This window comes from Marinobacter psychrophilus (genome assembly GCF_001043175.1).
GTDB lineage: Bacteria > Pseudomonadota > Gammaproteobacteria > Pseudomonadales > Oleiphilaceae > Marinobacter > Marinobacter psychrophilus.
Map to the genome: position 1 here is coordinate 863256 of NZ_CP011494.1, position 115343 is coordinate 978598.

Below are 115343 nucleotides of genomic sequence, written 5' to 3' on the forward strand. Positions count from 1 at the left end.
AAGCCAACTTCCGCCCGCTGACGCCAGCTATACCCGCGAACCTGGCGTGGTGTGCGCCATCCTTACCGCCGACTGCCTGCCGGTCCTACTCTGCAACCGCCAAGGAACGATAGTCGGTGCAGCCCACGCCGGCTGGCGCAGCCTGTGTGGTGGCGTGTTAGAAAACCTGATAGCAGCAATGGCTGAACCCGCCGAAAATCTGATGGCCTGGTTCGGTCCTGCCATCGGCTCCGACCAGTTTGAAGTAGGACCAGAAGTGCGCCAGGCGTTTATCAACCACGGCCCGCAAGCATCCAGCGCGTTCGCAAGCCGGGGCGCACGTCCCGGCCATTACATGGCCGACATTTACCAACTGGCAAGGCAGCGTTTGCAACAAGCGGGCGTTAGCTCGATAGATGGTGGCGGCCTATGCACCGTTAGCGATGCCCAGCGCTTCTACTCCTTCCGCCGCGACGGCCAAACCGGCCGAATGGCCACGCTGATCGCTTTTCAGTAAAGCAGCAACTGTTTTAAATGCCTGCGGTAACTGACCCCCGTCAATTTTCTGACACTCCATCGGTTACTAGCTTGAAGTCTGCCTATTCGCCCCTACATTAAGTAACAAAGCAGATTCAATAGGCCGATACCGGCCCATTGCACAAAGAACCGGAGCGCCCTTCATGAGAATCGACAAGCTAACCAGCCGCCTGCAAAGCGCTCTGGCCGACGCGCAGTCCCTTGCTGTTGGCAAAGACCACAATTTTATAGAGCCGTTGCACTTGATGCAGGCCTTGTTAGACCAAGAATCCAGCTCCATTAAACCGCTGCTGAAACAGGCTGGCGGCGAGCCCACCCGAATTCGCCAAGCGGTCATTAAAGAAATTGAGAGCCTGCCCGAAGTGAAAGGCAGCGCTGGCGACGTTGCCATGTCCAACGATATGGGCCGCCTGTTTAACATTGCCGACAAACTCGCGCAAAAGCGTAAAGACCAGTTTGTCTCTAGCGAACTGATGTTGCTGGCAGCGCTGGAAGATCGCGGTAGCCTGGGGCGGGTTCTTCGCGAACAAGGTGTGGACAAGGCTGCGCTGGAAAAAGCCATCGAAAACGCCCGCGGTGGGGAATCCGTTGATGACGCTGGCGCCGAAGAAAATCGTCAGGCATTGGATAAATACACCATCGACCTGACCAAAATGGCCGAGTCGGGCAAGCTTGATCCAGTGATTGGTCGTGACGACGAGATTCGCCGCACCATTCAGGTACTGCAGCGCCGTCGTAAGAACAATCCGGTATTGATTGGTGATCCTGGCGTGGGTAAAACCGCCATTGTGGAAGGTCTTGCCCAGCGTATTGTGAATGGCGAAGTACCCGAAGGCCTGAAAAACAAGCGCGTATTGTCTCTGGACATGGGCTCGCTAATTGCCGGTGCCAAATTTCGTGGTGAGTTCGAAGAACGCCTGAAAGCTGTGTTGAAAGAACTAACAAAACAGGAAGGTCAGATCATCCTGTTTATTGACGAAATTCACACCATGGTGGGTGCCGGTAAGGCCGAAGGTTCGATGGATGCTGGCAATATGTTGAAGCCGGCGTTGGCCCGCGGTGAGCTTCACTGCGTGGGCGCGACCACCCTGGATGAGTACCGGAAACACATCGAAAAAGACGCTGCCCTTGAGCGCCGATTCCAGAAAGTGCTGGTAGACGAGCCTAGCGAAGAAGACACCGTTGCTATACTGCGCGGCCTGAAAGAGCGCTATGAGGTGCACCACGGTGTTGAGATAACCGACAGTGCCATTATTGCTGCCGCCAAACTGTCGAGTCGTTACATTGCCGACCGTAAACTGCCGGACAAAGCCATTGATCTGGTGGACGAGGCTGGAAGCCAGATTCGTATGGAAATGGACTCCAAGCCCGAACCGCTGGACCGCCTGGAACGCCGCCTGATCCAGCTGAAGATCGAGCGCGAAGCGCTGAAAAAAGAGACTGATCCGGCATCGAAGAAACGTCTGGAAGAACTCTCCAGCGTGATTGACGGGGTGGAGCGTGAATACGCTGATTTAGAGGAAGTTTGGAACGCTGAAAAGGCCGCCTTACACGGCTCGCAGAAGATCAAAAGCGAGCTCGAACAAGCGCGAACCGAATTGGAGAGTGCCCGGCGGGCTGGTGACCTCGGCCGAATGTCCGAGTTGCAATACGGTCACATTCCTGAGCTTGAGCGCCAGCTGGATATGGCAAGCCAAGCAGAGATGATGAAAATGACTCTGCTGCGCAACCGGGTGACCGAGGAAGAAATTGCAGAAATCGTCTCCAAGTGGACCGGTATTCCGGTGTCGAAAATGCTTGAGGGCGAGCGCGATAAATTGATGCGCATGGAAGAGGCCTTGCACAAGCGGGTGATTGGACAAAACGAGGCCGTAGAAGCGGTGGCCAACGCCGTGCGCCGCTCCCGCGCCGGGCTGTCGGACCCCCATCGTCCCAACGGCTCCTTTTTATTCCTCGGCCCCACCGGTGTGGGAAAAACTGAGTTGTGTAAGGCATTGGCATCGTTTCTGTTTGATACCGACGACGCCATGGTCCGCATAGACATGTCGGAGTTTATGGAGAAGCACTCCGTAGCGCGGCTTATCGGTGCGCCCCCGGGTTATGTGGGCTATGAAGAGGGTGGTTACCTGACCGAAGCTGTGCGCCGGCGGCCTTATTCCGTGCTTTTGCTGGACGAGGTAGAAAAGGCGCACCCGGATGTGTTCAACATTCTACTGCAGGTTCTTGACGATGGACGTCTGACCGACGGCCAAGGCCGCACCGTCGATTTCCGCAACACCGTGATAGTGATGACGTCTAACTTGGGCTCTGGAATTATCCAGCGGCATGCGGGAGAAGAAAACTACGACGCCATGAAAGCGCTGGTGATGGAGGAAGTCGGCACCCATTTTCGTCCCGAGTTTATAAACCGGGTAGACGAAGTGGTGGTGTTCCATCCCCTGGAAGCAAACCAGATCCGTGGCATCGCCAAAGTGCAGATCGAACTTCTCGACAAGCGCTTGCGGCAGCAGGACATTGCTCTGGAATTGGACGAAAGCGCGATGACGTTGCTTGCCAATGTCGGTTACGACCCAGTTTACGGCGCAAGGCCGCTGAAGCGGGCGATTCAGCGGATGATCGAAAACCCTTTGGCGCAACAGTTGCTGCAAGGCAGCTTCGGTCCTGGGGATACCATTTGTACCGGTGTTGAAGAGGGCGCGCTGGTGTTTAGCAAGGCCTAGCAGACCTTGAAACTGTGATGGTTACGCTGTAATGCATTAAATGTACCCTGAACATGCCCGCTACGGGCGGGTTCAGGGTGCTTGTTCAGCACCGCAGTTTTGTTCAACGATGTTTTCGTACGTCTGTTTTTGCTGCGAGACCTCGTCTGGGGTCAGGAATCGTTGCTCGCCATTCTCGGTTATTCGGATACGGGGATTGGTGCTGATTATCTCAAGATTCTGTTGCGCGGCGTCGCAGTTTGTTTTTCGTTGCGCCTGGCGGGTAGCCGCAGCATCAACTGCGAGTGATTCTTCGCTGGCGGCTCGCTGACGCTGCTCCAGCTCATTCAGCTGTTGCTGGGCTGATGAGTTACTGTTCACCAAATTGGACTGGCCAGACCTTACGCTTATCTGCTCAGCTTGAGTGCCTGTAGGCTGGCGATCGCCAAAGTGGGTAACGCCGTCTGCATCGGTCCACTTGTACACCACCGTTGCATTCGCCACGGCTGGCACCATCGCCAATAACAGAGCCATTGTTTTCAGTTGTATCGTCATCGTTTATTGTCCGCTGTGGTTAACCTGTCGCAGGAAACGGGTGACTGGTCAATTATGCTGTAGTCATAGCGTATTAGGACAATTATGTCAGCTCATTTGGTTTTTTTCTTTTGCCTGGTTCAAATAAGTAACGGTCTATTTAGCCAAAGCGGCTATTGACAGGGAGTTTCCCGCTGTCAGAATTACTAATTGCCTGAATGCGGGAGGGGATGTCGTCGGCAATCCCGTTCATATTTCCCCCGTTTATTACCGCGCCCAACACACCGCCCATTGTTGCGGTTATGGTTGTTGCTTACGTGCAATCTGTCGACTGGCTGTTCTCCGCAACCCTCAGGAGAGCGGCTGGCCGGGAGACAACCTTTGTTGGCTGGGGCGTGATGGAGTATCGGTTCAGCTTTCACAAAAAGCCACACAACCGTATATCTAGGTAGCCGGGGTGGTACCCCGATTAAATCATTTGAAGAAGAGGGTCGAAAACGTGGAGTTATTGTCTGGCGCCGAAATGCTCATCCGTTCGCTACAGGATGAAGGCATAGAGAACATTTATGGCTATCCGGGTGGAGCAGCCCTGCATATATACGATGCTCTGTTCAGGCAGGATACCGTCAAGCACATCCTGGTCCGGCACGAACAAGCGGCGGTGCACATGGCTGATGGCTATGCCCGTGCTACCGGCAAAGCGGGTACAGTGCTGGTCACCTCGGGACCGGGTGCGACAAACACCATCACCGGCATTGCGACTGCTTTTATGGATTCCATTCCGATGGTGGTTTTGTGTGGGCAAGTCGCATCAACGTTGATTGGCGAAGATGCCTTCCAGGAAACCGACATGATCGGTGTTTCCCGTCCGGTGGTGAAGCACAACCTCAGCGTGCGCCACCCGTCCGAAATTCCGGAAATCATTCGCAAGGCCTACTACATTGCGACAACCGGCCGACCTGGCCCGGTGGTTGTGGACATTCCAAAGGACATGACCGCACCTAATGATCGCTACGAGTATGTGTTTCCGAAAAAAACCAAATTGCGGTCTTATAATCCCGCCATTCGTGGCCACGCCGGCCAGATTAAAAAAGCAGTGGACATGCTGCTGGCAGCAAAGCGACCGATTGTGTACGCCGGCGGGGGTGTCATTCTAGGCAGGGCCTCTGGTCAACTGACTGAAATGGTGCGCGGGTTGGGTTACCCCATCACGAATACCTTGATGGGCATAGGCTGTTATCCTGCGAGTGACCAGCAGCACATTGGTTGGTTGGGCATGCACGGCACCTACGAAGCCAATATGGTTATGCATCACGCGGACCTTATTCTGGCTGTCGGTGCGCGCTTTGACGACCGCGTTACCAACGCGACTGAGAAGTTCTGCCCAGGCGCCCGCATTATCCACATCGACATCGATCCGGCGTCGATTTCCAAAACCATCAGCGCCGATGTTCCCATCGTTGGGCCGGTGGATTCTGTGCTGAAAGAAATGCAGTCGCTGATCAAAGAAAGCAAGGTCAGGCCCGACGTCGACGCGCTGGCATCCTGGTGGAAGCAGATCGACGAATGGCGCGCTTTTCACGGTATGCGCTATGAAACGAGTGATGACGTAATTAAGCCGCAGGAAGTGGTGGAAATGGTGCACCGCCTGACCAACGGCGATGCATATGTCACCACCGACGTGGGGCAGCACCAGATGTTTGCCGCCCAGTACTACAAGTTTGACAAGCCCAACCGCTGGATCAGCTCCGGTGGTCTTGGCACCATGGGCTTTGGCTTGCCGGCAGCGATGGGCATAAAGTTGAACTTTCCGGATGAAGAGGTGCTCTGCATCACCGGCGAAGGCAGCATCCAGATGAATATCCAGGAGCTGTCGACCTGTAAGCAATACAGCCTGCCTGTGAAAATCATCAACCTGAATAATCAGGCTTTGGGTATGGTTAAACAGTGGCAGGATATGAATTACGGGGCACGCCACTCGCATTCTTACATGGACTCCTTGCCGGACTTCGTCAAGCTCGCGGAGGCCTATGGCCACGAGGGAATGAAAATTACGCGGAAGGAAGACCTGGAGCCCATGCTCAAAAAAGCATTGGCCATGAAAGACAAACTGGTGTTCTTGGATATTTACGTAGACCCTTCTGAGCACGTCTACCCGATGCATGTAGCCCGTGGCTCAATGAAAGATATGTGGCTCAGCAAAACGGAGAAGGTGTAATCATGCGTCGAATCATTTCTGTTTTGTTGGAAAATGAGCCGGGCGCGCTGTCGCGGGTAGTGGGTCTGTTTTCACAGCGCAACTACAACATTGAAACCCTGACGGTTGCACCTACCGAAGACCCGACGATGTCGCGTTTGACTGTAACGACGACGGGTTCTGAGCGGGTGATTGAGCAGATTACCAAGCAGCTGAACAAGCTGATTGAAGTAATCAAGCTCGTTGATCTCACCGAGGGTGCCCATATCGAGCGTGAACTCATGCTGGTAAAGCTGAAAGCAACGGGCTCCCAGCGCGCCGAAATCAAACGCACCGTAGACATTTTTCGTGGTCAGATCGTTGACGTCACCAGTTCGGTGTATACCGTGCAGCTGGCGGGCGATAGTGCCAAGCTGGATGGCTTTATTCAGGCCATTGGTGCAACCGGTGTTCTGGAAGTAGTGCGTAGTGGTGTATCCGGTATTGCTCGCGGTGAAAAAGTGCTCAGCCTTTAAGGCTATTGATTTTAAAAAATTCATAACGTAGAACGCAGGCCCTCAGGGCCGCTCAAACAATAGAGGTTAGTCATGCAGGTTTATTACGATAAGGATTGTGATCTTTCGATCATTCAGGGCAAAAAAGTAGCCATTATTGGCTTTGGTTCCCAAGGGCACGCCCATGCCTGCAACCTGAAAGATTCCGGTGTAGACGTGACGGTTGGTTTGCGCGCTGGTTCGTCTTCCATTGCCAAGGCAGAAGCCTATGGCTTGAAAACGGCTGATGTACCTTCAGCTGTTGCAGCTGCCGACGTGGTGATGGTTTTGACACCAGACGAGTTCCAGTCACAGCTTTACCGCGACGAAGTTGAACCGAATCTGAAACAGGGCGCTACTCTGGCCTTCGCTCACGGTTTTGCTATTCACTACAACCAGATCGTTCCCCGTAAAGATCTGGACGTGATCATGATCGCCCCTAAGGCGCCTGGTCACACTGTACGGACTGAATTTGTTAAAGGCGGCGGTATTCCTGACCTGATTGCCATCTACCAGGATGCATCCGGTAACGCTAAAAACCTTTCCCTGTCTTACGCCAGTGGTTTGGGTGGCGGCCGTACCGGGATTATCGAAACAACGTTTAAAGACGAAACTGAAACCGATCTGTTCGGTGAGCAGGCGGTTTTGTGTGGTGGTGCGGTTGAGCTGGTAAAAGCCGGTTTCGAAACCCTGACCGAAGCTGGTTATGCGCCTGAAATGGCTTATTTCGAATGTCTGCATGAACTCAAGTTGATTGTCGACCTGATGTACGAAGGCGGCATTGCCAACATGAACTACTCCATCTCTAATAATGCAGAGTATGGCGAGTATGTGACAGGCCCAGAAATCATCAACGCGGAATCCCGTGCGGCCATGCGCAACGCGTTGAAGCGTATTCAGAGCGGTGAATATGCCAAGATGTTCATTGCCGAGGGTGCTCTCAACTACCCATCCATGACGGCTGCACGTCGTATTAACGCTGCCCATCCTATTGAGCAAACTGGCGAAAAGTTACGCGGTATGATGCCGTGGATCTCTGCCAACAAGATCGTAGATAAAGACAAAAACTAAAAGTCCAGGCTTTCGGTTTTGTAAGACGCGGCCCGTGTGGCCGCGTTTTTCATATATACTGCGGCCAAATACTTTCCGGAGTAATTGGAATGACTGACGAAAAGAAATCTACCGAATCTAATCCGGCCAATAAGCCAGATGTGTCTGCTTCTGCTGGCAAAGGTACGGAAGACGTTCACGAGCTCCCGCCGGGAGAGGTTATTGAAGAAGAGTTGGTTGGAGGGGCGCCTGTTCGCCATAAAGGTATTTTCCTGCTGCCCAATGCGCTCACTACAGCGTCTTTGTTTTCGGGTTTCTACGCGATTGTCTCTGCCGCCAACGGCATTTTTGACAACGCTGCGATTGCCATCTTCGTGTCTATGATTCTGGATGGGCTGGATGGGCGCGTTGCGCGCATGACGAACACCCAAAGCAAATTTGGCGAAGAGTATGATTCCCTGGCCGATATGGTGGCCTTTGGTGTAGCACCGGGGTTGGTGGCGTTCTTCTGGTCGCTTAATGGTCTGGGTAAGCTGGGTTGGGCGGTAACCTTTATCTATGTAGCCGGAACGGCTCTGCGCTTGGCTCGTTTCAATACTCAGATCGGGTCGGTCGATAAGAAGTACTTTGTTGGCTTGCCAAGCCCTGCGGCGGCGGCTGCCGTGGCGGGAATGGTCTGGTGCTTTCATGCGTTCGAGCCAGCGGCTTGGTTAACGGCTCTAACACTGTTTGTAGTCGCCGGTGCTGGCGTGTTAATGGTCAGCAATGTTCTGTACCAGAGCTTCAAAGATGTCGACATGCGGGGCAGGGTGCCGTTCGCAGCGATTTTACTGGTGGTGCTGATTTTTGTGGTCATTGCGCTTGATCCCGCCACCGTGCTGTTCAGTGCTTTCTTGGTATATGCGTTGACAGGGCCAGTGCGGGCCTTATTTCGTAAAAAGCCTCGTCGTCCAGCGTAATATCGGGTGTAAGTAAGTTGTGGGTAGGGTATAAAGAAGGTGCTCAGGCCCCTTTTCTGATTGCATAGAGCGCGTGTTTGTAGGACGAAGTAAGGGTAAACCGAGATGCAGGGAATCTTTTTCAGATTTGCCGTTGACGTGTACCGAGAAGTCTGTAGAATGCTCATCTCGCTTGAGGGACAGCCGGTTACAGAGAGGCAGGAATCGAGCGAGAACTGTTTTGTAAGACGTTGAAAAGTTTAGGAAATCTGATTTAAACTTTGAACGCGAAAACGGTTGACACGGTTCGGATACGCTGTAGAATGCGCCTCTCGAATCAAGCATTACCAGCCGGTTGATTCGGTGGTTTTGGAAAGAAGATCTTCCGGAGCGGCTCGAAGTAAACGGTTGACAGGAAAGCGAAACGATGTATAATTCGCCTCCTGATTGAGCCACGGCTCAAACGCTCTTTAAAAAATTAACCAAGTAATTCGTGTGGGCGCTGACTGGAGTATTTCGGTAAGAAATACCAAGTCAACGACTCGTCAAGAATTGAGTTTTTGTACTTGAGCAGATTTAAGATCTTCGGATCTTGTATGATTTAAACTGAAGAGTTTGATCATGGCTCAGATTGAACGCTGGCGGCAGGCTTAACACATGCAAGTCGGGCGGAAACGATGGTAGCTTGCTACCAGGCGTCGAGCGGCGGACGGGTGAGTAATGCTTAGGAATCTGCCTAGTAGTGGGGGATAGCCCGGGGAAACTCGGATTAATACCGCATACGCCCTACGGGGGAAAGCAGGGGATCTTCGGACCTTGCGCTATTAGATGAGCCTAAGTCGGATTAGCTTGTTGGTGGGGTAATGGCCTACCAAGGCGACGATCCGTAGCTGGTCTGAGAGGATGATCAGCCACATCGGGACTGAGACACGGCCCGAACTCCTACGGGAGGCAGCAGTGGGGAATATTGGACAATGGGCGCAAGCCTGATCCAGCCATGCCGCGTGTGTGAAGAAGGCTTTCGGGTTGTAAAGCACTTTCAGCGAGGAGGAAGGCCTTAAGACTAATACTCTTGAGGATTGACGTCACTCGCAGAAGAAGCACCGGCTAACTCCGTGCCAGCAGCCGCGGTAATACGGAGGGTGCAAGCGTTAATCGGAATTACTGGGCGTAAAGCGCGCGTAGGTGGTTATGTAAGCGAGATGTGAAAGCCCCGGGCTCAACCTGGGAACGGCACTTCGAACTGCATGGCTAGAGTGTGGTAGAGGGTAGTGGAATTTCCTGTGTAGCGGTGAAATGCGTAGATATAGGAAGGAACACCAGTGGCGAAGGCGGCTACCTGGACCAACACTGACACTGAGGTGCGAAAGCGTGGGGAGCAAACAGGATTAGATACCCTGGTAGTCCACGCCGTAAACGATGTCAACTAGCCGTTGGGGATCTTGAATCCTTAGTGGCGCAGCTAACGCACTAAGTTGACCGCCTGGGGAGTACGGCCGCAAGGTTAAAACTCAAATGAATTGACGGGGGCCCGCACAAGCGGTGGAGCATGTGGTTTAATTCGACGCAACGCGAAGAACCTTACCTGGCCTTGACATGCAGAGAACTTTCCAGAGATGGATCGGTGCCTTCGGGAACTCTGACACAGGTGCTGCATGGCCGTCGTCAGCTCGTGTCGTGAGATGTTGGGTTAAGTCCCGTAACGAGCGCAACCCCTATCCCTAGTTGCTAGCAGGTAATGCTGAGAACTCTAGGGAGACTGCCGGTGACAAACCGGAGGAAGGTGGGGATGACGTCAGGTCATCATGGCCCTTACGGCCAGGGCTACACACGTGCTACAATGGCGCGCACAGAGGGCTGCAAACCCGCGAGGGGGAGCCAATCTCACAAAACGCGTCGTAGTCCGGATCGGAGTCTGCAACTCGACTCCGTGAAGTCGGAATCGCTAGTAATCGTGAATCAGAATGTCACGGTGAATACGTTCCCGGGCCTTGTACACACCGCCCGTCACACCATGGGAGTGGATTGCACCAGAAGTAGTTAGTCTAACCTTCGGGAGGACGATTACCACGGTGTGGTTCATGACTGGGGTGAAGTCGTAACAAGGTAGCCCTAGGGGAACCTGGGGCTGGATCACCTCCTTAAACGATGCCGAACGCTTCGGTCAGAGTCCACACGAATTACTTGGTTGATTAATTAAAGAGAGCAAAGGGTCTTTCAGGCCCAGCGGTCTTGTTGAAAAACAAGCGAAACCGGGTCTGTAGCTCAGTTGGTTAGAGCGCACCCCTGATAAGGGTGAGGTCGGTGGTTCAACTCCACCCAGACCCACCAGACTTGCATAGCTTTTGGGGCTATAGCTCAGCTGGGAGAGCGCCTGCCTTGCACGCAGGAGGTCAGCAGTTCGATCCTGCTTAGCTCCACCATTATACAAGTGGTCTGAATAATCTGAGAACCCTGAGAACCCTGAATGTCCTGACTTCGGTCAGTGTACAGAAAAAAGTATTTCAGTTTAGCGTCCGCTAAGTCTGAAGTTCTTCTTTCTGATCACTGGGTCAGATTTGCTCTTTAACAAATTGGATGAGATAGAACACGAATACTTTTCTCTACGGTCTTTGAGGAAAGTGTTCAAGTGATAACGATTTTTTCAAGCGTTATCCGGTGTTGTCGTTGAAGTGGTTGTTTATAACTTCGAGTGACGGTCTCTAATGTTCCCTGGAACACTCTGTTCGACTTCGGTTGAGCGGCGGTGGGCTTGAGTCATTGGCGATCAGTTGTCTTGGGGTTATATAGTCAAGCAACTAAGCGCATACGGTGGATGCCTAGGCAGTCAGAGGCGATGAAAGACGTGGAAGCCTGCGATAAGGTTCGGGGAGCTGGCAAACGAGCTGTGATCCGGACATTTCTGAATGGGGAAACCCACCCAGTTTAGGCTGGGTATCTTACACTGAATACATAGGTGTAAGAGGCGAACCGGGAGAACTGAAACATCTAAGTACCCCGAGGAAAAGAAATCAACCGAGATTCCCTAAGTAGCGGCGAGCGAACGGGGACTAGCCCTTAAGCTAGACAACTGGTAGGAGAAGGCTCTGGAAAGTGCCGCCATAGTGGGTGATAGCCCTGTATCCGAAACCTGAGTCTAGTGAAATCGAGTAGGACGGGGCACGAGAAACCTTGTCTGAATATGGGGGGACCATCCTCCAAGGCTAAATACTCCTGACTGACCGATAGTGAACCAGTACCGTGAGGGAAAGGCGAAAAGAACCCCTGTGAGGGGAGTGAAATAGATCCTGAAACCGTATGCGTACAAGCAGTCGGAGCAGACTTGTTCTGTGACGGCGTACCTTTTGTATAATGGGTCAGCGACTTATGTTCAGTGGCGAGGTTAACCGTTTAGGGGAGCCGTAGGGAAACCGAGTCTGAATAGGGCGAATTAGTCGCTGGGCATAGACCCGAAACCGGGCGATCTATCCATGAGCAGGTTGAAGGTTGAGTAACATCAACTGGAGGACCGAACCCACTGTCGTTGAAAAGCCAGGGGATGACTTGTGGATCGGAGTGAAAGGCTAATCAAGCCCGGAGATAGCTGGTTCTCCCCGAAAGCTATTTAGGTAGCGCCTCGGACGAATACCACAGGGGGTAGAGCACTGTTTCGGCTAGGGGGTCATCCCGACTTACCAACCCGATGCAAACTCCGAATACCTGTGAGTACTATCCGGGAGACACACGGCGGGTGCTAACGTCCGTCGTGAAGAGGGAAACAACCCAGACCGCCAGCTAAGGTCCCAAAATTCCAGTTAAGTGGGAAACGATGTGGGAAGGCTCAGACAGCTAGGAGGTTGGCTTAGAAGCAGCCATCCTTTAAAGAAAGCGTAATAGCTCACTAGTCGAGTCGGCCTGCGCGGAAGATGTAACGGGGCTCAAACTGGATACCGAAGCTGCGGCTGCATACTTTGTATGCGGGGTAGGGGAGCGTTCTGTAAGCCTGCGAAGGTGAGTTGAGAAGCTTGCTGGAGGTATCAGAAGTGCGAATGCTGACATGAGTAACGACAATGCGAGTGAAAAACTCGCACGCCGGAAGACCAAGGGTTCCTGCGCAACGCTAATCGGCGCAGGGTGAGTCGGCCCCTAAGGTGAGACCGAAAGGTGTAATCGATGGGAGACGGGTTAATATTCCCGTACCTTGAGTCACTGCGATGGAGAGACGGAGAAGGCTAGGTAAGCCGGGCGACGGTCGTCCCGGTTTAAGCGTGTAGGGAGGGGACTTAGGCAAATCCGGGTCCTCAATTCTGAGACGTGATGACGACTGCCCATGTGGCGGGAAGTTATTGATGCCATGCTTCCAGGAAAATCTTCTAAGCTTCAGGTGATTTGAGACCGTACCCCAAACCGACACAGGTGGTCAGGTAGAGAATACCAAGGCGCTTGAGAGAACTCGGGTAAAGGAACTAGGCAAAATGGTGCCGTAACTTCGGGAGAAGGCACGCTGGTGGTATGTGACACCCCTTGCGGGTTGAGCAGAAGCCAGTCGAAGATACCAGGCCCCTGCGACTGTTTATTAAAAACACAGCACTGTGCAAACACGAAAGTGGACGTATACGGTGTGACGCCTGCCCGGTGCCGGAAGGTTAATTGATGGGGTTAGCATTCGTGCGAAGCTCTTGATCGAAGCCCCGGTAAACGGCGGCCGTAACTATAACGGTCCTAAGGTAGCGAAATTCCTTGTCGGGTAAGTTCCGACCTGCACGAATGGCGTAACGATGGGGGCGCTGTCTCTACCCGAGACTCAGTGAAATTGAAATCGCCGTGAAGATGCGGTGTATCCGCGGCTAGACGGAAAGACCCCGTGAACCTTTACTATAGCTTCACAGTGAACTTTGAACATGTTTGTGTAGGATAGCTGGGAGGCATTGAAGCGTGAACGCCAGTTTGCGTGGAGCCAACCTTGAAATACCAGCCTGGCATGTTTGAGGTTCTAACTCTGTCCCCTTATCGGGGATGAGGACACTGTGTGGTGGGTAGTTTGACTGGGGCGGTCTCCTCCTAAAGCGTAACGGAGGAGCACAAAGGTGGGCTAAGTACGGTCGGACATCGTACGGTTAGTGTAATGGCACAAGCCCGCTTGACTGCGAGACAGACACGTCGAGCAGGTACGAAAGTAGGTCATAGTGATCCGGTGGTTCTGTATGGAAGGGCCATCGCTCAACGGATAAAAGGTACTCCGGGGATAACAGGCTGATACCGCCCAAGAGTTCACATCGACGGCGGTGTTTGGCACCTCGATGTCGGCTCATCACATCCTGGGGCTGAAGCCGGTCCCAAGGGTATGGCTGTTCGCCATTTAAAGTGGTACGCGAGCTGGGTTTAGAACGTCGTGAGACAGTTCGGTCCCTATCTGCCGTGGACGTTGGAGATTTGAGGAAAGCTGCTCCTAGTACGAGAGGACCGGAGTGGACGAACCTCTGGTGTTCGGGTTGTCACGCCAGTGGCATTGCCCGGTAGCTATGTTCGGATAGGATAACCGCTGAAAGCATCTAAGCGGGAAGCCCCTTCCAAGATGAGATCTCCCTGGGCCCTAGAGGCCCCTGAAGAGCCGTTCAAGACCAGGACGTTGATAGGTTGGGTGTGTAAGCGCTGCGAGGCGTTGAGCTAACCAATACTAATTGCTCGTGCGGCTTGACTATATAACACCCAAGACAATTGCGGATATCGCAACGAAAAAATTATTATCACGGCCCTTAAAGCCAATGTTCTATCTCATCCCCCAGTGATCAACCGTTTTGTCTGACGACCATAGCGGCCTGGTACCACCTGATCCCATCTCGAACTCAGAAGTGAAACAGGCCTGCGCCGATGGTAGTGTGGTTCGCCCATGTGAGAGTAGGTCATCGTCAGACTCTTATTGCTAATTGCCCCGATAGCTCACGCCGTCGGGGCTTTTTTTTGCCTGAAATACAGCAGGCAAAGGTCTAATCTGTACCCGGTGGGTCACCGGTTCCAGGCATGTCCCCTATTCGTGAAATCTGTCCCGGTGATATACTGCGAGTCTAAAGCCCAATAAGCCTGATGGAGTTGCTGCATGTCTGCCAATGATCACCTCGTCATATTTGATACCACTCTGCGCGATGGCGAGCAAAGCCCCGGCGCCACCATGAACAAGGCCGAAAAGCTGCGCATTGCCAAAGCATTGGAAAAACTGCGTGTTGACGTCATTGAAGCCGGCTTCGCCATAGCCAGTCAAGGCGATTTCGAAGCGATCAAAGTGATTGCAGAAACCATTAAAGACGCCACAATATGCAGTCTGGCGCGGGCCACTGATGGTGACATTGATCGGGCTGCCGAGGCTGTGCGTCCGGCAAATCGTAGCCGCATTCACACATTCATTGCGACATCTCCTATCCATATGAAGCACAAGCTGAATATGACGCCTGACGAGGTGATAGAGCAAGCCGTACGCGCGGTTAAACGAGCACGTAATCACGTTTTCGATGTGGAATTTTCGTGTGAAGACGCAGGTCGTTCCGAGTTGGATTTTCTATGCCGCATCATTGAGGCGGCGATTGACGCCGGTGCTACAACCATCAATATCCCGGACACAGTGGGTTACGCTATACCCCATCAGTTCGGCAACACCATGGCTCAGTTGTTGAACCGCATTCCCAACGCCGACAAGGCTATTTTCTCGGTTCATTGCCACAACGACTTGGGACTTGCCGTTGCCAACTCTTTGGCGGCTGTTTCCCAAGGCGCACGCCAGGTTGAATGCACTATCAATGGTTTGGGCGAGCGCGCCGGTAACGCCTCCCTGGAAGAGATTGTCATGGCGGTTCGAACTCGCCAAGACTACTTCAATCTAGATACCCGCATAGACGCCACCCACATAGTGCCGGCTTCCCGTTTAGTGTCGACCATTACCGGTTTCCCGGTACAACCTAACAAAGCGATTGTAGGCGCTAACGCTTTTGCCCACGAGTCTGGTATTCACCAAGATGGCGTACTCAAGCATCGCGAAACCTATGAAATCATGAGGGCTGAAGATGTCGGCTGGCACACCAACAGCCTGGTGATGGGTAAGCATTCTGGCCGCAATGCATTCCGCACGCGTTTGCTAGAGCTGGGCATCCAATTTGGCACCGAAACCGAGCTGAATGAGGCTTTTGCTCGCTTCAAGGCACTTGCAGACTTGAAACACGAGATTTTTGACGAAGACTTGCAGGCTATTGCTAGCAATACCCGTCAAGAAGACCAGTTAGGGCGCTTCGGGTTGGTGTGCATGAAAGTGTGTTCGGAAACCGGTGTGATTCCGAAAGCCGATCTGACGATTACCATGGATGACAAAGAGCACCGTGTTCAGGCGGAAGGCAGTGGCCCGGTCGATGCGACATTCAAAGCCATTGAGTCATTGGTGGATTCCGGTTGCAAGCTTCAGCTCTACTCGGTGAATAACATCACCAGTGGTACTGATTCACAAGGTGAGGTTACGGTGCGCCTTGAGCGCGGTGGTCGCATTGTTAATGGAGTAGGGGCAGACACTGACATCATTATTGCATCCGTTAAAGCATACATAGCTGCGTTGAATTTGATCAGTGCGGGTGGTATACGGCACCATCCGCAAGGAGCGGATGTATAAAGGCCATCAAGATGCGTTCGAATAATTTGGCAGGATGTTAATGCGAACCCACGAAGTGGAACGGCAATTTTATTTGGCGATGTCCGGTGTGCAGCTCTGGTACGCTCGCGAGCCGCTACCGGGTGCTGCGCCTAGCCCTGAATTTGTGTTTCCGTTAGAGCGCGCTCTAACGACTCCAGTGCTACCAATGCCTGCCGGTAACCCTGCTACGCCCGTTCACGCGCCTTCTTCAGCCCACTTGCCAAAAGCCAAACCGTTGCGCCGGGCAGATCCTGCGGCTGCCGCCCGCATTGCTGATCTGCAGTCGCTGATGAAAGCGGAAAAAACCGAGGCACCCCAGCCTGATCGCCCTCCCAAACCGATAGAAGATGTTTCTATCAGCACGCGTTTGGCTCCTGACCCGACGCCTGCCCCGATCACGGATGCGTCGCCGCCGGTGAAGATTGCTCCTGTGCCAGCGGCGCTCTCGCCATCGATACGTCATCCTGACCCGCTTGTGCCACCAGCCGATCCGCTAAAGGTTACCCTAGCGTTGTGGCAGGGCCGAGATGTCAGTCTGATAGCGGCACTCTCGAACGACGCCAGCGTCAAGTTGCAACAAGCGCTAGCGCACAATATTTTGCGGAGCCTCGGCGAAAAGGAGTCGAGTGAATGCGTAACCGTAAACTGGCCGGTGTTTAACAACCTTCTGGTGCCTGGCAACCAGTCACAGGATCTGGTTGGCGTTCTGAAACCGATTTTATCCGGCTTGGGCGCTCAACATCTGATCGTACTGGGTGCGAATGCTGACGACCATTTAAGCGCTGATCATGCCGGGGGCGCCGTGCCATCTTGGCTAGCGGAAGCATTGCCGACGTTAAAACAGCCGTTGATGGCTTTCAGGTTCAGCCTTGCCGAACTTGCAGCGCAGCCTCAGTACAAAAGGGACCTGTGGAGTGCAATCAGAGAATGGGTGAACTGAGTCATGGGCGACCGAACTAAGGCTTACCAGCAGGTGGCTCAGGGCGATCTGGTTATTGACAATTTGACTGTGGAAGAGTTGCCGACAATTCTTGAAATAGAGCGTGGCTGCCATTCTAACCCTTGGTCTGCAGGTATCTTTGAAGATTGCTTTAAGTCCACTTACCGGCTGTGGGCCGCGCGCCGCAATGGTGAGCTTGCCGGCTTCGCGGTGGTTGCCTATCAATATGATGAAGCTCACCTGCTGAATCTTTGCGTAGCACCGGCGGCGCGCGGCCTGGGTGTCGCACGGCGGCTGTTACAGTATCTGATTGCACGGTCTGGCCACGATGGCATGCAGCTTTTGTTGCTGGAGGTTCGCCATAGCAATCGGCCTGCCTACCGCTTGTATTGCTCTGAGGGCTTTGAGCAGGTTGGTGTGCGCCCAGATTATTATCCTGCGCCCAATGGCCGTGAAAACGCTCGGGTGATGACGCGCCCCTGTTTGCTCTAAGCCACTGCACCGGGGTTCGCGTCTAAGCGCCTTAAGCTCTATAATGACGCCCTTTTCAGCGCTTTCTATTCAGGTTGTCTTGTTACTATGTCGAATCCTTCCCAGCTCTCAACGGAAGTGGCTAACCGTCGCACTTTCGCGATTATTTCCCACCCGGACGCCGGTAAAACCACTATTACTGAAAAGGTGTTGCTGTTCGGTCAGGCTATTCAAAGGGCAGGCACCGTAAAAGGCAAAAAATCCGGTCAGCATGCCAAATCAGACTGGATGGAAATGGAAAAGGAGCGGGGTATTTCCGTTACCACCTCGGTTATGCAGTTTCCCTACCATGGCAGTTTGATCAACCTGCTGGATACACCGGGCCACGAAGACTTTTCCGAAGATACCTACCGCACCCTGACAGCCGTAGACTCTTGCCTAATGGTCATAGACAGCGCCAAGGGTGTTGAGGCGCGCACCATCAAGTTGATGGAAGTAACGCGCCTGCGTGATACGCCCATCATCACGTTCATGAACAAACTGGATCGGGAGACCCGTGATCCGGTAGATCTGATGGACGAAGTCGAAAGGGTTCTCAATATTGCCTGTGCGCCTATTACCTGGCCTATCGGCATGGGGAAAAGTTTTAAAGGGGTGTATCACCTGCTGCGGGATGAAGTCATTCTGTATCACACAGGGCAAGGCCACATGATTCAGGAAGAGCGAATTATAAAGGGTCTGGACAATCCCGAGCTTGAGACCGCCCTGGGGGGCTATGCCGCAGAACTGCGTGACGAGGTAGAGCTGGTGAAGGGTGCGTCTCACCAATTCGATCAGCAGGCTTTTCTGGCCGGAGAGCTAACGCCGGTATTTTTTGGGACTGCGCTGGGCAATTTCGGAGTTGATCACATGCTGGATGGTCTGGTGGAGTGGGCGCCTGTGCCGCAACCACGGCAGACTGACCAGTGTCTGGTGCAGCCGGAGGATGAAAATTTTTCTGCTTTCGTATTTAAAATACAGGCCAACATGGATCCACAGCACCGCGACCGCGTTGCCTTTTTGCGGATTGTCTCTGGCCAGTATGCGCCAGGAATGAAGGCGCGCCACGTGCGGCTGGGCAAAGATGTACGCTTTTCTGATGCGCTTACCTTTATGGCTGGCGACCGGGAGCGTGCAGAGGAAGCATTTGCGGGTGATATTATCGGTTTGCACAACCACGGTACTATCCAGCTGGGGGATACCTTTACCTCCGGTGCCGACATGAAATTTACCGGTATTCCCAACTTTGCGCCTGAACTGTTCCGTCGCATCCGTTTGAAAGATCCACTTAAGGCCAAGCAGCTGCAAAAAGGACTGATTCAGCTGTCAGAAGAGGGCGCTGTTCAGCTATTCCGCCCGCTGCGCAACAACGACCTGATCGTCGGTGCTGTTGGGGTGCTGCAGTTTGACGTAGTGGTCAGTCGTCTGAAAACCGAATATAAGGTAGAGGCCATTTACGAGCCGATTAACGTATCCACGGCGCGCTGGGTAATCTGCAGTGACGAGCGCAAGTTGGACGAGTTTAAGCGTAAGAATAACGACAATCTGGCCCTCGATGGCGCTAATCAGCTTGCGTATATTGCACCGACTATGGTGAATTTGAGCTTGGCCCAAGAGCGTTATCCCGACATAGAGTTCCATAAAACCCGAGAGCATTAATTTTACCCGTTGCCATTTGGTTTAGAGGTCGACGTAATGCTGGTTGACGTCCATTGTCATTTCGATTTTCCCCAGTTTGACGGGCAGCGTGAGCGATTGATGGGCGAGTTGCGTGGGCAGGGCATTGGCGGACTGGTGATACCTGGCGTTCGCTGCGCCGATTGGCCGAAAGTACAGCAAGTCGCTATGGCTCATTCTGGTGTTTTTTACTGTCTGGGCATTCACCCTTGGTATATTGACGAACATGGCCCTGAGGATCTGCAGCAGTTGCGGGACCGCCTGACTAACGCAAGCGAGCTATGTGTAGGTGTTGGTGAGTGCGGGCTAGATCGGCTTCGGGGCACTCTGAGCGAGCAGACGCCATGGTTCGAAGCCCAGGTGAGAATTGCCGCCGAGTATCGACGAGCGCTGGTGATCCATTCCGTTAAAGCCCATGATGAAGTTGTCGCGGTATTAAGGGCGGCGAACTGGACGGGTAATGCGTTGGTTCACGGCTTTTCCGGTAGCTATCAGCAAGCGGTAAAATTGATAGATCTGGGTTGTATGTTAGGGGTAGGTGGTGTGATTACTCACGCCAAGGGCGGTAAAACACGCGACACGTTAACGCGTGTCCCTGCCTCTGCTTTGGTTTTAGAGACAGACGCACCCGATATGGCACCGGCCGGTGTTCGGCAAGGCCAGAACTCTCCGCAGTATCTGCCGGATATACTGCGAGAACTGGCCCTACTGCGTGGCGTAGACGAACCCGAATTAGCAGCTGTCCTGCTCGAAAATAGCTGTCGACTCTATGGTTCTGCGCTACAAGCGAAGTTTTGTGGGTCGCAACTGGGTGATTACCGAAACTGACGATATCGGGGTTGGATTTTTTTGCGGCCTAAAGTATACTTCGCGACCTGGCTTTTCAAGGCGTTGATACTGTCTCAGCCCCGAACAGTTCAGCGCAACCAACAGGTAGAGAAATCTGCTGCTGTGATTCTTCAGCTTAAAGCAGGTTTTAACGATTATTTTATAGCGTTCAAGGCGGAATCAATGAAGACTCTGAGTGCGAAACCAGAAACTGTAAAACGTGACTGGTACGTTGTAGACGCAGCCGGCAAGACGCTGGGTCGTCTTTCAACCGAAATCGCCCTTCGTCTGCGGGGCAAGCATAAGCCTGAGTACACCCCCCATGTAGACACTGGCGATTATATTATTGTTATCAACGCCAGCCAGGTGCGGGTTACCGGCAAGAAGGCATCTGACAAGATGTACTACAGCCATACCGGCTTTCCGGGTGGAATTAAATCCATCAGCTTTGAGAAGTTGATCGCAAAGGCCCCTGAGCAAATCATCCAGAAGTCTGTCAAAGGCATGCTTCCGAAGGGTCCGCTTGGTCGTGCCATGTTCATGAAGCTGAAAACCTATGCCGGCGCTGAGCATCCTCACGCAGCCCAGCAGCCCAAAGAACTCGACATTTAACGGAAGGCGGATATGTCTGTAGCACAAAATTACGGTACCGGTCGCCGCAAAACCTCTACGGCTCGTGTATTTATCAAGCCGGGAAGCGGTAGCATTTCAATCAACGGTCGCACCATCGAAGAATTTTTCGGTCGTGAAACCTTGCGTATGATCGTGCGTCAGCCTCTGGTTGTTGCCGAGTCTGTGGATCGTTTTGATATCAACGTCACGGTAAAAGGCGGCGGTATCAGTGGTCAAGCCGGCGCTATACGCCACGGTTTAACGCGCGCTTTGTTGGAATATGACGAAACATTGCGTCCAGCCATGCGCAAAGCGGGTTATGTAACCCGTGATGCCCGTGAAGTTGAGCGTAAGAAAGTGGGTCTGCGCAAAGCGCGTAAGCGTCCTCAGTTCTCCAAGCGTTAATTTTGCTGGAGCAGACACAAAAACCCGGCTTATTGTCGGGTTTTTTTTCGCCTGTATAGCTCGCAATCAAATTGACTTAGCGCATGGAAAGCCGCTGTAGCGGCTTTCCGACTTGTAAGGAAGTGGTAATTTCATTACTATTTGTGCGCTTATAATCTTGTGTTGTGAAGTCCTTTTAGATGCGCATTGCTGCCTTGCTTGCAGCGTGTGTCATCGCCTGATGGGAGAAAACCATAATGAAAAATGGCGACGTAAGCCATGGTCGGCGCCGGTTTTTGGTCGGTGCTACGGCTGCGGTCGGCGGGGTTGGGATTGTTGGTGCTGCGGTACCTTTCGTGGCGTCCTGGAATCCCAGTGCGAAAGCGGAAGCTGCGGGCGCACCGGTAACTGTCAATATTGAGAAAATTGAGTCGGGTCAGCAGATCACTGTCGAGTGGCGGGGTACCCCAGTTTGGATTATCCGTCGTACAACTGAGATGTTGGATAATATTGAAAAGCTCAGCGACCAGATGAAAGATCCCCAGTCCGAAGCGGATCAGCAGCCGACATACGCCAACGACGTTTTTCGTTCGATAAACCCAGAGTACGCTGTTCTGGTGGGTCTGTGCACACATTTGGGTTGTGTGCCGTCGTATCGGCCCGAGGTCGCTCCGTCCGATTTGGGCGAAGATTGGTTGGGCGGTTTATTTTGCCCCTGTCACGGTTCCCGCTACGACATGGCCGGCCGCGTTTATGATGCGCAGCCTGCACCCCTGAACCTCGTGGTTCCGCCTCATAGGTACGATGACGACATGACCCTCACCCTTGGTCTTGATCCGGAGGTTGCGTAATGTCAAAACTCATACAGTGGGTAGACGAACGTCTCCCAATTGTTGAAGCCTGGAACAAACATCTGGCGGAATATTACGCGCCGAAGAACTTCAACTTTTGGTATTTCTTCGGTTTTTTGGCCATGGTTGTCTTGGTTAACCAGTTGGTTACCGGTATCTGGCTGACTATGAGTTACAACCCCTCCGGCGAAGGCGCTTTTGCCTCGGTGGAGTATATCATGCGTGATGTGCAGTGGGGCTGGTTGTTGCGTTACCTGCACTCTACCGGCGCTTCTGCGTTTTTCATTGTTGTCTACCTGCACATGTTCCGCGGCCTTCTATATGGCTCTTATCAGAAGCCCCGTGAGCTGATCTGGCTGTTTGGCATGTTGATTTATCTGGTGCTGATGGCTGAAGCCTTCATGGGATACTTGCTGCCATGGGGACAGATGTCCTACTGGGGTGCTCAGGTCATTGTGAATCTGTTTGGTGCTATTCCGGTGATTGGTGAAGACCTGTCGCTGTGGATTCGTGGTGACTACCTGATTTCTGGTATTACCTTGAACCGCTTCTTTGCTCTGCACGTTGTGGCTTTGCCTATCGTGTTGCTTGGGCTGGTAGTGCTGCACATTTTGGCGCTGCACGAAGTGGGTTCGAACAACCCTGACGGCATCGACATCAAGAAACACAAAGACGAAAACGGCATCCCTAAAGATGGTATCCCGTTCCATCCGTACTACACCGTGCATGATTTGATGGGTGTGGGCGTATTTTTCTTCATTTTCTTCATTGTGGTGTTCTTCTTCCCGGAAATGGGGGGTCTATTCATCGAGGCACCGAACTTTGAGCCTGCCAACCCGCTGAAGACGCCTGCTCACATTGCTCCGGTATGGTACTTTACGCCGTTCTACGCGATGTTGCGTGCGGTGACGGTTGACTTTTTGGGGTTGTCTGCAAAGTTCTGGGGTGTGGTAGTAATGGGTGGTGCAATCGCCATACTGTTCGTTCTGCCTTGGCTTGATCGCAGCCCGGTTCGTTCTATGCGCTATAAAGGCTGGATGAGCCGTGTGGCGTTGACGGTTTTTGCCGTCAGCTTTGTCGTGCTGGGTTATCTCGGCCTGGTACCGACTACTGTCGGCCGTACCATAGCCGCTCAGATCCTGACCGTGTTTTACTTCCTTTTCTTCATTCTTATGCCGTTCTATACGCGCATGGAGAAAACCAAGCCAGTTCCAGAAAGGGTGACAGGATAATGAAAAAGCTGATTCTTGGTCTTTTCATGGTCATCCTGCCGGCACTTGGGCTGGCAGCGGGTGGCGCCGTGCCACTGGACCACATCAAAACCGATCACACCGATAAAGCGTCATTACAGCGTGGTGTGGCAATGTTCACTAACTATTGCATGGGCTGTCATTCCATGGAGTACGCCCGCTATAAACGTGTGGCGGAAGATCTGGAAATCCCGGTTGATCTGTACACGGAAAATCTGATTTTCACCGGTGCAAATATCGGTGAATTGATGAAAAACGCCATGAACAAAGATATGGCTGCCGACTGGTTTGGTGCGCCGCCTCCGGATCTTACGTTGGAAACCCGTCTGCGCGGTGAAAGCTGGGTGTATTCATACTTGCGAGGCTTCTACAAGGATGACAGTCGCCCGCTAGGTGTTAACAACGTCGTGTTTGCAGCCGTGGGTATGCCCCATGTACTGGTTGAATTGCAGGGCTTGTGCGCGGTCAAGCCAAATATTGGCGTGAAAGCCTCAGTTGAGCCACTTAGTGGCAACATTAATAACGCAGACATTTGCCCCAGTTATGCCATCGAAGGCAGTATGGAGGCGGCCGAGTTTGACCGTGCCATGTATGACCTGACCAACTTCATGTCTTACATGGCGGATCCGGTCAAGGTGGAGCGCGAACGTCTTGGTGTTTTTGTGCTGATCTTCGTCGCGATTTTCTTTATATTCGCCTACCTGCTCAACCGTGAGTACTGGAAGGATATACACTGAAAAGTAGGGTATAATACGTTGCCCTGAGCTTCAGCGAGCCATGATTGGTTCGCTGGGCTTTTTTCGTTTTTCAGGGCCAATTTTTTTGATCAATCATGAGGTAGTGCTATGGGCGTTGTGACCAAGCGGTCGTCGATGACGTTTTTTTCAGACCCCGCGAGCCAGTATAGCCACAGGGTTCGCATTGTATTGGCTGAGAAGGGCGTTACCGTTGATATCGTAGATGTGGATCCGGATAACCCTCCGGCCGAGCTTGCTGACCTCAACCCGTACAACGCGTTGCCGACACTGGTGGATAGGGATCTTGTGCTTTACGAGCCCAATATTATGATGGAATATCTGGATGAGCGTTTTCCTCATCCGCCTTTGCTGCCGGTTTACCCGGTCGCTCGTGCTAACAGCCGCCTGATGATTCATCGGATTCAGCGCGACTGGTGCGTCAAGGTCGATCAGATTGTGGCCCAGCCCAACGCTAAGGCTTCGGAGGTCGCTCGTAAGGAATTGCGCGAAAGCCTGCTGGCGACTGCGCCAGTATTCGGTGAAATGCCGTTTTTTCTGTCGGAAGAATTTACCATCGTGGATTGCTGTATCGCGCCAATTCTGTGGCGTTTGCCGGCTCTGGGTATTGAGCTGGACGACAAGCAGGCTAAGCCGCTGGATAAGTACATGAAGAGTATTTTTAGTCGCGAAGGTTTCAAGGCCAGTCTGTCTGACCTTGAAGAAGACATTCGTAGCTAAGCAGTGATTAATACGCCAGTCGTCGCAGCAGGAGAGTCGCAGTGGCCGATGTAAAAACTACCATGAGCTCAAGTCGCCCATATCTGGTGCGGGCGTTGAACGAATGGGTTCTGGACAACGATTGCACGCCGTATATCGTGGTTGATGCCGGGATTCAGGGTGTGCAGGTTCCTAATGAGCATGTGGCGAATGGCCAGATCGTGCTCAACATCAGCCCTGGTGCGGTCAAGTCTTTGGTTATTGGCAACAGTGCTTTGGAATTCAACGCCCGTTTTGGTGGTGTGCCCATGCAAGTATTTGTGCCATTGCAGGCGGTGATCGCTATTTACGCCAAAGAAAATGGCGAAGGTATGGTGTTTGGTTCTGAACCTGGCATGCCAGATCCGAATGGCGCGGGTGAGACCAGTAACGCCGGGGGCTCCAAGCCCAAGGAAGATCGCCCGAGCGGTCGTCCGACTCTGAAGGTTGTTAAGTAGAGTTGTCCACTCGGAAAAGCTGATGTTCTGGCAAATAAAAACCGCTGTATCCAACCGGTCTATTGACCGCAAGGATACAGCGGTTTTTTTTGGCTAAAGTTCGTCAGAGCCCCGTCTGGCTATCCCTGAGCACTCAGATGCTCAGTACGTCTACGAATTAGCCAGAGGGGACGTTAGCCGTTGTTAACCACCGAACAGCTTGCTATCAACTCTGGCACACAGAACGTTGATGAGCAGCATTAGTACCGGCATGGCATCGCTTGGGCTTAGATTGTTCAGTGCGATTTCATGATCTTGTGGATCCAATAAAGACGTAATGTCGGATTTTTCACGGGCGCTCAATACGGCAACGCTCATGTCACGATCGTGTGCGGCTTGAATGGCTTGAATGAGGTTCGCCTTGTGGCCGTTGTCTACAATTAAAAATAGAAGGTCGCCGGGCTTGCCCACGGCGCGGATTTGGCGCGAAAAAGTGTCGTTAAAGCGGTTGTCCCGACAAATAGCCGAGTAGGTAGTGGCGTCGACGCCCAGATTGATGGCAGGCAGGGCCGGACGATCTTGCTCGAAGCGGTTTAGAAATGCGGTGCAAAAATACTGTGCTAGTACATTGGCGCTGCCGTTGGCGCAGGTCACGATTTTTCCATCTTGTAATAATACATTTACAAAAGCGTCAGCCATGGCTTCAATATTTTCGGTGGCCATACTTGCTGCCATAGCGGTATGTTCCATATGACTGGCAAAGCGCTGATTGATCTCTTGTGCAGAATCGGTCATGGGTTGAAGTCATCCTGCCTGTAGTGCGTTTTTAAGCCATTGTACCCGGTATTTTTTTAGGCTACCCGGACCAATAGCAATAACGTCAATACGGCTGTCGGTATTGCTCAGTTGGTGGCGGTGCAAATAAAAGCGCGCCGCTTGAATCAGACGTTGCTGTTTACGCCAGGTAATAGATTCAGCCGCTCCGACCAAGCTGCCAGCGCGGCGATAACGAACCTCAAAAAATACTAATGTAGTGCCATCCTGGCCGATCAGGTCGATTTCTCCGCCGCGATTATAAACATTTCGCGCCAGAATTCTTACACCATGACTGCCCAGATAGCGGGCGGCTACTCCCTCGTAGTAATCGCCGATTTTGCGTTTGCCGTCCATGGGTTTTGCTGTCCTTTTTCAGGTGATCAGAGTGCGCCCCCGGCAATCGCTGGCCGAGCCTGGGGCAGACTAACGTTGGTTTCTGTCTTGGGTAAGCTGTCAGGTATTGCTGGCAGCAGTTCGACGCTGCCAGAACTAAAGCGGGCCCAACGCTGATAACGGCGAATGCTGCCGGAGGGCGTCATTGTCAGCACACCGGTTTGGCCGTCAATAGTGGCTCCGGGAACCTGCTTGAGCAGGGGCAGGCGTTTGCTTAAGTGCCAAGCGTCTGCACCCATGGCAAACAGGCGGCCCAGCTGCCCGCGTGTGGCGCCCGGAAGTTGGCTGCCGGCTTCATCCCGGAGAGAATTTTTTTCGTCCAGCACCCAGGGTATGTCGGTAAATATCACCCCGTTCAGGTCGCGGTCGCGTCCAGGCGCGGGGGTGCCGGCATAAACAATAGAGGGTGCGTAAACAGGCAGGTCGCCAGCGAAATAAAACGCAAACAGGGGGTTCAGCTGGCGTGCGGTGTCAGGCTCGGCCACCATCACAATAGCTTGAGCGTCCTGGCGACGCCGCGCTTCGAACTCAATATTGAGGCCTATAGTACGTTCCACATCAATAGCGCGGTCGCGGGAAGTGTTGATGCCCAGGAGGTCGGCCGTGACCGCGCGCAGGTTGTCCTCTCGCAAAAACCTCTGGATGCCAATAATGCGCCCGCTATGTTTGGCCATCTGTTCGATTAAGGCGGCCTCGACGCGGTTGCCCCATTCGCCACTGGGAATAATCACCAGTATGCGTTTAAGCCCCTCGGCGTCCAGTCGATCCGCAATCTGCCGGGCTTCATCTTCAGCGGACAAGCCAAACTGGTACAGTCCTGCGGGTGCGGTGACGCTCGGGGGCAAATAGTTAAGGGCCAGTGTTTGCAAGGGTAGACTGGGCAATTTGCCCAGTTCGGCCAGAGCGTCTTTATCCAGCGGGCCTACCAACAGGTCTACTGGCTGCTTCGCCAGTTCTTGATATAATTCTCCAAAGGGCTTCTGTTTGCTGTCGACAACACGTATTCGCGTGGCTTCGCGGTCAACGGATGTATCGCTGAAGTAAGCAGCCAGAAAACCGTCTCGTATGGCTTTACCGGCGGTGGTCAGTGGGCCGTTCAGGGGCAGTGCCAGAACAATCTGCTCAGGCCGGCTGGCAGCAAGGCCTGCAATCAGCTTTAGCTCAGAGGGCAGTAGCTGGGCAGCGGGATGACCTGGCCAGTTTGACTGCCAGCGTCGGATAGTCCGGCCTTGCTCGTCGAAGCCCGTGCCCGGTGATCTTACCTGCGTTGCCAGTTCCAGCCAGCCCTGGGCTTCATAGCCTATTTCGCGACTATCGGCACTACTAAGTTGTATGTTGCTGATGGTTTTCAGCAATTGCCAGATGCGATCGTGCAGCGGTTGTGCGTTGGCGCTGCTGTCAGCCTGGGTCAGGGCGATCAAGGTTTTAGCTGCTTCCAGCGGATTACCCACCAGCGCGAGCGTCTGCGCCTGCAGGTTACCAGCGCGATTAAGCAACTCTGGCGTTACCTCCATAAAGCTGTCGGTGCTAAGGTTCGCGGTAATCTGCTGTGCCCATGTTTGGTCTTTCAGCGTCACCGCGCCGTTCATGGCCAATAAGCGTTTTTGGCTGGCCAGTTCGGGTAGGGGTTGCGCCAATTGCTCGCTTTGCAGTAGCTTGCGCGCTCCCTGATGATCACCCTGCTGCTGAAAGCGGCTAGCGATGCGCAGCAGGTAGCGTTGTGCTGTATCTTGATTGCGCTCCTGGCTGGCCAGTTCCAGAGCTTGCGCTGGTGTGCTGACGACTTGGGACTGCAGGTCAACCCCTGCGCAGCCGGCGGTTAGCAGAATAGCGGCCAATAGGCCGGCAATGGCGGGGTGGGCAAGGCGCTTGTTAGTCATAGCTGGCTCAGCGTGCTCCGGGTGGTTAAGCTTGGAAGAAAAACCTGCGAAGTTTAGCAGCTCCGGCATCAATTCACATGAAGTAAGTGTCATGCTGCGCTTCTGTAAGTGCGGGTTCACACACAGTCTCGCTTTTGCGGGCAAGGCGGTTAACACTATGGTTACAAAGCATGCAGACAAGGCTCAAGCCACTGGGGCCGGGGTACTCTATATTGTCGCAACGCCCATTGGTAACCTGGACGACTTATCGACGCGTGCGGTAAAAACCTTGGCAATGGTAGACCTGATTGCCGCTGAAGATACGCGTCACAGCGGGCGCCTGTTGCAGCACTTGGGCTTGCACAAGCCAATGATGGCGCTACACGATCACAACGAGCGTGACCAACATAGCCGGATACTCGCCGAGCTAGGGGCAGGCCGCAGTGTGGCTTTGATTTCGGATGCCGGAACGCCATTGATTTCAGATCCCGGTTTTATTTTGGTGCGCGAAGCCCGAGTCCAAGGCTTTCAGGTTAGTCCGATACCAGGCGCTTGTGCTCTGGTAGCAGCCTTGAGCGCTAGCGGCCTACCCACCGATCGTTTTCAATTTATTGGTTTTTTGCCGGCCAAAGGTTCTGGCCGTCGTTCGGTGCTGGAATCGTTGCAGGCCGAAACGTCAACTCTGGTGTTATATGAGTCACCACATCGCATCACTAATACAATTGCTGATGTCATTGCGGTAATGGGCGCAGGCCGAGAGCTGGTTCTGGGGCGGGAGCTGACGAAGGCGTTTGAAACCTTCTACTGTGGCACAGCCGAGCACGTACTGGCCGAATTGCAGCAGGACCCCCACGGCAGTCGCGGTGAGTTTGTCGTAATGATTCACGGCGCAACTCCAGAGCCGGATAGTGAACAGACAACGTTGGAAACGGATCGCTTATTAACGATTTTGTTGACCGAATTGCCAGTTAAGACTGTGGCAAAGATGGTGGCGGAGATCACCGGCCGCAAGAAGAACGAGCTCTACCATCGCGCCTTGCAACTTAAAAGTGGTGGCTGAGCGCTGCGCTTTTGCTTGCATGAGCTTCGGTGCCGCGCTATTGTCGGCGCCGAGCTCGCCAGACAGTCGCCGCCGTTTCACCGGGGGAGGAAAGTCCGGGCTCCATAGGGCAAGGTGCCAGGTAACGCCTGGGCGGCGCGAGCCGACGGAAAGTGCAGCAGAGAGTAGACCGCCTAAGCCAGCGGATTCGTTCGGTGGCCGGTAAGGGTGAAAGGGTGCGGTAAGAGCGCACCGCGTGGCTGGCAACAGTTCACGGCATGGTAAACCCCACCTGGAGCAAGACCAAATAGGAGTCCGTTGGCGTGGCCCGCGCTGGACTCGGGTAGGTTGCTTGAGGCCTGTGGTGACGCAGGCCCTAGATGAATGACTGTCCACGACAGAACCCGGCTTACCGGCGAGCTCGATTTTTTCGCCCCTCTTTTAATCCCCTGTTTATTTGCCTGTGTGTGATCTATCGCTAAAAAATCTTACACCTCAACTACAGTCTGCGGTGTTCGATGCAGGTATATGATTTTATTTATTTTCTTAAGTTTAATTTGGCAACTTCCCTTCATCGCTGTTTGTAACTCCTTGTCTTAAAAGTAACTTTTTAATATTGGCTCTCATAGTCGACGCTTGCATTGTAGGGTGCGTGTTTCTATAGTGTGCATAAGTGGGAAAAGGTGGTTTTTAGTGGGTTAAAATCCCAGAGACAGGGCTAATGAGCAATTTTTTTGGCAGTCATGCGATCAATATGGACGTTAAGGGTCGCTTGGCGATCCCTGCAAAGGTGCGCGAGGAACTTATTCAGATCTGTGGCGGCCGTTTTATATTGACAGTTGCAGACGCTGACCGTTGTCTGCGGTTGTATCCGCAATCTGTGTGGGATGAATTGCGTCCCGCCATTGAAGCGCTTCCCAACATGAGCAGAGCAGCATTACGCCTGCAGCGCCTGGTGCTGGGTAATGCCGCGCAAATGGAACTGGATTCGGCAGGCCGGGTTTTAATTCCACCCACGCTCAGACAATACGCCCGGCTGGAGAAAAAACTGATGTTAATAGGCCAAGGTAAAAAGTTGGAATTATGGAGCGAGGAAAGCTGGAACCATTTACTCGACACACCTCCTGACGCCGAAGAGATGACTGACGCCATGAAGGACTTGTCGCTGTGACGCTGACGTCGATTAATGGCTCTGTGGGTTCGTTCTCGCATCGTTCGGTGTTGTTGGACTCAGCGGTAGATTTATTGCTGACCGGTAGTGGCGGCCACTACGTTGACGCTACGTTTGGCCGTGGCGGCCACAGTCGCATGATTCTTGAACGCCTGACTGAAAGTGGCGTGCTGCTGGGTATCGATAAAGACCCGCAGGCCATCGACGAAGCTCGTACTCTGGCGGCGGCAGATTCACGTTTTAATGTTTTTCACGGCTCGTTTGCCGACCTGAGTCAGGCGCTGGAGCAGGTGCAGTGGCCTCAGGTGGAAGGCGTATTAATGGATTTAGGGGTGTCTTCGCCACAGCTGGACGATGCTTCTCGTGGTTTTAGTTTTATGCGCAAGGGCCCACTGGACATGCGGATGAATCCTCAGCAAGCGCCCAGTGCTGCAGAGTGGCTTGCCAGTGCTGATGAAAAAGTGATTGCTGACGTTATTTTTAAATACGGTGAAGAACGATTCTCCCGTCGTATTGCCCGGCTGATAGTGGAGCGCCGTGCAGAAGCGCCGATCAGCACCACCCTGGAATTGGCAGAACTGGTGGCTAAGGCGGTACCAAAAAAGGAAAACACAAGCATCCAGCGACTCGGACATTTCAGGCTATTCGCATTTTCATCAACCGCGAACTGGAAGATCTGGAGCTTGGTTTGAGGGCAGCTGCCGAGAAACTGGCCCCCGGTGGCCGTTTGGTAGTAATCAGTTTTCACTCGTTAGAAGACCGGTTGGTGAAGCGTTTTATGCGTGATCTGGCGCGTGGCCCGCAGATGCCCAAGGGTATTCCGGTCACTGCAGCTGAAGAGTCATCGGCGTATCGTCTTATTGGCAAGGCCAGCAAGGCGGCGTCTGACGAGGTGAGCGATAACGTAAGAGCCCGCAGCGCGGTAATGCGGGTGTTGGAACGTCGCGCAGACATTGCACAGGACAAAATTTGATGGGTGCTGTGGCGATCGAAGAGCGGGTGCAAACCCGCCGTTTGAATACCAAAGTGGTGAGGAGTGGCGTAGCGTCTGCGCTGCGCATTTCCGGCCAGGTGTTCGTTGCAACACGGCAAAGCAATGTTTTGGTCTCGCTGGTACTTGTGATTGTGTTGGTGGCTTCTGCCATTGGTGTGGTGGCAAGTGCCCATAAAAATCGTGTGTTGTTCAACGGGCTGTCACAACTGCATGAAGGTCGCGACGATTTCCAGCGAGAATGGAGCCAGTTGCTGTTGGAACAAAGTGCGTTAAGTGCTCACGGACGTGTTGAAAGCTTGGCGTCCACGCGTTTCGATATGGTTGTGCCCGGGCGCCAGGACATTGTGTTGGTGCCGCTATTGGTGCCAACAAAACGGCTTTATTGAATTTCACGCAGATATAACAGGCAGCGGTCAGGCCGACTGACGATGAACAGAATCTTGAGCAGGAATCGCTAACGTGTCCGACCCGCAAGCCACAGCTACATGGAGTCAGCGCATCGCCGCTAACTGGCGCTATGGCTTCGTATTAGGCGCATTCATTTTGGTGGTCGGCTCTATTTCTGTGCGTTTAGTGGATCTACATGTCATCGACAACGATTTTCTTCGCCAACAGGGCGACGTTCGAACAATTCGCGTAGAAAGTATTGACGCTCATCGTGGCGTTATTTCCGATCGATATGGTGAACCATTGGCAGTGAGTACGCCGGTACAGACGCTTTGGATGAATCCATCGGAGATGGACCCAGCAGAGCCGCGCATCGCCAACCTTGCTCGCTTGCTTCAGCTTAACGAAGCGACTCTGCGTCAGCGATTGACTGACTATGCTGCTCGGGAATTTATTTACCTTCGCAGGAAAATTCAGCCCGAACTGGCGCGCAAAGCGATGGCTCTGGGCATCGGCGGAGTCTACTCTCGCCAAGAATATCGACGCTACTACCCTGCAGGAGAAGTCACCGCGCACGTTGTTGGCTTTACCAACATAGACGAGAGCGGTCAGGAAGGTATTGAGCTGGCTTACAATCGGGTTTTGTCCGGAGAGTCCGGGCGTAAGCGGGTGTTAAAAGACAACCGTGGTCGGCTGATCAAAGATTTGACGCTGATTCGTGATGCTCGTCCGGGGGGCAAATTGACATTGAGCCTCGATTTGCGACTGCAGTATTTGGCTTACCGCGAATTAAAAGCGGTCGTCAGCGCACACAATGCCCGCGGTGGCACCCTGGTGATGCTGGATGCGAACAGTGGCGAAGTGCTGGCGATGGTGAACCAGGGCTCCTATAACCCAAATGATCGCAGCCAAATGGCGGCGGAAAATCTTCGCAACAAAGCCATTACCGATCTGTTTGAACCTGGTTCTGCGATGAAACCACTGGCTATGGCTGCGGCGCTGGAAACGGATCAATATACGATCGGCAGCCATATTGATACGTCCCCGGGTTTTCGCCGTTTTGGTCGTTTTACCATTCGTGACAGCGGTAACTACGGCGTTTTGAGTCTGACGGATATCGTTGTGAAGTCGAGCAACGTAGGCATGAGCAAGATTGCCACCGAGATTGGCGGCCAAGTGATTCGCGATTTTTATGCCCGTGTTGGCCTCGGTCAGCCGACGGGCATCGGCTTTCCGGGTGAAGCCGTCGGGGTTCTGCCATCGCCTGTTAAATGGCGGCCGGCGGCAGAGGCTACGCTGGCTTACGGTTATGGGCTTAGCGTAAATGCGCTGCAGTTGGCGCAAGCTTATATGGTCATTGCCAACGGCGGCGTGCGCTATCCGTTGAGCTTGTTGAAGCTGGATCATGCGCCGACCGGCCAGCGCGTGGTGTCAGAACAGGTAACAGCAAAAATTCGGAGCATGTTAAGTGACGTTGTCACTCGCGGTACCGGCAAGCGCGCGCAACCGGGGTTCTATTCCGCCGGAGGTAAAACCGGTACCGTTCATTTGGTGGGTGCCGAAGGTTACGAAGACGGCCAATACAAGGCTATTTTTGCCGGCATGGCGCCCATCAATAACCCGCGAATTGTCACTGTCGTGGCGGTGGATGCGCCTCAGTCTGGCGAATATTACGGCGGTGAGGTGGCTGCACCAGTGTTTGCACGAGTGATGAGCGATGCCTTACGGTTGCTTAACGTCAAACCGGAGTTGGATATAGTGCACAGCAGTGCGCGGACGCCGCCAGCACCTTCATCCGCCAGCGGGGAGAGGGGCTAACCATGCAGATAGCGTCGTTAAATACATTGTTGCAAGGTCTCGTTGTGGTGCCTTCGGTATTTGATGTGACCATCCACGGCTTGCAAACTGATAGCCGAAAAGTGCGGACCGGTGACGCGTTTGTAGCTTTGGCTGGCGCTCATACCGGCCCCGAACGTTATATAGATGACGCTATTCTCGCAGGCGCATCGGTGGTTTTACTGGAGTCGGAGCAGGCCGGTGAGTGCAGCGAGCGTAGCGGCGCTTTAATAGTGCCGGTGCCCGACTTGAAAGCCTGCCTGGGTAAGCTGGCGGACCGGTTTTTTGAATATCCGTCCCAGCGCCTGCAGCTTATCGGCGTAACTGGTACCAACGGCAAAACCTCGGTAACTCAGTATATTGCCCAGTTGCTTCAGGCGGCGGGCATGCCCTGTGGCGTAATGGGCACATTGGGTTACGGCATGCTCGAGGCTTTGCAGCCGGCGACGCACACAACCCCAGATGTGGTGCAAACCAATCGGGTACTGGCAGGTATCTTGGCCAACGGTGGCCGTGCTGCCGCGATGGAAGTGTCTTCCCATGCTTTGGATCAAGGTCGCATCGATCGTCTTACTCTAACGGCCGCGGTGTTTACCAATCTGACCCGGGATCATCTTGATTATCACGGCTCCATGGCCGCCTACGGTGAAGCTAAGGCCAAGCTTTTTACCCGTGAAGAATTGCGTTTCGTGGTGATTAATGTCGACGACCCATTTGGTCGCAAGCTTTACCACCAGCTTGAAGGCAAGTGTGACCGCCTTCGTTTCAGCCTTGATGAGTCTCATATGGAGTTATGGCTGAAAGAGTTTTGTGTTTTGGACAACGGCTTTCGCGCTGTGCTGGATGGCCGGTGGGGCGAATTCACCATCGAAGCGCCGCTGATGGGCCGCTTTAATGCCAGTAATGTACTGGCTGCGGTTACCACCGTGATGGCATTGGGGGTCGATGTAACCCAAGTGCAGCAAGGCGTTTGCCGGTTGGCGCCACCCCCTGGACGTTTGCAGGTGTTTACCGCCGGTGACGGTGCTCGGGCGGTGGTGGATTATGCTCACACCCCGGATGCATTGAGCAGCGCGCTGGCGGCGTTGCGCCCCCACGTAAGCGGACGGCTGATTTGCGTTTTCGGTTGTGGCGGCGATCGTGACAGCGGCAAACGGCCGGAAATGGCGCAACAGGCTGAAAACGGCGCTGATTTGGTGATTGTCACGGACGATAACCCGCGTACTGAAAACCCGTCTGCTATCACGGCCGCTATCATGGCCGGATTCATAGCTCCAGAAAAGGTTCAACTGATTCACGGTCGCGCCCAAGCCATCGAGGCTGCCCTTGCTCTGGCTGGCCCGAACGATCTGGTACTGGTGGCTGGTAAAGGTCACGAAGATTATCAGGATATCGCCGGTTGCAAGCATCTGTTCAGTGACAGCGAGCAGGTAACCCATGCGCTGACACAGCGGGAGGAGGTGGTATGATGCGCGCCTTTTCGCTAGCTGAAGCTGTGCAGTGGTTGCAGCCTGACTGTCATTTTGACGGGCCAGACAATTTAACGTTCAACGCGGTTAACACCGACACCCGCAGCTTGCTGCCAGGGCAGTTGTTTGTGGCGTTGCGCGGTGACAATTTTGACGGCCACCGGTTTTTGCAGCAAGCGCAGGAGCAGGGTGCAAGCGCCGCCGTTGTGGATCGTATTGATGCCGCTGTGGCCCTGCCCCAGTTACTGGTCAGCGATACCTTGATCGCGTTGGGTCAGCTGGCAACGGCGCACCGTGCAACCAGCAACGCAATCCTGGTTGCTATTACCGGCAGCAGCGGCAAAACCACGGTGCGTGAAATGACCGGGGCTATTTTGCAACAGATGGGCCCGGCTTTGATTACCCAAGGCAATCTGAACAATCACATTGGTGTGCCGCTGACCCTGTTTGGTCTGGCTCCTAAATACCGCTTTGGTGCGATCGAGCTGGGCGCCAGTGGCCTTAATGAAATTGCTTATACCGTGGCTATGGTGAAACCGCAGGTGGTGATTCTAACCAATGCGGGCCAAGCCCATCTGGAAGGTTTTGGCAGCTACCAGAACATCGTGCTTGCCAAGGGCGAAATTATCGACGGCGCGGCCGATGACGGCCTGGTTGTACTTAATCGGGACGATCCGGCGTTTGATCAGTGGCTGGCCCGTGCCGGCCGTCGCCGTGTGGCAAGCGTAAGTCGCGCAGACCATGCTGAAGCTGATTATAAGGCCACAGCCGGGGCCGGCGGCCAACTGCAGATCAGCGGGCCAGATGGCTGGCTTTGCGACCTGCGGCTTGGTCTTGAAGGTGACCACAATCTCAGTAACGCGGCTATGGCAGCTGCTGCAGCGCGTGAGCTGGGCGCCACCAATGAACAGATTAAAACCGGGCTGGAGCAGGTGTTAGCGGTAAAAGGTCGCTTGCACATACAGCCACTGGCGCAAGGTTGGACCCTCATTGATGACAGCTACAACGCCAATCCGGCGTCGATCAAAGCCGCCTTGGCGGTGCTGGCAAAACGCCCGTCACCGCGCATTGCAGTGCTGGGCGCCATGGCTGAACTGGGGGAGGAGGCTGCCCAGCTGCACCGGGAAGTCGCGCAATACGCTCGTGATCTGGGCATTGAACGGTTGCTGGCGGTAGGCCCGGGCTGTGAAGGCTACGGCAGGGGATTTGGTGCCACGGTCGAAATCTGCGCAAGTCACGACCAAGCCATTAATGCCGTTTTAAAAAACACACAAGTACCGGCTACTGTGCTGGTGAAAGGTTCTCGTAGTTCCGCCATGGAGATTGTGGCGGAAGGAATAAAAAATAAGGTGAATGGCACATGCTGCTCTGGTTGACAGAGATACTCTCACAGTACTTCACATCGCTGACGGTGTTTCAGTACCTCACCCTGCGTGGCATTCTGGGCACGCTAACGGCGCTGCTGATTTCGCTGCTGGTGGGCCCGGTGATGATTCGCAAACTGGCGCAATACCAAATTGGCCAGGCGGTTCGCGACGACGGCCCGCAAACCCATCTGAGCAAAGCCGGTACACCAACCATGGGTGGCGCGCTTATTCTGGTGGCCATCGCTGTTAGCACCCTATTGTGGGCAGATTTAAGCAACCGCTACGTGTGGATCACCCTGCTGGTCACTCTGCTATTTGGTGCTATCGGCTGGGTAGATGATTATCGCAAAGTGGTCGAGCGCAACCCTCGTGGCCTACCCGCTCGGTGGAAGTATTTCTGGCAGTCGGTGGTAGGCGCTGGTGCCGCTGTTGCGTTGTTTGTGACAGCCTCTCTACCTCAGGAAACCTCGCTATATCTGCCGTTCTTCAAGCAGGTGTCGCTCACTATGGGGCCGGTGCTGTTTATTCTGCTGACCTATTTCGTGATTGTTGGCACCAGTAACGCGGTCAACCTTACCGACGGACTGGATGGTCTGGCGATTATGCCCACGGTGATGGTAGCCGCTGCTCTTGGCATATTTGCTTACCTGTCGGGCCACGTCCAGTTTGCCAATTACCTGTTGATTCCGCGCTTGCCTGGCACCGGCGAACTGATTGTGTTTTGCGGCTCTATTGTCGGCGCCGGTCTGGGATTTTTGTGGTTCAACACTTATCCCGCTCAGGTGTTTATGGGCGATGTCGGTGCTCTTGCTCTGGGTGCAGCGCTTGGCATAGTGGCGGTGATTGTACGTCAGGAAATTGTGCTGTTCATCATGGGTGGCGTGTTTGTGATGGAAACCGTATCGGTAATTTTGCAGGTGGCGTCGTTCCGCCTGACCGGGCGGCGAATTTTTCGCATGGCGCCGCTGCATCACCATTTTGAATTGAAAGGCTGGCCCGAGCCGCGGGTTATCGTGCGCTTTTGGGTCATTACCGTGGTTCTGGTGTTAATTGGTTTGGCCAGTTTAAAGCTGAGATAAGGAGGATTGCCGAATATGGGTGTCATTGTGTCGGATCGTCGCACGTTAATCGTAGGGCTCGGTAAAACTGGGCTTTCCTGCGTGCGCTATCTGGCAGCACAGGGCCGTAAGCTGGCCGTGGCTGACACCCGTGAGGCTCCGCCGGGTCTTTCCGAGCTGCAAGCCGGCTGGCCTGACGTCGAAGTGCATCTGGGCGCATTTGACAGCGACTTTTTCAGTGCTTTTAGTGAGCTGATTGTGAGCCCGGGTATCAGTGTGGCCGAGCCAGCTATCGCTGCTGCTGCAGCCAGTGGCGCGCGTATTCGCGGTGATATTGACCTGTTTGCAGAAGCCGCCGATGCTCCGATTATTGCCATCACCGGCTCCAACGGCAAAACCACGGTGACCACGCTGGTCGCTGACATGGCTCGTGATGCCGGTTACCTGGTTGCAGTGGGAGGCAATATTGGCACTCCGGCGCTGGATTTGTTGAATACCGGTGCGCGCTTATACGTGTTGGAGCTGTCTAGTTTTCAGCTGGAGACCACGGACGAACTGAAGGCGCTGGCGGCTACGGTGCTCAATATCAGTGACGATCATATGGATCGTTACCCAGATAAAATGGCCTATTACCAAGCCAAACAGCGGATATTCCGCGGCTGCCAGTACGCCATTGTGAATCTGGATGACGCCCTTAGCACACCTATGGCGCGAACCACTCTGCGCTTTATCTGCTTTGGTATGAACCGGGTCAATCCGGATACCTTCAGCACCCGTGACGACAGCGTCAGTGGCCACCCCTGGGTAACCTGGGGGTTGGATAATCTGATTCGTGCCGATGAACTTGGACTCATCGGTCGCCATAACCTCAGCAACGTGATGGCGGCCCTTGGTTTGGGCAAAGCGGCCGGTCTGCCCATGGATAGCATGCTGGCGACCGCGCGCGCATTTCACGGTTTGCCCCACCGTTGTGAGTCGCTTCGCTTAGTCAATGGCGTTGAGTACATCAACGATTCTAAAGGCACCAACGTGGGCGCGACAGTTGCCGCGCTCGACAGTCTGGCACCGGCGGCGGGCAAGATTGTGCTGATTGCTGGCGGTGATGGAAAAGGCGCCGATTTCAGCCCGCTAGCGGACCCTGCACGCCGACACTGCCGTGCGGTCGTTTTGATTGGCCGTGATGCAGCACAGCTGCAAGAAGTTCTGGCGCAGGGCACCGCAACCCACATTGAAAATAGCTTGGCCGATGCGGTGGCAAGCGCCGCACGGCTGGCGCAACCGGGTGACCGGGTGTTGTTGTCGCCCGCCTGCGCCAGTCTGGATATGTTCCGTGATTATATCGATCGCGGTGAGCGCTTCCGCACGCTGGTGGAGGCGCTATGATTCAGACCCAATCGGTATTGCCCGTGTATGGCAATCGTCATTCAGCGCTGCAACCTCTGCCATTGCTGATTGTTAGCGCTGCTGCGTTGATGGTGTTGGGGCTGGTGATGATTTCGTCGGCGTCTATGGACATTGCCAGTGCGACCTTTGGCAATAGTTACCACTTTATAGTTCGCCAGCTTGTGTTTGCGGTGCTTGGCTGCATGTTGGCTCTAATCGCGGTTAATGTGCCGGTTTACTGGTGGCAGAACAGCGGCTGGTTGCTGCTGGGCGTAGGGTTGTTGGTTTTGGTGCTGGTGCTAACGCCGCTGGGGCGCACGGTAAACGGTTCTACTCGCTGGATTCCGTTTGGCATTTTCAACGTTCAGGTGTCTGAAATCGCCAAGCTTTGCCTGGTGGGCTATCTGGCCAGCTACGTGGTGCGCCGCCGCGACGAGCTGTTGAATACCTGGCCTGGTTTTATCAAGCCGCTGGCGGTGATGGGCGTGGCTTCTGGCCTACTTATGGTGCAGCCGGACTTTGGCGCCACCGTGGTGTTGGTAGGCGCAGCTGCCGGCATGATTTTTCTTAGCGGTGTCAGCCTTGTGCGCTTTGCACCCTTAGTAATGATACTGGCTGCACTGGGCGCCCTGGCAGTGATTGCAGAGCCCTATCGAATGAAACGCGTGGTGAGCTATCTGGACCCGTGGCAAGACCAGTTTAACAGCGGTTATCAGCTGACCCAGTCGCTGATTGCGTTCGGCCGTGGAGACTGGACCGGGGTCGGCTTGGGCAATTCAATTCAGAAGCTGTTTTTTCTGCCCGAGGCCCATACCGACTTTATTTTCGCCATTATTGCCGAAGAATTTGGCCTGATTGGGGCTTTGTTAGTGGTCGCACTGTTTACCATTCTGGTGATCAGTGGTTTTGTGATTGCCCGCCGCGCAGAACAGGCAAAACAGCCATTTGCGGCCTGTTTCGCCTATGGCATTAGCCTGTTAATTGGCCTGCAGGCGGCCATTAATATGGCGGTAGCTACCGGGTTGCTGCCGACTAAAGGACTAACGTTGCCGTTGGTTAGTTACGGCGGTTCCAGCTTGATGATGACCTGCGTGTGCCTGAGCATATTGGCGCGAATAGAGATGGAGCGCGTAGATGCCGCAACGGCAGTAGCCGAGCCTGCTGGCAAAAAACACCGGGGAGGGGCTGCTTATGACTGAACCCCGGCGTTTTTTGATGATGGCCGGTGGCACTGGTGGCCACGTGTTCCCGGCGTTGGCTACCGCCCGCGCCTTGCAGGCCCGCGGCCATCAGGTGTTCTGGCTGGGTGCTATTGGCGGAATGGAACAGCGGCTGGTCGCCGAGACCAATATTGAAATGTCGTTGATTCATATTTCTGGATTGCGCGGCAAGGGTAAGCTGGCGCTGATAAAAGCACCGTTCAAACTGATGCGCGCCCTGGGCGAAGCATTCACCATTATGCGGCGCATTCGCCCACACTGCGTGGTTGGCATGGGCGGCTTTGTGACCGGCCCTGGTGGCTTGGCGGCCAGATTGACCGGCACCCCCTTGGTCATTCACGAACAAAACGCTGTTGCCGGCATGACCAATAGACTGCTGGTGCGCTTTGCCGACACTGTGCTGGAAGCGTTCCCCGGTAGCTTTGATGCCAAAACCGTCACCCGCTGCACCGGCAATCCGGTGCGCACGGATTTTGCCGCGCTGGCTACCCCCATAGAACGCCTGGCGGGGCGCAAAGGCCCGCTGCGGTTACTTGTCGTTGGTGGCAGTTTGGGTGCACAGGTGTTCAACCAGCAGGTGCCCCAGGCGCTGGCGCAAATGGCGAATGAGTGTCGCCCACAAGTGCGCCATCAGTGTGGTCAAAATCACGCCGAGGCTGCTCGCGATGCTTATCAGGCAGTAGGCGTTGAGGCCAGCGTGGAACCCTTCATAACTGATATAGCTGCGGCTTTTTCCTGGGCCGATCTGGTGCTGTGCCGTGCGGGTGCGTTAACCGTGTCGGAACTCTGTGCCGCCGGTTGCGCCGCCATTCTGGTGCCTTTTCCCTACGCGGTGGATGACCACCAGACACGCAACGGTGAACAGATGGTTAGCGTCGGTGCGGCCCTACTTATACCCCAACCGCGGCTTACCCCCGCGCTGTTGGCAGACACTCTGGGCGATCTGGCAAACGATCGTGAACGGGTATTACTGATGTCGCAGGCAGCTCGCAAGCTGGCCCGCATCGATGCAACGGAGAGAGTCGTGAATTATTGTCTGGAGGCCGCCAATGGCTGATGCCAACACAGTGCCACTGGTATATCAGGTACCGGAAATGCGCCGCATCCGCCATATTCATTTTGTCGGTATTGGCGGCGCCGGCATGAGCGGTATCGCCGAGGTGCTAAAGAACCAGGGCTATAACGTGTCTGGCTCTGACTTGCGCCACGGTGCCGTTACCCAGCGCCTGACGGCAATGGGTATTGATGTACAGATTGGCCATCGTGCCGAAAATACTGAAAAAGCCGATGTGGTCGTGGTGTCTTCAGCGGTGGCGGCCAACAACCCGGAAGTGGTTGCTGCGCGCAGTAATCGCATTCCCATCGTGCCGCGAGCGGAAATGCTGGCGGAAATCATGCGTTATCGCCACGGCATTGCGGTTGCTGGAACCCACGGCAAAACCACCACCACCAGCCTGATTGCTTCGGTGTTTGCTGAGGCGGGCCTGGACCCGACCTTTGTGATCGGTGGCAAGCTAAACAGCGCCGGCACCAATGCCAAGCTGGGCGGATCGCGCTACCTGATCGCGGAAGCCGACGAGAGCGACGCATCGTTTCTGCACCTGACACCGCTGATTTCCGTGGTCACCAACATCGAAGCCGACCACATGGACACCTATGGTGGCGATGTGGAAAAGCTGAAGCAGACCTTTGTTGATTTCCTCCATAACTTACCGTTTTACGGCGTGGCCGTGATGTGTATAGACGATCCCTACGTGCGTGAAATACTGCCGCGTATCTCGCGCACCATTATTACTTACGGTATTGATAATCATGAGGCCGACTACCGCGCCGAGAATATTGTGTCTGACGGCCTGCGCACGCGCTTTCTGGTAAAGCGCCCGGGGCCGCGGGCCGATTTGCAAGTAGAGCTGAAAATGCCTGGCCGCCACAACGTGCTTAACGCCCTGGCGGTGATTGCCGTGGCCACCGATGACGGTGTTGACGACGCCTCAATCGGCCGCGGTTTGGCCGGTTTCGCCGGTGTTGGCCGGCGCTTTCAGGTCTACGGCGATTATCCAATCGCCAAGGGTTCGATAACCCTGGTTGACGATTATGGCCACCATCCCACTGAAGTCGCCGCCGTCATTCGCGCCGCTCGTGACGCGTGGCCCGGCCGACGCGTGATCATGCTGTACCAGCCGCACCGGTTCAGCCGTACCCGCGATCTTTACGAAGATTTTGTCAAAGTACTGTCCACGGTGGATGGTTTGCTGCTGATGGACGTTTACTCCGCCGGCGAAGCAGCGATCCCCGGATGTGACGGCCGCGCCCTTTGCCGCAGCCTGCGCCAGCGAGGCAAAGTAGAACCGGTGTTTGTCGAACACAATAAAGACATCGAAACGCTGTTGGCCAGCGTGTTGCGCGATGGTGACTTGTTAATCACTCAAGGGGCCGGTGATATCGGAGCGGTGGCAGCCCGCCTGGCAACAACGGGAGTGATAGCAACAGGGGGGGAGAGCGGTGAGTGACCAGCAGCACAACCCAATAGTGCACCAAACACAGCCGTTTCTGGCCGAGCCTGCCATGCTGAAGGCCTTTGGCCGGGTGGCCGTGTTTATGGGCGGTGATTCCGCCGAGCGTGATGTGTCGCTGAAAAGCGGACAGGCAGTGCTTTCGGCGCTGCTGTCAGCGGGTGTAAATGCCTTTGGCGTAGACGTGCAGGGTTGTCTGTTGAAAACCGTGGAACAGCCAGAGTTCGACCGGGTATTTATTGCGTTGCACGGTCGCGGTGGTGAAGACGGTACGCTGCAAGCGATTTTGTCCCAAGCCGGTATTCCCTTCACTGGCAGTGACGTGATGGCCTCAGCCCTGGCCATGGACAAGCTGCGGTCAAAATATGTGTTTGCGGGTTGCGGTTTGGCTACGCCCAAGTTCCGCACCATGACGTCTGCGGAAGACGCCATCAGTATCGCCGCTGAGTTGCGCATGCCGCTGAGCGTGAAGCCGTCGCGCGAAGGATCCAGTATTGGCATTTTTAAAGTCATCAGTGCAGACCAGTTGGTGCAGGCCTGGCAGGCGGCCGCGGCACTGGACACCTCGGTGCTGGTAGAAGAGTGGATTGAAGGCCCGGAATTTACCGTCAGTTTGTTGCAAGACCGCGCGTTACCGGCTATCGGCCTGAGCACCGATCACGTGTTTTACGATTACGACGCCAAGTATCTGGCCGACGACACCCGCTACTGCATTCCCTGTGGGCTGTCAGCAGACGAGGAACTGCGCCTGCAACAGTTGGCGCTGGAAGCCTTTCGGGTTGTGGGCTGCCGCACCTGGGGCCGGGTCGACATCATGCAGGATGCTGACGGTAAGTTCTGGTTGCTGGAGGTGAATACCGTTCCGGGAATGACTGACCACAGCCTGGTGCCGATGTCGGCACGGGCAGCGGGTATCAGTTTTGAAGAACTGGTGGTGCGGATTCTGGCTGACACTCTGGAGCAAAATGGGGGAGAGCCAAGCCATGCTTGATAACCTGCTGATCCGAACTCGGACACTGCCGTCTGAACCGCCGCAGCGCCGAGGGGCAACAACCCTTGGCCCGGAGCATGATCGGTTCGCAGTGTTAAAAGCGGCATTTGGCGCCGTGCCTTGGTTGCAGTTTGGTTTGGGTGTGGTGGTGATCCTGACGGCAGCACTGGTGCCCTGGGGTGTCAGCAAAGTGCTGGCTGCCATGGATCAGCAGATTTTGGCTATTGACGTGAGTGGCACGCTGGTTGGTGAAAGCCAGGTGGGCCTTGAACGCCACCTTGGGGCCTGGGTTGGAGGCAGCTATTTCGCAACTGACCTGGAAGAGATCAAGGCCAGCTTAGAGCAGCGCCCGTGGGTTGAATCGGCGGCCGTGAGGCGCGAATGGCCAGACCGTTTAACGGTCAACATCCGCGAGAAAAAGCCGCTGGCCTACTGGAGTGACGGCCGCCTGGTTAGCCGCACGGGCGAGTTGTTCAGCCCACCAAACCCGCAAGTGGCCGGCGCTATGCCGTTGTTGTCGGGTCCTGATGAGCGGGTACGAGATGTGATCGCTATGGCGCGCGCGTTGAGTGATCAACTGGTTGGCCATGGACTTGGCTTCAGTGGCTTGAACCTGGAGCAGCGCGGGGCGTGGACCTTGCGCCTGAGTAACGGGATAGATGTTGTGCTTGGCCGTGATCAGGTCGAGCAGCGTTTTGAACGGTTTATGACCGTGTATCAGGCCCGGTTGGCATCCCGGTCAGATGAAGTCAACAGGGTGGATGCGCGCTACACCAATGGTGTTGCGGTGCAGTGGAAGGCGGTTACGGCCGCCTCAACTCCGAAAATATAACAACGGTTTATTCAGACCTGGGGTTTGGTGAAACACATGTCATCGGTTGAAACGGAAAACATGATTGTCGGCCTGGACATTGGCACCTCAAAAGTGGTGGCCATTGTCGGCAAGCGCAAAATGGACGGCTCTATTGAGGTGGTGGGCGTTGGCTCTAACCCCTCAAAAGGTCTGAAGCGCGGTGTCGTGGTCAATATTGAAGTCACGGTTCAGGCTATCCAGCGCGCGGTGGAAGAAGCCGAGCTGATGGCTGGCTGCCGCATTCACTCGGTGTACGCAGGCATTGCCGGTAGTCACATTAAGAGCCTGAACTCCCATGGCATTGTGGCCATTCGTGATCGCGAGGTGACCCAAGCAGATATCGACCGGGTCATTGACGCAGCTCAGGCGGTGGCCATTCCGGCAGACCAGAAAATTCTGCACATATTGCCGCAGGAATTCGTGATTGATAACCAGGAAGGCATCAAAGAGCCGCTGGGCATGTCAGGCGTGCGCCTCGAAGCCAAGGTGCACTTGGTGACCTGCGCGGTGAACGCCGCCCAAAATATTGAAAAATGCATTCGCCGCTGCGGCCTTGAAGTCGACGACATCATTCTTGAACAGCTGGCTTCCAGCCACGCGATTCTCACTGAAGATGAAAAAGAGTTGGGCGTGTGCGTGGTGGACATGGGCGGCGGTACCACCGACATCGCCGTGTTTACCGGCGGCGCTATTCGCCACACCGCTGTAATACCGATCGCCGGTGATCAGGTCACCAACGACATCGCCATGGCGTTGCGTACGCCGACACAGAACGCCGAAGAAATCAAAATCAAATACGCTTGCGCGCTAACCCAGCTGGCGGGCGCGGATGAAACCATCAAAGTGCCCAGCGTCGGCGATCGCGCTCCGCGAGATTTGTCGCGTCAGGCTTTAGCCGAAGTGGTTGAACCGCGCTACGAAGAACTGTTCATGCTGGTGCAGTCGGAGCTGCGACGATCGGGATTTGAAGACATGATCCCGGCAGGAATCGTGATTACGGGAGGCGCGTCTACCATGGAGGGCGTGATTGAGCTAGCAGAAGAGATTTTCCACATGCCGGTCAGGCTGGCCTGTCCGCAGGCCGTGTCGGGCATGACGGAAGTGGTTAACAATCCGATTTACGCCACGGGTGTTGGATTGTTGATACACGGTTTCCGCCAAATGGATCTTGGACGGACACCGGTGCTCAAGGGGGAGCGTGCTCCCACGCTGTTTGAGCGAATGAAAGCCTGGTTTACTGGCCATTTCTGAGCCGCCAGACAAGCACAACAGCAACCGTTTTGAACCATCAAATCTTTTAAAAGAACAGCCGGAAACAGGCTGACTAAAGCACGAAGGAGTGGGGATATGTTTGAACTTGTCGATAGTGTGCAGCAAAACGCAGTTATAAAAGTGGTTGGTGTGGGTGGCGGCGGCGGTAATGCCGTGCGTCATATGCTTAACAGCGATATTGAAGGTGTTGATTTTATCTGTGCCAACACGGATGCCCAGGCCTTGAAAGACCTGGACGCACGTCAAATCATCCAGCTTGGGGGCGCTATCACCAAAGGCTTGGGTGCTGGTGCTAATCCGGAAATAGGACGCCAGTCGGCGTTGGAAGACCGTGACCGTATTGCTGAGGCGCTCAGCGGAGCGGATATGGTGTTCATTACCGCTGGCATGGGTGGCGGTACCGGTACTGGTGCGGCACCGGTAGTGGCTCAAGTGGCCCGCGAGCTAGGCATTCTGACCGTCGCCGTAGTCACCAAGCCCTTTCTGTTTGAAGGCGGTAAGCGCATGAGCGTGGCGGAAGCCGGGCTGCGTGAGCTGGAAGAGTGCGTAGATTCGTTGATCACCATCCCTAACGAGAAGTTGCTGTCGGTGATGGGCAAGAACACCAGCCTGCTAGATGCCTTTGCGTCTGCTAATGATGTACTGCTGGGTGCGGTTCAGGGTATTGCCGATCTGATTACTCGCAATGGAATGATCAACGTCGACTTCGCAGACGTGAAAACGGTGATGTCTGAAATGGGCATGGCGATGATGGGTACGGCCCGAGCAACCGGTGAAAATCGTGCCCGTGAAGCCGCCGAAGCCGCTATTCGCAGCCCACTGTTGGAAGACGTTAACCTGCACGGTGCCAAGGGCATTTTGGTTAACATTACCGCGGGCATTAACCTGAATTTGGGCGAGTTTGCTGAAGTAGGCGACATCATTCGCGAATTTGCCTCAGATACGGCCACAGTGGTTGTGGGCACGGTGATTGATCAGGACCTGACTGACGAACTTAAAGTGACCGTAGTGGCCACCGGCCTGGGCGGCAGTCGCGAAAAACCGACCAAAGTGGTCGACAATAGCCGCACTCTGGATGGTAAAACCGACTACAAACAACTGGACCGGCCGGCCATTCTGCGCCGTCGCGCAGTGGCTTCCGGCAACACGGCGCTGGATCAAGGTCGCGAAAGCGAAGAACAGAATGTGGACTATCTCGATATTCCCGCATTCCTTCGCCGTCAGGCGGATTGATATACTGTCAAAAATATGACCCGGAGCCGGCTGGGGCGGGTGTTTGAAACGTTCAGTCGGGAAAGTGTGCACTGGTCACTCATGGTCCATTTTGGCTGTTTTTTGAGCAGAAAAGGGCGTTTTCATGGTGGCCGGTTGTATTTTCTGATAATGTGCTAGCAGTTTTTGCTTAGCGTATCGCCTTTTCGACGGAACTATGGACCGATGATCAAACAACGGACTCTTAAAAACACCATTCGCGCGACCGGCATTGGCCTGCATTCAGGTGAAAAGGTGTATCTAACCCTGAAGCCTGCGCCCATCGACGCCGGCATTATTTTTTGCCGTACCGACCTAGACCCTGTGGTCGAAATTCGGGCCCGTGCAGAAAATGTCGGCGAGACCATGCTGTCCACCACATTGATGAAAGACGGCGTACGGGTGTCAACGGTAGAGCACTTACTGTCTGCTATGGCTGGCCTGGGTATTGATAACTGCTTTGTGGAATTGAGCGCTTCTGAAGTGCCGATCATGGATGGCTCGGCAGGGCCTTTCGTGTTTTTGCTGCAGTCTGCCGGTATTGCCGAGCAAGACGCAGCCAAGAAATTTATCCGCATCAAACGTGAAGTATCGATCACAGACGGTGATAAAAGCGCCACCTTTTTGCCATTCAAAGGCTTCAAAGTCAGCTTTGGCATCGACTTTGATCACCCTGCTTTTAAGGGCCGCGCCCAGAACGCCACGGTTGATTTCTCCAGCACTTCGTTTGTGAAAGAAGTCAGTCGGGCCCGCACCTTTGGCTTCATGCGCGATATTGAAAAACTGCGCTCCATGAACCTGGCTCTTGGTGGCAGCGTTGATAATGCCATCGTTGTTGATGATTACAAAATTCTTAACGAAGACGGTTTGCGCTATGACGACGAGTTCGTCAAGCACAAGGTTTTGGACGCGATTGGCGACCTGTATCTGTTGGGCAACAGCCTGATTGGTGAGTTTCGCGGCGTGAAATCCGGCCACGACCTGAATAATCGCCTGCTGCGCCTTCTTATTTCAGAGCAAGACGCGTGGGAAGTTGTCACCTTTGATGACGAAGCCAATGCTCCGATTTCTTACGTCAAACCTGTATTAGCCAGCGCCTGAGGCGCCATCGTCAGTCGCGAACGTGACTGGCGAGCTTTTCCAGAATCTCGCGCAACGCTTTGTCATTTGTGTTTCCGGCTTCTTCTTTGAGGAGCTGGGCGTTTTCTTTACTCAATGGCAGCTTTTTGGCCATCGCCTTGTCCTGAAAACGCGGCGGTACAACCTTTACTTTCAGCTTCCAGACAAAGCGAAATAACTCCAGATTGCGCGCAGCAGCCATAATGTCATGCTGGCGAAAGCGAATCTGGCTGGCTTTAGGCCCGCTGTCTGCTGCCAGAACAAGTTCGCCCTCACGACAGCTCACGAAACGCGTACCTGACTGCAACGACGGCGGCAACTCAGCCAGCAGCGTCTGCTCAGCAAGCCGGTGTTGCTCGGCCCGCGCTACCAGTTTGCGCAAGCCAGCCGGCCCGGAGAAAGGGTCAAAAGTCATTTTCTGTTCATTTTTTGGCTTCATTGCGGCCTGAGTACTCGACTGAGCTGTAAACCATTGGGTACACTTACTTTTCTTTTTCTTTTTTAGGTGAGTGCCCCGACTATTCATAACCAGTGTAACCGCTGGCAGGTGCTTTAAACATCCGTTTGCGATCCACTGCAGTAATCACACATTATGACGACAAACACTGCTTCGGATTCGCTCCCGCCTCCAGTCATCATACTGAATCGCCGTCTTTTACTCGCCTTGCTGATTTTTGCTCTGGTGCTAACAGCCATTGCTAGCTGGGCTGGCTACACGCTGGCAGTGGCGAAAATTGGAGTTGAAACGCCAGTCAGTGCCGAGTTAGTTGTACGCTGGCAGGTACGCTTGCAGGAGCAGAAGGCTGCACTGACCCAGGTTGAAACAGACGTGCAACATCAGGTCGATGTTATGACGTTGCGCCTGGGCGCGATGCAGGGCCGCCTGTTGCGGCTGGACGTTTTGGGGCAACGATTTGTCGAAAGTGGACTGGTGAACAACGAAGAGTTTGATTTTAGCGCTCCGGCGCCAGTGGGCGGCCCCAAAGTGCTATTGCCGCCAGAGTCTTACAGCGTGCCGAGCCTAAGCGAGATGATTGAGCGCTTGGAGCGCCGCTTAGACAATCGCGAGCAGCAGTTGCGTTTGCTGGACAAGCTGGCCTGGCGGCAAAAACTGGATGATGAACGTTTTGTTGAGGGCCGTCCCATTATCTGGGGTTGGCTGTCATCCGAATATGGTTATCGCACGGATCCGTTCAGCGGCAAACGCACTTGGCATGGCGGCGTCGATTTGGCAGGCAAAGATGGCAGTGACATTGTCGCGGTGGCCGCGGGCGTTGTTACTTGGGCTGGCAAGCGTCATGGCTATGGCAACTTGGTGGAAATCGCCCATGGCGATGGTCTGGTTACCCGCTATGCCCATGCCAAAGCCGTGAGTGTAAAAATCGGTGACTTGGTCCAGAAAGCCCAGGTGGTGGCGCTGATGGGCAGTACCGGCAGGTCTACCGGGCCCCACGTGCATTTTGAAGTACTGAAACATGGCCGCACGACAGATCCGGTGAAGTACATGGCGCGGGCCAGCCATTAGAAAATCCTGTAACGCACATGTGATAGGCAGCGCCGAATTGTCGGCTGGCGTTGTTGTCACCGGCTGTGGCTTTTGCCCCGCCGCTAAATAAAGGTAGAATGCCGGCTTCCTCCGTTTAATCAAAGAAGCATTGGTCTATGTTCACAAAGCTTGCAACGAAAGTATTCGGTAGTAAGAACGCCAGGGAAGTCAAGCGAATGCGCAAGATTGCCGTGCGTATTAATGAACTTGAAGAGCAATTTGGCAGCCTGACCGACAGCGAGTTGCAGGGAAAAACCACAGAGTTCCGTGAGCGCCTGCAAAAAGGCGAAAGTCTAGACGAGCTAATGCCCGAGGCGTTTGCTTGCGTGCGCGAAGCCAGTGGCAGAGTGATGGGCATGCGCCACTACGACGTGCAGTTTGTAGGTGCTGTAACCCTGCATGAAGGCCGCATAGCTGAAATGAAGACCGGTGAGGGTAAAACCCTGATGTCCACCGCGTCGGCTTATTTGAACGCTTTGTCTGGTAAAGGCGTCCACGTGATCACTGTGAACGATTATCTAGCCCGCCGCGATGCGGACTGGATGGGCAAGCTGTATAACTTTGTGGGTCTGCAAGTGGGCGTTGTAAACGCCGGCCAGCCGAGCGAAGAAAAGCGCGCGGCTTATCAGGCTGATATCACCTACGGCACCAACAACGAATTCGGTTTTGACTATCTGCGCGACAACATGGCGTTCAGTACCGCAGACAAAGTTCAGCGTGGTCTTCATTTCGCTATTGTTGACGAAGTCGACTCCATTCTGATCGACGAAGCCCGTACACCGCTGATTATCTCGGGCGCCGCCGAAGACAGCTCGAAGATGTATCAGGCGATTAACATTCTGATTCCGAGTCTGGACAAAGGCGAAGTGCCAGAGGAAGGCGATCCTACCGGCGATTTCACTATTGACGAAAAAACCCGTCAAGTAGAACTGACCGAGCGCGGCCACGAAAAAGTGGAGCAGTTGCTGCTAGAGCGGGAACTGCTTAAAGCGGGTGAAAACCTGTATTCCGCCGTCAACCTTAGCCTTCTGCATCACGTGCACTCCGGATTGCGGGCCCATAACCTGTTCCAGAAAAACGTGGATTACATCGTGCAAGGTGAGCAGGTTGTCATCGTTGACGAGCATACCGGTCGTACCATGCCGGGCCGGCGCTGGAGTGAAGGTCTGCATCAGGCGATTGAAGCCAAAGAAGGCGTGAAAATTCATGCGGAAAGCCAGACTCTGGCGTCCACTACTTTTCAGAACTACTTTCGGCTGTACGAAAAACTGTCAGGCATGACGGGTACCGCAGACACCGAAGCGTTTGAATTTCGCCAGATTTACGGCCTGGATGTGGTGGTCATTCCGCCCAACAAACCGATCATGCGAACCGATTACAACGATTTGGTGTACCTGACGGAAGAAGAAAAATTCCACGCCATTATCGATGAAATCAAAGACGTTACGGCCGAGGGTCGACCCATCCTGGTGGGCACTGCGTCCATCGAGGCGTCCGAGCGCTTGGCGAACCTGCTGAAGAAAACCCAGATTGATCACAAAATTCTGAACGCCAAACAGCACGAATCTGAAGCCCAGATTATTGCCCAGGCGGGCCGCCCTGGCGCCGTTACCATTGCCACCAACATGGCTGGGCGGGGTACCGATATCGTGCTCGGTGGTAACTGGGAATATGAGTTGGCAGGACACGATAGCCCGACTGACGAACAGAGCGCGGTGCTGAGAGATGCGTGGACTGAGCGCCACAACAGCGTGTTGGAAGCTGGCGGCTTGCACATTATTGGCACCGAGCGTCATGAAAGCCGCCGCATTGACAACCAATTACGGGGTCGTGCCGGCCGTCAGGGCGACCCGGGTTCATCTCGTTTCTTCTTGTCGCTAGAAGACAACCTTATGCGAATATTTGCCCCGGATAAGGTCAAGAGTCTGATGCAGGCCATGGGCATGAAAAACGGCGAGGCGATTGAGCACCGCATGGTCACCAACGCCATTGAAAAATCCCAACGCAAGGTCGAAGGCCGAAACTTTGACATGCGCAAAACGTTGCTGGAATACGACGACGTTGCCAACGACCAGCGTTCGGTCATTTACGATCAGCGTAACGAGGTAATGGGCTCGGACGATGTGTCGGAGATAGTGAAAACCATTCGCGCTGACGTAGTAGACACCCTGGTGAGTGCTCACATTCCACCGCAGAGCATGCCGGAGCAATGGAATGTTGCCGGTTTGGAGGCCCAGCTGCAGACGGAAATGGGCGTTGATCTTCCGGTTCAGAAGTGGCTGGATGAAGACAGCAAACTCTATGAAGACAATTTACGCCAGAAAATTCTGGAGCTGATTGTGATTGCTTACGACGCCAAAGAGGCAGTGGTCGGCGCGGAACCCATGCGTAAGTTTGAAAAACAGGTGTTTTTGCAGGTATTGGATACCTTGTGGAAAGAGCATCTGTCGAATATGGACCACCTGCGCCGCGGTATTCACCTGCGTGGTTACGCCCAGAAAAACCCGAAGCAGGAGTTCAAGCGCGAAGCCTTCAACCTGTTCGAAAGTATGCTGGAAGCCATGAAGGGCGATGTTATTCGGGTGTTGTGCCACGTTAAAGTGCAAAGCCAGGAAGAGCTGGAAGAAATTGAGCTCCAGCGTAAACAGGCATTAGCGAATGAACTGGCACGTGCTCGTCTGCGCCACGACGAAACCAGCGCGACATCTCAGGCCGGCGCCGGTGGCGACGATAGTTCACGCCAGGCCATGCCGGAAACCTTTGTTCGTAACGAGCCAAAAGTGGGCCGTAATGAGCCTTGTCCTTGCGGGTCTGGTAAGAAGTTCAAGCAGTGCTGTGGCAAAATTAGTTAAACAGCACTGTCATTGAAAGCTATTTTCAACCCGCAGTCTGGTTCATTCAGGCTGCGGGTTTTTGCGTTTTGAACGCCTGCGGGCAGTCTTTGTTCATTATTTGTCAGGAGAATTACCATGGCCGTAGGTCCAGGAACCTTACCCGAGTTTTTTCCCATCACAGGCGTAGAACTGGGCATTGCCAGTGCCGGTATGAAAAAGCCTGGCCGCAAAGATATCGTATTATTTTCCTTGGCTGAGGGCACGCAGGTAGCCGGAATTTTCACCCGCAACCAGTTCTGTGCGGCACCGGTTACGCTTAGTCGCAAGCATCTTGCTGCCGCTATGCCGCGCTATCTGCTCATTAATACCGGTAACGCCAACGCGGGCACTGGTGAACGCGGTCTGGCCGACGCAGCAGTCTGCTGCGAGGCTCTTGCCGCTGCTGCCGGCGTTGACGGGCAACAGGTGTTGCCATTTTCTACCGGTGTGATCGGTGAGCCCCTGCCAGTCGCCAAAATTGTTGCAGCGCTGCCCGATGCACTGGCGGATACTCGCGTAGATCGCTGGGCAGAAGCGGCCAACGGCATTATGACCACCGACACTCGTCCCAAGGGGGCATCGGTGCAAGTGGATTTGGGCGGTCATACAGTGTGTATTTCCGGCATCAGCAAGGGTGCGGGCATGATTCGCCCCAACATGGCCACCATGCTGGGGTTCATTGCTACCGACGCCCGTATCGCGCCGGATGTTTTGCAATCCCTGGCCTCTGAGCTGGGTGAACAGTCCTTCAATCGCATTACCATCGACGGTGACACCTCCACCAATGACGCTTGCATGCTGATGGCCAGCGGTTGTTACGGCGGTCCGGAAATAACCGCTGACAGTCCGCTATTGGCGCCTCTGAAAGACGCTCTGCGCCAAGTGTATATGGATCTGGCCCACGCGATTGTGCGCGATGGTGAAGGAGCAACCAAGTTTGTAACCATTGAGGTGAACCACGCAGTGACAGTCAATGAAGCTCTGGATGTGGCCTACACGGTCGCTCATTCGCCGCTGGTTAAAACTGCGCTGTTTGCATCAGATCCCAACTGGGGTCGCATTCTGGCCGCCGTTGGCCGCGCTGGTGTCGAAGGTCTTGACTTAAACGCCCTGGAAATTTATCTGGGAGATGTGTGTCTGGTAAGCAATGGCGGTCGGGCAGACGACTACTCGGAGGAACGCGGGAAGGCAGTGATGAACCAGGAAGAAATTACCATCCGCATTGACCTCAAGCGAGGCGCCGTGAGTGAAACCGTCTGGACCTGCGACTTCTCCCACGATTATGTCACCATCAACGCCGACTACCGCAGCTGATGCCTGTAATTAAGAAGATGTCTAAGCGACTGTCTGCGATAGCACCTGAAAAGGTACCTGAGAAGGCGTCAGGCGTCTTACGTGAAGTACACGTCGCCGTCGGTGTGATCATTCGCGATGGGCGGGTACTGATTGCCCGCAGGCTGGAACACACCCATCAGGGCGGATTATTGGAGTTTCCTGGCGGTAAAGTGGAGCCGGGTGAAACTGTGCAGCAGGCGTTGGTGCGTGAGATTGCCGAAGAAACCGGATTAAAGTTGATCGAATCCGCTTTGCAGCCCGTAATTGGTGTGCGACATGATTATGGCGATAAGCGTGTTTTTCTGGATGTTTGGTCGACCGACATAGCCGCGGGCGAGGCTCACGGTCGCGAAGGTCAGCCGATCCAGTGGCTATTGCCGCGGGATTTGCGCGACGCGGATTTCCCCGCAGCGAATCGCCCAATTATCCGCGCTCTTCAACTGCCTTCGCAGTTAGCGTTAACGGGCCGCGACGTAGCAGATGATGAATGTGGCCTGAAACGTTTGCAAATAGCGCTGCAGGTTAGCCAGCCGCCTCTGATCGTGTTGCGGGCCCCAGCTTTGGCCGAGCAGGCGATAGCTTACAATCGCTTGGCGCAGGGTGCTCTGGCGCTATGTCAGAGTAATAGCAGCGAGCTTATGTTGCACGGTGTGCCCGAGTTGATGGACCGCCATCCCCAAGCTGCTGGCGTGCATTTGCCTTGGCGCCACGCCAGCCAATGCCAGCAGCGGCCGGTGGCTGAATGCTACAAGTTAGGGGTTTCCTGCCATAACGCAGAGCAATTGGCCCACGCTGCGGCCATTCGTGCCGACTATGCGATCTTGGGTCATGTGTTGGCTACGTCTAGTCACCCCAATGAGGTGCCTCTGGGCTGGAACGCGTTCAGCCAACTGGTGTCAGCGGCACGACTACCTGTGTATGGCATTGGCGGCTTATCGCCAGCCGATCTGCCACAGGCCCGCCAATGCGGCGCACAAGGCATCGCTGGCATTGGCTTCTGGTGGGCATAAGTCGGCGTTTTACAGCGCAGGGCAGCGCCACATTTGTTATGATGTAACACATTTTTACATCGTAGATGTGTATTGAACTAATACCGTCGAAGGTGTTTATCCGACGATGATGCTAACGGGAGAAGCTGTGAGCAAACTGACGCACCTGAATGACAAAGGCGAAGCACGCATGGTCGACGTTACCGCTAAAGTGGTCACTGAGCGCGAAGCTCGCGCCGAGGCCACGATCAGTATGTCGGCCAAAACTCTGGCGATGATTGTGGATGGCCAACACCCGAAGGGTGACGTCTTGGCGGTGGCTCGTATTGCCGGCATTATGGCGGCCAAGCGTACTCATGATCTGATCCCCCTGTGCCATGCCTTAAACCTGACCTCGGTGAAGGTAGAGTTAGAACCCGGTGCAGACGGCATGTCGGTCCACATTCGCACCTTGTGCAAGCTGTCTGGTCAGACCGGCGTAGAAATGGAAGCGCTAACGGCAGCCAGTATCGCCGCGTTGACCGTTTACGACATGTGCAAAGCAGTCGACAAAGCCATGGTTGTAAGCAAACTGCGCTTGGTGGAAAAAAAAGGCGGCCGTAGTGGCCACTGGCAGGCCAGCACCTAATCCATTAGAAACAATGTACCTGCCGCAGGCAGGCTGCTCCATCTAAGATCATAAGATCGAACCACGAGGAATTACAGTGGCTGTTCGTTACATTGAGACTTGCCGGTTGCCGACCCCATTTGGGGTTTTTGAAATGCACGGTTTTGAAGAGTCGGACACCGGCAAAGAGCACGTCGCGCTGACGCTGGGTGATCTGGCTGGCGACGAACCCATGTTAGTCCGTACCCATTCTGAGTGCCTGACCGGTGACGCTCTTTACAGCATGCGCTGTGACTGTGGTTATCAATTGGAAGAAGCCTTGCGCAGCATCGCTCGTGAAGGTCGCGGTATTTTGATGTATTTGCGCCAAGAAGGCCGCGGCATTGGCTTGCTCAACAAGATTCGTGCCTACAACCTTCAGGACCATGGTGCCGACACGGTCGAAGCCAATGAACGTCTGGGTTTTGCAGCGGATCTTCGTGACTACAGCATGTGCAAAGATATGTTGGAACACTTGGGTATAAAGCGCTTGCGGTTGATGACTAACAACCCGCGTAAAGTAAAAGCGTTGTCGTCATACGGCATTGAGGTTGTGGAAAGAGTCGAGCTGCAAGTCGGGAGAAATCCCCATAATGAGCATTATCTGGACACGAAACAGAGCAAACTCGGCCATTTTCTGGCGATTCATCAAGACGATGACCCCCAGCTCTGAGCCTCTTAGCGCAGCAGGCAGCGTTCATGTCTTGCCTGCTCAGTCTCCACCTCATGCCAGAGCCAGACCATTGTCAGAAAGACTGCGCGGCTTTGCCCGGCCGGCTAACCAACCGTTGCACGCGGCCAGTTATGCTGCGCTCGATCGTCGCGGCATCCAGACCACATTCCTCTAACAGCTGATCGCGGCTGCCATGGTCGACGAATTTGTCAGGCAGCCCCAGTTGCAGCACCGGCATGATGATTTCTTCCTGATTCAACCATTCGCAAACCGCACTGCCGGCGCCCCCGGCGATGGCATTTTCTTCCAGAGTCACCAGCAAATCGTGCTGCTCTGCCAACTGGCGTATCAGGTCTTCATCCAGCGGTTTTACAAAGCGCATATCGGCCACTGTGGCGTCCAGCGCCTGTGCGGCTTGCAGGGCTCGCGGCAAAAGGGTGCCAAAATTTAGGATGGCGATACGGCCGCTTGCGCTCTTGCGCTCGCGCACAACCCGGCCTTTACCCATGGGCAGTGTGTGCAGCAGTGGGTCAATCTCGACTCCGCTGCCGCTGCCGCGGGGATAGCGCACCGCCGCCGGGCCTTCATGTACCAGCCCGGTGTGCAGTAACTGTCGGGTTTCGTTTTCGTCTGACGGTGTCATCAACACCATATTAGGGATGCAACGCAGATAACTGATGTCGAAGGCTCCGGCATGAGTTGGGCCGTCTTCGCCTACCAGGCCGGCGCGGTCAATGGCAAACAGTACGTCCAGATTCTGAATGGCTACATCGTGTATAAGCTGATCGTAACCACGCTGTAAGAAGGTAGAGTAGATGGCCACCACCGGTTTGGCACCATCACAGGCCATGCCAGCGGCCAAAGTAACAGCGTGCTGCTCGGCAATGGCAACGTCAAAATAACGCTCGGGAAAACGCTCGGCAAAGGCCAAAAGATCAGAGCCCTCGCACATGGCGGGGGTTATGCCCATTACCCGCTCATCCGCGGCTGCGGCATCACACAGCCATTGGCCAAACACGTTGGCGTATTTGGGCGCGGCCGGGCCAGCTTTAACCGGCGTCGGATTGGCGCTGGACGCAGTAGTGGCGGCCAGGGGTTCTATCTTGTTGATAGCGTGATAGCCAATTGGGTCGGCTTCTGCGGGAGCAAAACCTTTGCCTTTGGTGGTGACAATGTGCAAAAACTGCGGACCGCTGAGCTCGCGGATGTTCTCCAGGGTTTCTACCAGTAATGGCAGGTCGTGGCCGTCAATGGGGCCAATGTAATTGAAACCCAATTCTTCGAACAGGGTGCCAGGGGCAATCATGCCTTTGAAGTGTTCTTCGGTTTTTTTTGCCAGTTCGCGCAGGCCCGGAGCTATCTCAAGCACTTTTTTACTGCTGTCGCGCATTTGGTGATAAGTGCGACTGGACAACAGCTTGGCAAAATAATTGGACAGGCCACCTACGTTGCGGGAAATCGACATGTCATTGTCGTTCAGAATCACCAACATATCGGCCTTCAAATGGCCGGCGTGATTCAGCGCTTCAAATGCCATGCCGGCGGTCATGGCGCCATCACCAATCACCGCGATGCTTTTGCGCTTCAGCCCTTGCTGATTGGACGCAATGGCCATACCCAGGGCGGCGCTGATAGAGGTGCTGGAATGGCCTACACCAAAGGTGTCGTAAGGACTTTCAGTGCGTTTGGGGAACCCCGCTAGGCCGTTTTTGCGGCGAATGCTACCCATCTGTTCGCGGCGTCCTGTCAGAATTTTATGAGGGTAGGCCTGATGGCCCACGTCCCAAACCAGGCGGTCTTCCGGCGTGTTGAACACATAGTGCAGGGCAACCGTTAGCTCCAGTACGCCCAGACCAGCGCCAAAGTGGCCGCCTGTCGTGCCCACCGACCACAATAGAAACGACCGCAGCTCTCGTGCTACCTGAGTTAACTGATCGGCAGGTAACTGGCGAATGTCTGCCGGTGAGCCAATACGGTCCAGCATGGGGGTGTTTGGTCGCTGTAAGGGGATTTCCCTGAAAATCATTGTGTCCTGCATCTGCTCGGTTCTTTTTTGCATAATCGACAAGGGTGGTAGCTGTATACGCTGTATCGTCTAGTTGTATCAGCGCCGAGCCATGTCGTTTACCAAGTGTTTATCCCGCAGTGTGCGCCTCGTAGCGGGAGCGACTCAATGCCCGGAATGTTACGCGGGCGTTTGCTTAGTGGCTACGAGCCACTATGTAATCTGCCATGGCGTGTAGGGCGTCGGCCTGAATGCCAAGCCCTTTCAGGCTGTCGTGAGCCTCGGCTAGCAACCTTGCCAAGTGTTCGCGCGCGCCTTGTGGCCCCAATAGTGCGGGGTAGGTGGGTTTGCCACGGGCGATATCAGAGCCTTGGGTTTTGCCAATCACCTCGGTATCGCCTTCTATGTCCAGCAAATCGTCCTGCACCTGAAACGCCAGTCCCAGCGCGCGGGCGTAACGAGCCAGGGCGTCTAGCAACGCGGCGTCTTTTACGCCACCGGCCAGGGCGCCAAGGTGTACGCTGGCTTCAATCAAAGCGCCGGTCTTATGGCGGTGCATATTCTCTAGCTGCTCCAGAGTCAGGGTTCTTGCCACAGACTCCAGATCAATAGCCTGTCCGCCGACCATACCGTTTGCCCCGCAGGCGTTCGCCAAGGCTTTTATCATAGCCAGTTTGACTTCAGCGCTTAACCGCGGCGCTGTGGCCAGTACCCGAAACGCCTCTGCCTGCAGAGCGTCGCCAGCAAGTATGGCCGAAGACTCGTCGAATGCGATGTGCGCGGTGGCGCGGCCGCGGCGCAGATCATCGTCGTCCATGGCTGGTAAGTCGTCGTGCATCAGCGAGTACGCGTGAATCATCTCCAGAGCACAAGCCGGTGCCAGAGCTATCTGACGCTGACCGCCAACGGCTTCGGCCGCGGCTAGGCAGAGCGCTGGGCGAATGCGCTTGCCACCGCCCAGCAAACCATAGCGCATGGTGTCCTGCAGGCGCTGGGATGCGCCGGCTTGATCCATATAATTGGCTAGTTTCTGGTCAATCTCAGCGCGGCAGTGATGCAAAAAATCACTGGCTGGCAAGCGGGTAGCGATGTTCACGAATCGCTGCTCTGATCGCTCTGTCCGCTTTGTTCAAGGAACGGTCGGGTTTCCAGGCTGCCATCGCCGCTCTGCATCAGTACTTCTACCCGCTGCTCTGCACTTTTCAGGGCTTGCTGGCAATTACGGGTGAGGCCGACGCCACGTTCGAAGGTAGTCAACGATTGCTCCAGTGTTAACTCGCCGTGTTCCAGGTCACGCACCAGCTGCTCCAGCTCTTCCAAGGATTTTTCAAAGCCTCCCAGCGAGGTTGCTTTTGTCGCGGCAGCCGCGGTGTCTTTTTTACCAGCCATAAAAGCCTCCGCTGTGATTGAATCAAATTATGCCGCCAGACGGGGGCACTAGGTGCATTTCCGGCGGATTATAACAGAGCTTACGGGCTACTGCTGCCAGCACAGTTGTCGACATTCACCGGGTTTGCCTTCAGGTTGCCATGTTTGCTCGGTAACCCGTATTTCGCCACTGGCGGCCACGGTCACCACCGTGGTTACGCGGGTGCCGTAATGCTTGCCAATAATGAACGTCGGTGACAACACCCGCTCAGTCGCCAAGTTCACACCGGTGCGGGGCAACAAACAATCCGGGGCTGGAGTAGAGTCTTTTAAGTGATTGATAAGTGCCTGGTGCAAAGGCTCACTGTCTTCACCGGCTGCGACTACGGTGCTGGTGACATGTTGGCGCAGACGCAACAGCTTAGGCCAGGGCGTTTGCAGCAGATGATTGCTGACGCCATAGCTGCCGCGGTGCAGACTGCGCCCTGGGTGAGCGTCGCGGTTGCTGAAATACCAGCCGCTCGGGCCGCTCGCGCGTTCCTGGCCGGCATCGAGTGTCACCAGATTAAAACCGGAATAGCGGCTGGCGTTGTCGGCCAAGTGCTTGCGCAAGGATTGGGCCGATTGTTGTAAAGTGCGAAGAGGCAAATCACCTCGGCTGATAACGCCGGCTTCCGGGCTGCCTTCGCGCACATTGGTGACCGCGCTAACAACACCGCTGGCGCTGATGGCTAGCCAGGTACCTCCGGCCTGTAAATCCCGGCCTGCCAGAACCGGCTTTGAGACCAGCGCACTGCTTGCATCCGTCCACCAGTCCATAGCGGCCGTAGGCCGGTTGAAGAATTCATCCCGGTTAGCAGCAACCACCAGCGGATAGTGCCGGTTCTGGTCCAGAGTAAACGCAATCAAACACATATCCGCGCTATTTCCTTAACGATGTGAATTCAGAGGGTGGGCACAATGGAGCCTTGTTTTCACAAGGTGTATCATACCCAACCATAAATGTAACGGCGGTGTGCGCTGCAATGTCTTTTGTCATGCTTTTTTCGCTGTACCTCGCTTTGGGAGCGCTGGCAGGCACCTTAGCTGGCCTGTTTGGCATTGGTGGTGGCCTGGTTATTGTGCCGGTACTGATCTTCAGCTTCGGTGCCCAGAGCTTCAGCCCCGATATCGCCGCCCACATGGCAGTCGGGACCTCGCTGGCCACCATGGTGTTTACGTCGTTAAGTTCGATACGCTCACATCATGTTCACGGCGCAATTCGTTGGGATATTTTTCGGGCAATGACCACAGGTATCGTATTTGGCGCTTTAATTGGCGCTTGGACCGCCTCGCTGCTTAGCGGGCCAGCGCTAGAAATGATTATTGCCGTATTTGTGATCGTGATGGCGATAAAAATGTTGCTTGGTTTCAATCCCAAGCCAGGTCGATCGGTGCCAGGTAATAAAGGGCTGGGTGTGGCGGGCGCTGTGATTGGCTGGGTCTCGGCCATCTTTGGCATTGGTGGCGGTACACTAACTGTGCCCTACCTAAGTCGCTGTAACATTAAAATGCAGCATGCCGTCGGTATCTCAGCAGCCTGCGGTCTGCCCATTGCGCTAGCCGGAGCTTTGGGCAACCTGTGGACTGGCTGGGGTGACCCGGAACTACCACCGCACAGCCTTGGCTTTATTTATTTGCCGGCGTTGTTCGGGGTCATACTAACCAGCGTGATATTCGCCCGTGTGGGTGCCAATCTGGCGCACCGCCTCAACGCCGTCCTATTGAAACGAATCTTCGCTATTATGCTGGTGCTGATTGGCCTCCGTTTTCTACTGAGTTAAGGGATAATAATGTTGCAACACCCGCAAATCGACCCGGTGGCCATTTCTATCGGGCCACTGAAAATACACTGGTATGGTCTGACCTACCTGGTCGGCTTTGCTGCCGGCTGGTGGTTGGGGCGCTTACGCAGCCGCAAACCCTGGTCGCCGGTTAACGAGGAGCAGGTGGGCGACCTGCTGTTCTATCTGGCGTTGGGAGTTATTCTGGGTGGTCGCTTTGGCTACGTCATCTTCTACAACTTCGATGTGTTCCTTGCAGATCCTCTGTGGCTGCTGCGGGTGTGGGAAGGCGGCATGTCGTTCCACGGCGGCCTGCTGGGTGTCATGCTGGGCATGTGGTGGTACGGCCGTAAAATAGGTGTAGGCTTCTGGCGCATGACCGATTTTGTTGCGCCACTGGTGCCTGTGGGCCTGGGGGCAGGGCGCATCGGCAACTTCATCAACGGCGAGCTCTGGGGTAAACCCACGGATGTGCCCTGGGGCATGGTATTTCCGCAAGCGCCAGACGCCTTGGCTCGACACCCCTCCCAGCTTTATCAGTTCGCCCTCGAAGGCGTGCTGTTCTTCATTATATTGTGGTGGTTCTCGGCCAAACCCAGGCCGCGTATGGCCGTGTCCGGCCTGTTCCTGATCTGCTATGGCGTGTTTCGCTTTGCGGTGGAATTTGTGCGCGAGCCCGACGCCCAGCTGGGCTATCTTGCTTTTAACTGGCTTACTATGGGGCAAGTGCTGTCATTACCCATGGTGATAGCTGGCCTGATTCTGATGACCATAGCCTACCGGAGAAATGCCGTATGAAAGCCTACCTGGACCTGATGCAAGATATAGTCGATAACGGCAGCAACCGTGGCGACCGCACCGGTGTAGGCACCCGCTCGGTATTCGGCCGCCAGGTTCGCTTCAATCTGCAGCAAGGTTTCCCCCTGGTCACCACAAAAAAGATTCACTTGCGCAGCATCATTCAGGAGCTGCTGTGGTTCCTGCAGGGCTCCACTGACAACAACTGGCTGACCGAACGCAAGGTCAACATCTGGAATGAATGGGCTCTGGATAACGGTGATTTGGGCCCCATATACGGCAAACAATGGCGTAGCTGGCAGTGTCAAGACGGCCGAGTGATTGACCAGATCAGCGACTTGATCGACCAGATTCGCCAAAAACCCAATTCCCGCCGCCTGATTGTCTCCGCCTGGAATCCGGCCGAACTGCCCGACGAATCCATCGGCCCGCAAGACAATGTGCGTCAGGGCCGTATGGCACTGGCCCCATGTCATTGCCTGTTCCAGTTCTACGTCAACGACGGCAAACTCTCCTGCCAGCTCTACCAGCGCAGCGCCGATCTGTTTCTGGGCGTACCCTTTAACATCGCCTCCTATGCCTTGCTCACTCACATGATTGCCCAGCAGTGCGATCTCGACGTTGGCGAGTTCGTACACACCTTTGGCGATTGCCACCTCTACAGCAATCATCTGAATGACGACATCGTATTCGAACAACTCAAACGTGAACCAAGGGCGCTGCCAAAGTTAGTGATCAAGCGAAAGCCTAACTCCATCTTCGAATACGATCTGGACGATTTTGCGTTCGAAGGCTACGAGCCATATCCCGGAATAAAAGCACCGATTGCAATTTAATAGTTGAGTTAGCTTTCCGTGTTAAAAAAGGAAATCACCATGCAAAAAGCACTCATTGTCGCCATGGCCCAAAATCGCGTCATCGGCCGTAACAACAACTTGCCATGGTACCTGCCTGGTGACCTGAAATACTTCAAACAAGCCACCATGGGCAAGCCTATTATCATGGGCCGCAAAACATGGGACTCCATTGGTCGTCCCTTGCCAGGACGCATGAACGTGGTTATCTCACGCAATGAAGAATGGCAGGCACCAGTAGGCACCACTGCAGCCACAACGCTGCATGCAGCACTAAAAAAAGCCGAAGCACAGGCAGAACTGGATGGTATTGAAGAAGTCATGGTGATTGGCGGCGGGCAAATCTACGCCGAGGCGCTACCGCTGGTGGACCGTATTTACATGACCCTAGTGCACGCAGACGTGGAGGGCGATGCTTACTTTCCGGACGTAAATTGGGAGGAGTGGAACGAAGTCGGACGCGAAGATTTCTCCGCGTCCGACAATAATCCTTACAACTACAGCTTCGTAGTGTATCAGCGCTTGGCGTCAGACTGACGCGGCGGGCGTTTGCCAGCGGGCTTGCCGGCAAACTTGCCTTTGCCGCCTGGCGCGCCGCCACTCGGACGCTTATTGTAGCTACCTGGCTTCGGGCCTTTGCGGAACTCGCCAGGGCGACCGGCTTTGCGGTCACGATTTGGTTGCGTGGTTGATACCGCTGGCAGAGCTTCCGGCTGCTCCAGTGGCAACGAACCGGGTTGAGTGGCTTCCAGCATGCACGCCAAAGCGCCTGCAACCATCGTGATGTCCATCTCGTTGCGCTCGGCAATATCGTCCAGCATCGCCATTGCTTTGCTGAGTTTGCGATCTTCCGCAAAACCGATCAGTTGGCTTTCAAACTGATCTACGCGCATTTTTTGCAGCGCCGCCGGCGAGGGCAACTCATAGGCTTCCATGGTCGCATTGGTAGCGCGCTCCAGCGTGCGCAGCCAGCTACGCTCCCGGGGCGTTACCAACAAAATAGCTTTACCATCACGACCGGCACGGCCAGTACGACCAATGCGGTGAATATACGCTTCGGTGTCGTAAGGTACGTCGTAGTTGATCACGTGTGTGATGCGCGGCACGTCCAGACCACGGGCAGCAACGTCTGTGGCTACAACGATGTCTTTCTTGCCACGCTTCAAGTCTTCAACTGTTTGTTCTCGCTGACGTTGATTCAGATCGCCGTTCAAGGGTGCTGCAGCGTGGCCGCGAGCCGCCAGCTTTTCCGCCAACACAATGGTTTCGGCCTTAGTGCGTACAAAGATAATTGACGCGTCAAAAGGTTCCACTTCCAGAATGCGGGTCAGGGCATCAAGCTTGCGCTCAGCGTACACCGGCAGCACGTACTGGGAGATAGCGTCAACCGTGCGGCTTGCGCTTTCGATACGCACTTCAACCGCATCTTTCAGATAGGTCTGAGCAACCTTCTTGATTTGCGGCGGCATAGTGGCCGAGAACAGTGCGCGCTGGCAGTTGTCCGGGGTTTTCGACAGAATCGCTTCAACGTCGTCAATAAAGCCCATGCGTAGCATTTCGTCGGCTTCGTCCAGTACCAAGGCTTTCAGGTTATCCAGCTTCAACGTGCCTTTGCGCAGGTGGTCCAGCATCCGGCCGGGAGTGCCAACAATAACGTGGGCTCCGCGGCGCAAGCCTTTTATCTGTGGGAAAAAGTCTTGGCCGCCATAAATCGGCAGCACATGAAAATTAGGGAGCTTGCTGGCATAGGTAGAAAATGCCTCTGCTACCTGAATGGCCAGTTCGCGGGTAGGTGCTAGAACCAGAATCTGCGGCGCGTTGACGCTTGGGTCCACCCGGCTCAGCAGTGGCAAAGCGAAGGCGGCGGTTTTACCGGTGCCGGTCTGGGCTACACCCAGTAAATGGCGGCCGGACAATAGCGCAGGGATAGCTTGCGCCTGTATTGGTGTAGGGGTTTCATAGCCAACGGCGGTCACCGCTTCAAGAACGGCAGGATCAAGCCCCAGTTCGGCAAAAGACAATTCAGACATTGATGTACTCGGAATTCGAAAGGTAAAGCATTGACGTGCAATGCGTGATGTGAACGGATTATACCGGTTTTGTTGCTGCTTTAAAATGCAAAAATTAATGCTGGCTCGTAGGTAGTTGTCCGCGGATGTCAAATAAGGGGCGCTAAGCACCCTTATCAAGCTCTGGGTGACGATTTGAACGTTTGTCCTCCCAGCTCAATTCCTGTGGTTTATACCAGCCGACAGCCCGCAGTACTTTCTCGCGTGTTGGTAGCGACAAGGTAATCCAGAGTTGCTGGAAATCCTCCAGTCCTTGCGTACGCAGGCGGACCTGCCTGCTTTGCAGTCGGCTAACGATGCGAGGCAGGTTTAGCGCGGCACCTAGCTGACCGGGCACAATAATTTCTTGCCCCAGCACTTTGCGGCGATGTGTGCGCGCGGCCAGCACTCGCTGCAGTTCGACAGCGGCGTCGAGCGCTGTGTCTTCGGTAAATGTGTCTACTTCCACTGATTCGGCTCGCAATAATGACAATTTTTTAATAAATCACGACAAACTGCTAGCTATCCCTGTGCCTATGGTGCCGTGGTAGGCTTAGGTCCGCAATAAGGAGAGTTTGGGTTACTATGCACGCAAAACTTGAAACACGCGCCTTCTTGGCCATGCTGGTCGGTGTATCAGTCGCCTTTATATTATTGATGAAGCCTTTTTTTGGACCAATATTTTGGGCGATTGCCATTGCCCTGATTTTTCATCCGGTTCAGCTGAGACTGGCCCGACGCTTTGGTGACAGGCCCAATACCAATGCTTTGATGACCTTATTTCTGTGCATGGTGATTGTGGTTATCCCCGTGTTGCTGTTGGTGGCATCCCTGGTAGCAGAGGGCGTCGGCCTGTACCAGAAAATCCAAAGCGGCGACGTGCGCCCGGGCGAATATATCGATCAGGTAAATCAATCGTTTCCGGCTATTCAGTCTTTTCTGGCGCAGTTTGACATTAGTTTCGCTGAACTGCGCGATCGCGCTGTCAATCTGGTGGTTAGCGGTAGCCAGTTTCTTGGAAAGCAGGCGTTAGATCTGGGCCAGAATACTTTCCAGTTTTTTCTTGGTCTGGCGTTGATGGTATATCTGGCGTTCTTTTTGCTGCGTGATGGCGTAAGCCTGGTAGAGCTTTTGATCCGCGCCTTGCCGCTGGGAGACGAACGTGAGCGCCTGCTGTTTGCCAAGTTTGCCGAAGTTACCCGGGCGACGGTAAAAGGAAATCTGCTGATTGCTGTTATTCAGGGTGCCATGGGCGGCTTGATTTTTTGGGTTCTTGGTATTGAGGGCGCGATTCTTTGGGGGGTGGTGATGGCCATTGTGTCGTTGTTACCTGCGGTGGGTGCGGCACTGGTATGGGTGCCGGCCGCTATTTACTTGGCCGCGGTAGGCGATGTAGTTCAGGCGCTTATATTGACTGCTTTCGGTGTTGTGGTGATTGGTCTTGCCGACAACGTACTGCGCCCAATTATGGTTGGGCGCGACACCAAGCTGCCAGATTACATTGTGTTGCTGTCTACCCTCGGCGGCCTTGCTATGTTTGGCATCAACGGCTTTGTTATGGGCCCTCTGGTGGCGGCGCTGTTTAACGCTTTTTGGGGTATTTTTATTCGCGAGTTCAGCCGCGAGTCGCCGATTACCCAAGCGTGGTTACGCGGCAACCAGGCTAAAGATCCAGGTAAGGCCGATACGCCCGAAGAAAAGGATAGGACCGAACTCCGCTAGCCGCTGGAGCACCGTTTAAGCTTTCAGGGCGGGCTGAAACAGGCGATTTTTGCGGCTAATGAATATCGGGTTCAACCGTTTGTGCATGGTTGTTTTGCGCACCGCTGACGATACTTTGCGTTAATATAGCCTTTACTTATAAATCACGTGCCATAAGGAATACCTTAATGAAAGGTCAGGAAAGCCTGTCACTTCGCCAGCTAAAAGCTTTCCAGCCTTTGAACAAGCTAACCGATGATGAGCTTGTGCTGCTGGCCAGCCGTGCCGAACGCTGTGTGTTTAAAGCGGGCAAGGGCGTCATGCAACGCGGTGCTTGTGACGGCCAAGAGTTTTTTCTGTTGGCCGGCGAAGTAGAGCTAACGTCCGAAGACGGCCGTCAAGTCCGCATTACGGCCGGCAGCGAGCGTGCGCAGAACCCCATCGCCCGCCTGCAGCCGCGAATGTATGATGTAAGAGCGGTAAAGCCCAGTGAGTTTTTGGTGATTGCCCAAGATGTCTTGGCGCAAATGCTGGGACGGGCACCGATGGAACAGGAGGAGATGCAAGCCAGTGATGGCGATCAAGTTAGCAGCGAGCAGCAGCAACTGTTGATGGAGTTCTATTCTGAGCTGCGTTCGAATAAGGTTCGGCTGCCCAGTGTGCCGGATGTAGCGTGGAAAGTGCGGCGTCTGGTAGACCGGGAGGATGCTGGGGTAGATCAGGTCGCTATGGCTATATCGGCAGATCCGGCAATGTCTGCGAAGCTGGTGCGAGCTTGCAACAGTCCTCTTTATCGCGGCTTTACCGATGTCCGCAATGTACGTGAGACAGTGGTACGTCTGGGTCTGAAGACAACCCGCCAATTGGTGACCGTATTTGCCATGCGTGACGTGTTTAAGAGTCGTCAGCCGTTGCTGCAGAAACACATGGAGCGTTTATGGCAGCACTCTCGCGAAATGGCAGCGCTGTGCTGGGTGCTGGCTGATGAGGCTACCAATATCAACCCGGAAGAGGCCATGTTAGCCGGGTTGCTGCACGACATTGGGGTGGTGCCAATATTAGTGCACGCTGAGCATTATCCTCATTTGTTTAACGACGACGATCGCTTATTGACAGTTATAGCAGAGCTGCGCGCAGATACGGGTACCGGGGTGCTGGAAAACTGGGCGTTTCCTGCACCGTTTTTAGAAGCGATCCGCCATGCTCAAGACTGGAATTATAACAGCGATCAGCCGCAACCACAGTTGGTAGACATAGTGATCGTGGCGAAAATGCACGCCATGATTGGTTCTGGCGAGAGCGAGGGGTTGCCACGTTTTGATCAGTTGCCTGCTTACAGCCGTCTGGGCGGGCTTGAGCTGAATGCGTCGCGCAGCCTGGACTTGTTAACCCGCGCCCGCAGTCGTGTGGATGAAATAAAACAGCTGCTGGCAATTCGTTAGGCTCATTCAGCTGACGGCCGGCGCGTAGTCGGCCAGCGCCTGGGGCCAACGCAAATAAAGATAGCCTCCGCAAAATACTAACCAAGCCGTGAAAGCCGCCGCGGTTGTGCTGTCTGGATAGAGTGCGATGCGGTCATAACGACTGTAGCTTGCGCGTACTAAACCAGTGACTGCCAGTCCCAGCAGCAAACCGCCCACAATATCGCTAAACCAGTGCACACCCAAATAAAGCCGACTTAGCGCCACCGGAAGCAGTGGCAGCGATGCCAGCGTATATATCTGCCAGCGTTTACGAGCGCCGGCTTCGGCTGCAATAAAACTAGCCGCAAGGGTTACCAGCACCGTAATGCCGGCGGTATGGCCGCTGGGAAATGAAGCGGATTGGGGCGGTGCAAACACTATTTCCGGTCGTGCTGCAGCAAAACCATTTTTCAGAGCCCACACTAGAACAGTGGTCAGCACGCCGGCGGCCAGGCAGTGCAGTGCGCCGGCGTAAAAACCACGAAACGCCAAGGCGAGACAGGCCAGCGCGGTGGCTATCAGTAAAATTGCCGGGTCGCTTAACGAGGTAATCGCAATAGCGGGTATATCTAGCAGCGGTTGGCGCCAAGCCGCGAACCATTCTAGAACTGCTTGATCAAAAGGCCGCAGAATATCGGTAAATACCGTAAGCTGGCCCCACAACACAAACAGACTGGCGCTGCCCAGACCCAGCATAAGAGATGCCAGCGGAAACTCGCCCTGGTTAGTAGGGCGTTGCTTGCTGTACAGGTGCCAGAATCGATGGCTAGCACGGTAATTTTGCATAAGCTGCTCCAGATACTGGTATACCCGGCCGTGGCCCGTTAGGCCCAGGTGTGCGCGAAATAACACCAAATACACCAGCAACAGAACCCCCACGCTTACCAAGCTAACGGCATAGACGTGGGGCGGTGGCCGTAACTCTGACGTAAGCGCGCTGCCTACGAGAAACCCCGGCAATACGTAAACGGGTGCCCATGCAATAGCCGAGCTGATATTGAAGACGAAAAAGCGGTGCCAAGGCATCCAAAGCGCACCCGCAACCAGGGGAATGATGGGCCTGATCGGGCCAATAAAGCGCCCTGCCACAATACTAAAGGCGCCGTGCCGGTAAAAAAAGGCCTCTCCGCGGGTCACGATGGCCGGGTAACGGCTCATGGGCCAAACGTTATTAAGCCTTCCGGTTAGCAGGCGCCCGAGGGCAAAGCTCAGGGTATCGCCGACAATGGCGCCAAAAAACACCCAGAAGAGGGCCTCGCCCAGTGCCATACCGGTCTGTCCGGCCAAGGCAGTTAACGCAAACAGAATGGCCACGCCGGGTACCAGTAGACCGGCAATCGCCAGCGACTCCACTAGGGCAGTTGCAAACAGCGCGGCGCTTAACCAGCCCGGATTTGCAGCCACTAAAGCGCTCAGCTCACCCAGCCAGCTCTGCATTATAAAGCTACGGTTCCGGGCACAAACCGCACACTGTTGCCGCCCGTTTTACGGACCTGACTGGCGCCGATATGGGCCCTTTTTATTAAAGCGTTGCTTTCGCTATCAGCTGGCAGGCGCGTGGTGCAGCCTAAACTGACGCTGCTGCTTTCAACCGGCAGCCATTGCCGTTCGGCGATCGTGCGACGAATGCGCTCGGCGATTACTCGCGCGCCCTCCTCTGGGGTGAATGGCAATATCAGGAACAGAGTCGATTGACTCAGGGTATAAAGAGTATCGCCGGCGCGAATGATTTCGAACAGCTGCTGAATAATTTGCCGCTGCAAGGCAGTCAGGGTGTCGTTGCCATGCAGGGTCGCCACTTCATTAGCGTGATCTATATCCAGAGCAATCACCGACAATGGGTGTCCGGTTGCCTCGGCTCGGCTGATTTCCTGTTGCAGGTTTTCGTCAAGAAACCGGCCGTGGTGAGCCCCAGTCGACGGATCGATAATGGTCAGGTCATTCGCAGATTGCGCCATGGTACTGTAGCGCCGAACTGCCAGCGCGCCGGTTCCAATTAGCATGGCCATACCACCGAAAGCCGCCAGAGCTTCTGTGGTTCCGGCTTTCAGCATTAACAGCAGTGTCATCAGTACCAGCAATAACAGCGACAGGCCCAAGCCTTCGCGCAACGGCAGAATGAGCAAGTTCAGCGCTAGCAAAGGCATTGCCCAGTGGCCGGCAACCTGACTCTGACTGGCAGCGCTGGTCGCCAGTACGGCGCCATTGAGGGTGCATAGCACAACAAAATGACCTTTTGCGATCAATTGCTGACGCCTGTTCATAATGGTGTAGGCCAGGCCCGATCCGGCCAATACAGCCATAGCCAGAGCAATAAAAAACAACCCATAAAAGCCGTAACGCAGATTTAGCAAGCCCAGCATCAGCAGGAATAGAGCGGTTAGCAGGTACGCTATGCCGTGGGTGCGGGTGCGCAGCCGGGTTTCGATCATGTCCTTGGCTCCTGGTTAGGCCCATTGAAGGGTTGGCTGTTATTACCCGCGTGTTGCTGGGCTCTGCGCAACACGCCGGTAACGCTGTGTTGCAGGCTGTTGGCGTCATCGCCGATGTTGAGCCCGGCGGTGCCGGTGCTGAGTGTCGTTGTTAGCTGGTGACTGTTTAGCAGTTGTTGCACGCCGTGCTGCAGAGCCTGAGCCTGCCGCGAGGCCTGGGGGCTGGTGATACCGGGAAGAATGATCAAGAACTGAAGATCTGCGACGCGATAATAAGCGTCAAAGTCGCGGATGTGGCTGTGCAAATAGCGCCCGATTTGCGGCAGAATTGAACGCAAATCGGCGCCCGCCGGCTCTGCATCGTTGCTGGGTTTTAACGCCAACATGATGACTGACAGGGTTGTGCCTTCACGCTCGCTGCGTTGAATCTCTTTATTTAAATCGGAGGTCAGATGTTGCTGGCTGGCGGCGTTGGTGAGCTCGTCGGTGCGGCGCAGGGGCATTAGTTGGCGGCGTTTGAACTCCAGCAGAAATACCAGTACTAGGCTGAGGAGCAGGGTCAGAAAAAAAGCGCCGATCGTCTGGTGGCGTTGGGCAATGCCGCTGGCTTGGTACACCGTAAACATGGCGATGGCGACAACCGCAACAATGGCAACCCACGCGCCGCGCCGCGGCACTGCAACATAGGCCAACAGTGGCAGGCCGTAGAGCCAGTAACTCATAAACCACCGGTCGGTAAAGGCGGCAGTGGCCACCAAAAGCATCAGAATGATAAAAAATCCGGCGCGCAGGGCAGGCCAAGGCGCGGCACCATGGCGTTTGTGGAACGTCGGGCTGCACACCACAATGCCGCCAACCGTTGCAGCGCAGGCAGCTAACAGTGGTTCACTTGCCAGCACACAGAGCGCAGCCATAACTGCAGAACCGATGAAGGCGCCGTGGGCAAGGTGTTTTAACAGCACAGAGTTGGCCATCGTGGCCATGTTCATGTTCCTTTATAATGACAACTGGTTTTCGGAATTTGAGGTTCGAGTATACTCGTTGTTTGGGGTGCGTACTTGAATGCAGACAGGTAAAGTTATGGCTCTTGCGATATCAGGATTCAAAGGTAACAAGCGGATGGACATTGCAGCATATATGAAGGAAGTGGGTGCCCAGGCTCGTGCAGCATCGAAACACGTTGCCCGATCAACCACAGCGGTTCGTAATCAGGCGCTGCTGGCGATGGCTCAGGCTCTGGATGCCGCCCGCGACGAACTGGCAGAGGCCAATCAACAGGATCTTTCTGCGGCCAAGGCCAGTGGCCTCGATAGCGCTATGCTGGACCGCTTGGAACTGACGCCGGCGCGAGTAGACGCCATGATTGAAGGGCTGCTGCAGGTGGCCGGCCTGGCAGACCCGATTGGCGCAATAACCGACATGGCCTACAGGCCATCGGGCATTCAGGTCGGTAAAATGCGTGTGCCGCTGGGTGTTGTCGGGATTATTTATGAGTCACGCCCGAACGTGACGGTTGAGGCAGCCAGCCTTTGTCTGAAGTCTGGTAACGCCGCAATATTGCGCGGCGGATCTGAATCCATTCACTCCAATCAGGCGATTGCGCGCTGTATTACCAGTGGATTGGCTCAAGCCGGTCTGCCGGAAACGGCTGTTCAGGTTATTGCCACCACCGATCGCGCCGCAGTGGGTGAGTTGATCACTATGCCGCAGTACGTTGATGTTATTGTACCGCGCGGTGGCAAAGGCTTGATTGAACGGGTTAGCCGCGACGCCCGGGTTCCGGTGATCAAGCACCTTGATGGCGTATGTCACGTTTATATTGACAGTCACGCCGATCCTGAAAAAGCGCTGGCGGTGGCCGTGAACGCCAAAACTCAACGTTACGGCACCTGTAATACCATGGAAACTTTACTGGTGGATGAGGAAATCGCCGCCGATATGCTGCCACTGCTGAACGCTGCGTTCGTAGAAAAAGGGGTAGAACTGCGCGGCTGCGAGCGCAGTCGGGAAATTGTCAGCGAAATGACGCCGGCGACAGAAGCCGACTGGGAAGCAGAATACCTAGCCCCGATTCTTGCAATAAAGATAGTTGATGGTCTGGACGGCGCTATTGCTCATATCAGTCAGTTCAGCTCTCGGCATACTGACAGCATTATCACCGAAAATTACACCCGCGCCCGGCGCTTTCTTACCGAAGTGGATTCCAGCTCGGTAATGGTGAATGCCTCCACTCGCTTTGCCGATGGTTTCGAATACGGTCTGGGCGCGGAAATTGGAATTTCCACTGACAAAATTCACGCCCGTGGGCCAGTGGGGCTGGAGGGCCTGACGTCGCAAAAGTACGTGGTGTTCGGTGACGGTCATATCCGGGTTTAGCGCATGCACGTAATTTATGGTGGAACCTTTGATCCGGTGCACCACGGCCACCTGCGACTGGGCCTTGAGCTCAAGGACTATCTGGGAGTGGCTCAGGTGCATCTGGTGCCCAGCTATACTCCGCCGCATCGCGGCGCGACAGGTGCAACCGCTGATCAGCGACTCCGGCTTTTGCAACTGGCGATTGCGGACGAACCGGCGTTGGCGATTGACTCGCGCGAGTTGGACCGCGGCGGCAAATCTTTTACCGCCGACACCCTGCGCCAACTGCGCGCCGAATTGGGCCCGGATTGCCCACTGGTGATGGCGGTGGGTACCGATGCGTTTGCCGGCTTTGATCGCTGGCGCCAGTGGCAGGAAATTCTGGGATTGGCGCATGTGGTGGTAGTCAGCCGCCCCGGGCCGACGTTAGACCCACAGGGTGTGCCCGCCGCTTTGCTGTTGAAACATTATGTCGAGCACGGCAGTGAGCTTAAAAGTTCGGCTTGTGGCCGAATTGTAATGTTTGCGCCGCCCTTGCTGGATATTTCCGCGACCGCCATTCGTCAGCGTCTGGCAGAGGGTCATTCCGTGCGCTACCTGCTGCCTTGGCAAGCGCTGGCAGAAATTCACCGGCAAGGGCTCTATGGTGCCTGCCCTGCGGTGGAACTTTAGTGCTATAATCGGACTAATAGCGACTTTTCGGGCGGCCATTCTGGCCAGAGCCCGGGCAACAGGGTAATTATGCAGGCCGAACAACTGAAAGATCTGGTAATAAACGCGCTGGAAGATGTCAAAGCCCAGGATTTAAGTGTCATTGATGTGCGCGAGCGCACCGGTATCACCGATTTCATGGTTTTGGCGTCTGGCACGTCCAACCGACACCTGAAAGCGTTGGCCAATTCGGTCGTCGTTGACGCGAAAGAGCAGGGTGTTCGGGTTGATCATATAGAAGGCGCAGGCGGTAGCGACTGGATACTGGTGGATTTGGGTGACGTTGTAGTGCATGTAATGATGCCGGCGGCCCGCGAGTTTTACGATTTGGAACGATTTTGGCGTGACGCTCCTGCACCTGACTTTGGTCTCGCGGGCGGCGAATAACCATGCGTTTACGTCTGATCTGCGTGGGGCAAAAAATGCCCGACTGGGTCAGCGCCGGTTATCTGGACTACGCTCGCCGCATGCCGCCGGAGCTATCCCTGGAGTTGGTTGAAATCGCCATGGCACACCGGGGTAAAAATCCGGACATCCCCAGACTCATGCAGCGCGAAAGCGATGCCATTCTTGCCGCTACCCAACCGAAAGACCGGGTGGTGGCGCTGGAAGTGGGCGGGCGATCCTGGTCGACGGAAAGGCTGGCTGCGCAACTTGAAAACTGGCAGCAGGACGGTCGCGACGTCAATTTCTTGGTGGGCGGGCCAGATGGGCTTGCGGAAGCCTGTCGCCAGCGCGCCGGCCAACAATGGTCTTTGTCGTCGCTGACGCTGCCTCACCCGCTGGTACGCATTGTGTTAGCGGAGCAGCTGTATCGAGCCTGGTCCATTACCCGCAATCATCCTTACCACAGGGCGTAAGGTGCACGATGGGAGTGCTTCATGCCTTGGGGTGAATTCAAGAACATAGCCGCTGAACGCCGTTTGTTCCAGCGCCGCACTCTGGTCATGCTAATTTTTGTGATGTTGCTAACGGGAGCGTTGATTGCGCGCCTGTACCAGTTGCAAGTAGTAGAACACGAGATCTACACCACGCTGTCAGACAAAAATCGGGTTCAGGTGCAGTCAGTGCCACCGCCACGGGGTTTGGTATACGATCGCAATCGTGTGCTGTTGGCGGAAAATCGCCCGGTGTTCAGCGTGACTCTGGTGCCCGAACGCATTACTGATATGAGCGCTACCCTAGCGCGCCTGCAAACCATCCTGTCCATTTCCAATGAAGACCTTGAACGCTTTCAGCGCCGCTTGGAAGAGCGCCGCCGTCCGTTTCAGGAATTGCCTCTGCGTTATGATCTTAATGAAGACGAAATCGCCCGGCTAGCGGTGCTGCGCCATGAATTACCGGGCGTCGAAGTGCAGGCCGAGTTGGTGCGCTACTACCCCCACAGCGAATTTACCGCCCATGCCTTGGGCTTCGTGGGGCGCATTAATCAAAGTGAGTTGCAGCGTATTGATCCGGTTAATTACGCCGGTACCAATTACATCGGAAAATCTGGAGTTGAACGTTTCTACGAGCAGATGCTGCACGGCAAGGTTGGCTATCAGCATGTTGAAACCAACGCTCGTGGCCGCACCCTCAGGGTGTTGGAGCGCCAAAATCCGGTGCCTGGTGAAAATATTCAGCTGCATCTGGATTTGCGCTTACAGAAGCTGGCCTACAAACTGCTTGACGGTCGCCGCGGAGCCATTGTGGCGATTGAACCGGCAACAGGCGGCATTCTGGCGCTGGCCAGTGTGCCGGGGTTTGATGCCAACCAGTTTGTGACAGGCATCAGCGTAGAAGACTATCGCGAACTGAGTGAAAGCCGCGACAAACCTTTGTTCAACCGCGCTCTTCGTGGGCAGTACCCCCCTGGCTCTACCCTAAAACCAATGTTGGCGATTGCAGCGTTGGATAGCGGTGCCACGACCCGCAACCGCCGCATTTGGGACCCAGGCTATTTCCAGTTCAACTCGTCTGGGCGGCGTTATCGGGACTGGAAACGTTCAGGACATGGGTGGGTAGACCTTAACCTGGCCATGGCCCAATCCTGCGATGTGTATTTTTACGAAATCGCGGTGGACATGGGGGTTGATACCATTCACCACTATCTTTCTCGCTTTGGATTCGGTGAAGACGCCGCGCTGGACGTGGCGGGGGCGCTGAGTGGTCTGCTGCCGTCGAAGGAATGGAAACAGGGCGCCCGCCAAGAGCCCTGGTACCCCGGTGACACGGTTAATCTGGGTATCGGCCAAGGTTTTATGTTGGCCACGCCTCTGCAGCTGGCCACGGCCACGGCGCTTATTGCCGACCGTGGTTATTGGGTAGAGCCGCGACTGCTAAAAAGTGTTGACGGCAACAACGATCTCACGAGTTTTTTGCCGGAGCAAAACCACGCGCCGTTAACGCTAAAAAATCCGGACGACTGGGAGTTTGTAGTGGAGGCCATGGCCGATGTAATGCACGGTGCGCGCGGAACCGCCCGTGCCTCTGGCGCAAACGCCAGCTACCGAATGGCCGGTAAAACCGGAACGGCCCAGGTTTTTTCCTTAGCTGAAGATGAAGAGTACAATGAAGAGGAAGTGAAAGAGCGGCTGCGTGATCACGCGATGTTTGTTGGTTTTGCGCCGGTAGATAACCCGCAGATTGCTGTGTCGGTGATTGTTGAAAACGGCGGTGGCGGCAGCAGTACCGCTGCGCCGGTGGCGCGCGCCCTGTTTGACGCCTGGCTGTTGGAATTCGGCGAAGGCGGGGGCGATAGAGAGGGTAGCGCCGCCGCAGACATAGCCAATGTTGAGAGCCCTCGCTGATGGTCAATCGGGATATATTACACGGCACTGACAGTAGCTCCTTGGGAAACCCCCGCGGTTTCTGGGCTACGGTGCATCTGGACCCTATTCTTCTGGTGTTGCTGTTGATACTGATGGGTGGCGGCCTTTTTGTGCTTTACAGCGGTGCCGACCGCAATATAGATGTTGTCAAGGCTCAGGGTATTCGTCTGGGAATTGCCTTCGTTGTAATGGTCGTGCTGGCCCAGCTTGACCCCGCCGTGTTTCGCCGTTGGGCGCCGTTGTTTTACACCCTCGGCCTAGTGGCGCTTTTGGCCGTGCTGCTGGTGGGAGTTGGTGCCAAGGGCGCTCAGCGCTGGCTGGCGGTGCCCGGCTTGCCGAGGTTCCAGCCTTCGGAATACATGAAGCTGGTGGTGCCAATGATGGCCGCCTGGTATCTGTCGCGTCACTATCTGCCGCCACGTTTGCGTCATCTGGCGGTGGGTATGGCCATTGTGTTGGTGCCTATGGCGATGATCGTCAAACAGCCTGATTTGGGCACCTCCCTACTGGTTGGCATGGCGGGTATCTTCGTGGTGTTTTTTGCCGGTATCAGCTGGAAGCTCATTGCAACATTTTTTGCGTTGGTATCGGTGTCCGCGCCGGTGATGTGGATGTATGGCATGCGCGATTACCAAAAACAGCGGGTGCTGACCATGCTGGACCCGCAAAGCGATCCGCTGGGGGCAGGCTGGAATATTATTCAGTCTAAAACCGCTATCGGTTCCGGTGGCTACGATGGCAAGGGTTGGCTGCACGGCACCCAGTCGCATTTAGAATTTCTGCCCGAAAGTCACACTGACTTCATTGTGGCGGTGTTGGCTGAAGAATTTGGTTTTGTCGGCATGCTGGTTTTGCTAACCGTGTATTTTCTGATTATTTTGCGCTGCCTTCACATCGCAGTTTCTGCCCAGGATTCTTTTAGTCGCTTGCTGGCAGGTGCATTGACCATGACGTTTTTCATCTATATTTTTGTCAATATTGGTATGGTCAGCGGTATGTTGCCTGTTGTGGGCGTGCCGCTGCCTCTGGTCAGTTACGGCGGTACCTCCGGGGTTACCCTTATGGCTGCCTTCGGGGTGTTGATGTCGATTCACACCCACCGACGCATGATCTGTTCGTGAGCAGTTCCAGAGCGCAACCATGGCTGCTCGGTAATGGTGTAGTACCAGCCGCAGCCGTTAGAATGGGGGTCTGCCCGCATTTGCGGTTGCCAATTATGGGGGATATCCCATTGTGATCATCAAGTCTGCCCTGTGGGTCGTGTTGGCGGGGGCTCTGGCCATGCTGGTCGGCTGTGCTTCTGCGCCCCCGGAAAAAGACCATTCCGGCCGTTATACGATCCGTCAGGATCGAGCGCCTGACGGCAACTTTGACGCCTCGGGGCTAAAAGATGCGCAACCGCGCTTTGAAGAGCCGCGGCGGGCGGGCAACAAATCGCCTTACATCGTGTGGGGTAAAAAATACAGCGTGATGGATGATAACAACGGTTACGTGGCTGAGGGCATGGCAAGCTGGTACGGTGAGAAGTTTCACGGCCACAAAACCTCTAATGGCGAAGTGTTCGATATGTACCAGATGACCGCCGCCCACAAATCGCTGCGCATTCCCAGTTACGCGCGGGTGACCAACCTTGCCAACGGCCGCTCGGTGATTGTGCGGGTAAATGACCGCGGCCCCTTTCATGGCGACCGGATGATTGATTTGTCCTACGCTGCAGCCAAACGACTGGGTTACCAGGGCCAGGGTGTTGCGCAGGTAAAGGTAGCGGCGATAACAGTGAGCCCGGACGGCTCCATGTTTGTGGCCAATAAGCCGTTTGGTGGAGCCGCTGGGGCACAAGTAGTAGCTGCGCAAAAGCCGACGGGTTATTCAGTACCCAAGCCAGAACCCAAGCGCGAGTCTGTTGCGGCGAAGCTGTCCGCGCCAGAACATCCGCATAGCTCAACAGGGATTGCGCCTGCCGCACAGGGTGTATTCGTGCAGTTGGCGTCATTTTCCAGCAACGTTGCGGCCGAAAATCTGATCCGAAAAGTTCAAAACCAGGTGCAGACACCCATGCGGGTTAAAGTGGCCGACACCGGTAGCGGGCGTTTTCACCGCGTTCAGGCTGGCCCCTTCAACAATGAACAGAGCGCCCTGCAAGCCCAACAGTTGCTGCAGACCTACGGTTTCTATGAAACAATTTTGCTGACGGACTCTCGTTGACGGGCTCTCGCTGACAGATTTGCGCTGGCTGATCCAGGCAGAAGAGCCACGCTGAAGAGTCGCCGGTAAACCCTATCCATACACTGACCAATAAATGAAAAAAACCATGGCTTTCATATCTCTGTTCCGTTCCGCTTTGTTTGTGTACACACTACTGCTGGTCATTGCCGGCAACGCTTTGGCCCAGACCGTACTGATACCGGCGCCGCCGCAGATTGCCGGCAGTTCCTACGTGTTGATGGAGCCCAAAAGTGGGCACGTCATTATGGAAAACAACAGCAGTGAGCGCCTGCCGCCCGCCAGCCTGACTAAAATGATGACCGCGTACATTGTTGAGCGCGAACTGGATGAGGGCCGTATTGCCATGGACGACATGGTGCCCATCAGCGTTACTGCTTGGCAAACCGGAGGTTCCCGCACCTTTGTGCGTGAAGGCACCAGTGTAACGGTAGAAGATTTGTTACGTGGGGTAGTGATCCAGTCCGGTAACGACGCCTCGGTGGCCCTGGCGGAATTTGTTGCCGGCAGCGAGGGCGCGTTTGTCGACATCATGAACCAGCAGGCTGAACTCTTGGGCATGACCAATACCAATTTCGAGAACGCCACCGGATTGCCGTCACCCAACCACTATTCAACCGCTCAAGACTTAGCTCTTTTGGCCCAGGCCACCATCAACGATTACCCCGAGACTTATCCAATTTACGCCGAAAAGCAGTTCACTTTCAACAACATTCGCCAGCCAAATCGCAACAGCTTGCTGTGGCGTGACAACAGCGTAGACGGGCTGAAAACCGGCCATACCGAAGAAGCGGGATATTGCCTGGTGGCTTCGGCAAAACGCGATGACACCCGTTTTATAGCGGTGGTAATGGGCGCTCGCAGTGCGGAGTCGCGTTCACAAGAAGTGCAGAAAATGCTGAACTATGGCTTCCGTTACTATCAGAGCGAGCGCCTGTTCAGCGCCGGCCAAGAGCTGATTGAGTCACCGGTTTGGGGTGGTGCTGCCAACACCTTGCCGGTTGGAGTGCTTGAAGATGTTCATGTCACCATTTCCCGCGGTGCCCGCAATCAGCTGGAGTCTGTTATAGACCTTGACTCCGTGGTTAAATCGCCGGTCAGCGCTGGTGATGAATTGGGCCGCATCAGGGTTTCGTATCAGGGCGAGGTGCTGGTAGACCAGCCCGTGCTGGCGCTGGTGGATGTGCCTGACGGCGGTTTTTTTAAGCGTATCTGGGACGCGGTAAAGCTGTTTTTTGTGCAGTTGCTCCCGTAAGTCATAACGCCATAGCCGGACAGTAAGATGAGTGACGAAAAAGCACCAAAAATAGAATTTCCCTGCGATTACGCGATCAAAGTGATTGGTAATGCAGCTCCGGATTTCAGGGATTTTGTACTAGCAGTGGTTGAGCGCCATGCACCGAGGCTAGATGTTAATACCGTGACTGTAAACGACAGCCGTAACGGCCGTTTCTGTTCGGTGCGACTGACCATGGTTGCAACCGGAGAGCCGCAACTGCAAGCGCTGTTTAACGAGCTTAAAGCCAGCGGTCGCGTGCACATGGTGCTGTGACCGTGAGCCATCTGATTGTGCGCTCTTTGGGCGAGCAGCCCTACCTGGAAACCTGGCACGCTATGCAGGCATTTACCGCCAGCCGCGACAAAAACAGCGCTGACGAACTCTGGTGTCTCCAGCACCCGGCGGTTTATACCCAAGGCCAGGCCGGTAAGGCCGAGCATATTCTGGCGCCGGGTGATATACCGGTGGTTCAGGTAGACCGAGGTGGCCAAGTGACATACCACGGCCCCGGCCAACTGGTTATTTATCTGCTGATTGATTTAACGCGCAGTGCTCTGGGTATTCGCGCGCTGGTCAGCCATATTGAACAGTCCATCGTAAACACTCTTGCACCTTTGGGTATCAGTGCCGCGCCGCGAGCCGATGCGCCGGGGGTTTACGTGAATGACGCGAAAATCGCGTCGCTGGGTTTGCGTGTACGACGCGGTTGCTCATTCCACGGCCTGGCGCTGAATGTTGCCATGGATATGGAGCCCTTCGCGCGAATCAACCCTTGCGGCTATGCCGGTATGGCTATGTGCCAGGTTCAGGACTTTGCGCAGCACGCCACATTTGCACAGACAGAGCAGCAGCTTGCCGAACAACTGGTTGCCGCCTTGGGTCATAGCTTGGCAAGCGGGGGCTCGGTAAGCTGGCAGAAGGGCTGGTAAATTTGCGCCGAGATGAGACAGTGGCAGGCTAAAAACATTTGAATCAGTAGATATTTACCGTAGAGAGCACTTGAGTGAGCGAATATCTAAGTGAGAGAGTATTTAAGCTGGAAAGATTTAGGGCTGGAGAGCATTTAGAGTTGGAGAGTATTTATGGCAAAAAAGGGATCAGACAACTCTGTCTCACGCATAAAAACCGGCAGCTTCGAACGCAGGCTTAGCCTTACCCGTGCTGGCCTGTTTGCGGGCACCCGCATGGCTTCCCACATGGCGACCAATTGGCTGGGTGGTAAGGAGCGCCGCGAACAACGTCACAAAGCTATGTTGTCTACCCAGGCCCGCTTTCTGGTAGGGGAACTTGGCCAACTAAAAGGCAGCGTGGTCAAGATTGGCCAGGTGATGGCTTTGTACGGCGAACATTTTCTACCCGATGAAGTTACCGAAGCGCTGCATACTCTGGAAGACCAGACCACGGCTTTGGCGTGGCCGGCCATCGAGCGCGTGTTGCAATCGGAATTAGGAAGTGAGCGTTTGGCGCAGCTGGACATTGAGCGTCAGCCAATTGGCGCCGCTTCACTGGGCCAGGTTCACCGAGCCCGGCGCTTGAATGACGGCCTTGAACTGGTGCTGAAAGTGCAGTACCCCGGTGTGGGCGATGCGGTCGACAGCGATCTAAACGCCGTTGCCAAGCTGCTAAAAATGGCCCGCTTGGTCAATTTTGGCCCTGAGTTCGACGACTGGCTGGAAGAAGTGCGGGTAATGATGCACCGCGAGGTGGATTACCGCCTGGAAGCCCGCACCACCGAGCGTTTTCGTCAAATGCTGCTAGACGATCCGCGTTTCATTGTGCCGCGGGTACTGCCGGAATACTCCAGTGCCCAAGTGATTGCCTCCACTTATGAGCGCGGGCACTCTGTTAACTCTCCCACAGTTGCCGGCATGTCGTTGGAGCGCCGCAGTGAGCTGGGTAAGGCCGCGCTGGAGCTGTTCTTTCGCGAGCTGTTTGATTGGGGCGAAATTCAGACCGACCCGAACTTTGGCAACTATCGCATTCGCCTGGCCGGAGAGTCGGGCGCAGAAGCAGAGCACGATCGTATCGTGCTGCTGGATTTTGGCGCGGTGCAGCGCTACAACGATGACTTTCTTCGGCCGGTTATCCAAATGATTCGTGCCTCCTATGAAAACGATCTGGCTGCTGTGATCGATGGAGGGGTGCAACTCCGGTTTATGAGCCGTGACTGGCCCACTGAGGTGCTGGAGACCTTTGGCCGGGTTTGTATGTCAGTGTTGGAACCTTTAATTGGCGACCCCAGCGAATGGCCACCCGTGGCTGTGAACAGCGCCGGCCAGTATCGCTGGAAACAAAGCGACTTGCCTTCACGGGTAGCACGGCAGGCCGCTCGTTCTGCTATTAATCGCTACTTTCGCGTGCCACCAAAAGAGTTCGTGTTTCTAAACCGCAAGTTGATCGGGGTTTACACGTTTATTGCCGTTTTGCAGGCGGAGTTCAACGGTGAGCCAATGCTAAAGCGTTATCTTTACCCTGAAAACACGAAACCCGACACCAGCGCCTCGGTTTCGGGGCCGTAGGCTCTGAGTACCAACCACAGCACAATGGCATAGCGCAGGCCCTTGCCGATGCCAACCAAAATCACAAAGTTCAGCCAAGGCACGCGCATAATACCGCCTACCAGGGTAAGGGCGTCGCCGCCAATCGGTAACCATCCCATCAGTAACGACCATTGGCCAAAGCGGTTAAAGCGGTTGCGGGCATTGTGCAGCTGCACTTCAGTCATCGGAAACCAGCGCTTGTGCTTGAATCGATCTACCTGGCGTCCGATAATTCCGTTCACCACAGACCCCAGTGTATTTCCGGTTGTGGCCGCAAACCACAACCAGAATGGCCCATAGCCCTTGGCCAGCAGGGTGCCCAGCAGGATTTCTGAATACGCCGGTAGCAGCGTAGCAGCGGCAAAAGCGGTGACGAAAAGGGTCAGGTATACCACGGGTTCTCCGTTTAAGGATTTATTGGATCACTTTTGGCTTTCGTCATAGTGGCCAATGGGAATGCTAGGCTATCGCGGCTATTCAAACAGTCAATTTTCATTCTCCGGCAGCCATGCGATGATATTCAAGTCAATGGAAAAAATATCGATCAAGCCAATAGCCACCAAGCTAACAGGCCAGCATTAATAACGGGAGCAAGTTATGGAAAAAGTCACAATTTTTGGTCGTACCAGTTGCGGGTTCTGCGTAAGAGCCATTCGTCTGTGCGAAGCTCGTGACTTCGAGTTTAAATGGGTAGACATGATTGAGGAAGATATTACTAAAGCGGATATTGCACAGAAAATCGGCAAGCCCGTAAATACCGTGCCGCAGATCTTCGTGGGTGAGCGGCACATTGGCGGATATGATGAATTTGCTACTTTTGTCCGTCAGCAAGAAATAGCCGAGCATTAATCGCTTCTAATTGTCCATGCCATCCAGAACCTTATTGGCCCAACTGCGGCTTTCCAAAAAAAAGTGGTTGAGTGTGGTAATTGCTTTGTCACTGGCATTTTTCAGGCGACCCTTTTCAAAAGCTTTGACTAAATGAAGGGTCTTGCCAAGCGGGCCTTCGTGAGCAAGTAGCGCTCGCTTGATATTTGGTGCGAGAGGGAGTTGGTCACACAATAGTTCGAGCTTTTGGCCGAGCAGCACATCAACCATCGATAGCAAGCCCATCATAAAGGCGGGTTCTTTGTTTTCCTCGCAGTCTCGTGCAGCCAGCCGCGAGCACATGGCTGCGCGGGTAAGCGTTTGTGGCAATAACAACATGTTGCACGGGTCGTCATTAGCCAGTACCAGCATGGTGACCAGGCTACGAAGGCGATTCAGTCCAAGCAACACTATGGCCTGGCGCATGCTAATTATTTCGTGGGGCAAATTGTAGCTTGCAGAATTGACTGTGCGCAGCATTTGGACCGCTAGCTGAGGTTCCTGCACCAGTAACCGTTCCAGTTCGTTGTAGTTTGCTTCAGGTTTTTGTAATTCGCCCAGAAGGCGAAGTTGCGCCGACTGATTGCGCCCGCGCTTAAAGGCGGTGGATTGACGAGTTTCCGGGTGGGCGTAAAAGTAACCCTGAAAAAGTGTAAATCCCATGGCCCGAGCTTGATCGAACTCTTTTTTGGTTTCCACCTTTTCGGCCAACAAGGTGATGCCGCGAGTTAGGTAGTGTTCTACCTGCTTTCTGGTGGGAGGCTGCTCCAACACGTCCAGCTTGACAATGTCGGCCAGATCCAGAAGCGGTCGGGTTGCGTCGGTCAGTACAAAGTCATCCAATGCTACGGTGTAGCCCTGAGATTTTATGTGCTTCAACGCTGCAAGGATTTCTTCGTCACCCTCTACGCATTCCAGTACCTCGATAACCACCTGCTCCGGGCTGGGCGGCAGTAATGCCGGGTTCAGCAGCCACTCACGGGGGGCGTTGAAAAACAGCTTTCTACGGCCGCAAAGTGACTCTACACCGGTTTCGTAAAAGGCTGCATTGCAGGCCCGTGCAGTGGCGATAAGGCCATCTTCTATGACAGCGAAACTCGCGCCTGCGGTGGCTCGGTAGAGTAGCTCGTCGGCCACATGGACCATATTGGCATCGCAAATTGGCTGCAGAGCAATGCAATAAGAGCCGGTGTTGGGTTTTTGGGGGTTCGTCATGAATCATTAGTACCCAGAGAATTACACTGGCGTCAAAAGCCAGACGAGACTGCAGCATACAATAGAGCTGCCGCGGCTCAAACACCGGATATTTTATTTGTCTGCGAAGCTGGCAATACGGCAGCCTCTAGGGCTGCCGTATTGAGTGTGGAGGAGTTGTTTTAGAGCTCGAATGCGGTTTTAAGGCGTTTTTCCACCAATTGGTTTATCAATTTGGCTACTTTTGGCAAGCCGTTTTCAAAAGGTGGAAAACTTTCGCCCTGAATCAGCGGGCTTAGGTAGTCGCGGCAGTCTTGGGTAATGCCGAAGCCGTCATCGGTGATGTAGTGAATCGGCATTTTCTTTTCCTGATTAGCCACTTCGCTCAGCGGTGCCTCGCCAACTCTCCAGCGATAGGGCTTGGCCTGCTCGCGAATGATGATGGGCATTAGTGCCTGCTTGCCGGCAATCGCCATTTCAACCGCTGCCTTGCCCACGGTGTAGGCCTGTTCTACGTCGGTGGCCGAGGCGATATGACGCGCACTTCGCTGCAGGTAATCAGCGACGGCCCAGTGGTACTTATAGCCCAGAGCCTGCTTCATCAGATTTGCCAGCGCTGGCGCAACGCCGCCTAGTTGGGTGTGGCCAAAAGCGTCTCTGGCCCCGGCTTCAGCCAGAAAGCGGCCGTCTTCATATTGGGCGCCTTCAGACGCAACAATCACGCAATAACCGTATTCCTTCACGCAAAAGTCCACCCGGGCCAGAAAAGCCTCGCGATCAAACGGAATTTCCGGGAACAAAATAATATGTGGCGGCTCACCTTCGCCCTGACCGGCAAGCCCGCCTGAGGCAGCAATCCAGCCAGCGTGGCGACCCATCACTTCCAGAATGAAAACCTTGGTGGAGGTCTCGCACATGGATTTGATGTCAAGGCTCGCTTCCATCGTGGAGATGGCAATGTATTTGGCAACCGAGCCAAAGCCCGGGCAACAATCGGTGAAGGGTAGATCGTTATCAACGGTTTTGGGTATACCGATGCAAATAATCGGATAGCCCATTTTTTCGCTGATCTGCGATACTTTGTAAGCGGTATCTTGCGAGTCGCCGCCGCCGTTATAGAAGAAATAACCAATGTCGTGGGCGCGGAATACTTCAATCAAACGCTCGTATTCGCGGCGGTTTTCGGAGATATTTTTAAGCTTGTGGCGACACGATCCAAACGCACCGCCAGGAGTATGCATCAGTGCGGCAATGGCACCATCGGACTCCAGACTGGTATCAATCAGTTCTTCTTTCAACGCACCGAGAATACCGTTGCGCCCGGCATACACCTTGCCGATTTTATCCGGGTGCCGGCGGGCGGTCTGAATAACGCCACAGGCGCTGGCGTTTATAACGGCGGTAACACCACCGGATTGTGCATAGAATGCGTTTTTAATGGCCATCTGGCAGGTAAGCCTCTCACTGATTTGACGATGGCGCGCATGATACGCCAATTACCGGCAATTTTCATGACCGGTAAAACCGAGACGGTCAGCAGCGCATGCTTGACGGGCTGCAGTGTATGGGGGACGCTTGGCAGCGTTTTTATCAGGAGGCGGTCGGTTTCATGCACATTCATATATTGGGTATTTGCGGCACCTTTATGGGTAGCCTGGCTGTATTGGCCCATGAAATGGGGCACAAGGTGACGGGCTCTGATCAAGGCGTTTACCCGCCCATGAGTACCCAACTGCAAGCTCAGGGAGTCGAGCTGATTGAAGGCTACCACCCTGACAACCTTGAACCGCGACCCGATCTGGTGCTGATCGGCAACGCCATGTCCCGCGGCAACGCCGAAGTGGAACAGGTGCTTAACGGCAATATTCCTTATATGTCCGGCCCCGAATGGCTGGCGCGGGAAGTGTTACACCAGCGTTGGGTGCTGGCGGTGGCCGGCACCCACGGCAAAACCACCACCACCGCGATGCTGCTGTGGATACTGGAGCAGGCCGGGTTTGACGCCGGTTATCTGGTGGGAGGTGTACCCAGAGATTTGCCGGTTTCTGCGCGCTTGGGTAGCAGTGATTTTTTTGTGATTGAGGCCGATGAATACGACAGCGCGTTTTTTGACAAGCGTTCGAAGTTTGTTCACTACCGCCCGCGTACGCTTATTTTGAATAATCTGGAATTCGACCACGCCGATATTTTTGACAACGTGGAAGCTATCGAGCGCCAGTTCCATCACCTGATTCGGACTGTGCCGTCCCAAGGCTTGATTCTGCGCCCGACGCTGGATAGTCACCTGGACAACGCCATTGCCCTGGGCTGCTGGACCCCGCAGCAAACGCTGTCTATTGGTAGCGAAGCCGACAGTCCAAGCGACTGGCGAGCCGAACTGTTGAGCGACGACGGCAGCCATTTCATGGTGTTGCGCCACGAGCAGCCGGTGGCTGCAGTAAAGTGGGCCCACAGCGGCCTACACAACGTACGTAACGCCTTGTCGGCCATTGCCGCAGCACGCGATGTGGGTGTTACTCCAGACCACGCCGTTAGCGCGTTGTGCTGTTTTTCCGGAGTAAAAAGACGCATGGAGTTGCTGGCGGACATTAATGGCGTAAAGGTGTATGACGACTTCGCCCATCACCCCACGGCCATCGCCACTACCCTGGACGGCTTGCGCAAACAGGTGGGCAACGAGCCGGTGCTGGCATTGATCGAGCCCCGTTCCAATACCATGAAACAGGGCGTACACAGTGACACCCTGTTGCCCAGCGCGGCAGCCGCCGATCGCGTGCTCTGGGCCAACCTGAACGATTCGAGCTGGTTGCCGAAATTGGTTGAACGCTGGCAACAGGCCAACGCCGACAGTAGCTTGCATCGGGTAGAAGCATCAGTAGACGATTTGATTGCGCGGGTAACGGCAGACTTACCCAGCCCCTGCCACATTGTCATTATGAGCAACGGCGGTTTTGGCGGCATTCATCAACGGCTGATTGCTGAAATCGAACGTATCAACGGATAGTCTAAATTACGCCGCCTTAATATCGGAGCAAGCAGTGCATGAATGAGGTGCCCGCAGTGAGTAATGCAGCAGCAACAGACGATGCCCCGCGAGTCATCAACTTGGCGTTTACCGGTGCTTCTGGCGCGCCTTACGGCCTGCGCCTGCTGCAGTGCTTGGTGGCTTCCGGCTGTCGGGTTCAGGTGATGATCAGCAAAGCCGCGCAGATTGTGATTGCCACCGAAACCGACCTGAAATTACCTGGCACACCGCCGGCCATGCAACAGTGCCTGAGTGAATACAGCCAGGCAGCCCCCGGCCAGGTATTGGTATTTGGTCGCGAAGACTGGTTTTCACCGCCGGCGTCCGGTTCTGGCGAAAAAGCTCCGCTGGTGATTTGCCCCTGCAGCACTGGCACGCTGTCGGCCTTGGCCACGGGCGCCAGCAATAACCTGATAGAGAGAGCAGGAGACGTAGCCCTGAAAGAACGCCGCCAGTTGATACTGGTACCGCGCGAGGCGCCCTATTCCGAAGTGCACCTGGAAAACATGCTGAAACTGACCCGCATGGGCGCCGTCATTATGCCGGCAAGCCCGGGGTTTTATCACAACCCGGAAACCATCAACGACTTGGTGGACTTTGTGGTGGCACGTTTGCTGGATCATTTAGGCGTTGATCAGAAGTTGATGCCTCGCTGGGGAGAAGAGAGGTTAGCGCGAAAGCTGAAAGGGGGTTAGGCGCGCGGTTTTCTGCGTTAGTAGATTTTTTAAGACCTGTCGCTACTGGAATCAACCTTACGCTCGGCCAGCACCGAGGTAGACGCTATCAACCAGGCAGAGTCCTGTCCTGCATCCAGCAATGTTGAATAATCATTAATCCGAGAGTGCGATGCCCAATTCCACACATTGTGAAGCGTAAAAAAAACCGGGACAGCTTTTCTTTGAGACGGGTTAGGTGCCTAAAGATAGCTTTGTCCCAGCTTCTCTACTCAATCAAGCGTTTTTTAACGTTGCCATGTCAATCACGAAGCGATACTTCACATCGCCTTTTTTTATGCGCTCGTAAGCTTCGTTGATATTTTTGATATCAAGCATTTCGATATCGCAGCTAATGTCGTGTTCAGCGCAGAAATCCAGCATTTCCTGGGTTTCCGGCATGCCACCGATCAGCGAGCCGCCCAATACCCGACGTTTAAGGACCAGATTGCCAGCTTCCAGTGCGGGGTCAATTGGCTCCAGAAGGCCCACCAAAATGTGGGTTCCATCATGGCTGAGGCAGTTCAGGTAAGGGTTCAGGTCGTGCTGAACAGGCACTGTATCCAGCATGAAATCAAAAGTTTCAGTGGCGTCCTTCATCTGCTGTTCATCGGTGGAAATGACCACATGGTCGGCGCCCTGTTTTTTGGCCTCTGCGACCTTGCTTTCAGAACGGGTGAAGATGGTCACTTCAGCACCCAGCGCCTTGGCAATCTTCACGCCCATATGTCCGAGGCCTCCCATCCCGATGACACCCACCTTATCACCCTTTTTGACACCATAATGGCGCAGCGGGGAATAGGTGGTAATGCCTGCACAAAGAAGCGGTGCGGCGGCGGCAGGGTCCAGCTTCTCTGGTATCCTGACCACGAAGCGTTCGCTGACGACCACGTTGTCTGAATAGCCACCAAAAGTGACGGATTGATCGTAACGATCTGTGCCGTTGTAAGTGCCAGTCATACCTTCTTTGCAATACTGCTCAAGGCCGGATTCGCAGGCGGAGCAGGTGCGGCAGGAGTCCACCATGCAACCCACGCCAACCACATCTCCGACCTTGTAGGTCGAGACGTCGCTGCCTACAGAGGTAACCCGGCCAACAATCTCATGGCCCGGAACTACCGGGTAAGCAGTCACTCCCCAGTCATTATGCGCAAAGTGAATATCGGTGTGGCAGACACCGCAGTAATCAATTTCGATGGATACATCGTCGGGGCGTGGTTCTCGGCGGTCGAAACTAAACGGTGCGACGCCTGATTGCGCAGATTGTGCGGCGTATGCTTTGGTGTTGGCCATGTCTGTAGTTTCTCCTCAACGAATGTTAAGTTATGTCGAAAATATTGTTAACAATCCTAACAGTTCACGTGCCTTGTACGTGTCAGCGATTCTCCCTAGGCTCTGTTATTGAGGAGCGAGCAAAAGCTCAGATCCGGCCCAAGGTAAGGTTGTTATTCCATGTTATCAGGAATCTGTCCCGTCACCGGAAATTGCCATCAATGACCGCCAGCAAGACTGAGACAATGATTAGCACGCATATTGCAAAGTTGAAGGGGGATAGTCCTGTTTTGTTCCAGGCTCTGGTATCTACATACCTGTAGAGAAACTGACGCATGACTGTTCCTTTCGATGATTGCGCGTTTCGGTAGCCGTAGAAGTTCGCTGATACTGGCTGTCGCTTGCTTGACCCTTTGTTTTTTAGGGGATCCAGTATTTTAGAGTATCGTGACTCATTGCTCTTTCATGTATGCCTGAACAAGCCGTGATTGCGCAACATTTGTTTCAACGTTGCCTGCCCTGGTTGGATCGCTAGACAGTATCTCCTCTTTCATTGGCCAACGGTAAGTTGTGTGCGTTCCCAATATACGTTTGCTAGCCGCCAGCTGTTCTCGGGGCGAGGTTGATGACTTAAGCGCACAGGGCAAATAGTTTAGGAAGGCCTGAGGGCTGCTCAATCTCTGCCAAGGCGATGAGGACGAGATTTGTGGTTTCTTTTGGGGATGGTGTTTCTCGGTGCACGCTTGATCTCTCGCTGGCCGATGATGGGGCGGAGGTAATCTGGTACGCGCTTACGTATCCAGTCGTTGGGGCTATTGTTTCAGCGCCATGGTGAGCACATTTCGAAACCCACAAGAAATCTTCCGTGCACCTGCTTAAGATACTAGGAGTATATTTAAATTATTGATCGTGGTGTGATTCGTTAAACAGGAAGGCCATTCTAGTAGAATGGTGCCGAGGAGAGGACTTGAACCTCCACGCCCTTGCGAGCACTAGCACCTGAAGCTAGCGTGTCTACCAATTTCACCACCTCGGCAGGTGATTCGCAGGAAATCTGATGTTTGAAAACCAGAGTCTTCTGCCGTCAGTTAATGTTGCTCTCAACCGATGGCGCGTACTTTAATGATTCGCCGAAAAACTGTCAAATACTTTTTCAAAAGGCTGATAGGTTTATTTGCCTTCTTTGACACCGCAAAGGAAAGGGCTACGAATATGCCCAAGTGTAAATACTGATGCGCTTTCTACCTGCTTTATAAAGCCTGCGTATCAGGCAGTTTCGGCGAACCGGCGTTATACTGTTATGCTAACGCCCATTGACTCAATACAGTTGTGCCGCTGAGGCACAGATAGCAAACAAGGATCCGAATGGTTTCCAGTAAGAAGACCTCCAACGACCCCCACGCCAAACGTGAGGCCCAGAATTACGACAACCCGATTCAGAGCCGCGAGTTCATTCTTGCGCACCTGAAGGACCGGGGCGCGCCGGCCACACACGAAACCCTTTGCGAAGAACTGGGGCAGTCGTCCGAAGAGAGCATTGAAGCCCTGCGCCGCCGCCTGATTGCGATGTGTCGCGACGGCCAGCTTATTTGCAACCGCCGCAACGCTTTTTTGCCGATTGAAGAAGCCGACCTGGTAAGCGGCCGGGTGATTGGCCATAAAGATGGCTTCGGGTTTTTAACACCTGATGGCGATGGCACGGACCTGTTTTTGACCGCGCGCCAGATGCGCCAGGTGTTTCACGGCGACCGTGTGGTTGCCCGCGTTGACAAAGTAGACGATCGTGGCCGCCGTGAGGGCGTGATTGTCGAGGTGTTGGAGCATCGCACCACGCAAACCGTCGGCCGTTTCTTTAAAGAAAGCGGTATTATGTTTGTGGTGCCTGAAAACGCTCGCATCAACCACGAAGTATTGATACCGGATGAGATGGCCGGTGCGGCACGTCATGGCCAGTACGTGGTGGTCGACATCATTCGCCAGCCCACTCCGCGCAGCCAGCCCACCGGGCGCGTCACCGAAGTGCTGGGTGAACACATGGCTCCAGGTATGGAAATTGACGTGGCGATTCGTGCCTACGACATTCCCTATTCGTGGCCAGATGCGGTAGGTGCGCAAACAGCGGCCATTTCCGAACAGGTCACCGATGCTGACAAGCGCAACCGCGTGTGCATTCGCGAGTTGCCGCTGGTAACCATTGACGGTGCAGACGCGCGGGATTTCGACGATGCCATTTATTGCGAGCCGCGGCCGCGCGGTGGTTACCGCTTGCTGGTTGCTATTGCCGATGTGTCTCACTATGTGCGCCCGGGCTCAGCGCTGGATGACGAAGCGCTGAATCGCGGCACCTCAGTGTATTTCCCAGACCACGTAGTGCCCATGCTGCCGGAAAAGCTGTCCAACGGTTTGTGTTCATTGAACCCGGAAGTGGATCGCCTGTGCATGGTGGCAGATATGACGATCAGCGCTGCCGGCAACATCAGTAGCTACACCTTCTATCAGGCGGTAATGAACAGCCACGCGCGGCTGACTTATAACAAGGTCAGCGATATTCTGGAACACGCCGAATCCCCTCGCGGTATCGAGCTGAGTAACCAGTATTCCGCCGTGTTGCCCGAGCTGCACAATCTATATGGCCTGTATAAACTGCTGCGCAAAGCGCGTACAGAGCGTGGTGCCATTGATTTTGAAACCACCGAAACCCGCATTGTATTTGATGCCGAGCGCAAGATTGAAGAGATCGTGCCAGTGCACCGCAACGACGCCCACAAAATTGTGGAAGAATGCATGCTGGCGACCAACGTGGCTACCGCGCGCTTCCTGAAAAAACACAAAATGCCGGCGCTGTATCGGGTGCATGACGGCCCATCGGAAGAACGACTTGGTTCCCTGCGGCTGTTCTTGGGCGAGCTAGGCTTGCAGCTTGGTGGCGGAGACAAGCCTACGTCGGCTGATTACCAGAAACTGCTGGGCTCTATCGGTGAGCGGCCTGATGCTCAAGTGATTCAGACTGTCATGTTGCGCTCCCTGAGCCAGGCAGTTTACAGCCCTGAGGAAGCCGGCCACTTTGGCCTGGGGTATTCGAGCTACGCACACTTTACTTCGCCGATTCGGCGATATCCGGATCTGATCGTGCATCGGGCAATTAAAGCCTGCATTCACGCAGATCAGCCAACGAAAGACGTGATTGCGCCAGACCAGGTAGACGCGGAACTGGCGAAGTATCCGTACGATTACGCCCGTATGGAGAAGTTCGGTGAACATGCGTCGATGGCCGAACGCCGCGCTGACGATGCCACCCGCGACGTAATGGCTTGGTTGAAGTGCGAGTTCCTTAGTGACCACGTCGGCGAGGAATACGACGGCGTCATTGCGGCTGTTGTCGGTTTTGGGTTCTTTGTAGAGCTTGCCGACATCTATATCGAAGGCCTGGTGCACGTGTCGACGTTGAATGGCGACTACTTCCAGCACGATCACGCCAAGCATCGGTTGATTGGTGAGCGCACGGCCATCAGCTTCCGCCTCGGTGATGAAGTGCGTGTCAAAGTGATGCGTGTGGGTATGGAAGATCGCAAAATTGACCTGGAACTGGTGAGCACGCCAAAGCGTCGCCAGGCCGACCGCGATGCGCTTGGAGTGAACCGCGGCGGCGGTCGCGATGGAGTTAAGAGTGACAAAGGTGGCAAAAAAGACGTTAAAGCGAAAGGCGAGCGCAGTAAGCGCGGTAGCAAGTCTGATAAACCATCTGCAAGCCGCGGTTCTAAATCCGCAGGCCCGAAACCGGGTCGTGCCAAGCCGGCCGCCGGCTCCGCGCGTGATCAACTGGCTGCCGATGCGGCTCGTGCTGCTGGTGGCAAAGCCTCGGCAAGCGACGGCGATGCCAGTGGCGGCGAATTGCGCAAGCCGCGCAAGCGCAGACCCAAGAGCTAGCGAGCCGAGCTGACCTGTAGCCTTTCGCTGACCACCACCTTGCCTGCTTTAATGTGCGCGCAAGGCGGTGGTAGATCTACTAAATTTTTTAGCAGGAAATACCGTCAGTGGCAGAGCAATTTGTATTTGGCTGGCATGCCGTTGAAGCCGTCTTAAAGCGTGAGCCCGAGCGGCTGCTACAAGTGTGGATTCAAACTGGCCGCCAGGATAAACGGGTAAAAAGCACCACCGAACTGCTGGATACCCTGGGTGTATCTTGGGAGATTGTGCATCGCAAACTGCTGGATAGCCGCGTTGGCGGTGTCCATCAAGGTATTGTTGCGTCGGTCAGCGAAAGCCGGGAATGGAGTGAAGACGACTTGCTGGCGCTGCTGGCAAACTCTGAAAAGCCGCCGTTTCTGTTGATTCTGGACGGTGTCACCGACCCCCATAACTTGGGCGCGTGTATGCGCACCGCCGATGCAGTCGGCGTGCAGGCGGTGATTGTTCCGAAAGATAAATCCGCCACGTTAACGCCGGTTGCCCGCAAGGTTGCCTGCGGCGCGGCGGAAACCGTACCTTTTGTACGTGTTACCAATCTGGCACGCCTGCTGCGCACCTTGCAAGAGCAGGGCGTTTGGTTGGTCGGCACCGCGGGTGAAGCCACTGTCACCTTGCATCAGACCGACCTGACAGGCCCGCTGGCGCTGGTGATGGGCGCCGAAGGCAAGGGTATGCGGCGGTTGACCCGTGAGCATTGTGACCAATTGATCAACATACCGATGGTGGGCGACGTTGAAAGTTTGAACGTGTCTGTTGCCAGTGGTGTGTGTCTTTATGAGGCCCTGCGCCAGCGTTCTGCTAAGGGCTAGCTGCGGTAGCTTATCAATCCTTGCATACCTAGCGACACCCGCCTATAGTACCTCACCCCTTTTCCGGGGTGGTTTTTTATTGCCTCAACAAAGGCAATGCATTACCTCGCTAGCGCCGGCAAACGTCTTTCCGATAAAGAGTTCCGAGCCTGGCAAAAAAAGCGGCAGTTCTGCTGTCACCTCCTTGCTTTTATGTTGTGCGGCATTGATGGCGTTTACGCCCGCCGCAAATCTAGAGGCTGTTCAATCCGTAGGGAGAATTCATGCGTCACTACGAAGTTGTATTTATGGTACACCCGGATCAAAGCGAGCAAGTGCCCGCGATGATCGAGCGTTATACCAGCCTCATCACTGAAGATGGTGGCCAGGTAGATCGCTTGGAAGATTGGGGCCGTCGTCACCTGGCATACCCGATCAACAAGATTCACAAAGCTCATTACGTGTTGATGAACATTCAATGTTCGCAGACCGCGATGGACGAGCTGACACATAACTTCCGCTTCAACGATGCCATCATGCGCGAGCTGATCCTGCGTCGTGATGAAGCTGTTACCGATATGTCTCCGATGAAATCGGCAGAGTCTCGCGAAGACCGCCGCCCAAGTGGAGATGATCGTCCGCGCCGTACAACTGAATCTGACGAAAGCCAGAAAGTTGACGACACAGACGAAGAAGAGTAATTAACCGGAGTTAAGGAGTTACGTTATGGCTCGTTTTTTCAGACGTCGCAAGTTCTGCCGGTTTACGGCAGAAGGTGTTAAAGAGATCGATTACAAGGATCTGGACACCCTGAAAGGTTATGTCACTGAAACAGGCAAAATCGTGCCTAGTCGCATTACTGGCACCAAAGCACGTTATCAGCGTCAGCTGGCCACCGCTATTAAGCGCGCCCGCTTCCTGGCCCTGCTGCCGTATTCGGACAGCCACGATAACTAAGAACAGATAAACAGGACTTGGGACCATGCGTGCACTGGCACAATTTGTAATGCGCGGTCCCCTGCAGGCTAGCGTGGTAGCGGCTTTAACGACGGCTATACCTCTGCTTTTCTGGGTTGGCACAGCGGTTGTCGGGCTGGTTATATTACGGCTTGGCATTCGTCAAGGGCTGAACGTTGGCCTTTGGGCATTGCTGCCGGCACTGGGCTGGAGTTGGTTTGGGCAAGACCCTACCGCTTTGGCCGTGTTGCTGGAAGTGATGCTGATGACAGCTCTGTTGCGGGTGACTTCGTCGTGGGACAAAGCTCTGTGCGGCGGTACTTTTCTGGCGATTGTGACTGGATTGGTATTACCGCAGTTTTACCCTGGCCTGATGGACATTCTGGTGCAAACCGGAGTTCAGTTTTACGAGCAATACAACGCTGAGGTTGCGCAGGCGCTGGGTAGCAACCTGGAATCTGTGATTCGGCAAACCATGAGCGCCAGTATGGCGGGTACTTATCTGGCTTTGGCCATAGGTATGACTCTGCTGGCTCGTGGTTGGCAGGCAGCACTGTACAACCCTGGCGGTTTGCGCACAGAGTTTCACGAGCTGCGCCTGTCGCCGTTATTTGCGGTTGTGTTTGCTGTCACCATGGTGGCTGGTCCCGCGTTGGGGTTGAACACTGTGCTGCTGGCCTGGGCTGCGGGAACTCCGCTGTTCCTGGCCGGGCTGGCACTGATTCATGGTGTTGTAGCGCGTAAGAAACTGAACCGCCAATGGTTGGTGATGTTTTATATTGCGTTGGTGTTGCTGGGCCCAAGCCTGATGATTCTGTTAGTAGTTCTGGCTTTTGTGGATAGTTGGCTGAATATTCGGGGGCGAATCAATCCTCCCGGACCGGTCGTATAAAGCACGAAGAGGTTAACGAGATGGAAGTTATTCTGCTCGATAAAGTTGCAAACCTGGGTATCCTGGGTGACAAGGTTAACGTGAAATCCGGTTACGGCCGTAACTTCCTGTTGCCTTATGGCAAAGCGGTTCCGGCCACTGAAGCCAACTTGAACGCGTTTGAAGAGCGTCGTGCCGAGCTTGAAAAAGCCGCAGCCGAAAAACTGGCTGTTGCTCAAGCCCGCGCCGAAAAGCTCGAAGGCGCATCTTTCACTATCAGCTCTAAAGCGGGTGATGAAGGTAAGTTGTTTGGTTCTATTGGTGTGCGCGACGTGGCTGATGCCATCACCGCTTCCGGTACCGATGTAGAAAAGAGCGAAGTGCTGCTGCCAGAAGGCCCGCTGCGGGCTGTTGGCGAGTACGAAGTTGCGCTCAAGCTGCACAGTGATGTTCACATAACCGTTAAGCTGGCGGTTGTTGCCGAGTAATTGGTAGCAGTTCAGCATCAGGCAATAATGATCAGCTCTGATCTTTATTGCCGCATAGCAGGCTCGGAACGGTAGCAATACGGTTTCGGGCTTGCTGCTTTCTGGTATGCTCTAAAGTCCTGTTTCATCTCCCATTGCCACTGAGCATTCGTAAGCCGTCCGCCAGAGCAGTGGTTAACTGAAGACGTGTTCATGGCAAAGCCGAATCTTAAGTCCGCAAACAGCGATCCAGAAACCAGTCGAATTAAAGTGCCGCCGCATTCTTTGGAAGCGGAGCAGGCCGTGCTGGGTGGGCTAATGCTGGACAATCGCCGCTTTGATGAAATCTCCGAGATGATTTCGGCGGTGGATTTTTATCGCCAAGACCATCGGCTGATTTTTGGTGCGGTGGAACGCCTGGCCAGTGAAAACGAGCCGCTAGACGTTGTTACTCTGGCCGAATTTCTGGAGCGGGCTGGGGATATCGAACACGCTGGTGGTCTGTCGTATTTGGCTGAGCTGGCCGAAAAGACCCCCGGTGCAGCGAACATCCGTGCCTACGCTGATATTGTTCGCGAACGTTCTATTTTGCGCCAGTTGGTGGAAGCATCGGGTAAAATTTCTGATTCGGCATTCAACCCACTAGGTCGTAACAGCAGTGAAATTTTGGACGAGGCCGAACGCACGGTGTTCCAGATTGCCGAAGCGCGGGTTAAAGAAGGTTCTGGCCCCAAGGGCATTAATCCGATCCTTACGCAAACCCTGAGCCGCATTGAAGAGCTGTTCGAATCTGGCGAACAGACCACCGGCTTGACCACGGGTTTTCGTGATTTGGATGAGCGCACTTCGGGTATGCAGCCCTCAGACCTGATTATTGTTGCCGGACGGCCGTCCATGGGTAAAACCACGCTCGCCATGAACATCGTCGAAAACGCCTTAATTTCAAGTGGCCTGCCCGTGCTGGTGTTCAGCATGGAGATGCCAGCGGACGCCTTGGCCATGCGTATGCTGTCATCGCTTGGGCGCATTGATCAAACCAAGGTGCGTAATGGCAAGCTTGAAGAAGATGACTGGCCCAGGTTGACCTCGGCGGTGAGCCTGCTGAAGGACAAACCGCTTTATATTGACGACACCCCCGGCCTAAGCCCAACCGAGCTGCGCTCGCGGGCACGGCGCATTGCGCGGGAGAATGGCGGCAAAATCGGGTTGATCATGGTGGATTACCTGCAGCTGATGCGGGTGCCCGGAAACACCGAAGGCCGCACCGCGGAAATCTCCGAAATTTCCCGTTCACTCAAAGGCATCGCTAAAGAGCTGAGTTGCCCGGTTGTTGCGCTGTCGCAGCTCAACCGCAGCCTGGAACAACGCCCCAACAAGCGGCCTATTAACTCGGATTTACGTGAATCCGGGGCTATCGAGCAAGATGCAGACGTCATTATGTTTGTCTATCGTGATGAGGTTTATAACGAAGACACTCCAGATAAAGGTGTGGCTGAAATTATCATCGGCAAGCAGCGGAACGGCCCCATTGGTACGATACGTTTGGCGTTTATTGGCAAGTACACCAAGTTTGAAGATCTTGCCCACGGTAATTATAGCGAGTATGGAGACGACTACTGATGCCAAGGGGCTCCTTTGCGCTTATAGACTCAAAAGCGCTGCAGCATAACTACCAGGTGGCCTGCCAGCGTTCTGGGCAGTCCAGTGCCATGGCGGTGATTAAAGCCGATGGCTACGGCCACGGTATTGCGGGAGTTGCGCGTGCCTTGGCTGCGGTGGCGCCCAAATTTGCGGTGGCGTGTATTGAAGAGGCCATTGCCATTCGTAATGCTGGCGTAGGTCAGCAGCCTGTGGCGTTGCTGGAGGGGGTTCACAGCGAGCAGGATCTGGCGACTTGCATAGAGAACAACTTCGAGCCGGCGCTGCACTGCGACGACCAGTTGCAGTGGCTTGTGCGAGCGCCAGCTGCTCCGCGCATCTGGCTGAAAGTAAATACCGGGATGAACCGCCTGGGCTTTCATACCGAGGAGCTGGCTCAGGTTATGGCGACGCTTGCGCAGCACCAGCTGGCGTCAAAGGTGATTGGTTTTGTGACCCACTTTGCCTGTGCCGATGACGAACGCAGCACCATGACACAGCAGCAGACCGAGCGTTTCGAGAAGGCGACCGCGCCTTGGCCCGAGTTGCAGCGTAGCGTCGCCAATTCGGCGGCGTTGTTCAGGCCGGGCCAAAAGCTGTTTGGCTGGAGCCGCCCCGGCATCATGCTGTATGGCGCATCGCCCATTGTCGGTACGTCGGCTGCGGAGCTGGGTTTGAAGTCAGTAATGACTTTACAGGCACCGCTGATCAGTACCCGCCTGTTGCAGCCCGGCGACAGCGTGGGTTACGGCGCAGACTGGGTGGCGTCCAAACCGACACGCATGGGCATTGTCGCCTTGGGCTACGGCGACGGTTACCCTCGCCATGCGGGCACGGGTACCCCTGCTGCTATCCATGGCCAGCGCATACAGCTTATCGGCCGGGTGTCGATGGACATGTTGGCGGTAGATCTGAGCACGGCTCCTGCAGCCCTCAATGGCGACCCGGTAGAACTGTGGGGCGCAACGGTGCCGGTGGATGAGGTGGCCGGCCACGCCGCTACGATTGGTTATGAGTTGCTGACGAGCGTTACAGCCCGGGTACCTCGGCGCTGGTGCTAATTTTACTTAACAGGATTGGAGGTAAAGAAGACCCGTGCATGTTCTGGTAGTTCATGATTACGGCCCCTTGGGTCGAGTATTGCTGGAGCAGCTGCGCGCCACCTCTTTGCAGGTCAGCCCTTTGCTGGTGAGTAACACGGCCAGCGTGGATCTGGCGGCTCTGGAAAGCTGGGTTCCTGCGGATACGGACTTGATTGTCAATGCGCTTTGGCTAGCCGATCCGGAATCCGCCCAAGAACACCCCGATGACGTCAAGCGCTCAGCTTTGTCATTGCCTTTGGCGCTCGGCGAGTTTGCCCGCGATCGCAATATCGCGATGCTGCAATTGTCCACTTGCTATATTTTTGATGGCCGCAAACAGACAGCTTACATTGCTTCGAACCCCGGGCAGCCGGTGAACCAGCTAGGTGCTTGGCAGTGGGAGTGCGAGCAGGGCCTGCGCGGTTTGTTAACCCGCCACATTATTTTGCGAACAGGATGGAGCTTGGGGCGCTTTATACGGAAAGTTCAGGCTAGCACAGCCGCTGGCACCCGCTTGTCGTTGCCTGGCCGTTGCGTTGGTCAACCCTTGGCAGTCACTGACTTGGCACGGGTGATGCGGGCTATTATCCAGCAGCTCGATTGCGGGGCTGAAGTGTGGGGCACCTATCAGTACGCCGGTTCTGAGGGCATCAGCTTGTATGAGCTGGGTTTGGCCATCGCCGGCTTGCCGGGTATTCCCGAGGATTTGCATCTGGTGGATGAAGTGAGCGGATGGGGTCAGCTGGAACCGGTGAACACACGTTTGGTGTGTACAAAAATCCGTAACACTTTTGGTATCAAGCAAGTCCCATGGCGTGTAGGGCTGACAGATGAACTGACTTTGATAAAAGGGCCAGACTCAGTCAAACCAACCAGCCCATAGAAGCGCTTTTTAGCGACAACCCTGGCGAGCAAAATCGCGGGTGACCAGTTGCAGGGCTTCTACATCTAGCAGTTCGACTTCACGGCCGCGAGCTTTGATGATGCCCTGATTCTGGAAGCGGGTGAATACCCGACTAACCGTTTCTACCGCAAGGCCCAAAAAGTTCGCGATATCATTGCGTGCCATCGGCAGACTGAAATTAGTGGGTGACATGCGTCTGCGCTGAAAGCGGCTGGACAGCGACAACAACAGAGCTGCAATACGCTCCTCCGCGGTGTTCTTACTCAGCAGCATGGCTAGCTGGTGACTGTTTTGTATCTCCTGGCTCATCAGGTGGTACATATGGTGCTGAAGCTCAGGCAACTTACGCGTCAATTGCTCCAGTTTTTCGACTGGAAATTCGCATACGCTGGTGCGCTCAAGTACCTTGGCGGTGCAGGCGTAGTTGTCGGTTGCCATGCTGTCGAGCCCAATCAGCTCGCCAGGCATGAAGAAACCGGTAACCTGTTCATCTCCGCCTTCGGTAATAATCGAGGTTTTTACCGACCCGCTACGCACCGCAAAGCACGATTTAAAAGGCGTGCTTTGGTCAAAAATATGTTCGCCCCGATTGAAGATTTTGCCCTGCAGAACAATGTCTTCAAGGCGCTCCAACTCATTCTCTTCCAGTGCAAGGGGCAGGCAAAGATTGCTCAAACTACACTTGTTACATGTAGCCCTGAGCTGTGAAGCAACCTGATGGAGTCGAATTGCTTGGTTCATAGCAGATGGCCTGTCAAATTTGATCTATATCCAGCTCTAGCTTAGTACGGATCAACCCATTTGCCAATGGCGTTTCGGGTCGGTCTTTGCTAAAGGCGCTCGAATATCAGTGATGCATTGGTGCCGCCAAAGCCAAAGCTGTTGGACATCACCGCGTTAAGGGTGGCTTCTTGGCCCGCCGGCCCCACAATAGGCAGGTCACCAATGGCCGCATCCAACTCGTTCAGATTTGCGGTTCCGGCGATAAAGCCGTTTTGCATCATCAGTAACGAGTAAATAGCTTCCTGTACACCGGCGGCGCCCAGCGAGTGCCCAGACAGTGACTTGGTAGAGGAAATTGGCGGTACTTTGTCAACGAAGGTGTTGCGAACAGCACCCATCTCCGCAGCGTCGCCAACCGGGGTGCTGGTGCCGTGGGCGTTGATATAATCAACTCTGCCATGCATGGTCGCCATGGCTTGCTTCATGCAACGCTGGGCGCCCTCACCGGATGGCGCAACCATGTCATAACCGTCTGAAGTGGCACCGTAGCCGGTCAGCTCGGCAATAATGTTGGCGCCGCGCTTGCGGGCGTGCTCCAGTTCTTCCAGTACCAGCATGCCGCCGCCACCGGCAATCACAAAACCGTCACGCTTGCTATCAAACGGCCGCGACGCCGTTTCCGGTGCGTCGTTGTATTTGGTAGACAGGGCACCCATGGCGTCAAACATCATGGTCAGGCTCCAGTCTTCTTCTTCACCGCCGCCGGCAAAGACAATGTCTTGCTTGCCCAGCTGGATTTGTTCCATAGCTTGGCCAATACAGTGTGCGCTGGTGGCGCAGGCCGACGATATGGAAAAGTTCACGCCGCGAATCTTGAAGGCGGTTGCCAGGCACGCAGAGACAGTGCTGGCCATAATGCGCGGTACCATATAAGGCCCAATGCGCTTTACGCCTTTTGCGCGCAGAATATCAACGGCTTCCCCTTGGCTTGAGCAAGATGCGCCACCAGAGCCGGCAATTAGCCCGGTGCGATCGTTTGACACCATGTCGTCGGTCAAACCGGCTTGGGCAATGGCCTGCTGCATCGACAAATAGCTGTACATGGCTGAGTCAGCCATAAAACGACGTGCTTTCCGATCAATAACAGAGGTGTCGACATCCGGTGCGCCGCAAATCTGGCTGCGGAACCCCAGTTCCTTGTAGGTTTCACTAAAGCGGATGCCGGATTTTCCGGTTTTTAGGCTGCTAGTAACCTCGTCCAGGCTATTGCCCAAGCAGGAAATAATTCCCATTCCAGTGACGACGACACGTCTCATAAAGCTCTCCTTAACCGGCGCCAGGAACAGGCGCTTGTGTTGCGGTATTTTAGATGTGATTGTAAAGCTTTTAACCAACGTACAGTATATGACTTTGGTTCAGGCGGATATTCAAATGCGACACTAACGTTTGCGGTTACGTCGGGTTTTTGCTTTCTTTTTGCCGTCTGCGATTGCTTTTTCTGCATCCAGTAGAGCTTGAACTTCGGCTTCAGCCAGAGCAATTTCGGTTTCGTGCTGGATCAGGCGCGGTGTTTCCAGAGAAATGCGCCCCAGCTTGCCGGCGCGGAATTCGTTCAGCAACACCTCCGACACTTTGTGTAAATCCGGTATGCCGCCGCGCCCAAAAAACCGGCGCTTGGCCGCAATGGCGTCCATTGCGGCCAAGCCGTCAACCGGCAGCGGGTCCAGTCCGTAGCGGCTGGTCAGGAATTCCGGGTAATGAGCCAGCAAATACTCGGCGGTAAACAGCGCAACGTCTTCAAAATCCAGTACAGCGCTGCGAATAGCGCCGGTAACCGCCAGGCGATAACCACAGGCCGCCGGTGAAAGCTTGGGCCACAAGAAACCGGGGGTATCGTACAGCAAAATGTTATTTGGCAATTTAATTGCTTGCTGAGCTCGGGTGACTGCCGGCTCGTTACCGGTTTTTGCGGCAGGTCGTCCGGCCAGGGTATTGATCAGGGTAGATTTTCCGACGTTAGGGATGCCCAGAATCATAACCCGTAGCGCGCTTTTCTGGCGATCGTGATTCGGTGTGAGCTGTTCAGCCAGGTTAAGAATGTCCAGCGCTTCGCTCCGCTGATTGTGGGTCAGAGTGATGGTTTTTACACCGCGCTCCCGTTCTAGCCAGCTTTGCCACTGCCCCGTCACATCGGGGTCGGCCAGGTCGCGCTTGTTAAGCACTTTAATCAACGGTGTATCACCGCGCAGTGCAGGCACCAGAGGGTTTTCGCTGCTAAAGGGAATGCGAGCGTCCACCACCTCGATAATCAGGTCCATCTGCGGCATGACTTCTTTGATCTCCTTGCGGGCTTTGTGCATGTGCCCGGGAAACCAGTTAATCGCCATTGTGCTACTCCCGCTGCCCGTAAACGCGCTGAATTCAAAACGCGCTGGCCAGTGTGTGTGAATAAAAAGAGCCGCCATTATGCAGCAATTCCAGCGCAATACCGAAAGTCGATGACCAAACTTTCATATTTGCCTGAAAATCGCCTTAATGGTGGGCTGGCAGCCGCTTTGGCGGCTATTATTCGAAATAAACAGCCATTATGGGGTGCGACTTACCCACGTGATGCTTTAGGGTGTGTGAAATTATTCAAAACGGAGAGCAGTATGAAATTGGTAAAAGCACTGGGGACAGCACTGATTGTGGTAAGCCTTTCGGCGCCGGCATTGGCGCAACAGGCGAATGCCCAGCCCGACCGTATAGATCAGTTGGCGCAAATGGTTGGTTTGAACGACGAGCAACAAGAACAGATCCGCGGCGTATTTGACGAATTGCAGGGTCAAATTGTAGATCTGCGCCAGCAGGCGCAAACGCTTCAGCAGCAGTTGCAAGCCGAGGTAAAAGCAGACTTCAGCGAAGATGCCATTCGCGAACACGCGGAAGAGCTGGGTGACGTAACCGGTGAGATGGCCGCATTGTCTACCCTGATGCAAGCGAAGGTAGAAAGTATTTTTACAGATGAGCAGCGCAATGAGCTGAAGATGCAAATGCAAAAAATGCAGCAAATGCAACAGCAGCAGGGCGGCCAGTAAATACAGCCCCGCCAACAGCGGTGAGATGCCAATGCAGGTGCTCGGTCAGCTTACGAATTTGACCGGTATCTGCAGGGCGTTGACTGGCTTGGATTCTGCCGATGTCGTTTCTATTGATGCAGGAACTGCTGGTACCGCCAATCCCAAGTTGTTCTTGTCAAACACTCGATCTGCACGGTAGCTTGACCGCACTAAGGGGCCTGATGGCACTTCCATAAAGCCCTTGGCCAAGCCAATTTCCCGGTAACGGTTGAATTCTTCCGGGGTGACGTAGCGCATCACCGGCAAATGGTTCGGAGTAGGGCGCAGATACTGGCCCAGCGTCAGAATATCCACGCCCACCGCCAGCAAGTCATCCATGGTTTGTTGAATTTCTTCGTCGGTTTCGCCCAGGCCCAACATTAAACTGGTTTTTGTCAGTACGTCCGGGCGGTATTGCTTGGCATGCCTCAGTACGCTTAGAGTCTTCTCATAGCCGGCTCGCGGGTCGCGTACCGGGTGAGTCAAGCGGCGGACGGTTTCGACGTTCTGGGCGAATACATCCAGCCCGGAGTCAACAACCTGTTCTACGTGCTGCATGACCGCATCAAAGTCCGGCGTGAGTGCTTCTACTCTGACGCCCGGCGTGCGGTGTTTGATGGCCGACACACAGGCCGCATAATGGCCGGCACCGCCGTCGGGCAGGTCGTCGCGGTCAACCGATGTCAGCACAATGTATTGTAAGCCCATCAGTTCTACCGACTTTGCAGTATTCTCGGGTTCGTCTTTATCTAGCCAGCCGTTGGGGTTGCCGGTGTCTACCGCGCAGAATTTGCACGCACGTGTACACACCGAACCCATCACCATGATCGTTGCCGTGCCGTTGGTCCAGCACTCACCAATATTGGGGCAGTGGGATTCCTGGCACACGGTGGCAACCTTGTGGCTTTTCACATTCTGTTTGACTGCCTCGTAGCGCTCACCACCGGGCATACGTGCACGCAACCACTTGGGTTTTGGGTCGTTGCTGACGCCTTCGTTGGAAACATTGCGGCTTTGCTTAACGCCGTCCTTAATAGCAGAAAAGCCATGTTCACTGCGGAACTTGGCGCCACTTGCCACACGGGGCTTGGTGTTTGCGGTCATGGATGCGGAGCTCTCGTTCTGTATAAAAGACTTTGGTTAGGCGTAAAGGGTAAAGCCGAGGCGCGCCAGATACAAGAACAGTAGGGATAAACACGGGCACGGTATTGGCACCCAACATCTGCGCTACCAAAACAAGCCGGTAGCGCAGATGGCTGGCGTTCTCAGCGAACGGCGGCGTCCAGAGCCTGGGCGACATCAGCAATTATGTCGTCAATGTGCTCAATACCAATCGACAGGCGCACCAGGTCTTCACTCACACCTGCAGATTTGAGCTCGTCTGGGTTTAGCTGGCGGTGAGTGGTGGTTGCCGGGTGGCAGGCCAGTGATTTGGCGTCGCCAATGTTGACCAGGCGTAGCACCATGTCCAGCGCATCGATGAAACGTGCGCCGGCGTCTCGGCCGCCTTTAATACCGAAGCTGAGAATACCGGAGGCTTTGCCGCCGCAAATTTTTTCGCAGGTGGCGCGGAACGGGCTGTTAGCCAGGGCGGCGTAGTTAACCCATTCTACAGCTGGGTGATCCTGCAGGAACTGAGCGACTTTCTGGGCGTTCTCGCAGTGGCGTTCCATCCGCAGAGCAGCGGTTTCAATGCCCTGCATGATCAGGAACGCGTTAAACGGTGACAGTGCGGCGCCCGTGTTGCGCAGTGGAATTACGCGGCAGCGGCCAATAAACGCTGCCGCCCCTAAGGCCTCGGTGTATACCACGCCGTGATACGACGGATCTGGCTCGTTCAGCATCGGGAACTTGTCGGCGTTGGCTTTCCAGTCAAATTTGCCAGAATCCACCACAACGCCGGCAACGGTGGTGCCGTGGCCGCCCAGATATTTGGTCAGCGAGTGAACCACGATGTCTGCACCGTGTTCGATAGGGCGGCATAGAAAAGGTGTGCCAACGGTATTATCCACTATCAGCGGCAGGCCATGTTTGTGGGCTATTTCAGCCCAGCGCTGAATGTCCACAACGTTGCCGGCCGGGTTGCCGATGGACTCACAAAACAGGGCACGAGTGTTTTCATCAATGGCTTTTTCTACGCCGTCAAAGTCATCGTGGGTGAGCATTTTGCAGGTAATGCCCTGGTTCGGCAGGCTGTGGGCAAACAAGTTGTAGGTACCGCCGTAAAGCTGGCTGGTGCTAACAATGTTATTGCCCACGGTACAGATGGTTTGCAGGGCATAGGTAATGGCAGACATACCCGAAGCAACTGCTAGCGCACCAATGCCGCCTTCCAGCTGCGCCATGCGCTCTTCCAGCACAGCGTTGGTGGGGTTCATAATGCGGGTATAAATATTGCCCTGCACTTTCAGATCAAACAGGTCAGCGCCGTGCTGAGTGTCATCAAAGGTATAAGAGGTGGTTTGATAAATTGGCGTGGTTGCAGCTCTGGTGGTGGGGTCGCTTTTGAACCCGGCGTGCAACGCTATGGTTTCCCGTTTCATAACGGCTCATTCCTTTTGGTTATAGAAAATGGATATGTGCAGTCTGATAGTATGCCACAGTCACAACCGGTTAAAAGAACCACCTTTCGAATTAGAAATTCTAAGCTAATACGCGATCAGTCGTCCCAGCGCGCGGGGTCGTAAGAGAACACCGGCAATGACCACCGCCAGCGAATAGCGGACATGCGCAAGGCCAGGCCAACGCTGAATGCCGCCAGCAAACTGGTGTCGTGGTGCACGTGTTTATGTTGCATATAAAGATAGAGCAGGGCAACAACTAACGACACACTGGCGTATAGCTCGTGGCGCAAAACCTGAGGCGTTCGGTTGCAAAGAATGTCCCGCAGTATGCCGCCAAAAATGCCGGTAATCAGGCCTGCCATAATCACAACCGGGATCTCGTAATCCAGCTTTAGAGCCACCTCGCAGCCGATAATGGTGAAGGCGATCAGGCCGAGGGAGTCTAGAACCAGAAACAGTTGATGCAGGCGCCGCATATAGCGGGCGATCACCATGGTAAACAAACCGGCGCTGACGGTGATGTAGATGTAGCCGGGGTGCTGGGTCCAGTTAATCGGGTAGTTGCCCAGCAACATGTCTCGCACCGTACCGCCACCCAGAGCCGTAACAAAGGCAATCAGCGCCACGCCAAACATATCCATGTTTCGCCGGCCAGCGGCAAGCGCCCCAGACATAGCTTCGGCGGTGATAGCAATCAGATAAATCGAGATGAGCACACACAATTCCTATGCAGCGAGGCGCGCCATTATACAAGCGCTGGCATGGCGACAGAGACAGATTTAAAATCTGTCCCATACTCGGCCGTCAGTTTGCGGGGACAGATTTAAATCTGTCCCCTACTTGAACTCGGTCCCCGGTTTGTCAAAAGGCTGGTTTATGGGGAAGAGGGTGTCGTAAGCCCAGGTAAAGGCAAAAGCGTACACCAGATAAAAGGCTATAAAGCCAAGATCTATTTTTAGGGCTTCCATCAGGCTTATGTTCAGTATGCGGGTGACAATCGGCAGGAATGCAACCATCAGGCCCAGCTCAAAACCAAAAGCGTGAACAATTCTCAGCTTAACGGATTTCTTGGGCGTGCCGGTGTACTTCAGCAGAGCGTGATCAAACAGCAGGTTGTAAATGTAGTTCCACCCGGTAGCGATGGTGGCACCAACAGCGCCTAGCAAGCCGAAGTCCACCGTGGAGTAGCCCAGTACACGTGTGCCAAAGCTGATAACAACGATCAGGCCAATTACTTCAAAACTGACCGCTTGGCGAATACGGTCTGGTGTGGTGCGCATCAACAAAACTCCGCTGCAGCGGGCCGTCCCGAATGCTGTGTCCCCAAATGGGCGAGGTCGTCCTCGTGATGTTTGCAAAAATACGATTATGTCCGCAAACCTCCCGTGGACAAAAAAAAGACCTACAGCGTTAACTGTAAGTCTTCGAAATCTGGTAGCAAGGACTGGAATCGAACCAGTGACCCCAGCATTATGAGTGCTGTGCTCTAACCAACTGAGCTACCTTGCCAGCGCGCCATCAACGATGGAAGCGGCGCGTATAGTAAGTTTCGCTGCCGAAAGTGTCAAGGGTTGGGCGTTAGATATTTCGAGAAAATTCGAGGATATGGCCTTTAAACTGCTTCTCAAGGTAGTCGGTATGCACGGGTTTTGTATGGCTGTTGCTGAAGCCGTGCGCGGCCAGCTTCACGCTGATTTTGGTTTTTCGACCACGGCCCGGATCTACCAGAATTACGTCGCAGCGGGGTTTGGCGTGATTGACAATAAACTCGGCAAGTAACTGAACGTGCTCGTCTTCGTACAACAGATCACTGCCGATAATCAGGTCAAAAAGCCCCAGTTCACTGCGGTCGTCGGCCCAGTCTGCCCGCTCAAACGCAATGCTTTTGCCGTGATTCAACAGAGTGTTGCGAACCAGAAAGTGTTCAACTTCGGGGTGATAGTCGGTCGCCGTGATGTCGGCTTGGCGCCCGTTGAGCAACAGGCTTGATAGCGCTATACCGCAGCCGATTTCCAAGATGCGTTTGCCCTCAATCGGGTAGACCAGCATATGGTTTGCTAGCACTACGCTAGACGGCCACAACACGCCAAAAATTGGCCAGGCCGCAGAGGAAATACCCAAGGCATCGGCCGCGCCCTCGGGGTCGTTAAACTGTTGGTTGTCGCGAAGGGTGCACAGATGGATATCAGTATTACCAACATCGATGGTTTGGTAACGCAGCCGCAAGGGAAGGCTATCCATTATGGGTTGAGAGCTCCTTTCTGGATGATCGACACTTGTGTCTGGTTACGGCCTGATGTCTTTGCGCTATAAAGGGCTCTATCAACGCGCTCAATCAAATCGGCTAATGCTTCCTCGGGCTGCAATTCGCCCAAACCGATCGACACGGTGACGGAGCCTACGTTTTCGTTATGTTGGTTCTGCACGGCTAGCTGGCAACGTTCGGCCAGCGGCAGTCCCTGGTCTAAGTCGCAGCCACCGAATATAAGCAGAAATTCTTCACCGCCCCAGCGTATCACGGTATCGTTGGCTCTTAATGTGGCAATCATTGTGTTCGCAACAGCTTTGAGAACTGTATCGCCGGTGGCATGTCCCCAATTGTCGTTAACTTGTTTGAAATGGTCGATATCAGCCATCGCGATCGACATAGGCAGTTTGGACCCGCGGTGCTGCATGTAAGCTTTTTCCAGCGCTAGCTCTCCGGCTGCTCGGGTCAGGGCGCCCGTTAGCCCGTCAAAGCGCACCATTTCACGGAACGTCTGTTCTTCCAATACTCGAGTCGTCAGGTCGCGAAAGATACTCACGTAATGACTGACATTATTCGCTTCATCGGTCAGCGGCGTTATTGTCTCGTTACAGTAAATCAGCTCGTTATTCTTGCTGCGGTTAACAAAAGTCCCCTTGTAAGAGCGCCCCTTTTTCAGGGTGTCCCACATGTCTTTATAGAATTCAAAATTCTGTTCTCCGGAACTGAACATGCTCGGATTTCGACCCAGTACCTCCGTGAGTCCGTACCCGGTGATTGTCTCGAAGGCTTTGTTAACAAATTCGATGGTTCCATGGCTATCGGTGATAAGCACGCCATCATCGGTAGCGTTGATTACGTGGGCAAAAAGCTGAGTTGTATTCTGCGCGGCTATCAGGCTGCTGATGTCCCGCTGTAACGAAATAAAATGCGTAATCTCACCGGCTTTATTGTGTACAGGAGAAACGTTCCACTCGACCGTGTACGGACGGCCATCTTTGCGGTAGTTAATCGTCGAACCTTGAAAATGGGTGCCGTTGTGAAGGCAATGGCGCAGCCTGTCAATCACATCAGGATTGGTTGCTGGCCCCTGAAGAAGGCGCGGGTTTTGTCCAAGTAACTCTTCTTCGTTGTAGCCCGTCATCCGCAGAAAGGCCTGATTGGCGAAGACAATACGGTGCCCAGCTTCGCCAGAGTTTGCGTCTGTTAGTAAAATAGCGTTGTAAGACTGTTCAAGCGCAAAAGCGATGACGTTCGGATCGGTGTGGTCAGCAATCGTATTCATATCAGGGGCAACATTTTGCATGAGTTGATTGTTGTATGTGACCGTTATTGCTTGCAACCGCACTTGGCCTGATTATTCAGAAGGCCGCTGTATGTCCAGCGTCAATGTTTGAATGTAACAAGAAATCAGTCAGGCAGTAGGGCCGACCTCATTTTTTCAGCACTCAGCGGCCTCGAATACCAGAATCCCTGAGCGATATCGCAACCCTTATTTTTAAGGAAATCCCGTTGTAATTCTGTTTCTACACCCTCGGCAACGATTTTCATGCCAAGAGAATGGCCAAGGGTAATGATGGCTTCGATAACGGACTCGCTGCTTGAATCAGTTATTTTGCTGACAAACGCCCGGTCGATTTTCAGCGTGCTGGCAGGTAGGCTGGATAGCTGGCTTAAAGATGAGTAACCCGTACCAAAATCGTCGATGGCAAGGCTGAAGCCTTCGTCATGGAGCGCAAGAATCAGCTCCATCTGTTCTTTAGTGTGGCTGAGTGCTGCCCCTTCCGTGATTTCAAGCTCAATGGCGGAGGCAGGCACCGAAAAAGTTTTTAGGGTGTTCAGTAGAACGTCTTTGAACCCCAAGCTTGCCAGCTGCAGGGGAGAAATGTTGATCGCCATCGTTGGAATCTTCAAACCGAAATCGGTCCATTCACGCCACTGTCTGCAAGCCTCTTCGAGTACCAGCCTACCAATCTGGACGATTAAACCGTTGGCTTCGGCAAAGGGAATAAAACGCGACGGGCTTACAGGGCCCCACTTTGGATGAAACCAGCGAATCAGAACCTCAAAGCTTTGAAGGCTATTGTCACTTAGGTTGTATTTAGGTTGGTAGGCCAGCCTGAACAGGTCATTATCCAATGCTAGGCGAATTCCCAGCTCAAGGTCAGCGGCAGACTTTGTACGTTGTTCGAGCTCTTCAGAAAAGAGCTCCAATTCATTTCGTCCCCGCGACCTGGCTTCACGAAGCGCAGATTCTGCCCTCCGCATCAGGGATTCACTGGTTGTGCCGTTCTCTGGGCAGACGCTGATGCCGGCGCACGCCGTTAAATTGAATACCCGCTGCTCAACGGCAAAGGGTTCAGATAAACGGTTCTGGAGTCTATGAGTCATAGATTTCAGGTCGTCGGCGTGGTTTGTGCCATCTAGCATCACTATAAATTCGTCTGCATTGAGGCGACCGCATAGGTCTTTCCTGGCCAGGGACGTGCTGATCCGTTCGCTGGCTCTCTTCAAAACCAGATCGCCAGACGTATGGCTCAGGGTCTCATTGATGATGTCAAAACAATCCAGGTTCAAGAGCACCACACCAAGCTGGCGCCCGCCGACATTTAGCCTTTCGCTGAGCTGGTCGCTAAAACCTTCGCGGTTCAGTAGCCCGGTGATTGGGTCATGTGTCGCCGCATAGGCCATCTGGTCTTTAGCGCGTATCTTTTCAGTGATGTCGACGCCAAACCCCTGGAACTCCCCGGGTCCAGGGATCTTTCCGCCCTGCAATTGGCGAATGCGCCATTCGACCCAGCGGGTATCGCCACTGGGTGGCATCATTCGAATGCACAGTGTTTCAACGTCTTCCAGCGGCGTGCCATTCTGATTAATGAGCTGGCGCTTTAAAAGCACACGGTCGTCGGAATGAAGTAGTTCCAAAAAGCTGGTGCCCAGCAACTGGTTAGTCTGCTCACACTTATAAAAGTGACACATGGCCGGGTTGGTAAATGTGAGGCACAGATTGCTGTCCAGACGGATGATCAACTCGGTTTGGCTTTCCACAATTTCACGGTAGCGCTGCTCTGCGGTGTGCAGTTTAAGCAGTGCATTCTTGTAGTCAGTCAGGTCGTGGCAGATACCTACGTAAATTCGGCCAGTTGGTGTATCGGCACGCCCTACCGACAGGTGCATTGGGAAAGTGTTCCCATTACTCCTGAGACCCTCTACGTCCCTGCCAATACCTATGATCTTGGCGTGCCCGGAGTGGTGATAGTTTTGCATATAGCCATCATGATGGGCCGCGAACTGGTCAGGCATCAGGCCTGAAACATTGCGCCCTATGACTTCCCTGGCAGGATAGCCAAACAGTTTCTCGGCACCGTTGTTAAACGAACTGATCAGGCCTTTGTCGTTGATGGCAATAATGGCATCAACTGCGGCCTCCAAAATGGCATTCTGGAGGCCAAAGGCCGTACGCAGCTGTTCAATGTCCAGGTCTTCAACTGCGCCAGAGCCGGGCAAAGTGTCTTTAGGCATTAAATCGCTCCGTTAGGCCATGGAGGTTGGCAGCTGTTTTCTTCAAAGCCTGGCCTCTATCACTTGTTTTAGAGGCATTGTCCAGACTTTCATCCGCCGCCTCTGCGATACGGTTTATCTGTTGAGAGATTTCTTCGGCAACGTGAGCCTGCTCCTCAGTTGCAGTGGCCATTTGCTGGCTCATACCGTTGATACGCTCCATGGCCGACTTGATTCCTTCAAGAGCCTGCTGTGTCTCGCTGACACGCTGCACACCTTGCTCGGCGTCGTCATTGCTTTGACGGGCAATGTCCACGGCGTGCTTGGCGCTGGCTCGACGGTTGCTGATGATCTTCTGAATGGATTCAGTTGACCCACGTGTTTTTTTGCACCGACGATGACGTAAAGCTCTGCAACCTTGGAAGTCCGCTCTAGGCTAGGTTGAGTCAGAACAGGCTTGTATCCAATCAGCCTGCCTTGTTGAAAGTTGGGGTGATATGGGCGTCCACCCAATATTGATCATCGATCTTGCAGCAGTTTTTCACAATACCCATCCAGCTCTTCTTGGCCTTCAAGCACCTCCACATGTGCTCATACACGTGAGGCTGCATGCCAGGGTGCCTTATAATGTTGTGTTGGCTGTCAATCAGCTCTTTCCTGGTGAAACCGCTGGTGGCTTTGAACACATCATTACAGTTTAGAATTTTGCCCTTGGCGTCTGTAGCGGATATGCGTCGCTGAGACGGGTCAAAGCTGCGCTGCTGTTCTGTCAGTTGAAGGTTTTGACGCATCGGGGCAGCGCTTTTGATTTGAGGTTAAAGTAGTATTATCGGTGTTTGGCCGATTTATTGAAAGTTTGCATGAGCGGATGGGTATTCAGTATTTTTTGGCAAAAATGCCAAACCGAAGTATTTATTCTGTATTGTGCGATCGAATATCCTGACCATCTTTTCTGAAGATATGAATATGAAAAATACCGTCGTACTTATTTCATTGGGCGGCACCATCGCCAGTCTTCCAAGCAGTTCGGGAGGGGCGATTGCGGGTGCTCTTTCAGGTAAAGAACTGATGGACAGGTTGCAGATTAAAAGCGACGGTCCGGTTGAGGTGATCACTCTTTGCCAGAAGCCCAGCAATGCCATTACCACTGATGACCTGCTGCAGCTCAGAGTGTTGTGTCTTGAGTTGTCCCAACGTAAAGATGTGGCTGGGTTTGTGGTGTCCCAAGGTACGGACACCCTTGAAGATACCGCCTACTTCCTCGACACGAGCCTGGGGCTTGAAGATACCGCGCTTGTAGTCACCGGTGCTCAGCGCGTGCCCTATGTCAGCGGCTCGGATGCCGGCCCCAATCTTCGCGATGCGTTGAAGGTAGCGAATGCACCTCAGGCACGGGGCGCCGGCGCATTGGTGGTGTTTAATGAGGAAATTCATGCGGCAAGCTCTGTGCGTAAACTCAGCAGCTATCAGCTTAATGGCTTTGGTTCACCAGGCATCGGGCCGGTAGGGTTTGTTGATGGCGATGAGGTCAGGCTCACCAAACGGGTGCAGCGCTTGAGCGCAATTGCGCCGGGCGAGCAACTGCCGCGCGTGGATATTCTTCCGGTGGCGATTGGTGCGTCACCGGCCCTGCTTGAAGCGGCGGTAGCCAGCGGAGCCAAAGGGTTGGTGATAGACGCCGTCGGCCGTGGACACGTTCCGCCGAACTGGATGCAACCGCTGGGCGCTTTGAGAGCCGCGGGCGTTCCTGTGGCGGTCGTGTCTTCTACCCAATGGGGAAGGCTCGCAGAAGTTTATGAGTACCGGGGGTCACTGGCTGAACAGGTGTCGATAGGCGTGCTTAAAGCCAGTCACCTTAATGCTAGAAAGGCCCGCCTCAGGCTTATGTGCGCTTTGTCGTGCAATATGCCAATCGATCAGTCGCTGTTTTCCTGACAGTCTGGCTGTAAAGCATAACGACTTTTAATCGATTTTATCCCCGTATGGAGAGGCCTGGGCCCATGAAAGCACGCCGGTCAACGTCGGTTGCCGCAAAGGCCGATCACGCGCCTGTGAAGGCTACACCTGAAGTGAAGGGTTCCCGTCACCACGTGATCTACCGGGCGGTCAGCGATGCAGTGATCGAGCATCGGCTCAAGCCCGGTGCGCGTTTGCGTGAGGACGCCTTGGCGGAGGTATTTGGCATCAGCCGTACTGGCATTCGCAAGGTGCTGCAACGGCTGGCTCTGGAACAGTTGATTACACTAACGCCGGGTAAGGGCGCAACGGTGGCACGACCCTCAGCCGAGGAAGCGCGGGAAATTTTTGATGCGCGGCGGATGATCGAGTGTGCCCTGATGGCTCGCCTGGCTGTCAGCATTACCACCGCACAGGTCGATGAGCTGCGCGCTATGGCTCAGCACGAGCAGCAGATTTTGCAAAGAAATGAGCAAAGCGCGGCGATCAAGATATCTGCGGCTTTTCATGGACGCCTGGCCGAGCTGGCGGGCAATCAGGCGCTGGCGCAGTTTGTCGCTCAACTATGCTCGCGTTCTTCATTGATTCTGGCCGTTTATGGTCGTTCGGGTGACTTGGGTTGTGATTGTCATGACCATCACCGACTGGTTGATCTGCTCGAGACTGGGGACAGTGACGCTGCCGCGGCATTCATGCAGAAACACTTATACTTGATCGAAAATTCGTTGTTTATTAGGGAAACCAAGGGTGAAACGCCGAATCTGCGTGATGTGTTTGGAGTCTATTAAGGAGACTCTGAATAAGTCTCAAGATTAGCGGCAATAAGGCAGTACGGCCATCGCACAGGATTTGCCGCGACCATGGATCAGGCTATCTTCTTCGAAGCCGAGTACCAGACCAAGAAGCGCAAACCCCGTTGCCGGTTTGCAGCTCTTTATACAGACCT

101 protein-coding genes, 4 tRNA genes, 3 rRNA genes, 1 other RNA gene and 2 pseudogenes (1 of these 111 only partly in view) are annotated in these 115343 nt (G+C 54.5%); 79 read left to right on the forward strand and 32 right to left on the reverse strand.

Features of this window, described 5'->3' with window-relative positions; translation table 11 throughout:
* Together pgeF and clpB are read left to right on the forward strand one after the other, a co-directional pair.
* Positions 1-496 carry the 3' portion of a peptidoglycan editing factor PgeF gene (gene pgeF, locus ABA45_RS03865; RefSeq protein ID WP_048384397.1) on the forward strand. 260 nt of this gene lie to the left of the window's left edge, so only the last 496 of its 756 coding nucleotides appear in the window; its start codon lies beyond the left edge, outside the window; it ends in the stop codon at positions 494-496.
* 163 nt (positions 497-659) lie between these two features.
* On the forward strand, positions 660-3236 hold the full coding sequence (clpB, locus tag ABA45_RS03870) for an ATP-dependent chaperone ClpB (RefSeq protein ID WP_048384398.1): 2577 nt from the start codon (positions 660-662) through the stop codon (positions 3234-3236).
* A 72-nt stretch (positions 3237-3308) separates the two neighbouring features.
* On the opposite strand, the gene ABA45_RS03875 is transcribed toward clpB, so the two are convergent.
* Complete coding sequence (locus ABA45_RS03875) at positions 3309-3770, reverse strand: DUF4124 domain-containing protein (protein WP_048384399.1); 462 nt, start codon at positions 3768-3770, stop codon at positions 3309-3311.
* 478 nt (positions 3771-4248) lie between these two features.
* Here ABA45_RS03875 and ABA45_RS03885 point away from each other — a divergent pair, with 478 nt between their 5' ends.
* The 21 genes from ABA45_RS03885 (at position 4249) to ABA45_RS03985 (ending at position 25118) form a co-directional block, all read left to right on the forward strand.
* Positions 4249-5967, forward strand: coding sequence for an acetolactate synthase 3 large subunit (locus ABA45_RS03885; RefSeq protein WP_014870043.1), 1719 nt, complete (start codon positions 4249-4251; stop codon positions 5965-5967).
* A 2-nt stretch (positions 5968-5969) separates the two neighbouring features.
* A complete protein-coding gene (ilvN, locus tag ABA45_RS03890) occupies positions 5970-6461 on the forward strand; it encodes an acetolactate synthase small subunit (protein ID WP_007350353.1) in 492 nt (163 codons plus the stop codon).
* Positions 6462-6533: 72 nt separating this feature from the next.
* On the forward strand, positions 6534-7550 hold the full coding sequence (gene ilvC, locus ABA45_RS03895) for a ketol-acid reductoisomerase (RefSeq protein ID WP_014870045.1): 1017 nt from the start codon (positions 6534-6536) through the stop codon (positions 7548-7550).
* A gap of 89 nt (positions 7551-7639) precedes the next feature.
* Positions 7640-8488 carry a CDP-diacylglycerol--serine O-phosphatidyltransferase gene (gene pssA / locus ABA45_RS03900; RefSeq protein ID WP_048384401.1) on the forward strand — a complete coding sequence of 283 codons (849 nt, stop codon included), beginning with the start codon at positions 7640-7642 and terminating at the stop codon, positions 8486-8488.
* Between the two features lie 582 nt (positions 8489-9070).
* Positions 9071-10611 (forward strand): 16S ribosomal RNA (locus ABA45_RS03905).
* Positions 10612-10721: 110 nt separating this feature from the next.
* Positions 10722-10798: transfer RNA gene (locus ABA45_RS03910), tRNA-Ile, on the forward strand.
* 16 nt (positions 10799-10814) lie between these two features.
* Positions 10815-10890: transfer RNA gene (locus tag ABA45_RS03915), tRNA-Ala, on the forward strand.
* 365 nt (positions 10891-11255) lie between these two features.
* Positions 11256-14148 (forward strand): 23S ribosomal RNA (locus ABA45_RS03920).
* A gap of 99 nt (positions 14149-14247) precedes the next feature.
* Positions 14248-14361 (forward strand): 5S ribosomal RNA (gene rrf, locus ABA45_RS03925).
* The 16S, 23S and 5S rRNA genes sit together here with 2 tRNA genes alongside, the layout of an rRNA operon.
* A 182-nt stretch (positions 14362-14543) precedes the next feature.
* Positions 14544-16094 (forward strand): 2-isopropylmalate synthase, encoded by a 1551-nt coding sequence (locus ABA45_RS03930; protein ID WP_048384402.1) that lies wholly within the window; start codon positions 14544-14546, stop codon positions 16092-16094.
* Between the two features lie 40 nt (positions 16095-16134).
* Positions 16135-17055 (forward strand): hypothetical protein, encoded by a 921-nt coding sequence (locus tag ABA45_RS03935; RefSeq protein ID WP_048384403.1) that lies wholly within the window; start codon positions 16135-16137, stop codon positions 17053-17055.
* Between the two features lie 3 nt (positions 17056-17058).
* Positions 17059-17547, forward strand: coding sequence for a ribosomal protein S18-alanine N-acetyltransferase (gene rimI, locus ABA45_RS03940; RefSeq protein ID WP_048384404.1), 489 nt, complete (start codon positions 17059-17061; stop codon positions 17545-17547).
* Between the two features lie 87 nt (positions 17548-17634).
* Positions 17635-19224, forward strand: a complete 1590-nt coding sequence (gene prfC, locus ABA45_RS03945) for a peptide chain release factor 3 (protein ID WP_048384405.1) — start codon at positions 17635-17637, stop codon at positions 19222-19224.
* Positions 19225-19260: 36 nt separating this feature from the next.
* Positions 19261-20070 carry a TatD family hydrolase gene (locus tag ABA45_RS03950; RefSeq protein ID WP_048384406.1) on the forward strand — a complete coding sequence of 270 codons (810 nt, stop codon included), beginning with the start codon at positions 19261-19263 and terminating at the stop codon, positions 20068-20070.
* Between the two features lie 183 nt (positions 20071-20253).
* Positions 20254-20682 (forward strand): 50S ribosomal protein L13, encoded by a 429-nt coding sequence (gene rplM, locus ABA45_RS03955; RefSeq protein WP_041635453.1) that lies wholly within the window; start codon positions 20254-20256, stop codon positions 20680-20682.
* 12 nt (positions 20683-20694) lie between these two features.
* The gene (gene rpsI, locus ABA45_RS03960; RefSeq protein WP_048384407.1) at positions 20695-21087 is read left to right on the forward strand and encodes a 30S ribosomal protein S9; all 393 of its coding nucleotides are present in this window, start codon (positions 20695-20697) and stop codon (positions 21085-21087) included.
* 236 nt (positions 21088-21323) lie between these two features.
* Complete coding sequence (gene petA, locus ABA45_RS03965) at positions 21324-21917, forward strand: ubiquinol-cytochrome c reductase iron-sulfur subunit (RefSeq protein WP_048384408.1); 594 nt, start codon at positions 21324-21326, stop codon at positions 21915-21917.
* On the forward strand, positions 21917-23149 hold the full coding sequence (locus ABA45_RS03970) for a cytochrome b (RefSeq protein WP_048384409.1): 1233 nt from the start codon (positions 21917-21919) through the stop codon (positions 23147-23149). The genes petA and ABA45_RS03970 overlap by 1 nt, the downstream gene beginning before the upstream one ends.
* Positions 23149-23904 carry a cytochrome c1 gene (locus ABA45_RS03975; protein ID WP_048384410.1) on the forward strand — a complete coding sequence of 252 codons (756 nt, stop codon included), beginning with the start codon at positions 23149-23151 and terminating at the stop codon, positions 23902-23904. The genes ABA45_RS03970 and ABA45_RS03975 overlap by 1 nt, the downstream gene beginning before the upstream one ends.
* A 108-nt stretch (positions 23905-24012) precedes the next feature.
* Complete coding sequence (locus ABA45_RS03980) at positions 24013-24642, forward strand: glutathione S-transferase N-terminal domain-containing protein (RefSeq protein WP_007348967.1); 630 nt, start codon at positions 24013-24015, stop codon at positions 24640-24642.
* Between the two features lie 62 nt (positions 24643-24704).
* A complete protein-coding gene (locus tag ABA45_RS03985) occupies positions 24705-25118 on the forward strand; it encodes a ClpXP protease specificity-enhancing factor (protein ID WP_227506187.1) in 414 nt (137 codons plus the stop codon).
* 183 nt (positions 25119-25301) lie between these two features.
* Here the strand turns inward: ABA45_RS03985 and ABA45_RS03990 are convergent, their stop codons facing one another.
* From ABA45_RS03990 to ABA45_RS04000, 3 genes are read right to left on the reverse strand one after another with little or no spacing between them, the layout of a single operon-like run.
* Positions 25302-25892, reverse strand: coding sequence for an SIS domain-containing protein (locus ABA45_RS03990; RefSeq protein ID WP_048384412.1), 591 nt, complete (start codon positions 25890-25892; stop codon positions 25302-25304).
* Positions 25893-25901: 9 nt separating this feature from the next.
* On the reverse strand, positions 25902-26267 hold the full coding sequence (locus tag ABA45_RS03995) for a YraN family protein (protein WP_048384413.1): 366 nt from the start codon (positions 26265-26267) through the stop codon (positions 25902-25904).
* Positions 26268-26293: 26 nt separating this feature from the next.
* On the reverse strand, positions 26294-28279 hold the full coding sequence (locus ABA45_RS04000) for a penicillin-binding protein activator (RefSeq protein WP_227506117.1): 1986 nt from the start codon (positions 28277-28279) through the stop codon (positions 26294-26296).
* Positions 28280-28343: 64 nt separating this feature from the next.
* On the opposite strand from ABA45_RS04000, the gene rsmI reads away from it, so the two are divergent.
* The 18 genes and pseudogenes from rsmI to lpxC all read left to right on the forward strand — a co-directional run bounded on the left by rsmI (position 28344) and on the right by lpxC (position 48070).
* Positions 28344-29225, forward strand: coding sequence for a 16S rRNA (cytidine(1402)-2'-O)-methyltransferase (gene rsmI / locus ABA45_RS04005; RefSeq protein WP_048384414.1), 882 nt, complete (start codon positions 28344-28346; stop codon positions 29223-29225).
* A gap of 50 nt (positions 29226-29275) precedes the next feature.
* Positions 29276-29632, forward strand: an RNA gene (gene rnpB / locus ABA45_RS18345) — RNase P RNA component class A.
* A 293-nt stretch (positions 29633-29925) separates the two neighbouring features.
* Positions 29926-30375: a division/cell wall cluster transcriptional repressor MraZ gene (mraZ, locus tag ABA45_RS04010; protein WP_014870061.1), complete on the forward strand. Its 450-nt coding sequence runs from the start codon at positions 29926-29928 to the stop codon at positions 30373-30375.
* Positions 30372-31348 (forward strand): annotated as a pseudogene (rsmH, locus tag ABA45_RS04015) (16S rRNA (cytosine(1402)-N(4))-methyltransferase RsmH). The gene mraZ and the pseudogene rsmH overlap by 4 nt, the downstream one beginning before the upstream one ends.
* Positions 31348-31755 carry a cell division protein FtsL gene (gene ftsL, locus ABA45_RS04020; protein ID WP_048384415.1) on the forward strand — a complete coding sequence of 136 codons (408 nt, stop codon included), beginning with the start codon at positions 31348-31350 and terminating at the stop codon, positions 31753-31755. Before rsmH ends, ftsL begins: the two are co-directional and overlap by 1 nt.
* A 73-nt stretch (positions 31756-31828) precedes the next feature.
* Positions 31829-33574, forward strand: coding sequence for a peptidoglycan D,D-transpeptidase FtsI family protein (locus tag ABA45_RS04025; RefSeq protein WP_048384416.1), 1746 nt, complete (start codon positions 31829-31831; stop codon positions 33572-33574).
* 2 nt (positions 33575-33576) lie between these two features.
* The gene (locus ABA45_RS04030; protein WP_048384417.1) at positions 33577-35061 is read left to right on the forward strand and encodes a UDP-N-acetylmuramoyl-L-alanyl-D-glutamate--2,6-diaminopimelate ligase; all 1485 of its coding nucleotides are present in this window, start codon (positions 33577-33579) and stop codon (positions 35059-35061) included.
* Entirely contained in the window at positions 35058-36437 is a 1380-nt protein-coding gene (locus ABA45_RS04035) for a UDP-N-acetylmuramoyl-tripeptide--D-alanyl-D-alanine ligase (RefSeq protein WP_048384418.1), read from the forward strand. The genes ABA45_RS04030 and ABA45_RS04035 overlap by 4 nt, the downstream gene beginning before the upstream one ends.
* A complete protein-coding gene (gene mraY, locus ABA45_RS04040) occupies positions 36422-37507 on the forward strand; it encodes a phospho-N-acetylmuramoyl-pentapeptide-transferase (RefSeq protein ID WP_048384419.1) in 1086 nt (361 codons plus the stop codon). Before ABA45_RS04035 ends, mraY begins: the two co-directional genes overlap by 16 nt.
* Positions 37508-37522: 15 nt before the next feature.
* Positions 37523-38869, forward strand: a complete 1347-nt coding sequence (gene murD, locus ABA45_RS04045; protein ID WP_048384420.1) for a UDP-N-acetylmuramoyl-L-alanine--D-glutamate ligase — start codon at positions 37523-37525, stop codon at positions 38867-38869.
* Positions 38866-40068: a putative lipid II flippase FtsW gene (gene ftsW / locus ABA45_RS04050; protein ID WP_048384421.1), complete on the forward strand. Its 1203-nt coding sequence runs from the start codon at positions 38866-38868 to the stop codon at positions 40066-40068. Before murD ends, ftsW begins: the two co-directional genes overlap by 4 nt.
* Positions 40061-41146, forward strand: coding sequence for an undecaprenyldiphospho-muramoylpentapeptide beta-N-acetylglucosaminyltransferase (murG, locus tag ABA45_RS04055; RefSeq protein ID WP_048384422.1), 1086 nt, complete (start codon positions 40061-40063; stop codon positions 41144-41146). Before ftsW ends, murG begins: the two co-directional genes overlap by 8 nt.
* Positions 41139-42599 (forward strand): UDP-N-acetylmuramate--L-alanine ligase, encoded by a 1461-nt coding sequence (gene murC / locus ABA45_RS04060; protein WP_048384423.1) that lies wholly within the window; start codon positions 41139-41141, stop codon positions 42597-42599. The genes murG and murC overlap by 8 nt, the downstream gene beginning before the upstream one ends.
* Before the next feature lie 55 nt (positions 42600-42654).
* Positions 42655-43593 (forward strand): D-alanine--D-alanine ligase, encoded by a 939-nt coding sequence (locus tag ABA45_RS04065; protein WP_198147120.1) that lies wholly within the window; start codon positions 42655-42657, stop codon positions 43591-43593.
* Entirely contained in the window at positions 43586-44425 is an 840-nt protein-coding gene (locus tag ABA45_RS04070) for a cell division protein FtsQ/DivIB (protein WP_048388657.1), read from the forward strand. The genes ABA45_RS04065 and ABA45_RS04070 overlap by 8 nt, the downstream gene beginning before the upstream one ends.
* Positions 44426-44461: 36 nt before the next feature.
* A complete protein-coding gene (ftsA, locus tag ABA45_RS04075) occupies positions 44462-45697 on the forward strand; it encodes a cell division protein FtsA (protein ID WP_014870075.1) in 1236 nt (411 codons plus the stop codon).
* 96 nt (positions 45698-45793) lie between these two features.
* Positions 45794-46780, forward strand: a pseudogene (gene ftsZ / locus ABA45_RS04080) (cell division protein FtsZ); the annotation flags it as partial.
* Positions 46781-47155: 375 nt separating this feature from the next.
* Entirely contained in the window at positions 47156-48070 is a 915-nt protein-coding gene (lpxC, locus tag ABA45_RS04085) for a UDP-3-O-acyl-N-acetylglucosamine deacetylase (protein WP_014870078.1), read from the forward strand.
* A 10-nt stretch (positions 48071-48080) separates the two neighbouring features.
* On the opposite strand, the gene ABA45_RS04090 is transcribed toward lpxC, so the two are convergent.
* Positions 48081-48527, reverse strand: a complete 447-nt coding sequence (locus ABA45_RS04090; RefSeq protein WP_048384425.1) for a DciA family protein — start codon at positions 48525-48527, stop codon at positions 48081-48083.
* 153 nt (positions 48528-48680) lie between these two features.
* Here ABA45_RS04090 and ABA45_RS04095 point away from each other — a divergent pair, with 153 nt between their 5' ends.
* From ABA45_RS04095 to ribA, 6 genes are all read left to right on the forward strand, one after another.
* Positions 48681-49613, forward strand: a complete 933-nt coding sequence (locus tag ABA45_RS04095; RefSeq protein WP_048384426.1) for a M23 family metallopeptidase — start codon at positions 48681-48683, stop codon at positions 49611-49613.
* 137 nt (positions 49614-49750) lie between these two features.
* Complete coding sequence (gene secA, locus ABA45_RS04100) at positions 49751-52486, forward strand: preprotein translocase subunit SecA (protein ID WP_048384427.1); 2736 nt, start codon at positions 49751-49753, stop codon at positions 52484-52486.
* Between the two features lie 117 nt (positions 52487-52603).
* Positions 52604-53821: a bifunctional glutamate N-acetyltransferase/amino-acid acetyltransferase ArgJ gene (argJ, locus tag ABA45_RS04105; protein WP_048384428.1), complete on the forward strand. Its 1218-nt coding sequence runs from the start codon at positions 52604-52606 to the stop codon at positions 53819-53821.
* 17 nt (positions 53822-53838) lie between these two features.
* Positions 53839-54852: a Nudix family hydrolase gene (locus tag ABA45_RS04110; RefSeq protein ID WP_048388659.1), complete on the forward strand. Its 1014-nt coding sequence runs from the start codon at positions 53839-53841 to the stop codon at positions 54850-54852.
* Between the two features lie 106 nt (positions 54853-54958).
* Positions 54959-55459 carry a cyclic pyranopterin monophosphate synthase MoaC gene (moaC, locus tag ABA45_RS04115; protein WP_319803524.1) on the forward strand — a complete coding sequence of 167 codons (501 nt, stop codon included), beginning with the start codon at positions 54959-54961 and terminating at the stop codon, positions 55457-55459.
* Positions 55460-55535: 76 nt separating this feature from the next.
* Positions 55536-56150 (forward strand): GTP cyclohydrolase II, encoded by a 615-nt coding sequence (gene ribA / locus ABA45_RS04120; RefSeq protein WP_048384429.1) that lies wholly within the window; start codon positions 55536-55538, stop codon positions 56148-56150.
* A 73-nt stretch (positions 56151-56223) separates the two neighbouring features.
* Here the strand turns inward: ribA and dxs are convergent, their stop codons facing one another.
* From dxs to ABA45_RS04140, 4 genes are all read right to left on the reverse strand, one after another.
* Positions 56224-58188: a 1-deoxy-D-xylulose-5-phosphate synthase gene (gene dxs, locus ABA45_RS04125; protein WP_048384430.1), complete on the reverse strand. Its 1965-nt coding sequence runs from the start codon at positions 58186-58188 to the stop codon at positions 56224-56226.
* A 163-nt stretch (positions 58189-58351) separates the two neighbouring features.
* The gene (locus ABA45_RS04130) at positions 58352-59251 is read right to left on the reverse strand and encodes a polyprenyl synthetase family protein (RefSeq protein WP_048384431.1); all 900 of its coding nucleotides are present in this window, start codon (positions 59249-59251) and stop codon (positions 58352-58354) included.
* A complete protein-coding gene (locus ABA45_RS04135) occupies positions 59248-59544 on the reverse strand; it encodes an exodeoxyribonuclease VII small subunit (RefSeq protein ID WP_048384432.1) in 297 nt (98 codons plus the stop codon). The genes ABA45_RS04130 and ABA45_RS04135 overlap by 4 nt, the downstream gene beginning before the upstream one ends.
* Positions 59545-59631: 87 nt before the next feature.
* Positions 59632-60438, reverse strand: a complete 807-nt coding sequence (locus tag ABA45_RS04140; RefSeq protein WP_048384433.1) for an NRDE family protein — start codon at positions 60436-60438, stop codon at positions 59632-59634.
* 122 nt (positions 60439-60560) lie between these two features.
* On the opposite strand from ABA45_RS04140, the gene ABA45_RS04145 reads away from it, so the two are divergent.
* From ABA45_RS04145 to ABA45_RS04160, 4 genes are read left to right on the forward strand one after another with little or no spacing between them, the layout of a single operon-like run.
* Positions 60561-61346 carry a sulfite exporter TauE/SafE family protein gene (locus ABA45_RS04145; protein ID WP_227506190.1) on the forward strand — a complete coding sequence of 262 codons (786 nt, stop codon included), beginning with the start codon at positions 60561-60563 and terminating at the stop codon, positions 61344-61346.
* Between the two features lie 9 nt (positions 61347-61355).
* The gene (gene lgt, locus ABA45_RS04150) at positions 61356-62144 is read left to right on the forward strand and encodes a prolipoprotein diacylglyceryl transferase (protein WP_048384435.1); all 789 of its coding nucleotides are present in this window, start codon (positions 61356-61358) and stop codon (positions 62142-62144) included.
* A complete protein-coding gene (locus tag ABA45_RS04155; protein ID WP_048384436.1) occupies positions 62141-62980 on the forward strand; it encodes a thymidylate synthase in 840 nt (279 codons plus the stop codon). Before lgt ends, ABA45_RS04155 begins: the two co-directional genes overlap by 4 nt.
* A 39-nt stretch (positions 62981-63019) precedes the next feature.
* Complete coding sequence (locus ABA45_RS04160; protein ID WP_048384437.1) at positions 63020-63535, forward strand: dihydrofolate reductase; 516 nt, start codon at positions 63020-63022, stop codon at positions 63533-63535.
* Here ABA45_RS04160 and ABA45_RS04165 read toward each other — a convergent pair.
* Together ABA45_RS04165 and ABA45_RS04170 are read right to left on the reverse strand one after the other, a co-directional pair.
* Positions 63514-65028 carry a DEAD/DEAH box helicase gene (locus ABA45_RS04165; RefSeq protein ID WP_053076120.1) on the reverse strand — a complete coding sequence of 505 codons (1515 nt, stop codon included), beginning with the start codon at positions 65026-65028 and terminating at the stop codon, positions 63514-63516. The two genes, ABA45_RS04160 and ABA45_RS04165, sit on opposite strands and share 22 nt — an antisense overlap.
* A gap of 142 nt (positions 65029-65170) precedes the next feature.
* Positions 65171-65515 (reverse strand): hypothetical protein, encoded by a 345-nt coding sequence (locus ABA45_RS04170; RefSeq protein WP_048388663.1) that lies wholly within the window; start codon positions 65513-65515, stop codon positions 65171-65173.
* A 116-nt stretch (positions 65516-65631) separates the two neighbouring features.
* Between ABA45_RS04170 and ABA45_RS04175 the strand changes: the two genes are divergently transcribed.
* Positions 65632-66768 carry an AI-2E family transporter gene (locus ABA45_RS04175; protein ID WP_048384438.1) on the forward strand — a complete coding sequence of 379 codons (1137 nt, stop codon included), beginning with the start codon at positions 65632-65634 and terminating at the stop codon, positions 66766-66768.
* Between the two features lie 167 nt (positions 66769-66935).
* Positions 66936-68189, forward strand: coding sequence for an HDOD domain-containing protein (locus tag ABA45_RS04180; protein WP_048384439.1), 1254 nt, complete (start codon positions 66936-66938; stop codon positions 68187-68189).
* 6 nt (positions 68190-68195) lie between these two features.
* On the opposite strand, the gene ABA45_RS04185 is transcribed toward ABA45_RS04180, so the two are convergent.
* From ABA45_RS04185 to ABA45_RS04195, 3 genes are read right to left on the reverse strand one after another with little or no spacing between them, the layout of a single operon-like run.
* Entirely contained in the window at positions 68196-69647 is a 1452-nt protein-coding gene (locus ABA45_RS04185) for a bifunctional DedA family/phosphatase PAP2 family protein (protein WP_048384440.1), read from the reverse strand.
* Positions 69647-70642 carry a GGDEF domain-containing protein gene (locus tag ABA45_RS04190; protein WP_048384441.1) on the reverse strand — a complete coding sequence of 332 codons (996 nt, stop codon included), beginning with the start codon at positions 70640-70642 and terminating at the stop codon, positions 69647-69649. The genes ABA45_RS04185 and ABA45_RS04190 overlap by 1 nt, the downstream gene beginning before the upstream one ends.
* A complete protein-coding gene (locus tag ABA45_RS04195) occupies positions 70639-71625 on the reverse strand; it encodes a GGDEF domain-containing protein (RefSeq protein ID WP_048384442.1) in 987 nt (328 codons plus the stop codon). Before ABA45_RS04195 ends, ABA45_RS04190 begins: the two co-directional genes overlap by 4 nt.
* Before the next feature lie 136 nt (positions 71626-71761).
* Between ABA45_RS04195 and ABA45_RS04200 the strand changes: the two genes are divergently transcribed.
* From ABA45_RS04200 to ABA45_RS04250, 11 genes are all read left to right on the forward strand, one after another.
* On the forward strand, positions 71762-73018 hold the full coding sequence (locus ABA45_RS04200; protein ID WP_048384443.1) for a glutamate-5-semialdehyde dehydrogenase: 1257 nt from the start codon (positions 71762-71764) through the stop codon (positions 73016-73018).
* Positions 73019-73021: 3 nt separating this feature from the next.
* Positions 73022-73672 carry a nicotinate-nucleotide adenylyltransferase gene (gene nadD, locus ABA45_RS04205; protein WP_048384444.1) on the forward strand — a complete coding sequence of 217 codons (651 nt, stop codon included), beginning with the start codon at positions 73022-73024 and terminating at the stop codon, positions 73670-73672.
* Positions 73673-73741: 69 nt separating this feature from the next.
* Positions 73742-74098, forward strand: coding sequence for a ribosome silencing factor (gene rsfS, locus ABA45_RS04210; protein WP_048384445.1), 357 nt, complete (start codon positions 73742-73744; stop codon positions 74096-74098).
* A gap of 2 nt (positions 74099-74100) precedes the next feature.
* A complete protein-coding gene (gene rlmH, locus ABA45_RS04215) occupies positions 74101-74571 on the forward strand; it encodes a 23S rRNA (pseudouridine(1915)-N(3))-methyltransferase RlmH (RefSeq protein ID WP_048384446.1) in 471 nt (156 codons plus the stop codon).
* 21 nt (positions 74572-74592) lie between these two features.
* A complete protein-coding gene (mrdA, locus tag ABA45_RS04220; protein ID WP_048384447.1) occupies positions 74593-76500 on the forward strand; it encodes a penicillin-binding protein 2 in 1908 nt (635 codons plus the stop codon).
* A complete protein-coding gene (rodA, locus tag ABA45_RS04225; protein ID WP_048384448.1) occupies positions 76500-77642 on the forward strand; it encodes a rod shape-determining protein RodA in 1143 nt (380 codons plus the stop codon). The genes mrdA and rodA overlap by 1 nt, the downstream gene beginning before the upstream one ends.
* 112 nt (positions 77643-77754) lie before the next feature.
* Positions 77755-78726, forward strand: coding sequence for a septal ring lytic transglycosylase RlpA family protein (locus ABA45_RS04230; RefSeq protein WP_198147050.1), 972 nt, complete (start codon positions 77755-77757; stop codon positions 78724-78726).
* Positions 78727-78832: 106 nt separating this feature from the next.
* Positions 78833-79999 carry a D-alanyl-D-alanine carboxypeptidase family protein gene (locus tag ABA45_RS04235; RefSeq protein ID WP_048388667.1) on the forward strand — a complete coding sequence of 389 codons (1167 nt, stop codon included), beginning with the start codon at positions 78833-78835 and terminating at the stop codon, positions 79997-79999.
* Positions 80000-80026: 27 nt separating this feature from the next.
* Positions 80027-80296 (forward strand): HP0495 family protein, encoded by a 270-nt coding sequence (locus tag ABA45_RS04240; RefSeq protein ID WP_048384449.1) that lies wholly within the window; start codon positions 80027-80029, stop codon positions 80294-80296.
* A gap of 2 nt (positions 80297-80298) precedes the next feature.
* The gene (lipB, locus tag ABA45_RS04245; RefSeq protein ID WP_084708271.1) at positions 80299-80952 is read left to right on the forward strand and encodes a lipoyl(octanoyl) transferase LipB; all 654 of its coding nucleotides are present in this window, start codon (positions 80299-80301) and stop codon (positions 80950-80952) included.
* Positions 80953-81105: 153 nt separating this feature from the next.
* Positions 81106-82542: an ABC1 kinase family protein gene (locus ABA45_RS04250; RefSeq protein WP_048384450.1), complete on the forward strand. Its 1437-nt coding sequence runs from the start codon at positions 81106-81108 to the stop codon at positions 82540-82542.
* On the opposite strand, the gene ABA45_RS04255 is transcribed toward ABA45_RS04250, so the two are convergent.
* Positions 82491-82958 carry a YqaA family protein gene (locus ABA45_RS04255; protein WP_048384451.1) on the reverse strand — a complete coding sequence of 156 codons (468 nt, stop codon included), beginning with the start codon at positions 82956-82958 and terminating at the stop codon, positions 82491-82493. The two genes, ABA45_RS04250 and ABA45_RS04255, sit on opposite strands and share 52 nt — an antisense overlap.
* 202 nt (positions 82959-83160) lie before the next feature.
* Between ABA45_RS04255 and ABA45_RS04260 the strand changes: the two genes are divergently transcribed.
* Positions 83161-83412: a GrxA family glutaredoxin gene (locus ABA45_RS04260; protein ID WP_048384452.1), complete on the forward strand. Its 252-nt coding sequence runs from the start codon at positions 83161-83163 to the stop codon at positions 83410-83412.
* Positions 83413-83418: 6 nt separating this feature from the next.
* On the opposite strand, the gene ABA45_RS04265 is transcribed toward ABA45_RS04260, so the two are convergent.
* Positions 83419-84645 (reverse strand): EAL and HDOD domain-containing protein, encoded by a 1227-nt coding sequence (locus tag ABA45_RS04265; RefSeq protein WP_048384453.1) that lies wholly within the window; start codon positions 84643-84645, stop codon positions 83419-83421.
* 161 nt (positions 84646-84806) lie between these two features.
* Positions 84807-86069, reverse strand: coding sequence for a 6-phosphofructokinase (locus ABA45_RS04270; protein ID WP_048384454.1), 1263 nt, complete (start codon positions 86067-86069; stop codon positions 84807-84809).
* Between the two features lie 164 nt (positions 86070-86233).
* Here ABA45_RS04270 and mpl point away from each other — a divergent pair, with 164 nt between their 5' ends.
* Entirely contained in the window at positions 86234-87628 is a 1395-nt protein-coding gene (gene mpl, locus ABA45_RS04275; protein ID WP_048388671.1) for a UDP-N-acetylmuramate:L-alanyl-gamma-D-glutamyl-meso-diaminopimelate ligase, read from the forward strand.
* Positions 87629-87666: 38 nt separating this feature from the next.
* On the forward strand, positions 87667-88344 hold the full coding sequence (locus tag ABA45_RS04280) for a flavin prenyltransferase UbiX (protein WP_048384455.1): 678 nt from the start codon (positions 87667-87669) through the stop codon (positions 88342-88344).
* A gap of 255 nt (positions 88345-88599) precedes the next feature.
* Here the strand turns inward: ABA45_RS04280 and ABA45_RS04285 are convergent, their stop codons facing one another.
* Both ABA45_RS04285 and ABA45_RS04290 read right to left on the reverse strand, forming a co-directional pair.
* Complete coding sequence (locus ABA45_RS04285; protein WP_048384456.1) at positions 88600-89655, reverse strand: NAD(P)-dependent alcohol dehydrogenase; 1056 nt, start codon at positions 89653-89655, stop codon at positions 88600-88602.
* Positions 89656-90583: 928 nt separating this feature from the next.
* Positions 90584-90670, reverse strand: a tRNA-Leu gene (locus ABA45_RS04290).
* Between the two features lie 329 nt (positions 90671-90999).
* Here ABA45_RS04290 and rnr point away from each other — a divergent pair.
* From rnr to ABA45_RS04335, 9 genes are all read left to right on the forward strand, one after another.
* Positions 91000-93561: a ribonuclease R gene (gene rnr / locus ABA45_RS04295; protein WP_048384457.1), complete on the forward strand. Its 2562-nt coding sequence runs from the start codon at positions 91000-91002 to the stop codon at positions 93559-93561.
* A 107-nt stretch (positions 93562-93668) separates the two neighbouring features.
* Positions 93669-94412, forward strand: coding sequence for a 23S rRNA (guanosine(2251)-2'-O)-methyltransferase RlmB (gene rlmB / locus ABA45_RS04300; protein ID WP_048384458.1), 744 nt, complete (start codon positions 93669-93671; stop codon positions 94410-94412).
* 263 nt (positions 94413-94675) lie between these two features.
* Entirely contained in the window at positions 94676-95092 is a 417-nt protein-coding gene (rpsF, locus tag ABA45_RS04305) for a 30S ribosomal protein S6 (protein WP_014870122.1), read from the forward strand.
* 25 nt (positions 95093-95117) lie between these two features.
* A complete protein-coding gene (rpsR, locus tag ABA45_RS04310) occupies positions 95118-95348 on the forward strand; it encodes a 30S ribosomal protein S18 (protein WP_007348899.1) in 231 nt (76 codons plus the stop codon).
* A 25-nt stretch (positions 95349-95373) separates the two neighbouring features.
* The gene (locus ABA45_RS04315) at positions 95374-96240 is read left to right on the forward strand and encodes a YybS family protein (protein ID WP_048384459.1); all 867 of its coding nucleotides are present in this window, start codon (positions 95374-95376) and stop codon (positions 96238-96240) included.
* Between the two features lie 20 nt (positions 96241-96260).
* Positions 96261-96707 carry a 50S ribosomal protein L9 gene (gene rplI / locus ABA45_RS04320; RefSeq protein ID WP_014870124.1) on the forward strand — a complete coding sequence of 149 codons (447 nt, stop codon included), beginning with the start codon at positions 96261-96263 and terminating at the stop codon, positions 96705-96707.
* Positions 96708-96899: 192 nt separating this feature from the next.
* On the forward strand, positions 96900-98306 hold the full coding sequence (gene dnaB, locus ABA45_RS04325; RefSeq protein WP_014870125.1) for a replicative DNA helicase: 1407 nt from the start codon (positions 96900-96902) through the stop codon (positions 98304-98306).
* Positions 98306-99385 (forward strand): alanine racemase, encoded by a 1080-nt coding sequence (gene alr / locus ABA45_RS04330; protein ID WP_048384460.1) that lies wholly within the window; start codon positions 98306-98308, stop codon positions 99383-99385. The genes dnaB and alr overlap by 1 nt, the downstream gene beginning before the upstream one ends.
* Positions 99386-99419: 34 nt before the next feature.
* A complete protein-coding gene (locus tag ABA45_RS04335; RefSeq protein ID WP_048384461.1) occupies positions 99420-100289 on the forward strand; it encodes an SDR family oxidoreductase in 870 nt (289 codons plus the stop codon).
* Between the two features lie 9 nt (positions 100290-100298).
* Here ABA45_RS04335 and fnr read toward each other — a convergent pair whose 3' ends face one another.
* From fnr to ylqF, 3 genes are all read right to left on the reverse strand, one after another.
* Entirely contained in the window at positions 100299-101051 is a 753-nt protein-coding gene (gene fnr, locus ABA45_RS04340) for a fumarate/nitrate reduction transcriptional regulator Fnr (RefSeq protein WP_048384462.1), read from the reverse strand.
* An 89-nt stretch (positions 101052-101140) separates the two neighbouring features.
* Positions 101141-102349 (reverse strand): beta-ketoacyl-ACP synthase I, encoded by a 1209-nt coding sequence (gene fabB, locus ABA45_RS04345; protein WP_084708272.1) that lies wholly within the window; start codon positions 102347-102349, stop codon positions 101141-101143.
* Positions 102350-102472: 123 nt separating this feature from the next.
* Entirely contained in the window at positions 102473-103420 is a 948-nt protein-coding gene (gene ylqF / locus ABA45_RS04350) for a ribosome biogenesis GTPase YlqF (protein WP_048388673.1), read from the reverse strand.
* A 264-nt stretch (positions 103421-103684) separates the two neighbouring features.
* On the opposite strand from ylqF, the gene ABA45_RS04355 reads away from it, so the two are divergent.
* Positions 103685-104110, forward strand: a complete 426-nt coding sequence (locus tag ABA45_RS04355; RefSeq protein WP_227506119.1) for a Spy/CpxP family protein refolding chaperone — start codon at positions 103685-103687, stop codon at positions 104108-104110.
* A 45-nt stretch (positions 104111-104155) separates the two neighbouring features.
* Here the strand turns inward: ABA45_RS04355 and lipA are convergent, their stop codons facing one another.
* The 10 genes from lipA to ABA45_RS04405 all read right to left on the reverse strand — a co-directional run bounded on the left by lipA (position 104156) and on the right by ABA45_RS04405 (position 113232).
* Positions 104156-105235: a lipoyl synthase gene (gene lipA / locus ABA45_RS04360; RefSeq protein ID WP_048384465.1), complete on the reverse strand. Its 1080-nt coding sequence runs from the start codon at positions 105233-105235 to the stop codon at positions 104156-104158.
* Positions 105236-105396: 161 nt separating this feature from the next.
* The gene (locus tag ABA45_RS04365) at positions 105397-106674 is read right to left on the reverse strand and encodes an O-acetylhomoserine aminocarboxypropyltransferase/cysteine synthase family protein (RefSeq protein WP_048384466.1); all 1278 of its coding nucleotides are present in this window, start codon (positions 106672-106674) and stop codon (positions 105397-105399) included.
* A gap of 116 nt (positions 106675-106790) precedes the next feature.
* Positions 106791-107411: a trimeric intracellular cation channel family protein gene (locus ABA45_RS04370; RefSeq protein ID WP_048384467.1), complete on the reverse strand. Its 621-nt coding sequence runs from the start codon at positions 107409-107411 to the stop codon at positions 106791-106793.
* A gap of 120 nt (positions 107412-107531) precedes the next feature.
* Positions 107532-107975: a PACE efflux transporter gene (locus ABA45_RS04375; RefSeq protein ID WP_048384468.1), complete on the reverse strand. Its 444-nt coding sequence runs from the start codon at positions 107973-107975 to the stop codon at positions 107532-107534.
* Positions 107976-108127: 152 nt separating this feature from the next.
* Positions 108128-108204: transfer RNA gene (locus tag ABA45_RS04380), tRNA-Met, on the reverse strand.
* A gap of 69 nt (positions 108205-108273) precedes the next feature.
* Positions 108274-108936 (reverse strand): class I SAM-dependent methyltransferase, encoded by a 663-nt coding sequence (locus ABA45_RS04385; protein WP_048384469.1) that lies wholly within the window; start codon positions 108934-108936, stop codon positions 108274-108276.
* Positions 108936-110246, reverse strand: a complete 1311-nt coding sequence (locus ABA45_RS04390; protein ID WP_227506120.1) for a sensor domain-containing diguanylate cyclase — start codon at positions 110244-110246, stop codon at positions 108936-108938. Before ABA45_RS04390 ends, ABA45_RS04385 begins: the two co-directional genes overlap by 1 nt.
* Before the next feature lie 104 nt (positions 110247-110350).
* A complete protein-coding gene (locus tag ABA45_RS04395; protein ID WP_048384470.1) occupies positions 110351-112462 on the reverse strand; it encodes a putative bifunctional diguanylate cyclase/phosphodiesterase in 2112 nt (703 codons plus the stop codon).
* A complete protein-coding gene (locus ABA45_RS04400) occupies positions 112455-112802 on the reverse strand; it encodes a methyl-accepting chemotaxis protein (RefSeq protein ID WP_084708273.1) in 348 nt (115 codons plus the stop codon). The genes ABA45_RS04395 and ABA45_RS04400 overlap by 8 nt, the downstream gene beginning before the upstream one ends.
* Positions 112803-112908: 106 nt before the next feature.
* A complete protein-coding gene (locus ABA45_RS04405; protein WP_048384472.1) occupies positions 112909-113232 on the reverse strand; it encodes a PAS domain-containing protein in 324 nt (107 codons plus the stop codon).
* A 175-nt stretch (positions 113233-113407) separates the two neighbouring features.
* Between ABA45_RS04405 and ABA45_RS04410 the strand changes: the two genes are divergently transcribed.
* Entirely contained in the window at positions 113408-114376 is a 969-nt protein-coding gene (locus ABA45_RS04410; RefSeq protein ID WP_048384473.1) for an asparaginase, read from the forward strand.
* A gap of 65 nt (positions 114377-114441) precedes the next feature.
* The gene (locus ABA45_RS04415; protein WP_227506121.1) at positions 114442-115185 is read left to right on the forward strand and encodes a GntR family transcriptional regulator; all 744 of its coding nucleotides are present in this window, start codon (positions 114442-114444) and stop codon (positions 115183-115185) included.
* The last annotated feature ends 158 nt before the right edge of the window (positions 115186-115343 follow it).

What these genes read in the sequence shown, in the direction of transcription:
- clpB (WP_048384398.1), top strand. Translation starts at nt 660, where the DNA reads ATGAGAATCGACAAGCTAACCAGCCGCCTGCAAAGCGCTCTGGCCGAC.
- ABA45_RS03875 (WP_048384399.1), bottom strand. Translation starts at nt 3,770, where the DNA reads ATGACGATACAACTGAAAACAATGGCTCTGTTATTGGCGATGGTGCCA.
- ilvN (WP_007350353.1), top strand. Translation starts at nt 5,970, where the DNA reads ATGCGTCGAATCATTTCTGTTTTGTTGGAAAATGAGCCGGGCGCGCTG.
- ilvC (WP_014870045.1), top strand. Translation starts at nt 6,534, where the DNA reads ATGCAGGTTTATTACGATAAGGATTGTGATCTTTCGATCATTCAGGGC.
- pssA (WP_048384401.1), top strand. Translation starts at nt 7,640, where the DNA reads ATGACTGACGAAAAGAAATCTACCGAATCTAATCCGGCCAATAAGCCA.
- ABA45_RS03930 (WP_048384402.1), top strand. Translation starts at nt 14,544, where the DNA reads ATGTCTGCCAATGATCACCTCGTCATATTTGATACCACTCTGCGCGAT.
- ABA45_RS03935 (WP_048384403.1), top strand. Translation starts at nt 16,135, where the DNA reads ATGCGAACCCACGAAGTGGAACGGCAATTTTATTTGGCGATGTCCGGT.
- rimI (WP_048384404.1), top strand. Translation starts at nt 17,059, where the DNA reads ATGGGCGACCGAACTAAGGCTTACCAGCAGGTGGCTCAGGGCGATCTG.
- prfC (WP_048384405.1), top strand. Translation starts at nt 17,635, where the DNA reads ATGTCGAATCCTTCCCAGCTCTCAACGGAAGTGGCTAACCGTCGCACT.
- ABA45_RS03950 (WP_048384406.1), top strand. Translation starts at nt 19,261, where the DNA reads ATGCTGGTTGACGTCCATTGTCATTTCGATTTTCCCCAGTTTGACGGG.
- rplM (WP_041635453.1), top strand. Translation starts at nt 20,254, where the DNA reads ATGAAGACTCTGAGTGCGAAACCAGAAACTGTAAAACGTGACTGGTAC.
- rpsI (WP_048384407.1), top strand. Translation starts at nt 20,695, where the DNA reads ATGTCTGTAGCACAAAATTACGGTACCGGTCGCCGCAAAACCTCTACG.
- petA (WP_048384408.1), top strand. Translation starts at nt 21,324, where the DNA reads ATGAAAAATGGCGACGTAAGCCATGGTCGGCGCCGGTTTTTGGTCGGT.
- ABA45_RS03970 (WP_048384409.1), top strand. Translation starts at nt 21,917, where the DNA reads ATGTCAAAACTCATACAGTGGGTAGACGAACGTCTCCCAATTGTTGAA.
- ABA45_RS03975 (WP_048384410.1), top strand. Translation starts at nt 23,149, where the DNA reads ATGAAAAAGCTGATTCTTGGTCTTTTCATGGTCATCCTGCCGGCACTT.
- ABA45_RS03980 (WP_007348967.1), top strand. Translation starts at nt 24,013, where the DNA reads ATGGGCGTTGTGACCAAGCGGTCGTCGATGACGTTTTTTTCAGACCCC.
- ABA45_RS03985 (WP_227506187.1), top strand. Translation starts at nt 24,705, where the DNA reads ATGAGCTCAAGTCGCCCATATCTGGTGCGGGCGTTGAACGAATGGGTT.
- ABA45_RS03990 (WP_048384412.1), bottom strand. Translation starts at nt 25,892, where the DNA reads ATGACCGATTCTGCACAAGAGATCAATCAGCGCTTTGCCAGTCATATG.
- ABA45_RS03995 (WP_048384413.1), bottom strand. Translation starts at nt 26,267, where the DNA reads ATGGACGGCAAACGCAAAATCGGCGATTACTACGAGGGAGTAGCCGCC.
- ABA45_RS04000 (WP_227506117.1), bottom strand. Translation starts at nt 28,279, where the DNA reads ATGACACTTACTTCATGTGAATTGATGCCGGAGCTGCTAAACTTCGCA.
- rsmI (WP_048384414.1), top strand. Translation starts at nt 28,344, where the DNA reads ATGGTTACAAAGCATGCAGACAAGGCTCAAGCCACTGGGGCCGGGGTA.
- mraZ (WP_014870061.1), top strand. Translation starts at nt 29,926, where the DNA reads ATGAGCAATTTTTTTGGCAGTCATGCGATCAATATGGACGTTAAGGGT.
- ftsL (WP_048384415.1), top strand. Translation starts at nt 31,348, where the DNA reads ATGGGTGCTGTGGCGATCGAAGAGCGGGTGCAAACCCGCCGTTTGAAT.
- ABA45_RS04030 (WP_048384417.1), top strand. Translation starts at nt 33,577, where the DNA reads ATGCAGATAGCGTCGTTAAATACATTGTTGCAAGGTCTCGTTGTGGTG.
- ABA45_RS04035 (WP_048384418.1), top strand. Translation starts at nt 35,058, where the DNA reads ATGATGCGCGCCTTTTCGCTAGCTGAAGCTGTGCAGTGGTTGCAGCCT.
- mraY (WP_048384419.1), top strand. Translation starts at nt 36,422, where the DNA reads ATGCTGCTCTGGTTGACAGAGATACTCTCACAGTACTTCACATCGCTG.
- murD (WP_048384420.1), top strand. Translation starts at nt 37,523, where the DNA reads ATGGGTGTCATTGTGTCGGATCGTCGCACGTTAATCGTAGGGCTCGGT.
- ftsW (WP_048384421.1), top strand. Translation starts at nt 38,866, where the DNA reads ATGATTCAGACCCAATCGGTATTGCCCGTGTATGGCAATCGTCATTCA.
- murG (WP_048384422.1), top strand. Translation starts at nt 40,061, where the DNA reads ATGACTGAACCCCGGCGTTTTTTGATGATGGCCGGTGGCACTGGTGGC.
- murC (WP_048384423.1), top strand. Translation starts at nt 41,139, where the DNA reads ATGGCTGATGCCAACACAGTGCCACTGGTATATCAGGTACCGGAAATG.
- ABA45_RS04065 (WP_198147120.1), top strand. Translation starts at nt 42,655, where the DNA reads ATGCTGAAGGCCTTTGGCCGGGTGGCCGTGTTTATGGGCGGTGATTCC.
- ABA45_RS04070 (WP_048388657.1), top strand. Translation starts at nt 43,586, where the DNA reads ATGCTTGATAACCTGCTGATCCGAACTCGGACACTGCCGTCTGAACCG.
- ftsA (WP_014870075.1), top strand. Translation starts at nt 44,462, where the DNA reads ATGTCATCGGTTGAAACGGAAAACATGATTGTCGGCCTGGACATTGGC.
- lpxC (WP_014870078.1), top strand. Translation starts at nt 47,156, where the DNA reads ATGATCAAACAACGGACTCTTAAAAACACCATTCGCGCGACCGGCATT.
- ABA45_RS04090 (WP_048384425.1), bottom strand. Translation starts at nt 48,527, where the DNA reads ATGAAGCCAAAAAATGAACAGAAAATGACTTTTGACCCTTTCTCCGGG.
- ABA45_RS04095 (WP_048384426.1), top strand. Translation starts at nt 48,681, where the DNA reads ATGACGACAAACACTGCTTCGGATTCGCTCCCGCCTCCAGTCATCATA.
- secA (WP_048384427.1), top strand. Translation starts at nt 49,751, where the DNA reads ATGTTCACAAAGCTTGCAACGAAAGTATTCGGTAGTAAGAACGCCAGG.
- argJ (WP_048384428.1), top strand. Translation starts at nt 52,604, where the DNA reads ATGGCCGTAGGTCCAGGAACCTTACCCGAGTTTTTTCCCATCACAGGC.
- ABA45_RS04110 (WP_048388659.1), top strand. Translation starts at nt 53,839, where the DNA reads ATGTCTAAGCGACTGTCTGCGATAGCACCTGAAAAGGTACCTGAGAAG.
- moaC (WP_319803524.1), top strand. Translation starts at nt 54,959, where the DNA reads ATGATGCTAACGGGAGAAGCTGTGAGCAAACTGACGCACCTGAATGAC.
- dxs (WP_048384430.1), bottom strand. Translation starts at nt 58,188, where the DNA reads ATGCAGGACACAATGATTTTCAGGGAAATCCCCTTACAGCGACCAAAC.
- ABA45_RS04135 (WP_048384432.1), bottom strand. Translation starts at nt 59,544, where the DNA reads ATGGCTGGTAAAAAAGACACCGCGGCTGCCGCGACAAAAGCAACCTCG.
- ABA45_RS04140 (WP_048384433.1), bottom strand. Translation starts at nt 60,438, where the DNA reads ATGTGTTTGATTGCGTTTACTCTGGACCAGAACCGGCACTATCCGCTG.
- ABA45_RS04145 (WP_227506190.1), top strand. Translation starts at nt 60,561, where the DNA reads ATGCTTTTTTCGCTGTACCTCGCTTTGGGAGCGCTGGCAGGCACCTTA.
- lgt (WP_048384435.1), top strand. Translation starts at nt 61,356, where the DNA reads ATGTTGCAACACCCGCAAATCGACCCGGTGGCCATTTCTATCGGGCCA.
- ABA45_RS04155 (WP_048384436.1), top strand. Translation starts at nt 62,141, where the DNA reads ATGAAAGCCTACCTGGACCTGATGCAAGATATAGTCGATAACGGCAGC.
- ABA45_RS04160 (WP_048384437.1), top strand. Translation starts at nt 63,020, where the DNA reads ATGCAAAAAGCACTCATTGTCGCCATGGCCCAAAATCGCGTCATCGGC.
- ABA45_RS04165 (WP_053076120.1), bottom strand. Translation starts at nt 65,028, where the DNA reads ATGTCTGAATTGTCTTTTGCCGAACTGGGGCTTGATCCTGCCGTTCTT.
- ABA45_RS04175 (WP_048384438.1), top strand. Translation starts at nt 65,632, where the DNA reads ATGCACGCAAAACTTGAAACACGCGCCTTCTTGGCCATGCTGGTCGGT.
- ABA45_RS04180 (WP_048384439.1), top strand. Translation starts at nt 66,936, where the DNA reads ATGAAAGGTCAGGAAAGCCTGTCACTTCGCCAGCTAAAAGCTTTCCAG.
- ABA45_RS04185 (WP_048384440.1), bottom strand. Translation starts at nt 69,647, where the DNA reads ATGCAGAGCTGGCTGGGTGAGCTGAGCGCTTTAGTGGCTGCAAATCCG.
- ABA45_RS04190 (WP_048384441.1), bottom strand. Translation starts at nt 70,642, where the DNA reads ATGATCGAAACCCGGCTGCGCACCCGCACCCACGGCATAGCGTACCTG.
- ABA45_RS04195 (WP_048384442.1), bottom strand. Translation starts at nt 71,625, where the DNA reads ATGGCCACGATGGCCAACTCTGTGCTGTTAAAACACCTTGCCCACGGC.
- ABA45_RS04200 (WP_048384443.1), top strand. Translation starts at nt 71,762, where the DNA reads ATGGACATTGCAGCATATATGAAGGAAGTGGGTGCCCAGGCTCGTGCA.
- nadD (WP_048384444.1), top strand. Translation starts at nt 73,022, where the DNA reads ATGCACGTAATTTATGGTGGAACCTTTGATCCGGTGCACCACGGCCAC.
- rsfS (WP_048384445.1), top strand. Translation starts at nt 73,742, where the DNA reads ATGCAGGCCGAACAACTGAAAGATCTGGTAATAAACGCGCTGGAAGAT.
- rlmH (WP_048384446.1), top strand. Translation starts at nt 74,101, where the DNA reads ATGCGTTTACGTCTGATCTGCGTGGGGCAAAAAATGCCCGACTGGGTC.
- mrdA (WP_048384447.1), top strand. Translation starts at nt 74,593, where the DNA reads ATGCCTTGGGGTGAATTCAAGAACATAGCCGCTGAACGCCGTTTGTTC.
- rodA (WP_048384448.1), top strand. Translation starts at nt 76,500, where the DNA reads ATGGTCAATCGGGATATATTACACGGCACTGACAGTAGCTCCTTGGGA.
- ABA45_RS04235 (WP_048388667.1), top strand. Translation starts at nt 78,833, where the DNA reads ATGGCTTTCATATCTCTGTTCCGTTCCGCTTTGTTTGTGTACACACTA.
- ABA45_RS04240 (WP_048384449.1), top strand. Translation starts at nt 80,027, where the DNA reads ATGAGTGACGAAAAAGCACCAAAAATAGAATTTCCCTGCGATTACGCG.
- ABA45_RS04250 (WP_048384450.1), top strand. Translation starts at nt 81,106, where the DNA reads ATGGCAAAAAAGGGATCAGACAACTCTGTCTCACGCATAAAAACCGGC.
- ABA45_RS04260 (WP_048384452.1), top strand. Translation starts at nt 83,161, where the DNA reads ATGGAAAAAGTCACAATTTTTGGTCGTACCAGTTGCGGGTTCTGCGTA.
- ABA45_RS04265 (WP_048384453.1), bottom strand. Translation starts at nt 84,645, where the DNA reads ATGACGAACCCCCAAAAACCCAACACCGGCTCTTATTGCATTGCTCTG.
- ABA45_RS04270 (WP_048384454.1), bottom strand. Translation starts at nt 86,069, where the DNA reads ATGGCCATTAAAAACGCATTCTATGCACAATCCGGTGGTGTTACCGCC.
- mpl (WP_048388671.1), top strand. Translation starts at nt 86,234, where the DNA reads ATGCACATTCATATATTGGGTATTTGCGGCACCTTTATGGGTAGCCTG.
- ABA45_RS04280 (WP_048384455.1), top strand. Translation starts at nt 87,667, where the DNA reads ATGAATGAGGTGCCCGCAGTGAGTAATGCAGCAGCAACAGACGATGCC.
- ABA45_RS04285 (WP_048384456.1), bottom strand. Translation starts at nt 89,655, where the DNA reads ATGGCCAACACCAAAGCATACGCCGCACAATCTGCGCAATCAGGCGTC.
- rnr (WP_048384457.1), top strand. Translation starts at nt 91,000, where the DNA reads ATGGTTTCCAGTAAGAAGACCTCCAACGACCCCCACGCCAAACGTGAG.
- rpsF (WP_014870122.1), top strand. Translation starts at nt 94,676, where the DNA reads ATGCGTCACTACGAAGTTGTATTTATGGTACACCCGGATCAAAGCGAG.
- rpsR (WP_007348899.1), top strand. Translation starts at nt 95,118, where the DNA reads ATGGCTCGTTTTTTCAGACGTCGCAAGTTCTGCCGGTTTACGGCAGAA.
- ABA45_RS04315 (WP_048384459.1), top strand. Translation starts at nt 95,374, where the DNA reads ATGCGTGCACTGGCACAATTTGTAATGCGCGGTCCCCTGCAGGCTAGC.
- rplI (WP_014870124.1), top strand. Translation starts at nt 96,261, where the DNA reads ATGGAAGTTATTCTGCTCGATAAAGTTGCAAACCTGGGTATCCTGGGT.
- dnaB (WP_014870125.1), top strand. Translation starts at nt 96,900, where the DNA reads ATGGCAAAGCCGAATCTTAAGTCCGCAAACAGCGATCCAGAAACCAGT.
- alr (WP_048384460.1), top strand. Translation starts at nt 98,306, where the DNA reads ATGCCAAGGGGCTCCTTTGCGCTTATAGACTCAAAAGCGCTGCAGCAT.
- fnr (WP_048384462.1), bottom strand. Translation starts at nt 101,051, where the DNA reads ATGAACCAAGCAATTCGACTCCATCAGGTTGCTTCACAGCTCAGGGCT.
- fabB (WP_084708272.1), bottom strand. Translation starts at nt 102,349, where the DNA reads ATGAGACGTGTCGTCGTCACTGGAATGGGAATTATTTCCTGCTTGGGC.
- ylqF (WP_048388673.1), bottom strand. Translation starts at nt 103,420, where the DNA reads ATGGCGATTAACTGGTTTCCCGGGCACATGCACAAAGCCCGCAAGGAG.
- ABA45_RS04355 (WP_227506119.1), top strand. Translation starts at nt 103,685, where the DNA reads ATGAAATTGGTAAAAGCACTGGGGACAGCACTGATTGTGGTAAGCCTT.
- lipA (WP_048384465.1), bottom strand. Translation starts at nt 105,235, where the DNA reads ATGACCGCAAACACCAAGCCCCGTGTGGCAAGTGGCGCCAAGTTCCGC.
- ABA45_RS04365 (WP_048384466.1), bottom strand. Translation starts at nt 106,674, where the DNA reads ATGAAACGGGAAACCATAGCGTTGCACGCCGGGTTCAAAAGCGACCCC.
- ABA45_RS04375 (WP_048384468.1), bottom strand. Translation starts at nt 107,975, where the DNA reads ATGCGCACCACACCAGACCGTATTCGCCAAGCGGTCAGTTTTGAAGTA.
- ABA45_RS04385 (WP_048384469.1), bottom strand. Translation starts at nt 108,936, where the DNA reads ATGGATAGCCTTCCCTTGCGGCTGCGTTACCAAACCATCGATGTTGGT.
- ABA45_RS04390 (WP_227506120.1), bottom strand. Translation starts at nt 110,246, where the DNA reads ATGCAAAATGTTGCCCCTGATATGAATACGATTGCTGACCACACCGAT.
- ABA45_RS04395 (WP_048384470.1), bottom strand. Translation starts at nt 112,462, where the DNA reads ATGCCTAAAGACACTTTGCCCGGCTCTGGCGCAGTTGAAGACCTGGAC.
- ABA45_RS04405 (WP_048384472.1), bottom strand. Translation starts at nt 113,232, where the DNA reads ATGCGTCAAAACCTTCAACTGACAGAACAGCAGCGCAGCTTTGACCCG.
- ABA45_RS04410 (WP_048384473.1), top strand. Translation starts at nt 113,408, where the DNA reads ATGAAAAATACCGTCGTACTTATTTCATTGGGCGGCACCATCGCCAGT.
- ABA45_RS04415 (WP_227506121.1), top strand. Translation starts at nt 114,442, where the DNA reads ATGAAAGCACGCCGGTCAACGTCGGTTGCCGCAAAGGCCGATCACGCG.